General features: G+C 61.5%; 100 protein-coding genes and 7 pseudogenes (2 of these 107 running past the window's edge). 60 read left to right on the plus strand and 47 right to left on the minus strand.

Annotated features, from left to right (window positions below; genetic code table 11):
* The 11 genes from ACM61V_RS15665 to ACM61V_RS15715 form a co-directional block, all read left to right on the plus strand.
* Positions 1–84: the end of a TraV family lipoprotein gene (locus tag ACM61V_RS15665; protein WP_419714119.1), read on the plus strand. Its footprint begins 690 nt before the window's first position; only the last 84 of its 774 coding nucleotides appear in the window; its start codon lies off the left edge, out of view; the stop codon is at positions 82–84.
* A complete protein-coding gene (locus ACM61V_RS15670; protein ID WP_419714120.1) occupies positions 81–2612 on the plus strand; it encodes a TraC family protein in 2532 nt (843 codons plus the stop codon). The genes ACM61V_RS15665 and ACM61V_RS15670 overlap by 4 nt, the downstream gene beginning before the upstream one ends.
* Entirely contained in the window at positions 2609–2932 is a 324-nt protein-coding gene (locus ACM61V_RS15675; RefSeq protein WP_401531712.1) for a hypothetical protein, read from the plus strand. Before ACM61V_RS15670 ends, ACM61V_RS15675 begins: the two co-directional genes overlap by 4 nt.
* The gene (locus ACM61V_RS15680) at positions 2929–3372 is read left to right on the plus strand and encodes a hypothetical protein (RefSeq protein WP_401531713.1); all 444 of its coding nucleotides are present in this window, start codon (positions 2929–2931) and stop codon (positions 3370–3372) included. Before ACM61V_RS15675 ends, ACM61V_RS15680 begins: the two co-directional genes overlap by 4 nt.
* A gap of 267 nt (positions 3373–3639) precedes the next feature.
* A complete protein-coding gene (locus ACM61V_RS15685; RefSeq protein WP_401531786.1) occupies positions 3640–4233 on the plus strand; it encodes a conjugal transfer protein TraW in 594 nt (197 codons plus the stop codon).
* Positions 4234–4271: 38 nt separating this feature from the next.
* Entirely contained in the window at positions 4272–5240 is a 969-nt protein-coding gene (locus ACM61V_RS15690; RefSeq protein WP_401531715.1) for a TraU family protein, read from the plus strand.
* Between the two features lie 632 nt (positions 5241–5872).
* A complete protein-coding gene (locus ACM61V_RS15695; RefSeq protein ID WP_419714121.1) occupies positions 5873–7804 on the plus strand; it encodes a hypothetical protein in 1932 nt (643 codons plus the stop codon).
* Positions 7804–8892, plus strand: a complete 1089-nt coding sequence (traN, locus tag ACM61V_RS15700) for a conjugal transfer protein TraN (RefSeq protein WP_401531788.1) — start codon at positions 7804–7806, stop codon at positions 8890–8892. The genes ACM61V_RS15695 and traN overlap by 1 nt, the downstream gene beginning before the upstream one ends.
* Complete coding sequence (locus tag ACM61V_RS15705; RefSeq protein ID WP_401531718.1) at positions 8864–9742, plus strand: type-F conjugative transfer system pilin assembly protein TrbC; 879 nt, start codon at positions 8864–8866, stop codon at positions 9740–9742. Before traN ends, ACM61V_RS15705 begins: the two co-directional genes overlap by 29 nt.
* Positions 9714–10310 carry a S26 family signal peptidase gene (locus ACM61V_RS15710; RefSeq protein ID WP_401531720.1) on the plus strand — a complete coding sequence of 199 codons (597 nt, stop codon included), beginning with the start codon at positions 9714–9716 and terminating at the stop codon, positions 10308–10310. The genes ACM61V_RS15705 and ACM61V_RS15710 overlap by 29 nt, the downstream gene beginning before the upstream one ends.
* Complete coding sequence (locus tag ACM61V_RS15715; RefSeq protein WP_401531722.1) at positions 10307–11194, plus strand: conjugal transfer protein TraF; 888 nt, start codon at positions 10307–10309, stop codon at positions 11192–11194. The genes ACM61V_RS15710 and ACM61V_RS15715 overlap by 4 nt, the downstream gene beginning before the upstream one ends.
* A 64-nt stretch (positions 11195–11258) precedes the next feature.
* Here ACM61V_RS15715 and ACM61V_RS15720 read toward each other — a convergent pair whose 3' ends face one another.
* The gene (locus ACM61V_RS15720) at positions 11259–11510 is read right to left on the minus strand and encodes an AbrB/MazE/SpoVT family DNA-binding domain-containing protein (RefSeq protein ID WP_401531723.1); all 252 of its coding nucleotides are present in this window, start codon (positions 11508–11510) and stop codon (positions 11259–11261) included.
* Between the two features lie 64 nt (positions 11511–11574).
* Here ACM61V_RS15720 and ACM61V_RS15725 point away from each other — a divergent pair, with 64 nt between their 5' ends.
* The 3 genes from ACM61V_RS15725 (at position 11575) to ACM61V_RS15735 (ending at position 17742) form a co-directional block, all read left to right on the plus strand.
* Positions 11575–12171 carry a hypothetical protein gene (locus tag ACM61V_RS15725; RefSeq protein WP_401531790.1) on the plus strand — a complete coding sequence of 199 codons (597 nt, stop codon included), beginning with the start codon at positions 11575–11577 and terminating at the stop codon, positions 12169–12171.
* Between the two features lie 400 nt (positions 12172–12571).
* Positions 12572–13996 (plus strand): conjugal transfer protein TraH, encoded by a 1425-nt coding sequence (locus ACM61V_RS15730; RefSeq protein WP_401531725.1) that lies wholly within the window; start codon positions 12572–12574, stop codon positions 13994–13996.
* An 8-nt stretch (positions 13997–14004) separates the two neighbouring features.
* Complete coding sequence (locus ACM61V_RS15735) at positions 14005–17742, plus strand: conjugal transfer protein TraG N-terminal domain-containing protein (protein WP_401531727.1); 3738 nt, start codon at positions 14005–14007, stop codon at positions 17740–17742.
* Between the two features lie 2 nt (positions 17743–17744).
* Here ACM61V_RS15735 and ACM61V_RS15740 read toward each other — a convergent pair whose 3' ends face one another.
* Positions 17745–18095, minus strand: a complete 351-nt coding sequence (locus tag ACM61V_RS15740) for a hypothetical protein (protein WP_401531729.1) — start codon at positions 18093–18095, stop codon at positions 17745–17747.
* A 218-nt stretch (positions 18096–18313) separates the two neighbouring features.
* On the minus strand, positions 18314–18541 hold the full coding sequence (locus ACM61V_RS15745) for a hypothetical protein (RefSeq protein ID WP_401531731.1): 228 nt from the start codon (positions 18539–18541) through the stop codon (positions 18314–18316).
* A 291-nt stretch (positions 18542–18832) separates the two neighbouring features.
* On the opposite strand from ACM61V_RS15745, the gene ACM61V_RS15750 reads away from it, so the two are divergent.
* Positions 18833–19108 (plus strand): TonB-dependent receptor plug domain-containing protein, encoded by a 276-nt coding sequence (locus tag ACM61V_RS15750; protein WP_419714270.1) that lies wholly within the window; start codon positions 18833–18835, stop codon positions 19106–19108.
* Positions 19030–20724: pseudogene (locus ACM61V_RS15755) on the plus strand (TonB-dependent receptor); the annotation flags it as partial. The gene ACM61V_RS15750 and the pseudogene ACM61V_RS15755, both read left to right, overlap by 79 nt.
* Before the next feature lie 453 nt (positions 20725–21177).
* Here the strand turns inward: ACM61V_RS15755 and ACM61V_RS15760 are convergent.
* The 7 genes from ACM61V_RS15760 to ACM61V_RS15790 all read right to left on the minus strand — a co-directional run bounded on the left by ACM61V_RS15760 (position 21178) and on the right by ACM61V_RS15790 (position 27245).
* Positions 21178–21930, minus strand: coding sequence for a creatininase family protein (locus ACM61V_RS15760; protein ID WP_401531734.1), 753 nt, complete (start codon positions 21928–21930; stop codon positions 21178–21180).
* Between the two features lie 52 nt (positions 21931–21982).
* Positions 21983–23062 (minus strand): pyrroloquinoline quinone biosynthesis protein PqqE, encoded by a 1080-nt coding sequence (gene pqqE / locus ACM61V_RS15765; protein WP_419714122.1) that lies wholly within the window; start codon positions 23060–23062, stop codon positions 21983–21985.
* Entirely contained in the window at positions 23059–23331 is a 273-nt protein-coding gene (gene pqqD / locus ACM61V_RS15770; RefSeq protein WP_419714123.1) for a pyrroloquinoline quinone biosynthesis peptide chaperone PqqD, read from the minus strand. Before pqqD ends, pqqE begins: the two co-directional genes overlap by 4 nt.
* The gene (gene pqqC, locus ACM61V_RS15775; RefSeq protein WP_401531740.1) at positions 23321–24070 is read right to left on the minus strand and encodes a pyrroloquinoline-quinone synthase PqqC; all 750 of its coding nucleotides are present in this window, start codon (positions 24068–24070) and stop codon (positions 23321–23323) included. Before pqqC ends, pqqD begins: the two co-directional genes overlap by 11 nt.
* Entirely contained in the window at positions 24067–24969 is a 903-nt protein-coding gene (gene pqqB, locus ACM61V_RS15780) for a pyrroloquinoline quinone biosynthesis protein PqqB (protein ID WP_401531742.1), read from the minus strand. Before pqqB ends, pqqC begins: the two co-directional genes overlap by 4 nt.
* A 6-nt stretch (positions 24970–24975) precedes the next feature.
* Entirely contained in the window at positions 24976–25059 is an 84-nt protein-coding gene (gene pqqA, locus ACM61V_RS15785; protein ID WP_401531792.1) for a pyrroloquinoline quinone precursor peptide PqqA, read from the minus strand.
* Between the two features lie 455 nt (positions 25060–25514).
* On the minus strand, positions 25515–27245 hold the full coding sequence (locus ACM61V_RS15790; protein WP_419714271.1) for a TonB-dependent receptor domain-containing protein: 1731 nt from the start codon (positions 27243–27245) through the stop codon (positions 25515–25517).
* Here ACM61V_RS15790 and ACM61V_RS15795 point away from each other — a divergent pair.
* A protein-coding gene (locus tag ACM61V_RS15795; RefSeq protein ID WP_119592876.1) for an IS3 family transposase occupies positions 27218–28581 on the plus strand; the annotation gives its coding sequence in 2 pieces (ribosomal slippage) (positions 27218–27566 and positions 27566–28581; 1365 coding nt in all). The genes ACM61V_RS15790 and ACM61V_RS15795 overlap by 28 nt on opposite strands.
* A gap of 30 nt (positions 28582–28611) precedes the next feature.
* Here the strand turns inward: ACM61V_RS15795 and ACM61V_RS15800 are convergent.
* From ACM61V_RS15800 to istB (ACM61V_RS15820), 5 genes are all read right to left on the minus strand, one after another.
* Positions 28612–29595 (minus strand): TonB-dependent receptor plug domain-containing protein, encoded by a 984-nt coding sequence (locus ACM61V_RS15800; RefSeq protein WP_419714124.1) that lies wholly within the window; start codon positions 29593–29595, stop codon positions 28612–28614.
* Positions 29596–29874: 279 nt separating this feature from the next.
* Positions 29875–30681 carry a phytanoyl-CoA dioxygenase family protein gene (locus tag ACM61V_RS15805; protein ID WP_401531746.1) on the minus strand — a complete coding sequence of 269 codons (807 nt, stop codon included), beginning with the start codon at positions 30679–30681 and terminating at the stop codon, positions 29875–29877.
* A 257-nt stretch (positions 30682–30938) separates the two neighbouring features.
* Positions 30939–31361 (minus strand): hypothetical protein, encoded by a 423-nt coding sequence (locus tag ACM61V_RS15810; RefSeq protein ID WP_401531748.1) that lies wholly within the window; start codon positions 31359–31361, stop codon positions 30939–30941.
* A 182-nt stretch (positions 31362–31543) separates the two neighbouring features.
* Positions 31544–31696 (minus strand): hypothetical protein, encoded by a 153-nt coding sequence (locus ACM61V_RS15815; protein WP_401531750.1) that lies wholly within the window; start codon positions 31694–31696, stop codon positions 31544–31546.
* 102 nt (positions 31697–31798) lie between these two features.
* Complete coding sequence (istB, locus tag ACM61V_RS15820) at positions 31799–32578, minus strand: IS21-like element helper ATPase IstB (protein WP_419714125.1); 780 nt, start codon at positions 32576–32578, stop codon at positions 31799–31801.
* Between the two features lie 26 nt (positions 32579–32604).
* Here istB (ACM61V_RS15820) and ACM61V_RS15825 point away from each other — a divergent pair, with 26 nt between their 5' ends.
* Entirely contained in the window at positions 32605–33804 is a 1200-nt protein-coding gene (locus tag ACM61V_RS15825; RefSeq protein ID WP_286772157.1) for an IS256 family transposase, read from the plus strand.
* Between the two features lie 90 nt (positions 33805–33894).
* On the opposite strand, the gene istA (ACM61V_RS15830) is transcribed toward ACM61V_RS15825, so the two are convergent.
* Positions 33895–35196 (minus strand): IS21 family transposase, encoded by a 1302-nt coding sequence (gene istA / locus ACM61V_RS15830; RefSeq protein WP_419714126.1) that lies wholly within the window; start codon positions 35194–35196, stop codon positions 33895–33897.
* Between the two features lie 819 nt (positions 35197–36015).
* On the opposite strand from istA (ACM61V_RS15830), the gene ACM61V_RS15835 reads away from it, so the two are divergent.
* A complete protein-coding gene (locus ACM61V_RS15835; protein WP_401531752.1) occupies positions 36016–36378 on the plus strand; it encodes a hypothetical protein in 363 nt (120 codons plus the stop codon).
* Here ACM61V_RS15835 and ACM61V_RS15840 read toward each other — a convergent pair.
* Positions 36357–36635, minus strand: a complete 279-nt coding sequence (locus tag ACM61V_RS15840; protein WP_401531753.1) for a DUF6429 family protein — start codon at positions 36633–36635, stop codon at positions 36357–36359. The two genes, ACM61V_RS15835 and ACM61V_RS15840, sit on opposite strands and share 22 nt — an antisense overlap.
* Positions 36636–36937: 302 nt before the next feature.
* On the opposite strand from ACM61V_RS15840, the gene ACM61V_RS15845 reads away from it, so the two are divergent.
* Positions 36938–37180, plus strand: a complete 243-nt coding sequence (locus ACM61V_RS15845; protein ID WP_419714127.1) for a hypothetical protein — start codon at positions 36938–36940, stop codon at positions 37178–37180.
* A 300-nt stretch (positions 37181–37480) separates the two neighbouring features.
* Here the strand turns inward: ACM61V_RS15845 and ACM61V_RS15850 are convergent, their stop codons facing one another.
* The gene (locus ACM61V_RS15850; RefSeq protein ID WP_419714128.1) at positions 37481–37696 is read right to left on the minus strand and encodes a hypothetical protein; all 216 of its coding nucleotides are present in this window, start codon (positions 37694–37696) and stop codon (positions 37481–37483) included.
* A gap of 421 nt (positions 37697–38117) precedes the next feature.
* On the opposite strand from ACM61V_RS15850, the gene ACM61V_RS15855 reads away from it, so the two are divergent.
* On the plus strand, positions 38118–40985 hold the full coding sequence (locus ACM61V_RS15855; protein ID WP_419714129.1) for a TonB-dependent receptor domain-containing protein: 2868 nt from the start codon (positions 38118–38120) through the stop codon (positions 40983–40985).
* Positions 40986–41449: 464 nt separating this feature from the next.
* Here the strand turns inward: ACM61V_RS15855 and ACM61V_RS15860 are convergent.
* From ACM61V_RS15860 to ACM61V_RS15885, 6 genes and pseudogenes are all read right to left on the minus strand, one after another.
* Positions 41450–42538, minus strand: a pseudogene (locus ACM61V_RS15860) (PepSY-associated TM helix domain-containing protein).
* Positions 42538–44637, minus strand: a complete 2100-nt coding sequence (locus ACM61V_RS15865; RefSeq protein WP_419714130.1) for a TonB-dependent siderophore receptor — start codon at positions 44635–44637, stop codon at positions 42538–42540. Before ACM61V_RS15865 ends, ACM61V_RS15860 begins: the two are co-directional and overlap by 1 nt.
* A gap of 77 nt (positions 44638–44714) precedes the next feature.
* Positions 44715–46208 (minus strand): hypothetical protein, encoded by a 1494-nt coding sequence (locus tag ACM61V_RS15870; RefSeq protein WP_401531764.1) that lies wholly within the window; start codon positions 46206–46208, stop codon positions 44715–44717.
* A 156-nt stretch (positions 46209–46364) separates the two neighbouring features.
* Positions 46365–47510, minus strand: coding sequence for a transposase (locus tag ACM61V_RS15875; protein ID WP_401531765.1), 1146 nt, complete (start codon positions 47508–47510; stop codon positions 46365–46367).
* Entirely contained in the window at positions 47507–49885 is a 2379-nt protein-coding gene (locus tag ACM61V_RS15880) for a heavy metal translocating P-type ATPase (protein ID WP_401531767.1), read from the minus strand. Before ACM61V_RS15880 ends, ACM61V_RS15875 begins: the two co-directional genes overlap by 4 nt.
* A gap of 369 nt (positions 49886–50254) precedes the next feature.
* Positions 50255–50776, minus strand: coding sequence for a hypothetical protein (locus tag ACM61V_RS15885; RefSeq protein ID WP_419714131.1), 522 nt, complete (start codon positions 50774–50776; stop codon positions 50255–50257).
* A 220-nt stretch (positions 50777–50996) separates the two neighbouring features.
* Between ACM61V_RS15885 and ACM61V_RS15890 the strand changes: the two genes are divergently transcribed.
* A complete protein-coding gene (locus ACM61V_RS15890) occupies positions 50997–51149 on the plus strand; it encodes a hypothetical protein (RefSeq protein WP_401531769.1) in 153 nt (50 codons plus the stop codon).
* Between the two features lie 675 nt (positions 51150–51824).
* On the opposite strand, the gene ACM61V_RS15895 is transcribed toward ACM61V_RS15890, so the two are convergent.
* Together ACM61V_RS15895 and ACM61V_RS15900 are read right to left on the minus strand one after the other, a co-directional pair.
* Positions 51825–53318, minus strand: a complete 1494-nt coding sequence (locus tag ACM61V_RS15895; RefSeq protein ID WP_419714132.1) for an ATP-binding protein — start codon at positions 53316–53318, stop codon at positions 51825–51827.
* Positions 53218–53895 (minus strand): winged helix-turn-helix domain-containing protein, encoded by a 678-nt coding sequence (locus tag ACM61V_RS15900; protein WP_419714133.1) that lies wholly within the window; start codon positions 53893–53895, stop codon positions 53218–53220. Before ACM61V_RS15900 ends, ACM61V_RS15895 begins: the two co-directional genes overlap by 101 nt.
* A 636-nt stretch (positions 53896–54531) precedes the next feature.
* On the opposite strand from ACM61V_RS15900, the gene ACM61V_RS15905 reads away from it, so the two are divergent.
* Together ACM61V_RS15905 and ACM61V_RS15910 are read left to right on the plus strand one after the other, a co-directional pair.
* Positions 54532–55008: a DUF2231 domain-containing protein gene (locus tag ACM61V_RS15905; protein WP_419714134.1), complete on the plus strand. Its 477-nt coding sequence runs from the start codon at positions 54532–54534 to the stop codon at positions 55006–55008.
* Between the two features lie 32 nt (positions 55009–55040).
* Complete coding sequence (locus ACM61V_RS15910) at positions 55041–55592, plus strand: MgtC/SapB family protein (protein ID WP_401531777.1); 552 nt, start codon at positions 55041–55043, stop codon at positions 55590–55592.
* A gap of 1042 nt (positions 55593–56634) precedes the next feature.
* On the opposite strand, the gene ACM61V_RS15915 is transcribed toward ACM61V_RS15910, so the two are convergent.
* From ACM61V_RS15915 to ACM61V_RS15925, 3 genes and pseudogenes are all read right to left on the minus strand, one after another.
* The gene (locus tag ACM61V_RS15915; protein ID WP_419714135.1) at positions 56635–57075 is read right to left on the minus strand and encodes a hypothetical protein; all 441 of its coding nucleotides are present in this window, start codon (positions 57073–57075) and stop codon (positions 56635–56637) included.
* 337 nt (positions 57076–57412) lie between these two features.
* Positions 57413–57781: an IS66-like element accessory protein TnpA gene (gene tnpA / locus ACM61V_RS15920; RefSeq protein ID WP_401531781.1), complete on the minus strand. Its 369-nt coding sequence runs from the start codon at positions 57779–57781 to the stop codon at positions 57413–57415.
* Between the two features lie 52 nt (positions 57782–57833).
* Positions 57834–58211 (minus strand): annotated as a pseudogene (locus tag ACM61V_RS15925) (ATP-binding protein); the annotation flags it as partial.
* Positions 58212–58597: 386 nt separating this feature from the next.
* On the opposite strand from ACM61V_RS15925, the gene ACM61V_RS15930 reads away from it, so the two are divergent.
* Genes ACM61V_RS15930 through ACM61V_RS15940 form a run of 3 tightly spaced genes read left to right on the plus strand, consistent with a single transcriptional unit; the run spans position 58598 to position 61261 of the window.
* On the plus strand, positions 58598–60121 hold the full coding sequence (locus ACM61V_RS15930; protein ID WP_419714272.1) for an ISL3 family transposase: 1524 nt from the start codon (positions 58598–58600) through the stop codon (positions 60119–60121).
* A complete protein-coding gene (locus ACM61V_RS15935) occupies positions 60093–60641 on the plus strand; it encodes an IS66 family transposase (protein WP_419714273.1) in 549 nt (182 codons plus the stop codon). Before ACM61V_RS15930 ends, ACM61V_RS15935 begins: the two co-directional genes overlap by 29 nt.
* Complete coding sequence (locus ACM61V_RS15940; RefSeq protein WP_419714136.1) at positions 60638–61261, plus strand: plasmid pRiA4b ORF-3 family protein; 624 nt, start codon at positions 60638–60640, stop codon at positions 61259–61261. The genes ACM61V_RS15935 and ACM61V_RS15940 overlap by 4 nt, the downstream gene beginning before the upstream one ends.
* A 39-nt stretch (positions 61262–61300) precedes the next feature.
* Here the strand turns inward: ACM61V_RS15940 and ACM61V_RS15945 are convergent, their stop codons facing one another.
* Both ACM61V_RS15945 and ACM61V_RS15950 read right to left on the minus strand, forming a co-directional pair.
* Entirely contained in the window at positions 61301–62554 is a 1254-nt protein-coding gene (locus ACM61V_RS15945; protein WP_419714137.1) for a porin, read from the minus strand.
* A gap of 457 nt (positions 62555–63011) precedes the next feature.
* A complete protein-coding gene (locus ACM61V_RS15950; RefSeq protein WP_419714138.1) occupies positions 63012–63521 on the minus strand; it encodes a hypothetical protein in 510 nt (169 codons plus the stop codon).
* Between the two features lie 4 nt (positions 63522–63525).
* Between ACM61V_RS15950 and ACM61V_RS15955 the strand changes: the two genes are divergently transcribed.
* On the plus strand, positions 63526–63822 hold the full coding sequence (locus ACM61V_RS15955) for a hypothetical protein (protein ID WP_401531947.1): 297 nt from the start codon (positions 63526–63528) through the stop codon (positions 63820–63822).
* Between the two features lie 12 nt (positions 63823–63834).
* Here the strand turns inward: ACM61V_RS15955 and ACM61V_RS15960 are convergent.
* Positions 63835–64780, minus strand: a protein-coding gene (locus tag ACM61V_RS15960; protein ID WP_401531946.1) for an IS630 family transposase whose coding sequence is annotated in 2 segments (ribosomal slippage) — positions 63835–64444 and positions 64443–64780 — 948 coding nt in all. Because the reading frame shifts where the segments join, the coding sequence is not laid out codon by codon here.
* A 1056-nt stretch (positions 64781–65836) separates the two neighbouring features.
* Here ACM61V_RS15960 and ACM61V_RS15965 point away from each other — a divergent pair.
* The 4 genes and pseudogenes from ACM61V_RS15965 to ACM61V_RS15980 form a co-directional block, all read left to right on the plus strand.
* Positions 65837–66844 carry a phosphatase PAP2 family protein gene (locus tag ACM61V_RS15965; RefSeq protein WP_419714139.1) on the plus strand — a complete coding sequence of 336 codons (1008 nt, stop codon included), beginning with the start codon at positions 65837–65839 and terminating at the stop codon, positions 66842–66844.
* 26 nt (positions 66845–66870) lie between these two features.
* Positions 66871–67497, plus strand: a complete 627-nt coding sequence (locus ACM61V_RS15970) for a hypothetical protein (RefSeq protein WP_401531935.1) — start codon at positions 66871–66873, stop codon at positions 67495–67497.
* Positions 67498–67599: 102 nt separating this feature from the next.
* Positions 67600–69084: a hypothetical protein gene (locus ACM61V_RS15975; protein WP_401531936.1), complete on the plus strand. Its 1485-nt coding sequence runs from the start codon at positions 67600–67602 to the stop codon at positions 69082–69084.
* A gap of 554 nt (positions 69085–69638) precedes the next feature.
* Positions 69639–69827: pseudogene (locus ACM61V_RS15980) on the plus strand (transposase DNA-binding-containing protein); the annotation flags it as partial.
* A gap of 241 nt (positions 69828–70068) precedes the next feature.
* Here the strand turns inward: ACM61V_RS15980 and ACM61V_RS15985 are convergent.
* Together ACM61V_RS15985 and ACM61V_RS15990 are read right to left on the minus strand one after the other, a co-directional pair.
* Complete coding sequence (locus ACM61V_RS15985; RefSeq protein ID WP_401531937.1) at positions 70069–70431, minus strand: hypothetical protein; 363 nt, start codon at positions 70429–70431, stop codon at positions 70069–70071.
* 41 nt (positions 70432–70472) lie between these two features.
* A pseudogene (locus ACM61V_RS15990) lies at positions 70473–70607 on the minus strand (transposase domain-containing protein); the annotation flags it as partial.
* 421 nt (positions 70608–71028) lie between these two features.
* On the opposite strand from ACM61V_RS15990, the gene ACM61V_RS15995 reads away from it, so the two are divergent.
* The 5 genes from ACM61V_RS15995 to ACM61V_RS16015 all read left to right on the plus strand — a co-directional run bounded on the left by ACM61V_RS15995 (position 71029) and on the right by ACM61V_RS16015 (position 75853).
* A complete protein-coding gene (locus ACM61V_RS15995) occupies positions 71029–71406 on the plus strand; it encodes a hypothetical protein (RefSeq protein WP_401531938.1) in 378 nt (125 codons plus the stop codon).
* A 95-nt stretch (positions 71407–71501) separates the two neighbouring features.
* A complete protein-coding gene (locus ACM61V_RS16000; RefSeq protein ID WP_419714140.1) occupies positions 71502–72911 on the plus strand; it encodes a TolC family outer membrane protein in 1410 nt (469 codons plus the stop codon).
* Between the two features lie 57 nt (positions 72912–72968).
* Complete coding sequence (locus tag ACM61V_RS16005) at positions 72969–73316, plus strand: hypothetical protein (protein ID WP_419714141.1); 348 nt, start codon at positions 72969–72971, stop codon at positions 73314–73316.
* A gap of 1030 nt (positions 73317–74346) precedes the next feature.
* Positions 74347–74610 (plus strand): hypothetical protein, encoded by a 264-nt coding sequence (locus tag ACM61V_RS16010; RefSeq protein ID WP_419714142.1) that lies wholly within the window; start codon positions 74347–74349, stop codon positions 74608–74610.
* 95 nt (positions 74611–74705) lie between these two features.
* A protein-coding gene (locus ACM61V_RS16015; protein ID WP_419714143.1) for an IS3 family transposase occupies positions 74706–75853 on the plus strand; the annotation gives its coding sequence in 2 pieces (ribosomal slippage) (positions 74706–74964 and positions 74964–75853; 1149 coding nt in all).
* 452 nt (positions 75854–76305) lie between these two features.
* Here the strand turns inward: ACM61V_RS16015 and ACM61V_RS16020 are convergent.
* Positions 76306–77781: a TolC family protein gene (locus tag ACM61V_RS16020; RefSeq protein WP_419714144.1), complete on the minus strand. Its 1476-nt coding sequence runs from the start codon at positions 77779–77781 to the stop codon at positions 76306–76308.
* 313 nt (positions 77782–78094) lie between these two features.
* Here ACM61V_RS16020 and fliE point away from each other — a divergent pair, with 313 nt between their 5' ends.
* Positions 78095–78448 carry a flagellar hook-basal body complex protein FliE gene (gene fliE / locus ACM61V_RS16025; protein ID WP_286772087.1) on the plus strand — a complete coding sequence of 118 codons (354 nt, stop codon included), beginning with the start codon at positions 78095–78097 and terminating at the stop codon, positions 78446–78448.
* Between the two features lie 627 nt (positions 78449–79075).
* Here fliE and ACM61V_RS16030 read toward each other — a convergent pair.
* A complete protein-coding gene (locus ACM61V_RS16030) occupies positions 79076–79900 on the minus strand; it encodes a class I SAM-dependent methyltransferase (protein WP_419714145.1) in 825 nt (274 codons plus the stop codon).
* A gap of 1021 nt (positions 79901–80921) precedes the next feature.
* Between ACM61V_RS16030 and ACM61V_RS16035 the strand changes: the two genes are divergently transcribed.
* Positions 80922–83240, plus strand: coding sequence for a TonB-dependent receptor plug domain-containing protein (locus tag ACM61V_RS16035; RefSeq protein WP_401531046.1), 2319 nt, complete (start codon positions 80922–80924; stop codon positions 83238–83240).
* Here the strand turns inward: ACM61V_RS16035 and ACM61V_RS16040 are convergent.
* The gene (locus ACM61V_RS16040) at positions 83237–84151 is read right to left on the minus strand and encodes a LysR family transcriptional regulator (RefSeq protein ID WP_401531049.1); all 915 of its coding nucleotides are present in this window, start codon (positions 84149–84151) and stop codon (positions 83237–83239) included. The two genes, ACM61V_RS16035 and ACM61V_RS16040, sit on opposite strands and share 4 nt — an antisense overlap.
* A 235-nt stretch (positions 84152–84386) precedes the next feature.
* Between ACM61V_RS16040 and metC the strand changes: the two genes are divergently transcribed.
* Genes metC through ACM61V_RS16055 form a run of 3 tightly spaced genes read left to right on the plus strand, consistent with a single transcriptional unit; the run spans position 84387 to position 88229 of the window.
* Complete coding sequence (metC, locus tag ACM61V_RS16045; RefSeq protein ID WP_286772092.1) at positions 84387–85613, plus strand: cystathionine beta-lyase; 1227 nt, start codon at positions 84387–84389, stop codon at positions 85611–85613.
* Positions 85614–85662: 49 nt separating this feature from the next.
* The gene (locus ACM61V_RS16050; protein WP_286772093.1) at positions 85663–86871 is read left to right on the plus strand and encodes a threonine synthase; all 1209 of its coding nucleotides are present in this window, start codon (positions 85663–85665) and stop codon (positions 86869–86871) included.
* On the plus strand, positions 86868–88229 hold the full coding sequence (locus ACM61V_RS16055; protein WP_419714146.1) for an APC family permease: 1362 nt from the start codon (positions 86868–86870) through the stop codon (positions 88227–88229). The genes ACM61V_RS16050 and ACM61V_RS16055 overlap by 4 nt, the downstream gene beginning before the upstream one ends.
* A gap of 219 nt (positions 88230–88448) precedes the next feature.
* Here the strand turns inward: ACM61V_RS16055 and ACM61V_RS16060 are convergent, their stop codons facing one another.
* Positions 88449–88655, minus strand: coding sequence for a hypothetical protein (locus ACM61V_RS16060; RefSeq protein ID WP_401531054.1), 207 nt, complete (start codon positions 88653–88655; stop codon positions 88449–88451).
* 394 nt (positions 88656–89049) lie between these two features.
* Between ACM61V_RS16060 and ACM61V_RS16065 the strand changes: the two genes are divergently transcribed.
* On the plus strand, positions 89050–89307 hold the full coding sequence (locus ACM61V_RS16065; protein WP_419714147.1) for a hypothetical protein: 258 nt from the start codon (positions 89050–89052) through the stop codon (positions 89305–89307).
* Between the two features lie 95 nt (positions 89308–89402).
* Positions 89403–90122, plus strand: a complete 720-nt coding sequence (locus ACM61V_RS16070) for a class I SAM-dependent methyltransferase (RefSeq protein WP_401531057.1) — start codon at positions 89403–89405, stop codon at positions 90120–90122.
* On the opposite strand, the gene ACM61V_RS16075 is transcribed toward ACM61V_RS16070, so the two are convergent.
* The 5 genes from ACM61V_RS16075 to copC all read right to left on the minus strand — a co-directional run bounded on the left by ACM61V_RS16075 (position 90093) and on the right by copC (position 93089).
* The gene (locus ACM61V_RS16075; protein ID WP_286772079.1) at positions 90093–90782 is read right to left on the minus strand and encodes an acyltransferase family protein; all 690 of its coding nucleotides are present in this window, start codon (positions 90780–90782) and stop codon (positions 90093–90095) included. The genes ACM61V_RS16070 and ACM61V_RS16075 overlap by 30 nt on opposite strands.
* Positions 90670–91248, minus strand: a complete 579-nt coding sequence (locus ACM61V_RS16080; protein ID WP_401531059.1) for an acyltransferase family protein — start codon at positions 91246–91248, stop codon at positions 90670–90672. The genes ACM61V_RS16075 and ACM61V_RS16080 overlap by 113 nt, the downstream gene beginning before the upstream one ends.
* Positions 91249–91514: 266 nt before the next feature.
* Positions 91515–91748 (minus strand): flagellar biosynthetic protein FliQ, encoded by a 234-nt coding sequence (locus tag ACM61V_RS16085; protein WP_286772070.1) that lies wholly within the window; start codon positions 91746–91748, stop codon positions 91515–91517.
* 41 nt (positions 91749–91789) lie between these two features.
* Entirely contained in the window at positions 91790–92716 is a 927-nt protein-coding gene (gene copD, locus ACM61V_RS16090) for a copper homeostasis membrane protein CopD (RefSeq protein WP_286772071.1), read from the minus strand.
* Positions 92717–92720: 4 nt separating this feature from the next.
* Positions 92721–93089: a copper homeostasis periplasmic binding protein CopC gene (copC, locus tag ACM61V_RS16095; RefSeq protein WP_125619097.1), complete on the minus strand. Its 369-nt coding sequence runs from the start codon at positions 93087–93089 to the stop codon at positions 92721–92723.
* Positions 93090–93353: 264 nt separating this feature from the next.
* On the opposite strand from copC, the gene ACM61V_RS16100 reads away from it, so the two are divergent.
* On the plus strand, positions 93354–94286 hold the full coding sequence (locus ACM61V_RS16100) for an NAD(P)/FAD-dependent oxidoreductase (protein ID WP_419714274.1): 933 nt from the start codon (positions 93354–93356) through the stop codon (positions 94284–94286).
* 339 nt (positions 94287–94625) lie between these two features.
* On the opposite strand, the pseudogene ACM61V_RS16105 reads toward ACM61V_RS16100, so the two are convergent.
* The 3 genes and pseudogenes from ACM61V_RS16105 to istA (ACM61V_RS16115) form a co-directional block, all read right to left on the minus strand.
* Positions 94626–95108, minus strand: a pseudogene (locus ACM61V_RS16105) (IS110 family transposase); the annotation flags it as partial.
* Between the two features lie 74 nt (positions 95109–95182).
* On the minus strand, positions 95183–96037 hold the full coding sequence (gene istB / locus ACM61V_RS16110; protein ID WP_419713830.1) for an IS21-like element helper ATPase IstB: 855 nt from the start codon (positions 96035–96037) through the stop codon (positions 95183–95185).
* Positions 96034–97290, minus strand: coding sequence for an IS21 family transposase (istA, locus tag ACM61V_RS16115; RefSeq protein WP_419713831.1), 1257 nt, complete (start codon positions 97288–97290; stop codon positions 96034–96036). The genes istB (ACM61V_RS16110) and istA (ACM61V_RS16115) overlap by 4 nt, the downstream gene beginning before the upstream one ends.
* A gap of 144 nt (positions 97291–97434) precedes the next feature.
* Here istA (ACM61V_RS16115) and ACM61V_RS16120 point away from each other — a divergent pair, with 144 nt between their 5' ends.
* Positions 97435–98988, plus strand: coding sequence for an ISL3 family transposase (locus ACM61V_RS16120; RefSeq protein WP_265313813.1), 1554 nt, complete (start codon positions 97435–97437; stop codon positions 98986–98988).
* A 438-nt stretch (positions 98989–99426) separates the two neighbouring features.
* Here the strand turns inward: ACM61V_RS16120 and ACM61V_RS16125 are convergent.
* Positions 99427–99645 (minus strand): annotated as a pseudogene (locus tag ACM61V_RS16125) (IS110 family transposase); the annotation flags it as partial.
* 446 nt (positions 99646–100091) lie between these two features.
* On the opposite strand from ACM61V_RS16125, the gene ACM61V_RS16130 reads away from it, so the two are divergent.
* From ACM61V_RS16130 to ACM61V_RS16195, 14 genes are all read left to right on the plus strand, one after another.
* Positions 100092–100499: a periplasmic heavy metal sensor gene (locus ACM61V_RS16130; RefSeq protein ID WP_286772074.1), complete on the plus strand. Its 408-nt coding sequence runs from the start codon at positions 100092–100094 to the stop codon at positions 100497–100499.
* Positions 100496–101080 carry an RNA polymerase sigma factor gene (locus ACM61V_RS16135; RefSeq protein ID WP_286772075.1) on the plus strand — a complete coding sequence of 195 codons (585 nt, stop codon included), beginning with the start codon at positions 100496–100498 and terminating at the stop codon, positions 101078–101080. Before ACM61V_RS16130 ends, ACM61V_RS16135 begins: the two co-directional genes overlap by 4 nt.
* 867 nt (positions 101081–101947) lie before the next feature.
* Positions 101948–103939, plus strand: coding sequence for a copper resistance system multicopper oxidase (locus tag ACM61V_RS16140; protein WP_286772076.1), 1992 nt, complete (start codon positions 101948–101950; stop codon positions 103937–103939).
* A complete protein-coding gene (locus ACM61V_RS16145) occupies positions 103936–105147 on the plus strand; it encodes a copper resistance protein B (protein ID WP_419714148.1) in 1212 nt (403 codons plus the stop codon). The genes ACM61V_RS16140 and ACM61V_RS16145 overlap by 4 nt, the downstream gene beginning before the upstream one ends.
* Before the next feature lie 38 nt (positions 105148–105185).
* Positions 105186–105782, plus strand: a complete 597-nt coding sequence (locus tag ACM61V_RS16150; RefSeq protein WP_419714149.1) for a c-type cytochrome — start codon at positions 105186–105188, stop codon at positions 105780–105782.
* A 30-nt stretch (positions 105783–105812) separates the two neighbouring features.
* Positions 105813–106544: a hypothetical protein gene (locus tag ACM61V_RS16155; RefSeq protein ID WP_401531065.1), complete on the plus strand. Its 732-nt coding sequence runs from the start codon at positions 105813–105815 to the stop codon at positions 106542–106544.
* 27 nt (positions 106545–106571) lie between these two features.
* Positions 106572–107042: a DUF305 domain-containing protein gene (locus tag ACM61V_RS16160; RefSeq protein WP_401531068.1), complete on the plus strand. Its 471-nt coding sequence runs from the start codon at positions 106572–106574 to the stop codon at positions 107040–107042.
* A 241-nt stretch (positions 107043–107283) separates the two neighbouring features.
* A complete protein-coding gene (locus ACM61V_RS16165) occupies positions 107284–107679 on the plus strand; it encodes a DUF305 domain-containing protein (protein ID WP_294044093.1) in 396 nt (131 codons plus the stop codon).
* A gap of 72 nt (positions 107680–107751) precedes the next feature.
* Positions 107752–108198, plus strand: coding sequence for a DUF411 domain-containing protein (locus tag ACM61V_RS16170; RefSeq protein WP_286772141.1), 447 nt, complete (start codon positions 107752–107754; stop codon positions 108196–108198).
* A gap of 302 nt (positions 108199–108500) precedes the next feature.
* On the plus strand, positions 108501–108872 hold the full coding sequence (locus tag ACM61V_RS16175) for a hypothetical protein (RefSeq protein ID WP_286772142.1): 372 nt from the start codon (positions 108501–108503) through the stop codon (positions 108870–108872).
* Positions 108873–109314: 442 nt separating this feature from the next.
* Entirely contained in the window at positions 109315–110544 is a 1230-nt protein-coding gene (locus tag ACM61V_RS16180; RefSeq protein WP_286772143.1) for a TolC family protein, read from the plus strand.
* The gene (locus ACM61V_RS16185; RefSeq protein ID WP_286772144.1) at positions 110541–111755 is read left to right on the plus strand and encodes an efflux RND transporter periplasmic adaptor subunit; all 1215 of its coding nucleotides are present in this window, start codon (positions 110541–110543) and stop codon (positions 111753–111755) included. Before ACM61V_RS16180 ends, ACM61V_RS16185 begins: the two co-directional genes overlap by 4 nt.
* Positions 111752–114907, plus strand: a complete 3156-nt coding sequence (locus tag ACM61V_RS16190; RefSeq protein ID WP_401531074.1) for an efflux RND transporter permease subunit — start codon at positions 111752–111754, stop codon at positions 114905–114907. The genes ACM61V_RS16185 and ACM61V_RS16190 overlap by 4 nt, the downstream gene beginning before the upstream one ends.
* A gap of 197 nt (positions 114908–115104) precedes the next feature.
* Positions 115105–115343, plus strand: the start of a protein-coding gene (locus ACM61V_RS16195) for an NAD-dependent epimerase/dehydratase family protein (RefSeq protein WP_401531076.1). 2428 nt of this gene lie beyond the right edge of the window; 239 of the gene's 2667 nt are visible here — the first part of the coding sequence; it begins with the start codon at positions 115105–115107; its stop codon lies off the right edge, out of view.

Consider the following 115343-nt stretch of genomic DNA (forward strand, 5'->3'; position numbering starts at 1 on the left):
GACGTGCCCACGGCGCCATCCCCAGCCACACCAAATGCGCCCAATGCGGATCACAGCGATGCAGGCCCGGAACCCCGGTCATGAGCCCGCGCGCATCGGGGGCCGACAGCGGCCTTTCGTTCCGCCGGCTCCACGCCTCGGTTGCTCGCGATGCCTATTCCGATTTCCTGCCGCTCGTCGCCTGGGTCGAGGAAGAAGAGGCATTCCTGTGCATCGACGATGGCTGGGGCCAGGCATGGGAGCTGACGCCCTCGGCGTACATGTTCACCCATGTCAGCCAGGCCCTGCTCGGGCTGCTCAATGTGCAATTCCCCGAAGGGACGGTGCTGCAGCTGATCAGCTTTGCCGACCCGCTGATCGACGGCGCGCTCGACGCCTATCTTGATTTGAAGACCCGACCCGATCCCCTGGTCCAGGCATCGGCCCGCCGCACCGCCGATTATCTCCGAAGTGGTACGGCCGGGGTTGGTGCGCTCCATGGTATCCCGGTGCGCGATTTCCGGCTGTTCCTCGCGGTCAAGACGCGCGTGAAACTCGGCGCTGACCTCAGGCGTCAGGTCGAGGAGCAGCTCGCCAAAATGGGCATCCGCCGGCTTCCGCCCGAGGAGCTCGTCCGTTTCTATCGCCGGATCTTCAACGGCGTTTTCGCCGATGCGCCAGGCGTGTTCGTCAGCGCCGCCGGTGACAGGCCGGCGCCGGCGATCAGGAAGCAGATCATCGATGCCGGCCCCGATCTGCTGTTCGATGGCCCCGAACTCTTCCTCGGCAACCAGGTTGCGCGCTGCCTGACCCCCAAGGCGCCCGCGCGGCGGATTACCGCCGAACGCGCCAACCGCCTGATGGGCGGGATGCGCGGGAGCGCGGAAGACAGTGACCAGATCGGCGGACCATTCCTCTACTGCCTCTCGGTACTGTTCGATGTCTCGCAGTTCGAGGTGCACAAACGTGCACAGATCCTCTCGGCGCAGAAGGCGGCCGGAAGCTTCGCGGTCGAGGTCGGCAAGCAGATCGAGGAGATCGGCTGGATCCTCGACGAGGTCTCGAACAGCCGCTTTGTCTCGGTGATCCCGACCGTCTGGGTGTTCGGCCGCGACAGCGCCCAGGCGCGCGAGATGGCGGCGCGGGCCAAGCGGCTTTGGGAATCCGAGCCGCTCCCGTTCATGGTGCAGGAAGAGAGCTATCTCTTGCCCGTCCTCCTCGCCGCCAGCCTGCCGTTTGGACTCTATCCTGAAAAACGGACGCTGAAGCTGCTTGAGCGTGACTTCCGCATGCCGGCCCGCGCCGCCGCGGTGATGGCACCAGTCCAGACCGACTTTCGCGGTGGGGGCCGCCCGGCGCTGCTTTATGTCGGGCGCAAGGGCCAGCTCATCACGCTCGACCTGTTCGATCCCCGGATCAACAATTACAATTTCATCGTCTCGGCCGAGAGCGGCGCGGGGAAAAGCTTCCTTCTCAATAACCTTTGCCAGCAATATTATGCGCAAGGCGCGCTCATCCGCATCATCGATATTGGCGGGAGCTATCGCAAGCTCTCAACGCTCTGCTCGGGCCGCTATATCGACATCGGCGAGGAAAACCTTGTCCTCAACCCGTTCGACATGGGCCTCGCGCTCGACGGCGAGGACAAACAATCGGCGATCGCCATGGCGGTCGCGATCGTCGCTGAAATGGCCAATGCCTCGACCAGAAAACCGGTCACGACATCGGAATGGAACCTTCTCAAATCCGCGGTGCAATGGACCGTCGATACGAGGCGCGGCCATCATGGCGTGGATGCGGTCCGCGAATGGCTTGGCCGTTACCCGGACAATGCAACGAGCGATTTCGACCGCGTCGAGCATCTCGTGCCGACGGCGCGCGAGCTTGCCTTCAACCTGAGGGATTTCGGGTCGGACGGGGCCTATGGCCACTTCTTCAACGGCCGCTCCACCCTCGATATCTCCCATGACGAATTCGTCGTCCTCGAGCTCGAACGGCTGAAAGCACTCCCCGACCTCTTCAACATCATCGTCATGGTGGTGGTGAACGCGGTCACCCAGGAACTCTACCTCTCGGCGCGCGACCGGCCACGGTTCGTGCTGTGCGACGAGGCGGCGCAGTTCATGACCAGGAGCGATGGGCAGGATCTGTCGCGGCTCGCCGAGGCGTTCGGCCAGGGTTATCGCCGCGCGCGCAAATATCAGGGATCGTTCGGGATTGTGCTGCAGAGCATGAACGACCTCCTGCTGTTCGGCGGGACGGGCCAGGTCATCCTCGAAAATGCCGCGACGCGCTTCCTCCTGCAGGGCTCGACCTATGACAAAGCGGTCGAGAACAAGATCCTCGATTATTCGGGGTTCGTCCTCGACCTCCTGAAATCGGTGAGGAACGCCAAGCCCAATTATTCGGAAGTCTTTATCGACTCACCGCTCGGGCTCGGCATCGCCCGGCTGGTCGTCGATCCCTTCTCTTATTGGATCAACACCTCAGCGCCCAACGAGGTCGCCGCGTTTGAGGCGCGCCTGCGCGCCGGCCGGTCGCCGCTCGAGGCGATCTGCGAACTCGCCGGCATCAATCCGGCGGAGGTGCTCGGAACACCGGCTTCGACCAGCATTGCAGGGAGGATCGCATGATGCGTCCGCTCAATGGCGAGCAGCTCAAGCTCGACTGGGACAGTGACCCGGCGATCGAGGCGATGATCGAGGCGCGCGTCGCCGAGCGCGCCGAAGCGGCTGCGTTCCTCTGGCGCCTGCGGCTGGTGGCGATCGAGACCTGCATGCTCGGCGGTCTGGTGATCGCCGCCGGTCTCGCACTCCGGCAGCCGACGATTCAGGTGATCCGTGCCGGCGTGCTGATCGCAGCCGCCTGCTTTGTCAGCGGCATGCTGCTGATCGGCCTTTCAGGCGCGTTTGGGGTGATCGTCTCGAGGCTTCGCCAATGGAGGCAAAAATGACCGATCCAATCGAAAGCCATGTGCATCCTCACATATTGGAATTGATCGACGAACTGGGTGCGAACATCGGGCTCGATCGCAGTCCCGGGCAGAGCCCGCATGCCTATCTCGCCCAGCTCCTCTGGTTCCAGAAGCGTGAACAAGGCCTGATGGTGGGCAATCTCAGGACCGCGACGGATGTGATCCGCAGATCAACGGCATTGCTCAACGAGACGCTCCGTAACAATTGGTGGTACTTGATCATCGGCGCACTCCTGCAGACCTTCTGGGCAGTCGTGCCATTGGTGCCGCTGATCCAGTTATTGGGAGGGCCCGTCACCGTATATGCCGCATGGGTCGCCCTCATCTGTCTTGCGCCGGTAATCGCGAAGGCTGTCTTCGAACTCTACTGGCGCATCCGCGGCGACTCCTCTGAACTAGAGGGGGGCAAAAGCGCATGAACGGGATCTTCTCCTCGGCCCCGACCTCGCGCGCGGTTCGACTGGTCATCGCCAGCAATGGGTTACTGCTGATCCAGGCCACGATTACCTGGTACCTCCCCAGTTCAGAAAATGAGGCGCGACTGTTGATCGTCGCCACTTGCGTGCCGGCGATCATAGCACTTGTGCTCGCGATACGCGGTGAAAGCCGTCGCGATCGCGCTCAACGATGGGGGCATCACCATGCCCGGTGAAGTCACCACCAGCCGCCGCCGCTTCGGCGCGGCAATGCTGCTATCGACGATGTGCGCACCCTCGTCGGCCTATGCCGATACAAGCACGATCGGACGGACCTGGCCGATCGCCGAGCCCGATGCGCTGAGCGAGATCGAGGGCCGCGCGGGGAGCGTTCCCGATATGCGCAAAGCCTTCGGCCCGCGCCAGATCTGGTCTGCGATGAAGGCAGCGGTACTTGGCCGGTCACCCGCCGACCGCATCCGCAGCATTGTCCCCTTCTATACGCTCGACGGCGAGATCCGCCTTCCCGATGGACGGCTGCTTTACGCCAAGGGCTATACGTTCAACCCGCTCGCCTATGTGTCGCTGCCGCAGCGATTGATCGTGGTGCACCCCCGCGATCTCAACTGGGCCATCAGAACCGCCGCCCCAACCGATTTCATCCTGCTCGCAGCCGGATCGGCCGGAGATGCGGATCCGATCGGCGCGAGTGAGCGACTTGGTCGGCCAATCTTCCTGCTCGAGGAGCGTGTGAAGGCACGGCTCAGGCTCAGCGTTGCCCCCGTTATCGTCGCTCAACAAGGACAGAAGCTCCTGCTGACCGAGGTTGATGCGGACAGGATCGCAAAGGGTTCGCGCAAATGAGGCCCGCCCGGCATCTCGCGGTCTCGATCGCAGCGACCATGTCCGCGCTCTGCGCTGCGGCTCCCGCCCACGCCTCCAAATGCGAGGCGGGCAAGATCTTCAACCCCATCACCAAGGTGCGCTGGTCGTGCATCTTCCCGATCACGATTGGCGGGGTCCGGATCGGTCCGCATGATCTGTTGGGCAAAGCGCTCGACGCCCAATCCACCTCCAAGCCCTTATGCGCCTGCCGCAAAGGGGCGACCTTCTGGTTCGGGGTCAAGGTCAGCTTCTGGTCACCCAACCGCATGATCGACGTGGTGACCGAGCCCGGCTGCATGATGGCATTGGGCGCCGACATCATGCCGACCCACGGTCGGCTCCAGGGCAGCCAGACAAGCATTGCCGACGGCACGAACACCCGCAAGATGTTCGCGCAGCTGCATTATTACATCTCGCCGGTCTGGAAGATGCTCGACATGTTCACCGACCTGCCGTGCCTTGAAGACAATGGGTTCGATGTCGCGCTGATCACCGAGGTCCTGCCGACCTGGCAGTCGGCGACGCTGGGCGCGATCATCCAGCCGGAGGCGATCCTGTTCGGCAATCCCGCCGCCGGCCTTGCCTGCATGGCCGACAGCGCGGCAGCCGCCTCCGGCAAGGTTGTCGATCCCTTGTTCTGGTGCATGGGCTCCTGGGGCTCGACCTATCCGATCGCCGGCGACATCCATTTCGACGACAGCGTCGAGGCCTGGGCGGGGCTTGCCGCGCGCGGGCTGTTCATGATGGGCCGGCTTGGTGCGCTCACCATCAGCTCATCCGACGGTTGCTCGTTCATTCCTCAGCCGGTCTGGACCAAGAGCCGTTACAAATTCCAGCTGATGGAGCCGGTCAAAGGCGGCCAGTGCGTCAATGTCGGACGCCCCGGATCGCTCTGGACCAGCGCCAAACACGCGCCGGGCAAGGACAATGCCCAGTTCATGCTCTTCGAAAAGACGATTTGCTGCGCCGGGGTGTCGGTGCCATGATTCAATCTCAATTTGGTTGCCCATTGCGGCCCTCCACTTCGCACCGCCGATTCGCGCAGCGCACCGATGGCGGGGAGGTTTCGCACACGTTTCGAGCAATGCCGCTGCTCCCCGGCACGGTATTGCCCGGACGGTCGGCGTGGCTGAGCCGGGTAGCAACCCCAGGGTTACCTCCGCTTACGACCACGTCGACCGCTTTAGAAGATCTGGCGCCCGAAGCCGATCGAGAGTCCCGCACTAGTGCGGGACAAGGAGGCCGCCTGCGGAGCACCGCAAGCTGCACGCCGGTCACGGGTACCGGAGGCGCCATGAGCGGATCGTCGGGCATTTACGGTGCCCAGACGAGCTTTCCCGGCCCATGGTCTGGCCATCCGCCCCGCAAAGGAGCATATTCAGCGATTGAAGGGGCGGCGTCCCTTTCCCCGGGATCCGCCGCTCCTGCGGTCAGCGCGGCCAATTACCTCGACGATCGCTGCACGGCGTTCCATACCCAGCTGCCGATCGTGGCCGCGCTGGCCGCTATTGAGGCCTGCGCTGCCCTAATTGTCAGCCTGCGCCACATCGCGTGTGATCGTTTTCAGCTTCGGTTTCACAAATTGTGCCGCTGTGCAGTCCGCATTGGACAAACGACCATGAAGCGGCGCTCGATCCTCGCCCTGATGGCGGTCGCATTACCAAATGCCGGTTTCGCGCAATCGAGCGATGATCGCGCTCGCGCAGCAGCAGCCGCGTCACGCGCAAAGTCATCGACGAGCGACAAACTGCTCCAGAACTATGTGAAACCCGGGCTCGCCGGCCAGCCGATTTCCACTGTGGATTCCAGCCGCACATTCACGCCCTCACTCGCGTGCCAGAAAACCGCAACTCTGCTCGAGCTTCTCGTTCAGCCGGCCGCTTCCGGCGATCTCGACATGGTGCGCATTAGTCGCGACACCAATCTCGACGGCAAGTTCGACGCGACCGCGACCCTGCCTGTTCCGGTATCGGGGATCTGCGCCAACGGCATCATCTCGTGCGACCCAGGCACCTGGAACAATTGTCACAGCTATCGCTGGTCGGTCGACGGCTCCGCCGCCCCAAGGCTCGAAACGGCGGTGATGACCGATCTTGCCGGCTGTTATTGCATCAACAACAGCTGCGGCAGCGGGCTCGCGATCGCCAATCTCCCGTCCCTCCTCAAGGACCTGGGCGGCGGGGTCGTTGCTGCGCTTACCACCGCCGATCCACGCTATGGCATTGCCGAGGCGCGTGTCGATGGCCCGGTCATCTCCTATGTCGGCGCGCAAAGCACCGCCTGCACCGCCTCACCATCGGTTGGTCAGACCGCTTATCGCGCAAACCCCACGGCGATCGCCGGCGATGCTGCCGCTGCGGCTGCATCCAGCACGGTGTTCCAGATGCTGGCCGGCTCTCCGGCCGCGAAATCCCGGAGCGAGGAAGTGCGCAATTGCACCGTCAGGCGGCAGGTCACGCTTACCGGCGCGACACCGCGTGACGTGATCGCGCGGACTTCGGGCGGCTATGGTGATTATGTCAGCCCGGGCGGCGACCGGATCACCTTCCAGATGGGATCGCCGGTCAACAACTCGCTAACTGGCGGAAGCTGTTCAATGTTCGATTTTCGGATGCGCCTCAGCGTCATCGATCCCGATAGGCTGACCGATATCCGTCTCACCCGCTACGAGATGGATGACTGGATGCAGGTCTATATCGATGGCCAGCTTGTCTATGCCGATCCGTCGACCTGGCGCAGCCCCGGATTGCCGTCTGCCAGTTGTGACCGGAAAACCAACTGGCAGGGCGCCCCCAATCTCGATCTCAAGCCGTGGATGACCCGCGGCGATCACGAGATCAGGATTGCCCTCGCGGTTGGCGGTAACGGCGAGCTCGATGCGCAAATCGATGCGGCCATCGATACAAGCTGCCGGGCATCGGAGAATGTGGTCGATGGCTGTGCAAGCTATGCCGGCAACGCAGCCTGCCGGCTCACCGACGAACATGTCGATGGCGTCGCGACAATCGTCAACGGTATTCGTACCGGCCTTACCCCGCTGCCCCAGACCCGCGTCATCGCGGGCGGCGCCTGTTCGCTATCGCTAGCCCGCGACTTCTTCGAAAAAGAGCGGCGCTATCGCTGCCGCGTCGACAGCGGCATGCCCGACCCCGACACCAGCCGCGGCGCATGGATCATCGATCATTCGACCGAGGCGATGCTCGCCGATCGCACTCGTGCGAGCGACGGAAGCTATTCGTCGACGACACGCAACTTCGCGCTCCCCGACCGCGGCAGCGTCAGCGCGTGCGAGCCGGTCTGCAAGACGCGGCGCCCGCAGACCAATAATGCCGCCGCGCTCGATGGCGTGACGGGCGGCAAACAGAACACCCCCGCCGGCTGGGATATGATCTACCACACCTGCCAGGACAGCAATGTGTGCCCGGTCGGCGATGGCGAGGAACTCGTCCAGGGCTGCGGCTGCATCGACGATTTTCCGGAAGCCGTGGTGATGATGCAGACGATGCGGCTCGGCGGAACCGATCTCGTCTGCACGAGCGGGCCGCGGTGATGCGCTTGCCTCGCCCTGTCCTCGTAAGCCTGTTGCTCAACGCGACCTCACTGGTCCCGGCAACAGCAGCCGCCCAGCAAATCTGCGCGGTCGATCTCAACGGCAATGGCGATGCCGCTGACACGGGGGAGACCGCGAACTGCCATCTGACCGCAACCGGCGGCTATGCCTGCCCGATCGGCGAGACCGCCTGTATCGCCGACGCCGCCGGCGCGATGCAATGCCCGCTTGGGCCCCAATATGCCTGTGCGGCGCCTGCGTCAGGCGGCCCGGCGACCTGCTCCGCCAACGCCTGCATCGATACGTCGAGCCATCCGATTGTCGAAGCACCGCCAGTCAACGATCCGGGCGTGCTGCCCGATGGCCCGGTCGACGCCGAAGGAAATTGCCTCGGGCAGATCGAGATCTTCGCCGGGCACGGCGCGCGCTGCCGCCCGGCTGGGCTGTTCACCACCTTCTCCAATTGCTGCAAGGACAAGGGCAAGATCGTCAAAGATGGGATGGGTGGCTCGCTCACCTCCATCTCGACCAAGATCGCGGTCGCACGCGGCGTCTTCACCGGCATGAAGGCCGCTTATACCGCGTTCAAGGCGGGCGCGACCGCGAGCCAGGCCGCCAGTTCCGGCGCGCACGCGATGATCGCCGGCATCGATCCCACCTCGATCGCGATCAGCCTTGCGGTCAATTTCATGATCGAGGTGCTGCTGCAGGGCTGCGACCAGGAGGATATGGAGGTCGGCATGCTCCGCGGTTCGGGCATGTGCCATGAGGTCGGGAGCTATTGCACTGCGAGCGTCCTCGGGATCTGCCTCCAGAAGGCCAGGGGCCATTGCTGCTTCAATACGAAGCTCGGGCGGATCATCCAGGAACAGGGCCGGCCCCAGATCAAATCGTTCAATGCCAAGGGCTGGGGCACCCCGAAAAACCCCTATTGCCGTGGCTTTACGGCCGAAGAATTCCAAGCGCTCGATTTCTCGAAAATGGATCTCTCGGAATATTATGCCGAGATCGAGACGCGCGCCCAGACGCAAATCCAGACCGACATGAAGGGCAAGATCGATGCGTATCAGCAGACGATCAACCATTAGTCGCGCGCTCGTCGCGGTGACGCTGGTGCTGCCGGCCACGACCGCCAGCGCTCAGGACATACCTCCATCCGCCACTCCCGGCGCGAAGGCCAGGATCCAGTCCGAAGGCGATGCCGCGATGGAGCGCATGAAACAGGCGCTGACAAAGGCCAGGCGCGCGCCGGTCAACTCGCCCAGACTTCCGGCAGCGCCCGACGCCATCATGCAGCGCCGCGCCTTCAATGGCCTCGCCCGCCGTACGGTCGACGCTGACGTGGAGAAGCGCGCCGGCGCTGATATCAAGGCTGCGCGCGCCGCACTGATAAAGGAGCGCAGCGCGGCCAGCGCCCGGATCGCGCAAGCGCTCGGGCTCGAAGCACCGGAAGCAGCCGCGCTGGCCGCCGCCGCGCCGGCGCCGGTAACTCGCTCCCGCATGCCGTTGTTGATGGTGTCATCGGCAATGCCGATCGCGACCCTCCGTACCTATGCCACGCAGCTCGAACGCGTCCATGGGGTCATGGCGTTCCGTGGCATGCCGGGCGGCATGAGCAGGGTCGCGCCGATGGCCAAGCTCTCGGCTCAGATCCTGCGCATCGCCCCTGGCTGCGAGGGTCCGGCCTGCGCGATGCACGATGTCCAGATCATCGTCGATCCGCTGGTCTTCCGCCTGCATGGGGTGACGCGCGTGCCTGCTCTCGCAATGATCCCGGGCGATCCCACCCAGCCTTATTGCGAGCGCGACGACCAAAGTCCGCCGAGCGCACATGTCATCTATGGCGATGCCGCGCTTTCCGGCCTGCTCGAAGAGTTTGCCCGCCTCGGGGGAAAGGAGGATGTGCGCGATGCTCTCGCTCGTCTGGCACCTCGCTAAGCGCGCTGCGCTCGAGGCGAAGGATCTGCCGCTCCGCGCGGCCGTCGCGCTCGGCGCAAGTGGCCTCGGGCAACCGCCGCGGCCCGCACAGCTTTTCAAGGCCTATGGCATCGTACTGCCGATCGGTCTTTTTGCCTGGTGGGCGATGCCCCAGGCGACACTGGTGATGACGCCTTCGATTGACGCCTGGGTGATCCACCGCGCGCCCGGTCCAATCTTCCGCGGCGACTTGGTCTCCTTCTCGCTGTCGCATCCGATCGCCGGGCCGAGACCGGTCGGCGTCACGAAATATGCCTTGTGCATGCCGGGCGACCGGATCGCGATGGTCGAGAAGCCCTCGCGCGCGGCGGGCGGGCTCGACGGATATTATTATTGCAACGGCCATTTGCTTGGGGTCAGCAAGGCGCGAACCGCCGATGGGCGGACGCTCTCACACTGGCGGCCCGACACCGCGCTGATCAAACCGGGCACGATCTTCGTCGGCTCGTCGCATCCCGACGGCTTCGACAGCCGCTATTACGGCCCGGTCGCGATCGAGCGCCTCACCCGTGCGGAGAAATTGCTGTGAGGCGCCTTGCCCTGGTCGGTGCTGCCGTGATCGCTGGCATCAACCCGGCAGCAACCTCGGCGCAAACCACGCCACCCGCCGCGCGCGAAGCGCGCGGTTATTGGTGGTATGAACCACCCCCTGCCCCGCCAGCGCCCGACGATGACAAGGAGGTCGTTGCAAAACCCGAGATCCCGCCGATGGCGGTGCTCGCAACCTGGTCGCCGCCGCGCATCGCCAAGCTCATTACCCAGCAGCGCGATTATGCCGCGACGGTGCTAACGGTCGATGCGGTAGCCGATTTCTGGCGGCTGCAGGATTTTGCCCGGCGCAAGGCGCGCGCGTTCGCCGGCGTGACGCAGCTTGCGCTGCTGCTTCATCCCGAGCTCAACGCAAAGGCCGCAAATCCCATGATCGGCGAGGCGCGCGATGTGCTGGGAGCCCATAAGGACGAGGTTCGCCGGCAATATCTGCGCGCGCGCAGCAGCGAATTTGCGCTCGTCATGTTTGGCCGGACGACGTGCGGTTATTGCCGCGTCCAATGGCCGATCGTTCAGCGGTTCCAGGACGAAATGGGCTGGCAGACAAGCCAGATCGATCTCGATCGTCGGCCTGATCTCGGGAGCCGGTTCGGGGTCGAGGTGACCCCGACGATCATGGTGATCCGTCGGAACTCGGCCCAGCGCATGGTGATCGCCGCCGGGGTCGAGACCTATCCCAATCTCGCCCAGGCCGCCTATCAGGCAGCGAAACTCCTCAGCGGCGACATCCGCCCCGAGCAATGGCTGACCGGGGCGGGCGAAGAGGATGGCTTTTTCGATGCGCTCGCCAATGGCCCGGTGTCATCCGTGGATCCAAGAACGACAGGCGAAAGCCGGGTTTCAGGCACTGAGGCTCGGCGATGAGCAAATGCAACGCAATCAGGCGCGGTCGCCTTCCTGCCGGATACGAAATTGCGGCAGGCGACGCTCATACTTCTCCGGCCCATCCCGCCTCGATCGCCTCATTCATCTCCTCAATCGAAACAGGCCGTTGGCCCTCGCGTTTCAGGATGCCGAACACCTTGGAGATTTTGCCACTTCGGCGATCCACACGAAGTTCAATCGCGCCGTCGGGTAATTTACAGGCAATAAGCCTCGATCCGGGGACGGCGCCGAGATGCGTGAGCACGCTTTCATCGAGCGTAATGCTTCCTTCGGCGTCCACGGTGACGACCGGCAATCTCGCCTCCCTTTCTTTCCCCGGCATAAGTCGCTCCGTCCTGATGTTACCATTGGTACGGCGTATGGCGTTGTCGGTCGAGGCAGCGCTCCTCTTCGTCGCCAGTGGTTCGCTCTCTTCAGCATCGGCCCAATTAGTCACGCGCGATATTGCCGCGCGAGCCGCAATCCATCCCGTAGCCACCGCAGCCGAAGTCAAATCATGGCTTGTCCGCGTGACGCAAACACGCGAGTTCCCGCCCGACTTTGAGCCGACCCTAAAAGCACAGGCGCCGCTCTATGTGATCGAAATGAGCACCGCGCCGGGCTGCGCGCCCTGCGCTGATCTCTGGACCAGGCTCTTCGCCTTCAAAGCGCACTATGGTTGGCAGGTACGGACGATCGGCAATGACGAAGCAATGCTGCGCTCCGGCCGGCTGGGTCTCCCATGGGTCGGTAATCCGGTTGCTTGGGTGCGATCGACCTCTGACCCCAACCGGATAGTGCCGATCGCCATCGGGACTGACCACGACGTCAATATCGCCCGCAATGCCTATCTCGCCGCCAAGATGTTGACCGGCGTACGCGCCGCGGTCGGCGTGCGGGCCATGTCCAAATTTACAGGGATCGTCGATAGCCCGCCCAGGCGCATGATCTCGAAATCCGGTCTCGCACGCAGATGAGCCGGTTCCGGTCTTCTTTTCCGACTGCTCATGCTGCCCCGAGCCGGGGAACTCCGCGCATGATCCGCTTCGGACTCGGGAACGACGTAAAGCGAGCGCCGTATCTTCGCGATACGCAAGGCAAGCGTCGTCTCATCGGCTTGCCTCTGTCCCAGCGATGCGACGGCCGGCGTTTCACCGATCAGCTCTGCCAGTTCGGCCTCGATGCGGCGGTCATTTATCCTTGCAAATATGGAGTCCTATCCCCGATTTGCACGGTTATCTGCGGAACGAGGTGGGCTGAAATCAGCCTTCGACCCAGCGCGATCGATCGCTATCTCAAACTTTTTCAAAGCTTTACCGAGACAGCTAAGCGCGGTTGGGGCGCCTTCCTGTCTTCCTCAACACAAGGAAGCCCCGAATGTCCCCCTTCCCCACGCGCCTGAGCCTTGCCGCTAGCCTGATTGTCGCCGCCTGCACCATCGCCAGTCCCGCGCATGCGCAAGGCTGGGCGGAAAGCTGGTTCGACAATGTCACCTATACCTCGCCCGGAAGCTTCGAGGATCAGACGCGCGGTTATGTGACCGCGGGCGGCATGTCGGGCCGGGTCGACGTCCACAACGACTATCTCATGTCGATCACCCTGCCCAAGGTGAAAGCCGGGTGCGGCGGGATCGACATGTTCCTTGGTGGCATGTCGTTCCTCGACCCCGACTATCTGGTCCAGAAGCTCGAGACGATCCTCCAGGCGGCACCAGCCGTCGCCTTCCAGTATCTCCTCGAAACGCTCGACGAGAAAATGGGCAACATCATCTCGAAGATGGAGGCGGCGACCAACTTCCTCAATTCGATCCAGGTCAATGACTGCCGCCTCGCCAATCGCCTCGTCCAGATCGCGAAGGGCGACGACAATATGTCGGGGATCGTCGAGGAGATGACGGGTTACAAGTCGGTCCGCGAGGGCTTCGCCAAGAGCTGGCAACAGAGCCGCGAAAAGATCCAGGCCAACAAGGGCAACCCGACCGAGGATCTGAAGGACGCCCTCGCCAATTGCCCCGCCGAGGTCACCGACATCTTCCGTACGGGCTCATTGCTCCAGCATGCCGCCGCTCGGGTGGGCGCGAGCGACTGGACCGGGGTCATGCGCGCGCGGGTTGGCGATATCTACATGCGCTGGGACCAGAATGACAAGGTCCCGATCTTCTCGGCGATCCCGGCCTGTCCCAGGCAAGATACCGAGAGCCCGGATGATTTCCTGACCGGCAAGGTGCCGACACGCGCGCTCAACCTGCCGCCGACGGGCGCCGATTGCTCGGTCAACGGGAGCGGACGCGGCGCGCTGATCCTGGCGCGCGAGCGGATGGAGGCGATCTCGGCCAAGATCCGCACGCGCGCCGCGCTGACGCCGGAAGAAAAGCAGTTCGTCGCCAATGTGCGAACCCTTCCCGTCTATCGCCTCCTCGAATGGGGCGTGCGTCAGGGTGTCAGCGGAAGCGTGATCGCGGACACCGACGAGCTCGTCGCGTTGACTCTCGCCTATCAGATGCTCAACGACCTCACCCGCTCGATCGATTTCGCACTGCAAAATGCCGAACGCGGCGCAACCAGTGCCGGGGCGGTCGACGCTGGCAATGCCAACATCTGCCAGACCCGCATCCTCACCAAGGGTATCGAGCAGCTCCGTGAGCTGCGCGACGAGGTACTGCGCCAGCGCGCGCAGATGCGTCAATCCTATATGGCGGCGCTCTCAACCGCGAACCTCTCGGTCACCTATGCCGGCGTCATCCGCCAGCGCGACCGGGACGCGCGCGACGCTTCCGGCGCCGATGCCAGCCGCAACCGGTGACGCGGGTTATGCCGAGATTTCTCAAAGCAACCCTCGCCCTCGCGAGCCTCGTTGCCGCAACCCCGGCGCTGGCGATCGATGCAAGCTTTCACACCTGGGACGGCTTTTCCGAGACGGTCGATGCGTTTCGGCTCGTCGCGATGATCTTCGGCGATCCGCGCTACGAAACGCTAGTGGTGATCATTGCGGTCGCCGGCATCGGGTTCGGCACGGTACTCGCCGCGGTCCGCGGCCAGGGCATGGGCCTTGTTGCCTTCGGGTTCCAGATGCTGGTCGGGATCGGGCTATTCGCAGGGATGATCGCGACCACCGGTACGGTCCATGTCTATGACCGGGTGCGCAATGCCTATCAGCCGGTCGGCGGGGTCCCCAACCTGATCGTGCTGGTCGCCGGCACCACCAACCTCATGGAACGCGCACTCGCCGAGACGATCGACGACAATACGACCGATCCTAACGCGAAACTCGAGTTCGGCGCCGGCGGTCACGCGTTCGACCTGTTCCTCAACGCCGTCTCGCCGCGCAGTCCGATCGTCGATGCCTTTCTCGACGCGACGATCCGCGATTATGTCCGGCAATGCTATCCGGTCGCACGGGTATCGCCCGCATATGGCGTCGACGACGATATGCTGTTCCGCACTTCGAACGACCTCGCCACAGCGTTCGCGGCAATGGCGGGTCCGGCGACCTTCTCCACCGTCTATACCGCGACCGACAAGGCCGGCTCGTCAATGAGCTGCACCGACGCCTGGGGCTATATCGCAGGCCAGCTTTCCGATCCTGCGCGGTTCGACGCCTATAGTAACCAGGTCTGCGCACGCACCGGGTTCGACGTCACCAAGCCCGACCAGCTGAACCGCTGCCGACAGCAGATCGACGCGCTCGGCGGGATGATGCTTGAGACCGACATGAGCCGGCAGAAGTTCCTGACGCAGCTGCTGCTGGGGCAGACGGTTGGCGACATATTGTTCGAGGATTCGCCTGCGACCGCGGCGCGCGTGATGGCCAATCGCGCGATCGGCGCCAATGGTCTTGCGACGCTCTCGACCGCCAATGAATGGATGCCGACGATCCGCGCCGCGGTGTTCGCGATCATGCTGATGATGATGCCGATCGCCTTCCTGTTCATCCTCACCCCGATCAACCTGAGGGTCGCAAGCTTCGCGCTCGGGCTGTTCGTGTTCGTCGCACTCTGGGGGGTGATCGACGCCGGTATCTACCAGCTGACCCTCGGACGCGCGATGGATGTGCTGAGCGAACTGCGCTCGACCCATGTCGCAGCGAGCACCTGGATGCTCGCGCCCTCGGCGGCGATGAAGGCGCTCGGGATCTTCGGCTCGTTCCGGACCGCTGGCGCAGGGCTAGCCGGGGCGTTCGTGTTCACGGTGTTCCGGTTCAGTGGCAATGTGTTCACTGCCTTCACCTCCGGATCGCTCGGCGTTCAGGGTCAAGGCAGCTCGGCCGCGGCGACCGTCTCGACCGGCGAAGGTTATGCCTCCGCACTCGAAGCGCAGGCATCGGCGGGCGGCACGCTCGCCCGCCGGGCGTCGGCGAACAGCTTCGGCGATTTTGGCGAGCGCAGTACGTTCGGTCTCGACCGGGTCTTTGCTTCTTCGGGCGCGGTGCTCGGCGAATATGGCGGCGGGGCAACCGGCACGGCTGCGTTCGGACTTGGCCGTGCCGACGCTGCGCGCGACCTCGGCGGTCTTGCTCCTGCCCTCGCCGGTCGCGACCTCAGCAATCCCGCCACCGTGAGTGCAGTCCGCGCCAACGCCGCAACCAGCGCAATCCACAGCTACGCGCAGCAGGATGCGCTTCGCGCCCTCGGTACCGGCTATTTTGGCGAAGGCCAGACAGGCGAGCGCGCGTTCGCGGCGTTCGCCCAGAATATGGTGCAGTGGAAGGCGTTCGGCGATCAGCGCGCCTATGACATGATGCAATCGGGCGCCGAACGGCATTTTGCGCGCGGCGGCTATGACGCGAAAGATGCGGCGCTCAAGGCGTCGACCCTGATCGCCCAGGCTGGCGCCGACCCGATCTTCGCCAAGCTCACCGCCAATGCGTTCAGCCAGGAACAGATGCTGCGCAATGACTTGACCGCCGCCGAGACTCAGGTCGGCTCGATGGAAGGCCGGCGCGATTTTGCGGGGAGCCATGTCGCCGCGGTCGAACGCGGCAATGTCGCAACCGAACAGGCGCGCCGCACCGGCCATAATCACGGCCAGCGGCAGGCGGCACAGATGCTCGGGCTATCGGTCGAAGAAACCAGTCGCCGGATCGGCTTCATCAACACCTTGTCCGGCGAAGCGCGATCCAGCGCCATCAGCCGGCTCGCGCGTTCAACCGGGCGCAACGAGGCCCAGGTCCTGCTCGCGATGGAAAGCTACAGCGCCGCCGTGCAGCTCGGCATCGCCGACGGCGCCACGGCTGAGGCATCTCGCGAAGGGACCAGCATCTATGGGCGCACCCGCGAGACCGCTGGGTATGATTTTGCCGAGCGCTCAGGCAAGCTCGATGCGCAGCGCGAGGTAGGCTCCGATGGGGCGCGCAGCGCCGCGCGGATCGGCGAACAGCGACGGCAAGCCGACAATGCCGGCTTCGCCGAAGGTGCCGCGGCAGCGGGTGTGCCGGTACGCGAGGCCGCCCGGCTCGATTCCTTCATCCGCGCGCTCGCCGGCACCGCCGGCAATCAGATCGACCTCGCAGAAGGTGGCAACGCCGGTGTCGCTGATCGCGCGCGCAATCAGCGGCTCACCCGCATCGTCGACAATGAGCGGCTTTCCCGCATTCAGTCGCTGCTGCAGACCCACGGCATCACCATGTCAAAGCGACAGATCGCGATGGATCAGAATGGCGATGTCAGCCTCAACCTCACGCCGCGCCTCGCCGCCGATATGTGGCGGGGCGGCCTCATCAACGAAAGCCAGCTCGGCGCGGTCGCCAATGGCGGGCACGCCCGGCTGAGCTTCGCGCACAATGATCTGCTGGTCTCCAGCAGCACCGGGTTCAGCCGGTCGGCGCGGAACGACACCAGTACGCGGTTCGAGGCCGGCAAGCAGGCGGGCCCGGACACGATCGAGCATTTTCTTGGCGGAGGGGCAGAAGGGCATGCCGCGATGGCCAACTGGCTGCGTGGCGGGTTCGAGATGGATCGACGGGGCAATTGGCGTCTGAAGCCGCAGGTCGCGGACACTCTGGAACGTGATGTCACCGCCATCATCGCGCAGACCGGCTGGAGCAAATCGCTGTCTCGGTCAGCCGAGCACCAAACCGCGAACAGCCAAAGTATCTCAGCCGATTTGAGTGCCGGTGTCTCGCGCGGTGGATCAAGTGCTGGCGGCAATAGCCAAGGACAATCACGGCGAGGAGCATCGGGGAATCTGGCAGGCGGTGTTGGGCTCAATGCGAGTGATCGTGGATCATGGGCGGTAACCGCAAATTCGTCGATCGACATCGTGAACTACAATGTTCGCGAGGCAATCGCCTCGGCCGAAAGGGTAGCCGCACGTTCGGCGAGGCCTGAGCAAGCATTTACAAATGAACTTAGCTCAAGCGTGCTTGGGAACGGCGGACTGCGAAACCGATATCTTGAACAGGCAGATTCCGGCCGCGGGACGGTTCAGATCACGGCTCCCATCGTCTCTGCGGAGCAATCGTCGATCTTGAACACCGGGCGATTAAGGGCCGATCGAGATCATGGCCTTGGTGACGGTGATCCCACCTTCAAAGAACGACGAGATCGGTAGCTTCAGTCTTTGATCAACCCAAGGTGGCGTAAGTGACGCACACCAGATCGCACGTCGGCCGGGTTGGTCTCCGCATCGAGTTGCTCGCGCCTTTTCCACTCCGCGAGTTGAGTCGTCATACCCGATGTATATTCCCAATCGCCGCAGGCAACTTTGGCGCGCATATAGCCATGGCCAAGCACGCCCAACACCGTCAGCGGATTGAAGATCAGGACTAGGAATTCGATCAGACCAAACCAGCGAAAAATCGGGTGGTCGGCGGGCAGCAGCATCAGGCCTTCGAGGCCGAGCCAGTAAAGCAGCGTCAGAGCCCACCAGAGTTTCGCGTACCACGGCCGCCACAGCCAATCCATCGCTCTCGGGGATGACATCGTCTCAGCCGGTCCCGTACTCTGCGCTGCTTCCTCCAACATAATCTTGGCAACCTAATTGCTCTGATGCGCCTGTAGCACAAAGTTTAAGTTAGTGGAATCCCGGTCATTTGTCGCAGACGTAAGCTGCCAGCCGCAAGCCTGCGTCGTGTTTGCCGATTTACCGCCATTCACCGCGGCAGATCATTCGGTATCCACCGTTACCGCGCACCCATCTTCGCGATATAGCGCAGGCGGTTGAACACCTCGGCCCCGGGAATACGGAGCCCGATGACCATCGCAAGTGCGCGGCCATTTCCGTCGATCTGTGGTTTTTGGGACCCATCCAACCAATGGTCGAGAATTGGGGACATTGCCGCTGCCGTTTTAGCGCGGTCGGAACGCGCGATGGACGATCCGGCTGGTACGTGCCGCGCTTCGACCTGCATGCGATGCGACCACCGGCGCGACGCCATAACACTTGCAGTTGCTAATCACTCGCGATAGCACAGTGCCGCGCAGTGCCTGTCACTGGCCTAGCTTGAAAGGTCCATCCGTTGCTCCATCCCCGTCTCCTGCTTGTCTTTGTGGGCGCGCTGCCGCTAACCGCGCTCGCCACCGACAAAGGCGAGCAGGATCTGGTCGTCGTGACCGGCCAACGGGACGGACTCTACCAGGTTGACGCCGCCGCCGCGCTTAAGACAGATACTCGACTCAAAGACACCCCTCAGGCGGTGAGCGTGGTCACCGCCGAGCGCATAGCCGACGGCGCGTTACGCAGCCTTGCCGATGTGCTGCGCTACGTGCCTGGCGTCACCATCGGCCAGGGCGAGGGCAATACAGACCAGATTGCGATCCGCGGACAGGTGACGACCGCGAGCTTTTTCTCGACGGCGTCCGCGACGACGTCGAATATTTCCGCCCGCTCTACAACCTCTCCCGGGTCGAGGTGCTCAAAGGTGCCAATGCGCTGTTGTTTGGCCGTGGCGGCGGTGGCGGGGTCATCAACCGTGTGACCGTCCGTCCCGAACTCGGGCTGACACAGGGAGCGGTCCAGGCGGGGGTGAGCAGTTTTGGTGGTGCCGACGTAGGCATGGGGCTCAACTTGCCGCTCGGCCGCACGGCGGCAGCGCGGGTCGATGCGTTCTACGAGCGTCTCCAAAATCATCGCGCCTATTTCGGCGGTGACCGTTGGGCGGTAAACCCGCAACTGCTGGCCCAAATCGGCCCAGCCTGGCGGGTGGGGCTCGCCTACGAGCATGTCGAGGACGCGCGCGTAGCCGATCGTGGCGTGCCCTCGATCGGGGTTCCGGACGGTGCAAACAGGCCGCTTCCGGGCGGGCGCGGTACTTTCTTCGGCCTGCCCGGGTTTAATTCCGCCCGCGTTACCGCCGACATCGCGACAGCCCGGCTCGACGGCGAGCTAGCGCCCGGCATCACCTGGTCAAGCACCGCGCGCTACGCGGCATATGATAAATCCTACGCCAACGTGTACCCGGACGCCCCGGCGACTTCCCCCGCCGGCACGGTCGCGCTCGCGGCTTATGCGAATGCGACGCTCCGTCGAAATTGGATCGGCCAGTCGAACATCGTTGCCAAGGGACGCCTATTCGGCGCGTCGCACACGCTGCTGGTCGGCGCGGAATATGGCTCGCAGAGGAGCGCTGGCCGCGAGGTGGATGGGACCGTCACGCCTGGCTCGGTGTCGGTGTTGGCACCAACCCCCTTGGCGGTAGCGCTCGACGAAGTCGCGTTCGACTTGCGTACTCAGGTCAACTTCTTTTCGCTTTATGCGCAGGATCAGATCAGCCCCGCGCGCTGGCTCGACGTGATCGCGGGGGTGCGCTGGGATCGGTTCGCGTTCAGCGGGCGCGATCTCACCGCCTCCCCGGCCCGCCCGTTCGCGCGCACCGACAGCAAGCTGTCGCCGCGCCTGGGCATCGTGCTCAAGCCGACAAATAGGATCAGTTTTTACGGATCATATGCACGCTCGTTCCAGCCACGCTCGGGCGACCAGTTCGTCGAGGGTTTGATCGCCGACGAGCGCAACCTCGCCCCCGAATCCTACCAAAATTACGAAGTCGGCGCGAAGTGGCAGCCCACTCCCGCGCTGATCGCGTCGGTGGCCGCCTTCCGCCTTGATCGCACCAACGCGACCACGCCCGCTCCGAACAATCCGCTCCTGCTGCTAAACGTCGGCGGGACCCGTACGGAGGGAGTTGAGACAGAGGTGACCGGGCAGTTGCTTCCAACACTGAACGTCAGCGCGAGTTACACCTGGCTCGACGCCCGTCTGCGTGGCAACGAAGCAGTCCGTCTCGCGCAAACGCCGCGCGCTCGCGCCTCGGTCTGGGCGCGCTGGCAGGCAACCCCTCGCTTCGGACTAGGCGCCGGCATGGTCCACCAGTCGACCCAGTGGGCCGCGATCCGCACCGAACCCACCACCACGCTGCTCCCGGCCTATACCCGGGTCGATGCGGCGTTATTCTACCGCGTGTCAGGCCATACCCAGGTCCAACTCAACGTCGAGAATGTGGCGAACACGCGATATTTCTCGGACGCGTACGACAACAACAACATTTCGACTGGAGCGCCGATCAACGCCCGGCTGACGCTGCGGGCGGGATTTTAGATCCGCCTTTATTCAGATCGCGTCGTCTGTGCCAAGCTCGTGCGGCAACACGCCGCTATCCAGCCGGCCGCAATCGCCTTCTGACCAGGCTCGTTTATCAGACCGTCAGCAAGATCCGCTATTGCGATGTAGCAAGCTTTACGGGACGCACAGTAGGTTGAGCGTTCCACCAGTGAGGGGGCATTTCAAGGTTAGTGACACAGGCAGCGCCAGGCTGGACATTTTAGGCCCATGGCCATGACTCTTCCATCAATTTTGTATTGTGGTTGATACGGCGCAGATCGATTTTCATCGCGGGAACTCCCTCGGTTCCCACATCATCGCGAGCCCGCATCCATTCCCTCTTTTTCTTTTTGCGCGCTCTTCAGCCACTCGAGCACCCTCCCCGCGACCGCACCAGGCAAGGAATCACCAGCTCATTTCGTCAGATGAAATATCGCGGTTGGTCGAGGCCTAGCCGGAGAACACCGGATCAGCCGCAAATGCCGTGAGGTCGGCGATCAGCGCTGCGGTCGCGAGTGCCACCAGTTCTCCGCCCTTGTCGGGCGTGGCCAAACCCGGGTCGGATCCCATCCGCCCGTCCGGGAAGCGCTTGCGGAAATCAATAGCCTCACGAATGGGGCCGGTCGGCGCGATTTGAGGCGCGTAGTTGGCATGCTTGATCGCATCCGGATAGGCCCATTGTGTGATCGCGATCTCGGACGGGGTGGCATGGCTACCATGTCCGACCGGGAACTGGCGCTGCGTCATTTCCGATACGCCGGGTAAATCCCACCAGTTCTTCAACTTGAGCGCGAAGCCGCGTGGTCGACCGGCAAAGCTTGCTTCGGCATAGAGTTCGGAGAACGCCGACTCGATCGTCGCGATATTGCCGCCGTGGCCGTTGAGGAAATAGATGCGCTCGAAGCCATGACCGGCAAGCGAACGAACCCAATCGCCGATCGCGGCCATGAACGTCGAAGGGCGTAGCGAGATCGTGCCGGGAAACCCCAGATGATGCTGGGCCATGCCGATGTTGAACGTTGGTCCGACCAGAACATTGGCGGTTTTCTGCGCCTCGTGCGCGATGATTTCGGGACAGAGCCAGTCGGTGCCGAGCAGGCCCGTGGGTCCGTGCTGTTCGTTGGATCCGATCGGAATGACGATGGTCCGTGACCACTCAAGAAAGGCTTCGATCTCGGACCATGTCGACAAATGCAGCAGCATGAAAATCCTCGATTGTGGGATGTGTCAGGTCTTTACCGCCAGGCGCGCGTAGTCATCCCCGGGCGACAAGCGCCGCGCCCGGCCGCGATTCCTCGACGGCCTGCGCCATCAGAAAATGATCCGGCGATTTTGCGCAGGCGGGATCGGTGGCAGCGGCATTGCCCGCAAGCGCGAGAGCCTGACAACGGCATCCGCCCCAATCGATCTCGCGCCGGTCGCAGCTCCGGCAGGGATCGGGCATCCAGTCTGTACCGCGAAACCGGTTGAAGGCATCCGAGCTTGCCCAGATGTCGGCGAGCGAATGGTCACGAATCGATGGAAAAGCGATATCGATTATGGTTTCCGCAGCATGGCAGGGAAGTACCTTGCCCGATGGCATGATGTTGAGAAACCGGTTGCCCCATCCCCCCATGCAGGCCTTGGGACGCGCGGCAAAATAGTCCGGCACGACATAATCGATGATCATGACGCCTTTCAGGCGCAGCCGCGCGGCTTCGACGACTTCGGTCGCGCGGTCGAGCTGTTTACGCCTCGGCAGCAACGCCGCACGGTTAAGGAGACCCCAGCCATAATATTGGGTATGGGCGATTTCGACGCGCGCCGAGCCCAGCGCCTCAGCCATCGCGATCATCTCGCCGACACGATCGACATTGCGGCTGTGGATCACGAAGTTGGTGGTCAGCGGCAGGCCCGCGGCCTTGATCCGGGCCGCCGCCGCCAGCTTCTTTTCATGGCCGCCCCGATAGCCGCCAATCCGTTCGGCATTGGCGGGATCGGAATCCTGAAAGCTGAGCTGGATATGATCGACCCCGGCATCGAGCAGCGCCATCATCGCTTCGTCGCTCAGCAGCACGCCCGAGGTGATGATGTTGGTATAGAGCCCCAGTCGGGCGGCGTGGCGTACCATCGCTGGCAGGTCACGCCGCACCATCGGCTCGCCGCCGGAGAAATGGATCTGGAGGACGCCAAGCGCAGCCGCTTCATCGAGGACGCGTAACCAATCCCCGGTCGCGATCTCCGCGCTGGCGCGTTCCAGTTCCAGCGGGTTGGAACAATAGGGGCATTTGAGCGGACAGCGGTGGGTCAGCTCGGCGAGGAGCGCCATCGGCGGCTCGGGGACCGCTAGGTTCACAATCCTATGACGCCCTTGCCCGCCAGATCCTTCAGCAAATCCGAGACATCGGTCAGGACCAGATCACGCGACGCCTCGAACCGCGCGGCAAGCGTATCCGCGATCATAGCAATGGTGCGGACGCCATCGACCAACTGCAGGATGTCGACAGCGATCTCGTCGGGCTGGAATAGTCTTTCGGGCGCGAGCAATACCCATGCGCCGCGCACTTCGTCGAACCGGAACTTCACGCCGGCGCCGAAGCGCGGGACAGCATCCTCACCGGTCACGATATTCACCGTCAGGAACGAAGCCACCGGGCGGAATCAGCCCAGGGGCCACATAGGCGAAATACAATGCGTCGAGCTGCGACCACAGCACGTCGCATTTGAAGCGCAGCGCCGCCAACACCTGCTGCTGCCGCTCCACCGTGTCGGCATGCGTTCTGACATAGTCGAGCGCGAATTCGCTGTCCTGCGGCGCTTGCGTGAGGCGCGGCGTAAAATAGGCCAGCGTTTCCGGGGTGATCCAGGCATAATTGGCGAGCATACCCGACACCCGCTCCGCGATGATAGTGGGCGAGAACATCTCGGTCAGGGACGAGGCCACGGCTTCGAGCACCGAGCGGTCGCGAACGAAATGGACATAGGCGTCCACCGCGAAGCGGGTGGCCGGCAGGATCGCGCTGGTACTTTCGACAAGCGCGGGATCGAGGCCGACACCCTCCGCAAGCTTGAGCCAGCGCGTCACGCCGCCCGGAGCCGAGCCCTCACCGTCATGGTCCACCAGCCGACGACGCCATTCGCGGCGCAGCTCAACGGTTGGTAGGCGCGCGAGCAATGTCGCGTCCTTGGCGGGTATCTGGCTCTGATAATAATAGCGATTTAGCGCCCAGGCTTGCACCTGACTTCGATTCAACTTTCCATCGTGTAGCAGTCGATGGAACGGATGGAGATTGTGGTAACGCGTCGCCCCGATCTGGCGGAGTTCGGCCTCCAGCGCATCGGGCAAGAGCGGCCGCGCGGTCACAGCGCGATTTCCATACCGTCAAAGGCGATTTCCCAGCCGGCGGCCTCCGCCTCGGCGCGTTCGGGCGCATCGTCGAGCAGGATCGGGTTCGAATTGTTCATATGGATGAAGATCTTTCGCTTCACATCAAGGTCGCGAAATGCCGCCATCGTTCCATCAGGGCCGCCGACACTCATATGCCCCATGCGGCGGCCCGTCTTCGGTCCGAGCCGCGCCAGAACCATCTCGTCGTCCCGCCACAGCGTACCGTCGAAAAAGACGAGATCAGCGCCCCGCAACCGTTCAGCGAGAGCAGGTGTCATCGCCGCGCAACCGGGGATGAAAAATAGGCTGCGCCGCCCATCCGAAACTCTCGCGGCGACGGTCATCTCATTCACCTCAATCGCCGGCGCATCGCTGCCATCCTCAAGATAGAGCGGCACCTTGCCAGGAACGGCGAACAACTCGACGGTCAGTTCGCCGTCAAGCACAACCGCCTGGTCAAGCAGGACGACCTGTCGCGAAACGAGATCGCGCGCCAGCACCTCGAAGATTGGGTTAGCGTCGAGCACGCCATGAATCCAATCCGTGGCCAGCAGCGTGAAGGGCTGGCGCTCGCGCAGTGTCAGCAGCCCCGCGATCACATCCACATCGCCGCCGGTTAGCACTACGCCCGCAATGGGAGAGGATCGCAGACCGTTGCGCGGATGCAGGCATGGTGTCTGCCCGATCTGCTGACGCAGATCAGGCGACGCATTCAGCAGGAACCAGCGCTCGCCGTCTTCACTGACGGCAAGACCAGCCTGCGTGCGGGGTATTGCCGCAGGATCATGCGCGCGGGCTCGGCGACAGGGCGCCGCGTTGGAGTTCCATTGCGGAAAGCCGCCGCCCGCCGCCGCCCCCAGGACGACGGCTTGCACGAAAAATCAGGCCTTAAGTTCAGCGCTGGCGTAGCAATTGATCTCGCATCCCAACGCGATTTCGACGATCTTGGGGGTCTTCCAGGTCATTCATCTCTCCTTTTTGCGTCTGCAGCACGGCCTTTACGCGCTACGGACGTTTTTTGTTTGGCGAACGGGCTTTAAGCGGTGCCGGCATTTCAGGCAATGGTCCTTTGGACCAACAACACAAGCAATCCCAAACCGCACATCGCGGTCGTCGTGGCTGGCCCCCCCTCTCAATCGGAATGGGTGAACGCCCGCCCCGGCGCCAAAGATATCGGGGACGGTTTGCCGATCCCGCGCTGTTATGTCGCCATTTTCGCGCACCAGCCGGGCCATCGTCTCCCTGCCGCCGGAAGCCACCCATCACTCATCACACCTGTCCTCTCCGCCCGCTTCACAGGAGGGCTGGCGGGGTTCTGCCGCGGGGTCGGGGCGCTTCGCTTTTCAAAAATCGGGATCAATCAAATGGTCCTGATATATTGAATCGGAAAATGGCGCCCCGCGTCGGGTTCCCCCTGCGATCAGAATTTCGCGCCGGCGCGGATGCCGATCGTGCGCGGCATGATCGGCACGATATACAGTCGGGTGTCGCATATCCCGCAGTCCTGATAGCGCGAGATCTGGCCGCGTTCGTCCCACAGATTCTGGACGAAAATCTCGACATTGTAGTTGGTGAATTCGGCGCCGAGCGCGAGATTGCCGGTGGTATAGGCCTGCAACCGTCCCAACGCCGCGGCTTTGTCGACGCGCAGATCGGACGAAGCGGAGCTTTGATGCGCCACCACCGCCTGCACATAGCCCTTCGCCGAACCGAGCGGCACGGTGTAGCGCGCGGTGCCGTTGATCTTGAACTGCGGCGTGATCGGCAGCCGCGTGCCGCTCGGCGCGAGCAGATCGAGCGGATTACCGCTGCACGCCACCGCCCGGCACAGATCGTTGGTCAGCCGGGCATCGGTATAGGCGCCCGCCGCAGTCAGTGTCAGCGGACCGGCAATGAGGTTGGCATCCATTTCCACCCCGCGAATGCGCGCGTTCGGTCCGTTCTGGATGATCGTCAGGCTGTTGGAACCGATGAAGGAAAATTGAAAAGTATTCCAATTCTGCTGATAGGCGGCGCCGTTGAAACGCAGCATGCCGTTGAGCAAGGTCGTCTTCCAGCCGATCTCATAATTGGTCAGGAAGTCCGCGGCGTAATCGCGCACATCGCCACGGCGATTGATCCCGCCCGGGCGAAAACCGCGGGACCACGTGGCGTAGAGCATCAGTTGATCACTCGGTTTCCAGGTCGCGTTTAACTTGTAGGTGACGCCCTGCCCTTGCGTCCGCCGCGGCACCACTCCGGTGCCGGAGAATATTGCGAGGTTGGTACAGGGGCTGCCGGCGACTGCGGCAGGTGCGAACGGCACCGGATTCTGCCCCGCATCGACCATTTCCTTGAGCGTCCGCCCGTTGGTGAGGAAGCAACCGGCAACGCCCGTCCCCGAACTGCCACCGCCATTATACGGTCGCGCGGTATAGGGAATGCCGCTGGCATCCGCCGCCGGGTTGCGACCAAAGCCGAAGAAACCGACCAGTGAATTGTCGTAGATGAAGGCTCGCGCGCCCGCGGTGAGAGTCAGCTTCGGCGCAACGTCGAAGCTCGCCTCGCCGAACATCGCATAATCTTTGTCGAGGCGATATTGCTGGGTCAGCCACAAGCTGTTTGGCATGCCGTTGACCGATAGATCGGGCGCGAGCCCGGCGATCTGGTAATCCTGGTGGATCAGGTTCGACTGGCGCTGATAGAAAGCGCCAGCGACGATGCGAAACCGTTCGGTGCTCGGCGAGGTGACGCGGATTTCCTGGCTCATTTTCTTGAAATGATTGGTACCGATTCCCAGATAGCGCGGATCGAGCGTGTTGCCCGCCGCATCGCGATAATAGAAATAGCCGGCGAGGCCACCCTGCGACTGGTAGAGGCTGTCATAGGCCTCAGCATAATCGGTATTGTCAGTCAGCTGGTAATCACGGCGATCAAGATAGGCACCGGCATAGGTCAGATCCCAGTTACCGACCTTGCCCTCGATCGTCAGCGCGCCCTGGATGAAGCGATCGCGACGATATTCGGGGTAGAAGCGCTGGACCTGAAGATCGCCAACCTGTTCCCCGTCAGCGCCAATGGCACAGATTTGAGGTTGTGAATTAAGGAGTGTTGGGGCTTCGTCGTAGTGACGAAGGAACGAAGATGAAGCCCCAACACTCCTTGAAAAAATCGCCTGCCAAGGCCCCTGCTGAGCGTGTGGTGAAGGACATCCGGCGGCAGACCCGGCGGCATTTTTCGGCCGAAGACAAGATCCGCATTGTGCTCGATGGGCTGCGTGGCGAAGACAGCATTGCCGAACTATGCCGCAAGGAAGGCATTGCCCAGAGCCTGTATTACACCTGGTCGAAGGAGTTCATGGAAGCGGGCAAGCGGCGCCTGGCGGGTGACACGGCTCGTGCCGCGACCAGCGGCGAGGTGCAGGACCTGCGCCGCGAAGCCCGTGCCCTGAAGGAATGCGTGGCCGACCTGACGCTCGAAAACCGTCTGCTCAAAAAAAGCATGATCGCGGATGGGGGCGACGACGAATGAGATATCCCGCATCCGAGAAGCTCGAGATCATCCGGATCGTCGAGCAGTCGCATCTGCCGGCGAAGCTCACCCTCGACAAGCTGGGGATCGCACGCCGGACGTTCTACCGCTGGTACGACCGGTTCCTCGAAGGCGGACCGGAGGCGTTGGAAGATCGGCCATCGGCACCGAGCCGCGTGTGGAACCGGATCCCGCCTGACATCCATGATCAGATCATCGAACTGGCACTGGAGCAGTCCGAGCTGAGCCCACGGGAGCTGGCGGTGCGCTTTACCGACGAAAGGCGTTACTTCGTGTCGGAAGCCACGGTTTACCGCCTTCTGAAGGCCCATGACCTGATCACCAGCCCGGCCTATGTGGTGATCAAGGCCGCCGATCAGTTCCACACCAAGACCACCCGGCCGAACGAGATGTGGCAGACCGACTTCACATACTTCAAGATTATCGGGTGGGGCTGGATGTACCTGTCGACCGTGCTCGACGACTTCTCACGCTACATCATCGCCTGGAAGCTGTGCACCAACATGCGCGCCGAGGACGTGACCGACACGCTGGACATGGCACTGGCCGCATCGGGCTGCGACAGCGCCACGGTGCTGCACAAGCCAAGGCTGCTGTCGGACAATGGCCCCAGCTACATCGCCGGCGAACTGGCGGAATACATCGAGGCCCAGAAGATGAGCCATGTGCGCGGTGCCCCGCTACACCCGCAGACCCAGGGCAAGATCGAGCGCTGGCATCAGACCCTGAAAAACCGCATCCTGCTGGAAAACTACTTCCTGCCCGGCGACCTCGAGGCCCGGATCGAGGCCTTCGTCGAGCACTACAACCACCAGCGTTACCACGAGAGCCTCAGCAACGTGACGCCCGCCGATGCCTACTTCGGCAGGGCACCGGCAATCATCAAACTGCGCGAAAGGATCAAGCGACAGACCATCGAACATCGGCGCTTGCAGCACCGCAAGTTCGCCGCCTAACATCAACCCCCTGACGAGGTCCGCACTCCGCTAATCTACGCCGCGAGTTGTGCCGAATGTTCTGACGACGGACAGATCGCCAACCGACGGATCGAAGCCATAGATGCCGTGGCTGCGCTGCTCCTGATAGAGCACGGTCGGTGTCACGGTCCAATTGTCATCGAGATCGACCTTCAGCGCGGCGCGGCCGCCCCAAGTTTCGGTGTCGTTATAATCCTTCTTCACCAAAGCCTTGTTATTGACGCTGATCCCGTCCTTGAGACAGTTGATGATATTGCCGTTATTGTCCTTGATCTGCGTGCCGCAGAAGGTGCGCGTGCCCGCGACGTTATCGATGTAACCGGCGTCGCGTTGATAGAAGCCGACCACGCGCAGCGCCGCGCGATCGGAGAGCGGCGCGTTGATCATCCCCTCAAGCTTGCCGCCGACGCCGCCCTTGTTGACGGTGTTGATTTCGCCGTCGACCCGGCCGTAGAAACCCGCGGTATCGGGCTTGTTGGTGATGATGCGGATCGTGCCCGCCTCGCTCGATGCACCGTAGAGCGTGCCCTGCGGGCCTGACAGGCTCTCGATCCGCGCCACGTCATAGATATGGATGTCGAGCGTGCCGCCAATCGTCGTCACCGGCTGTTCGTCGAGATAGCTGCCAACCGAGGGCAGCGAGCCCGAGTGGTTGCCGTCGCCGCCCGAGGCGACGCCGCGCATATAGACGGTCGTCAGGCCCGGCTGCAGCGTCTGGAACGCAACCGAGGGGAGAAGCTGGGTATATTCGTTGAAATTCGAGATGTTGAGCTGATCGAGCTTGCGCGTCGACAGCGCCTGCATCGAGATCGGCACCGTCTGGATATTCTCGTCGCGCTTCTGCGCGGTGACGATGATGTCGCTCATCGCGTCGCTGACGGGTGCGCGCGCCGGGGCACCGCCCTCGGCTGGCGCGGTCTGCGCAAAGACCGGACCGGCAAACGCGACCGACGCAAAAAGCGAAATCAGAACGCGGCGTTCGAAACGTGTCATTGCGCTCCCTCCCAGGAAATTGCGTTATTGTTAGGCAACAGGACGATGATGCAGCATGGCCGCAGCGGATCGCCTCGGCGCGCAAATTGCACAAACCGAACCGATCGCCAGATTGAAATATCTCGATAATATTTTACGATCAAACGCTTGCCGAGAATGTAGATACTTAATAGTTTTTGGCGCCGCCGACTCGTTGAATAAATTTAGTTGCACAATTATATTCTTAGATTATTTCCCCCGAACCCAGCTCACTTCCGCTTGTCGACAATCGGCCTTTGGTCACGACTGCCCGCGACGAAAAATCGTCGGGAACCAGTCTTCGCGCAGCTTCTCGCCTGCCGAAATGCCGTGTCCGGGATAAGGAGGCGAGGTGCGGCCCGGCCGCTCGACATAGCGCGCATCGTCCCCGACGAAGCGCAGCGAGAATGCTCGTCGTCGCATCGTAGTATCATTGCCGCGCGCGCCGTGGAGCGTCATGTAGTTGAAAGCAACCGCATCGCCCGGCGCCATCTCCCATTCGCGAATGTCCATGCCCTCCGCATCGGGATCAGGCACCTGTATATAGGCGTCCGCATCGGCGTAGAAATTCTCCTCGGAGAGCCAGCGCGTCGGCACCACCGGCTTGGGCCAGCGGTGCGACCCAGCGACGCAACGCAGCGATGCTTCGCGCACCGGGTCGAGCGGCGACCAGAAGCTGACCGTCTGAGCGCCCTCGACGAAATAATAGGGTCCGTCCTGATGCCAGGGCGTCGGCTTCGACGTCCCCGGCTCCTTGACTAGCACATGATCGTGGAAAAGCTGCGCCGTGTTCGATCTCATCAGGTCCGCTGCGACCTCGGCTGCGGGGGACTGGCGGATGACCGTCTCGAACTCGGCGATGCGTTTCCAGTTGCAATAATCGTCGAAAAAGCGGCCGGACTCGCCGGGCTTGAGGTTTTCGGAGGCATATTCGCCCGGTTCGGCCATGTTGCGCGCGACGCCGGCGCGCAAGCTCTCGACATAATCGGCGAACAGCCCGCGAATGAGTACGACCCCGTCCCGCTGAAAGACCTCGATCTGGGCAGGGCTGACGAGCGAGTGGGGCATTGGCCGGTCCTCTCGATTTGGAGAGGCCATCAAAGGCGCACGCGATCATCGTTTCAAATAATAAGTATCTAATCCACTCTTAGCTTCAAACTATATCTGACGCTCGGCCGGCTCGAATATGTATGCAACCGGTATGAGGATTTTGGGTGCCGATGTCCCCGCTGCGACTCAGTGTCATCGTTTATGGTGTCAACCGGCGTGCGATCTTACCCCCGATCGGCGTCGAACATGGGCTGACGCGATTTTGATGACGGAGTTCACGTTGCGGCCGCGATGAGCCTTGCCTCGAGAAGATCGAGCTTGGCACGGGCGTACATCTGGCGCTTGACGAGTTTGAGTTTGGTGATCTTGCCTTCGGACCGGTTCGGTGCGATCGGGGCGCGAACGGCGTCAATGTCCCTGATCATGCCGCAGGCGAAGGCGTTCACCAGACTCTGACGAACTTTTTCGAGCCAGGCGTCCAGCGAGAAGACCGCCTTCTTGCGTAGCATGACATGGAAGGCGCGATGTCGCGCGCCTCGACGAGCTGGGGAATGAACTCCTCGATAGCCGCGACGGTGATCGTTTTGGCGCGCGATAGAGCGTCGCACTCTGCCGTCATCGGTCGCGCGATGGTTCGGGCGGAAGGAACCTGATACAATCCCTCCGCTTTTTCCGCCCGCCGCTTCCGCGTTGCCCATTCCGTGACCGCCCGAAGCGAAACGCCGAACCCCTACTGCCGCATTTGCCGCCAAAGCTCGGCGCTGTTGCGCTGGCCACCGGCCCATCGGGCGTCAAGCCAGGATAACCAGCCGTCAAGTGAGTTCTCCCGTGTACGGAATACATCGGCCCGCTGGCCGCGCAGTACCGCCCGCACATAACCTCAACTGCGCCCGGTCCGGCGAACGATCTCCTTGATGGTGGCGCCCGATTGCGCCTGTTTTAGAATAGTCCCGTTGTCTTCCTGCCGACAAAGATAACCCTCATAATGCAACCGCTCGGCAGCTGTGAGCAGGTCCGGATTAACGGTGGTCATGCCGATCGCCCTACAGATTTCGCGCATCGAGAAGCGAACCCTGTCAAACGACGCCGGGAAGTGGGCCGGGGGCGACACGTAAAACTGGTCCCCCTTTCGTGTTCAAACGGTGACGGCATCAAGCGACGGAGCGGCCTTCTGCAGAAGGCCGCTCCGTCGCTTTTCGCGTAGTCGATAGCTGTCACCGCGGATGGTGATGACATGGCTGTGGTGAAGCAGCCGGTCGAGAATGGCGGTGGCGACGACGGGGTCACCGAAGACGGTGCCCCATTCGCCAACGCTGCGGTTCGACGTGATCAGCATGGCGCCGCGTTCGTAACGGCGTGATACCAGCTGGAAGAACAGGTGTGCTGCGTTGGGATCGAAAGGTAGATAGCCAAGTTCGTCGACGATCAGCAGTTTGGGCTTGGACAAGAAGGATAACCGCTCTTCGAGCCGCCCTTCGCCATGAGCCTTGACCAGTGCGGCGACGAGCGCCTGAGCGGTGGTGAAGAGCACGGTGTAGTTTTGCCGGATTGCTTCCCGACCCAGCGCGATGGCCAGGTGCGACTTTCCGACACCAGGTGGTCCCAGCAGCAGGACAGCTTCGCCATGGGCAACCCAGCGCGCGGTGGCGAGGTCCCGGATCTGGTGTGGATCGACGCTGGGCTGGGCTTCGAAGTCGAAGCCGCCGAGTTCGCGAGCGTGCGGAAAATGCGCGATCTTCATCGCCATCTCGATCCGGCGTTCGTCCTTGCGGCCGATCTCCCGTTCGCACAGGAACGCCAGCGTCTCGCGCATCGTCAGATCCTTGCGGGCCGCCTCGTCGAGCAACGTGTCGAGCTGATCGCGGATGGCGGTGAGCTTGAGCGGGCCTGTCGGAAATTTTGTGCGCGGAGCCATAAGATGGAAGAGAAAGGACCATCGGCATGGCGATCGAGAAGGACGTATTGGATCAGTTGCTGGCAGGGCGGGATCCGAATGAGCTGTTTGCCAAGGACGGCTTGATAGACGAACTGAAGAAGGCGCTGTCGGAGCGGATGCTGTCAGCGGAGTTGGATGATCATCTGGAAAGCGAGGAAGCCGCGGGCGCTGCCAATCGGCGTAACGGTTCGTCGAAGAAGACGGTGTTGACGGGTGCGTCGAAGATGACGCTGGACATACCGCGTGACCGGGCCGGGACGTTCGACCCGAAGCTGATCGCCAAATACCAGCGGCGCTTTCCCGATTTCGACGCGAAGATCATCTCGATGTACGCGCGGGGCATGACGGTGCGCGAGATCCGCGGGCACCTCGAGGAGCTGTACGGCATCGACGTCTCGCCGGACCTGGTTTCGACGATCACGGACGCGGTGCTGGAAACGGTCGCGGAATGGCAGGGCCGCCCGCTCGATATTTGCTATCCGCTTGTTTTCTTTGACGCGATCCGGGTGAAGATCCGCGACGAAGGGTTCGTCCGCAACAAGGCGGTCTACATCGCGCTGGGCATCTTGCCGGACGGCACGAAGGAGATCCTCGGCATCTGGATCGAGCAGACCGAGGGTGCCAAATTCTGGCTGCGCGTGATGAACGAGCTCAAGAACCGTGGCGTGGCCGATATCCTGATCGCGGTCGTCGATGGCCTGAAGGGCTTCCCGGAGGCGATCAACGCCGTATTCCCGGAAACCGTCGTTCAAACGTGCGTGGTGCACCTGATCCGCAACTCGATGAGCTTTGCTTCCTGGAAAGATCGCAAGGCCATCGCCAGTGCTCTGCGCAGCGTCTATCGCGCGGAAAATGCCGATGCCGGCCGCGCCGCGCTGGACGCCTTCGAGGAAGGCCATTGGGGCCGAAAATATCCTGCAATCGCACAAAGCTGGCGCCGCCATTGGGAGCAGGTCATCCCGTTTTTTGCATTCAGCGCGCCGATCCGCCGGATCATTTACACCACGAACGCGATCGAGGCGCTCAACTCAAAGCTACGCCGCGCTGTTCGTACCCGCGGCCACTTCCCGGGTGACGAGGCCGCGATGAAGCTGTTATACCTTGTTCTCAATCAGGCGGCCGACGAGTGGAAACGGGCCCCGCGCGAGTGGTTCGAGGCTAAAACCCAATTCGCCGTTATCTTCGGTGAACGGTTCATCGCCTGATGAACGAAACCGGCTCCGCGCACAAAATTTCCGACAGGCCCAGCTTGAGCCGGGTCAGCCAGCCCAGCATCGTCTCATGATCGACCGCCATCACCACCGCCCTCCTGCCAGTTGCTCATACTCAAGCAAGGGACGCAGCAGCTCGGGAGACGGCGTTACCGCCGTCTCGGGAACAACAGGGCGCCGTACCGGGGCGCCCACGCCACTGACGCCGACAAAATGGGCCGGATCGGTCAGCCGGCGGTGCCGGCCGCTGGCTTCTGCGTGTTCGGCGACCAGCTGTCCGCCATGGAAGATGCGCACCCGGGTACCGCTCAGCGTCACCTGCACGCTCTCGCCGACAAGCCGCCAGGGAACGGAATAGGCATTGGTGTCGACCTCGACGGCGCAGTCGCTGTGCACCTTGCGGACAAGTTCGCGGAGCTGTCGGAATGGTGGCCGACCCTGTAGCGGTCTCAGCCGACTGGCCTCATCGCGGACAAAACGCTGAAGAGGCGGCTCGCCGGTCGAGCCATGACAACGGGTGTCGGCGACCTCGCGCAACCACCATGCGATATGCTGCTCGAGCGCTTCCATGCTCGCAAAGCTGTGCCCGGCCAACGCGTTGTGCTTCACATAGCCAACACCGCGCTCATCCTTGCCCTTCGTTCGCGCTCGATACGGCGCACAGGCACGTGGCCGGAAACCCCAGTAGCGCGAGAAAGCATGTAACCGGTCGTTGAAGATCACCTCACGTGTCGCCGCGTCGTGATGCGTGACCAGCGCGCGCGCATTGTCGAGCAGCACCTCGGTTGTCGTTCCGCCGAAATACCGGAAGGCCGCTTCGATCCCATCCAGCCATGCTGACTGGCGTTCATGCCGGAACGCCATCGCAAAGGTTCGGCGCGAATAGCCCAGCGTCGCCACAAACATGTAGATCCGCATCATCTCGCCGGCGAGGCACACCCGCTTCTCGCCAAAGTCGATCTGCATCTGGTGCCCCGGCGGGGTCTCGAACCGCATCGTCGCCGTCGCTTCGGCAGCTAACTCCTGCCGATAGCCCGACACCGCCCGCTCGACCGTACGCAGGCTCACCGTCACGCCCAGTTCCCGCGCCAGATCCTGGCGCACCACGTCCGCATTGCCCCGGTGTCGGAAAAACCGCGCACGTAGCCATGCCTCGTGCCCCGCCAGCTTGCTCACTCCCTTCCGCGGGCTCCGGAAGTCCTGCCACCCGCCCACGCCGATGTAGCGCTGCACCGTCGTGCGCGAGCAACCAAACTCCCGCGCGATGCGGCGGCTTCCCCAACCCAGCTTGCTCAACCGCAGCATCGCCGTCACCTCATCAGGCTCGAGCATCGCCTCTCTCCGCGAACACACCGCGGAGATCCTCGCATTATCCAGGATACTCATCAGTCCCTCCTCCTTCAGGAGGGGGCCCAGTTCTATCTGTCGCTACCGGCCCAGTTTTACACGGCGCCTGACAAACCCGCATCAAGAAAGGCTCAGCTGGCAGCCGAACCCTATCCGTCCATTGCATCAAATATGAGTCAGAGCCGATTTTGCAGGCCGAAACACAGCCAGCGCAGCTGTGATGAATCCAGCCGTTGGGCGTGTATCGGCTAACGGGTAGCCGATAGCTTCGCAACCGCAATGAGTGATGGAAGGAGCTCGACCAGAATGCGATGCACGAGGTCCAACGCTCCCAAAAGCTACCGAGGTCATAACATGCGGCGAAGAGAACGACTTGCGAATCGATCTCCAAATCCATAGGGGCGCGCCTATGTGACCGGGTTTCGTGATCAGGCAACTTTTACTAAAAATCAACCAAACAGGATAAATTCATGACAAAGAGGGAGGACGTCAGGCCGAGTCGCTCATCCGAACACTCTTTTCTGAAGACATTTCGCCGATCGCCATGAAGCAAATTCAAGGACCAACACACGCCATATATTACCAGGAAGTTCGATATCGCATTGACTTCTTCATATATACGCTGACGATCGTATCGAATAATGCTTCAATAATGTTGAAAAATGGAACTCACGCACCCAGATTCACTATGTCATTGCATCAGCTAACTCAGTTTGAGAATATCACATTTAGGTCAGCGAAATTGGCTTAACCAAGGGATCGGCAGTTTACCCGGCCAACCACTCACCGCCGACGTTGGCACCAAATGTTGACCACAAAGACGATTGCATAGCGACCAATTCCGGGAAGGTAAAGCGCGTGGAAAATCCCGAACAGCTTATATCGAATACCATCCGCCTCGCTAAGCGGAGCATTGAGTTGCTCACCAAAGCCAGGGACTATCGCGCCCAACCCTACTTCCGGCAGGCACTTGCGATACTGGGCGAAACCCAGGGTTTAAGCAACCCGCATGGAAATCGGGTAGCAAAAGACCTCCTTCGAATGGCGGTCGCGCTACTGGATCAAAATGGTGAAGGTGTCGCTGCGGCTCATGTCGAACAGGCGCTTGAACAGCTCGGCGAACCGTTTCCGCCACTTTCGGAATACGAGATGGTGGCTCGGCTCGATTGGTGGGAGGCAAAAGCACAGAACCGACGGGCTCAACTTCCCGGCACGGTCTGATTGTCCTCCTTCGTGAACAGGCGGTAATAGGCCTGCCTACAACGACGCTCCCCTTCCGCGGTCAGCGTAACAGATTTTGCCTTTCCGACGGGGTTGAAGATGCAATCCTTGTCGTACAGGCGCCCCATCGTGTCCCAGTCAAAGGCTTTCCACGCTCTCCAGAGCGGATCAGACGCGCGCTCCTTGTGCAGCGTCAGGAACATCAGGGCCAGCACCGCTTCATCGATCCGGTCGGTGTCGATCTCCGGTGGAAGCATATGCGAACTCCTTCCCGCAATTTCCTATCACATCTGACGGCAAGTCGCGCGTGACCAGAGGCCGACTATTGCACGAACAAGCACGAGCGTCCTCCCGAACTGCCCGGTGATTGCGCCCGCCACCGGTTTCCTTTCGGCGTGATGCCGGCCCGGGTCGTTTGCTGCTGGGCCGGTAACACCTTTGTTTCACAATTGTTTCCTGATAGACTGCCGGTGGAATGCGCAAAGGACAGCGCCGCGACGGCGGATCCCGGTCCGGCCGCAACCGCCGCGCACGGGGCAACGCCGCCATGGCAGCGCTGATGCTCGATCATACGTGCGGGCATCTCTATCGATGTGTGTCATGGTCGCTCACGCTCCGCGGCCTGCGCACCCAGGCGTTGGATCAGTTGCGCGAGGTAGCCGAGGGACTCGGCGCGCGGCTTATGCCGGCACGGTCGCGTGGAACCCCGTTCGAGTGTGGCGTATTCGGTTGCATCCGCCGTGCGTATGTCGAGGTGCGCTATGGCCACCGCTATCGCATCACGTCGGAAGAACTGGCGTGAGCGATTGCCTGCACCGAACGGTTGCGCGGCCTGGTTTCTGAAATATGCGGCAAGCGGTTCAGCGCCGTCGCGTCCAGGCCATCGCCCGCTCCCTGCGGTGTGGGACATGGTCATGTTCTTCTATGACCGCGTTCGCGTGGAAAAGATGTGGGCGCTTCCCACGCTTCCGCGCGTCCTGTTCGACCCGTACGCCTTCGACAATATCGATCCGGCGCAGATGGCGCCCGGGGTCGGTGCCGACATCACAAGCGTGAAACTCTGTCTTGCCGAAGCGCGCGGCACGATTGCCGCTCGCCGGGTTCACCAGGCCAGCGTCCGATCGCCACTATCCCGACGCAGCCTGTTTCCCGCATCATTCGCCGGCCGTTGCCGGACGACGAGACCGCGGTCGATTTCACCGGGGAAAGGCTCCCTGTAGGCTTCGAGCGCTTCCTGCTTCATCCTGATGTTGATCTTGGCGTCCCGGTTCGTGGTCTCGAGACAAATATGGTCCAACCATTCCCAGATGACGTTCACGTTAACACCCGACGCAAGGAGATGGCCGCTGCCATATACCTCCGAACAAGTGGCGAGACGGGGCGTCGCTAGATGCCGGAATGAATATCGTCGCGGTCGTGTTGGACTGGCTTGTACAGGCCAAAGCTCGCCAGCGGCTGCCGACGCTGCTTAAGAACACTGGTTTCGTCAGCACCGCCTGTGACCGTCGATCGCGCAGCATCTCCCCGAGCAACCGTGCGATCTCCGGCCAATCCAGCACTAACCAAGTAGAAACGAGCCGCAAACGACATTCAGATCCCAAGTGCAGCAATTTTGCCATAGTCATAGACAATTCGAATCGACCCCGCTTGCCCGATGACCTGCGTGGGATAGACTAGGTCAAATAACGAAGACCGTTGCGGCAATGCACCGCCCGGTTTGTACAAAAAGGGGAACATTCATGAGGGAATCCAGATCCAACTGGCTTGCCGGGGTCGCAGTTGTGGCGGTTTCGATTGCTGCAACCTCGACGCCCGCCGCGGCGCAGTCGACGGGAGCCTCTGCGCCCGATACTGTCACGCCAAGCGCCGAAGTCGTCGTCACCGGCTCGCGCATCCGCCGCGATCCGCTCGATCAGGCGTCGCCCGTCGTCAGCGTCGATAGCGAGGCGATTGCGAAGACCGGGCTTTCCTCGATCGCCGACGTGCTACAGCGCCTGCCGAGTTCGTCGGGCGGCCTCAACACCCGGTTCAACAACAGCGGCAATCTCGGCAACCCGCCCGATGGCGGCGGCGTCGGCGCGGGGTCGTCGACGATCGATCTGCGCTACCTCGGCGCCAAACGTACACTCGTGCTGGTCGACGGTCTGCGCTATGTCAGCGGCGCGGCGGCGAGCGGCATTCCCAATTCGGTCGACCTCAATTCGATCCCGGACGGGATGATCGAGCGGATCGAGGTGCTGCAGTCGGGCGCCTCGCCACTCTACGGCTCGGATGCGATCGCGGGCGTGGTCAATATCATCACCAAGTCCCGGCAGGACGGGTTCAAGGCATCAGCGCAGATCGGCTCGTTCCGCCAGGGCGACGGCAAGACCCAGAATTACCAGATGAGCTACGGCACCGGAAAAGACGGGGTCAGCATCGTCGCCGGCGTCAATTACATCAAGCAAGGCTCGGTAAGCGCGCGCAATCGCTCGATTTCGCAATATCCCAATCCCGGGCAGACGAGCTGCTCGGACCCGATCGGCGGATGCAGCGGCGCGACCCCGCTCGGCCGGTTCGACGTCGACGGGAAGGATCTGACGCTGCGCGGTCCGGTGGTGGGCCGCAAACCGGTGTACGATCCGACCCTGGTCGGGGGCGATTATAAGAACTTCACCTCGGCAGATCGCTTCAACTTCGCGCCGTACAATTATTTTGAGACGCCGAGCGAGCGCTATGGCGGTTTCCTCAATGCGCGCGCCGAGTTCAGCGACGCGCTAAACCTGAGGGTGAAGCTGGTCTACAATCACCGTCGTTCACAGAACCAAGCGGCGTTCCTGCCGCTGTTCGTCGGGCCTGATGCGGGCAACGGCAATCTGCTCGACACGATCTCGATCGACGCGACCAACCCCTATAACCCGTTCGGCATGCTCAATTCGGGCACCAACGGTCAGCCCGCGACCTATAGCTTCATCGCCCGCCGGCTGGTCGAGGCGGGGCAGCGCACCTATACGCAGGATGTCGATACGTTCAGCGTCACCGGCACGCTCGACGGCAAGTTCAGGCTGTTCGGGCATACCTGGTATTGGGATGCCAACGCGGTCCTCGGGCTCAACGACGCGCATCAATTATTCACCGGCAATATCAACGCTGCTAAGCTGGCGCAGGCATTGGGGCCTGTCTCCCAGTGCACCGGACCATGCGTGCCGTTCAATATCTTTGGCGGGATCGGCTCGGTGACCCCGGCGATGCTCGCCTTCGTCGGGTTTGACGAGCGCGATCGCAGCCGCCAGCGGCTCAATGATTATGAAGTCAACCTTTCAGGCGCATTGTTCGACCTGCCCGGCGGCCCGCTGGGGGTCGCGCTCGGCTACGAGCATCGTGCCCAATATGGCAGCTTCACCCCCGATCCGATCATTCAGGCCGGGCTTGGCGCCGACATTCCCGCACAGGCGGCGAGCGGCCGGTTCACCGTCGACGAAGTCTATGGCGAGCTCCGCGCACCCTTGCTCAAGGATGTACCAGGCTTCCAGCTGCTCGAGCTCAACGGCGCGGCGCGCTATTCGAACTATTCCTCGTTCGGCGGCAATACCACGCTAACCGGCGGCGCGCAGTGGAAGCCGGTCGCCGACCTGCTGCTGCGCGGTTCCTACGCCCAAAGCCTCCGGGCGCCGAGCATCGGCGAGCTCTATGGCGCGCGCTCACGTTTCGACGTGCCATTGTCGGATCCGTGCACCAATGTCGCGGGTTCGCTCTACCAGACGTCGGCGACGGTGCGCACCAATTGCACCGCCAACGGCGTTCCCGCCAATGGCAGCTATGCCGAGCCGCAGGGCGGGCAACTGCCGGTGCTGACCGGTGGCAACGCCAGTCTGAAGCCCGAAACCGCGCGCACGATCCTGTTCGGCGGGGTTTATAGCCCCGACTGGGCGCGGCACGGCGCGATGCGTGCGGTGAGCCTCGAGGTCAATTATTACGATATCCAGCTCAAGGGCGCGATCGCCTCGATCGACGCCAATGTGCTGCTCAACCGCTGCGCGCAATTGGGCGACGCGCTGAGCTGCGCCGCTGTCCAGCGTACGCCAAACGGCTTCATCTCCGCGATCAACGGCGTGCTGCTCAATACCGGCACGATCCGCACCCGTGGCATTGATGCGACGCTCACCTTGCGCAGCGCCGAGACGGGCGCGGGCACCTTCGGCCTCAGCCTCTACGGCAATGTGCTGTTGAAATATGCGGAAAGCGTCCCCGCCACCATGGGAACCACGACGACCAACTATCTCGGCACCGAGCGCGGCAGCCCCGATCAGGCCTATCCGCACTTCAAGGGAACCGGGGTGTTCGACTGGTCGCTCGGTCCGGTCTCGGCATCGGTCACCGGGCGCTATATCGGTGCGGTGACCGAGATTCAGAACGGCACACGGCTGGGCAGCCGCTTCTATACGGACCTGCAGCTGCAATTCCGCCCGACGTTCATGGACAGCCGCTTCGCGCTCACGCTCGGTGTCAACAATCTGTTCAACGTCAACCCGCCGGGCTGCTTCAGCTGCAGCCTCAACAATTACGACCCGACGACCTATGACGTCCCGGGTCAGTTCGGCTATCTCCGGCTTTCCTACCGGATGTAACCGAAACCGAATTGGTTCACACCAGGCGGGTCGTACGCGGCACGGCCCGCCATTTCAATCAGGGGTCATGCTCGACTTGCCAGCCAGGGAGGCGCAGGGTCGTTCTCACCGGCGTCGAGCGCACGGCCGCACGCTTTGTCAAAGGATCATAGTTCTGGCAGGATCCCGGCCCCCGACTCTGGACTTACACCAACGTTCAGTTTCGGGATGAAAATCTGGCACGCCATCTATCGACCCTGCCCTCACAGGTCGTTTTTGAACCCGATGCGCAAGAAATTCACCGACTCAAATTGATGAATACCAATATGATGCGGGTTCACGGGCGAGGAAGAGAAGAAACAACCGGATGCCGTCACGTTAGCTTCGAATCGAGGCCTGCGAGAAGCCCTTCTCAACCGTAAAGTAATGCTCGAAGAACTGATAGACGCGGCTTCCAACGGTCGGTCATCACGAATATGTAAAGCTTATCGGTCAGATTTGGCACCGGGCATGAGCCAGAAGCTCCAGACCGAGAACGAGCCGAGCAGCGCAAGCGCGATCCCCCCGATTGTCATGATCAGTCGGTGGAAAACTCCTCCCGCTTTGGCTGCGTGAAGCGGATAGGCCAGATCGAGGATCGCCACCCCTTTCGGAAGGGTGTGAGCATCCCTAGCCTCGATCAAATGTGCGCCACCCGGCGCGAACCAGAGAAAGGTATGACCATTAGGCAACCATTCTTCGGATTGGCGCATACGCAACAGGATCGGATCGCCCGCTTGAGCAGGAAAACCAAGCAGCCGTATCTCGGTTGCGGGGAACCGATGCCGCGCGGCAGCGAATATTGCCGGCCAGTCCGGTTGCTCGCGGGGATCGGCGAACCGGACGGCAGGCTGCGCCGTCGCGGCCGCAATCTCGCTCGCGGTCGACCAGGGGCTGACCAGCATCAGGCCTACCGGCTTCAGCGCCATCGCCGCACCGGTTACGAATGACAACAGCAACAGCGGGGCGACAATGATGCCAAGGTCACGATGATGTCAGACGATGGCCGGGCGACTCATCCGCGACGGCCATAATTTCGGGGTGAACATTCGCCGACGACGCCACCAGAGGATCGTCCCCGTGACGACAAAACCGATCCCCAGCAGCGCGGCGATCCCGACGATGGCTTCGCCGGTCTTGCCGATGAACAGATGGCGATGGAAATCGAACAGCCAGATTTCCGGGCGCCCCCATTGGTTCTGCCACCGGCCGACGGTGATGCCGGCGGCATCGAGATAGCGGCCCGACCCGTCGTGATAGACGACGCGATGAAAGGGAAAATCCGGCGACGCGAAGATGATATAGTCCAGGCGGGCGGTCGTATTTTGCGCCGCTTCGACCACAATGCCTGGCAGCGAAACCGCACGGCCGGCGGCGCGGCCAGCCGGTGCGAACAAACTGTCGGCATTGACCAGCAGCGCGCCCGACACGCCCAGCAGCGCCAGCAGAATCCCGATCACGCCGCCAATCCAGCGATGCAGGTGATCCACCACCCACATCAGCCGCCCCGTCGGAACCCGCCGCGCGCTCATCATTACAACTGGATCGAGAAGGCGAACTTGACCGACATCGGCAACCCTTGCGCGAGCAGGCTGGATCCGGTGGACGCCCAGTAGCGCTTGCCGGCGATGTTCTGGCCATAGACCCGCACCATCGCCTGTTTGCCGAGCAGATCGAAGCCGTAGCTGGCGCCCGCGTCGAACGTTTCATAGCCCGGCACGAAACCCTGGTTCAGCGCATTGACGGCGCGGCGGCCGACATGGAACACGCCGGCGGACACACGCAGCCCTGAGATCTGCGGAACCCGATATTCGATGAATAGCGAACCGGAAAATTTCGCGACATTCTCGATCTGTTTGCCGATGACGTTCGCCGCACCCGATTGCTGCTTGGCGTCGAGCACCATCGCGCTGCCCGAGATCGACAGGTTGGGTATCAATTCGCCGACCGCGCTGAACTCCGCGCCCTGATAAGCCGCCTCGCCGTCCTGCACGAAGAAATTGGCGCTGTTGAGATAGGCGGAAGGACGCTTGATGTGGAAATAGGCGCCGGTCAGCAACAGGCCCCGCAATGGCTCGATCTTGACCCCCGCTTCATATTGCTTGCTGATCGCGGCGGGCAGGATTTCACCGGCATTGTTGGCGATCTGCTGGGCGATCGGCCCCGGTTCCAACCCTTCGATATAATTGGCGTAGAGGCTCGCCCATGCCGACGGCTTCACCATCAGGCCGTAGGAGAAGGTATCGGGCTTGATGTTGTACCGGCTGGTGCGGCTGACATCGCGATAGTCGGTCTTGCGATAGCCTACCGTCGCCTGCAGCCAGTCGCCGAGCGAAGCGCGATCGAAGATATAGATGCCCAGATCCTCGGTGCGCGCCGGATTGGGGATGATGCGCGGCGCGGGCATCTGCTGGGGGATCGGCACGGGATTGTAGAGGTTCTGCGCGAAGCTGCGACGCACGGATGTCGGTACATTGCTGTCGCGGGTCAGATAGGCGGCGCCAACGAGAAGGCTATGCTCGACTGGGCAGGTGCGGAAGGTGCCGGACACATCCGCACGATAGATGATGTTCTTATAATCATTGCCCCGCGTTTGCGCGACCGAGACAATGCCGTTGCCCGTGGCAAGATTATAGCCGCCGAACGAGGAATAGGCCCGATCGCGGCTGAGGAAGGACTGGCCTATCGCCGTCGACAATCGCCAGCCCGGCGCGAAGGCATAATTGACGCGTGCAAGGAGGTTCGTTTCCCATCCCCGTGCCTGCATCCATTTGCCGCCGAGATTGGTCGACGGCGGTTGCAATGGTGGAAGGGTGATGACGCCATTGGCCGCGCTCAGGCTGAATTCGGTCGGCTCGGTGATCGTCTTGTAGATATATTCGGCGTCGAGCAGCAACTCGAGGCCGGCGAGCGGCCGCCAGTCGAATGCGCCAGTCACGAAATGCCGTTCGCCGCTGGTCAATCTGACGCCGGTATCGACCAGCGAACTACCCGCATTGACCCGCACGCCAGCCTTGCCGAACCCGCGGCTGATATCGATATCCGCGCCGATCGACCCGTTGCTGTCGCCGGTCATGCCGAACCGCGTGACCGGTACGGCCGCCGGCCTTTCGGTCACCAGGTTGACGATGCCGGATGGGGTGGCGAAGCCGTAATAGAGCCCTGCCGCGCCCTTCAGCACCTCGATCCGGTCCTTGCTTTCGATCGGCTGCTCGACGAGATTGATCACCGGCAGGACGCCGTTCCACCGCACGTTGGCGAAATTGTTGAGTGTGATGCCGCGGATGGCGAGGTTGCTGTAGATGCTCGTGTTGATCTGCGCCTGGGTTACCCCTGGCGTATTGCGCACCGCGTCGATGATCGATCGTGCCTGCTGCGCCTCGAGCAATTCCTTTGTCATGACCGCGACAGTCAGCGGCGTATCGAGCAGTCGCGCGTCGCGGAACGTGCCGGCCTGAACGAAGTCGGCACCGAAGCTGCCCTGACGATCCGCGGTCACGACGATATCCTCATCACCGCCGTGCGCATTCCGGCTCTGCGCCTGCGCGGGAACGGTGGACAGCACCGCGAGGGCGGCGCCCAACAGGATCGAATCCGAAGGACGATATCGATCGATACGGACCACAACGCGCATTGGAACGATCACCCCCGGTTAATGTACGGTGGCGCCCATACGGTATTGCAACTCATTTGCAAATAAGCTTTCCAGGCTTATCGCGCCCGGCGGAAACCGCGCCGCAGATAAACGAGCAGACGATCGGGTCCGCGTGGCGCCGCCATAATCAGGCGATAGTCTCGTTCCAGCGTGAGCGCCACGACGGCGTGTGTGGCGAGGTTCCATGGCGCGAGCGGGTGATCCATCGTCACCACCACCGGCGGCCGCCTGGCCATGATCCGGCGCACTTCGGCCGTTTCGTCGATCCCCGTCGCCCCGCGTTCCGCGTCATAGGCGAGCGTGGAGGGAAAGGCATAAGCAGTCGGGAGGCACGCCTCGGCAAGGTAATAAAGGATCGAATCTCCGGCGAAGACATAGGGACATTCGCCCCTGCTATTGGCCTTGATCAGCTGCGCGATCGCGCGGGCCGAGGCCCCGTCATCGGGTTCACTGGTGAGATGGAACACCAACAGCGCCGCCCCCCATCCCATCGTCGCGAGGAGCGCAGCACGGTACCGCCCTACAACGGGCGCCGCGATTATCGTCAGCGGCACCATCAGCGGCAGAGCATAATGATCGAAGAATGCGCCGATCATCACGAAGGCGACCAGCGCAGCCGCCAGCCAGCCAAAGACAAGGAGTGTTGGGGCATTGCGTGGACGTTCGCGCCAGCAAAGAACTGCACATACCGCGAACGGCGCAAGCTGCGTCATAGTCCCCGCCAGGCGCGCTGCAATCTTCGCGGCGGGGTATCCCCTACGTAGACCGATCGACACGAAATTGGAAAACCAGAATGCCTGGAACTCAACAGGACCGCGCCAATAGTAATAAGCAACGGCCAGCCCGGTCGGCGCCAAACCCAACCCCGCCCACAAGGTCGCAGCACCGCCCATCGCGAGCCACGACGCTCTCGCGCGCCGCAGATAGCAAAGGTGCGCGAGGCCAAAAAAGGCGCCCTCGACAACCGGCGTGTATTTGGTCTGGATCGCCAATCCGGCAAGCAGACAGGCGCCCGCACCATTGAGCACAATCGCGCGCCGGCCACCTTGCGCTGCCAGCAGCGGCAACCGCAGCGTCAACAATCCTCCGGCAGCGATGAACAAATTGTAGAAAACCGGCGACTGACCGCCTCGCCCGCTCAGCAGGGAGAGCCAGAGAATATACCCGATCGCGGCCGCGATCGCCCCGCCCCCGCTTGCACCCAGCTTCCGGCCGGCGCGCGCGATCATCCAGGCGGTAGCTGCGGCAAATAGGGTCGCGACGAGTTGATAGGTGAGGATCCCGTCCCCCGGTATCAACCGGATCGCGGCGAAGATCAGAAAAAGCCCGACCGGCTTGCGGTCCCATATGCCGATATAGGGCAGCACGCCGTGCAGCATCCTGTCGCCGACGAGCAAATAATATTCCTCATCGACATGGATGGCCGGATTACCAAAATCGCGCGCGCGAATCAAAATGGCGACGAGGAGCAGCAGTACGAAGACAGCAAATGCGCCCGATCGCGCCGATCGACCGCGCGCCGTGGATATGTCCGTACCCGCGCTAGTCATCGGGGCATCCAATCAGCGCGCGCGCAGGCGTCATCCAACTCATTTCCTTTGCGGCCATCGCAGGAGCGCCGCTTCGGCGTCGTCGGTCACCATCCCGGGAGCGTTTCACCGCGCCATCCACCTCGCCGAAACGCCATCGACGGCAACCAATTGTCATCATCGTGGTGTCCGCGGTATTCGCGCTCCCGACGCTCGCGCGTCCAATAGCGTCGTGCCCGTTCGCGTTTCCGGCACTCGCGACCTTCCCGCCAAATTCACGGTTGTGGATCGGTTTACAAAAATGGGCTCTGACGCATATTTGGGGTTGCTTGGGATGTCGCTCCAATCTGTCTGGCTTCGAGCAGATCGAGTTTTGCGCGATCGCAGCTGGAGCGTTGTGATCTGCCCACCGGTTTGCCCGTTCGACCAGGACGATACGATAACGGCGCGAATGGCGGCGAGGTCCTTCCGTACACCGTGAGCGAAGAAAGCGAGGGGGCTTGATCCTGCCCGCCCCAGCCAAGGCTCGAGCGAGCTATCTCGCGTGCGGGACGCCTCGAAACGCTGGCCGCGGATCATGGCGCGGACATCACCTCTGCCATGGCCAGTTCGACGTTCGATCTCCCTGATCGCAAGCCCGCTCTTGGCCCGTTTGAGGATGGCTGTGCTGGTTTCCTCACGCCGTAAATAGCCCTCGTACTGGAGTCGTTCCACAGCGCTCAGGATAACGGGTTCGACGATGGTCGCATCGATCGCCGCCCGGATAGGACGCATCGACGCGCATACTGTATCGAGGGCGGCGCGACTGGCATCCTCGTTCAGATGCCAGCGATCCGCGACCTGGGTGACGTACGATAAAGCCCTGGCGGCCGCCAGCGCGCAAGCGCCGCTACGATCACGCACAACGGGGGCGATCTGGGGTTGCCGCACGCGCCAGGCGTAGCCGGGAACAGGCTCACGATCAGGAAGCAGCCGGATTGGTCGCCGCCGCTCGAGATCGCAGATGATGGTGCCGTAGCGATGGTTTTTACGCCGCCACGCGTGGTCATCGACCCCAACGATATGAGTCACGGCGAAGCGCGGACGGCCACACCTTTGGACCGTCCTGCGCAGCGAACACCTTGCTAACCGGGCCGTTCCACATATTGAGTCATAGCTCAGCCCGACGCCGATTGACCCCAAAGGCGGCACATGGAACGGCGATTGCGCGGGGCGCATCGGCATATCGCGGATTGGAGACAATTTTGAAAATAGTCTGTTGATTTCAAACTGAATTGCATGTGCCAGGGCGATTGTTCTGCCCAGCATCTGAACGAGGATCACAGCTTTACCGAATTAAGTCGCAGTGCATTGCTGACGACGGTAAAGCTCGACAACGCCATCGCCGCGCCCGCGAGCATGGGGGACAGAAGAATGCCCGCGACTGGATAGAGCACACCGGCGGCTATCGGCACGCCAATGCCGTTGAACAGGAATGAAAAGAACAGGTTCTGACGAACGTTCCGCATCGTCGCGTGCGCGAGCCGACGCGCGCGCACCATCGCCGCCAAGTCGCCCTTGGTGAGCGTCATTCCCGCGCTTTCGATCGCCACATCGGTACCAGTACCCATCGCGACGCCCACGTCCGCTGCAGCGAGCGCGGGTGCGTCGTTGATTCCGTCGCCGGCCATTGCCACGCGGGCCCCTCGCGCCTTGAGTTCGACGACGATGCGGGCCTTATCCTCGGGCCTTAGGCCAGCATGAATCTCGTCGATCCCGCCGATCGCCTCGGCTACAGCTTGCGCCGTTCCCTCGGCGTCGCCGGTAAGCATCACGATCCTGAGGCCTTCCGACCGCAGCGCCGCGATCGCATCACGGGCGGAGGGGCGAAGTGGATCGGCAACCGCGATGAGCCCTGCAAACCGCCCTTCAATCGCAACGAACATCACACCCGCGCCCATCCCGCGATGCCGCTCGGCTGCTGCGCCGAGCGCCGCCGGATCAGCGCCAACGCTTTGCAACTGAGCCGCATTCCCGACCGCAATGCGTCGTCCCTCTACCACGCCGGTAACCCCCGCCCCGGTCTGCGACTCAAAGGCTTCCACCTCCGGAACCCTGACACCCTTCACCTCGGCGCTACTCAACACGGCACGGGCGAGCGGGTGTTCGGAGCGCGCTTCGACCGCCGCCGCTGCGCCTAGAACCTCCTCCCGTGTGAAACCGTTGGCGACCTCGACCGCCGTCACCTGGGGTCGTCCGGCGGTGAGCGTGCCCGTCTTATCGATTACCAGCGTATCGACCGCTTCCATCGCCTGTAGCGCCTCGGCATTCTTGATGAGCACGCCGGCGTGAGCCCCGCGGCCGGTGCCGACCATGATCGACATTGGCGTGGCGAGCCCCAATGCACATGGGCAGGCGATGATCAGAACAGCGATAGCGTTGAGCAGCGCATGCGCGAACCGCGGCTCGGGCCCGACCAGATTCCAGACCAGGAATGTGGCTGCGGCAATTGCCACGACCAGCGGCACGAACCAACCCGACACACGGTCCGCTACCGCCTGGATCGGCGCGCGGCTCCGCTGGGCCTCGGCGACCATCTTGACGATCCGCGCCAGCACCGTATCGGAGCCGACGGCGCGCGCCAGAATGACAATCGACCCGGTGCCGTTGACCGTCCCTCCGGTCACAGTCGCGCCGGCTTTCTTAAGGACCGGAGCCGGCTCTCCCGTGAGCATGGACTCGTCGACCGAGGAGCGGCCGCTGACGACGTCGCCATCAACGGGAATTGCCTCGCCAGGCCTCACCTGCAAATAGTCCCCTACCTTCACCCCCGCGAGAGCGATTTCGGTTTCGCTGCCATCGTCGGCGATGCGCCGAGCGGTCTTTGGCGCGAGATCGAGTAGCGCGCGAATGGCCCGGCCGGTCGCTGCCCGCGCACGCAGTTCGAGCACCTGGCCGAGCAGGACGAGCGTTACGACGACGCCCGCCGCCTCATAATAAACAGGCACCATCCCGCGCATGCGGAAGGTTGGCGGAAACAGCCCTGGTCCGACCGTCGCGACGACGCTGTACGCAAATGCCGCGCCCACCCCGATCGCGATCAGCGTGAACATGTTCAGATGGCGGGTGACCAACGAGGTCCAGCCCCGTTCAAAGAACGGCCAACCGCACCAGAGGACGATCGGCGCGGCGAGCACTAACTGGACCCAGGGCGAAAGGGATGGCGGGACCAAATGGATGCCGGTCAGTTCGGTGCCCATCGACACCGCGAGCAGCGGGACGACAAGCGCAGCTGAGATCGAGGTGCGCCGGGTGAAGTCGACGAGCTCGGGATTGGGTCCGGCATCGATGCTGGGATCTTCGGGCTCGAGCGTCATGCCGCAGATCAGGCAAGTTCCTGGTCCATTGCGGCGAATCTCGGGGTGCATGGGGCAGGTCCAAACCGCCCCCTGCGGCACGACCGCCGCCGCTCGCGGGTCCGCACCCAAATAGGCCTGCGGATCGGCGGCGAAGCGTATTCGGCACCGGTCGCTGCAAAAGAAATTTCGCACGCCGTCCTGCTCGACTTGATGCGGCGTTGTCGTCGGATCGACCGTCATCCCGCAAACCGGATCAATGGCCTCAATAATCGAGCCATCTGAACCCGAATTAGCGCGGTTCGCAGAGCAGCAACTGCCTGATCCTGGCGTTGCCTCGGGAAGATGCGCGTGTCCGGCCATGTCGATCCTCCAATGCGGGTCGCGATGGGGTCTGACCTTGCGTCAGGGCCAGCAATCGCCGGACGCCCATCATGAGGGATTACGCATCCGCACGCGCAACCCCTCATGTCGAGTGCAAAATCGCTTAGCGAAAGGACATAACCGAGGTCGGCAGATCGCATTTTGCGGGCGGCGGAGGATCTCGCTCTCGCCTTTGGCCGGGCAGCTTTGACGCGCTGCTACGATGCTGTGTTCTATCGCGGCACCTCACGACCGCCCTTCCACGACACGGTCTGGGGCAACTTCATTTGTCGCCTGTCCGCTCCCGCAATAGGACCCCTCAGATCAGCCGACCGGAACCTGGAGGGCTGGTTGGCTTTTTCTCACGCGCTATTCGTGCTCGCCGCCGTGTCCGTCTCCAGATCCATGACCGCCATAGCCGTGACCATCATAGCCGTGTCCGCCATAGCCGTGTCCGCCATAGCCGTGTCCGCCATAGCCGTGTCCGCCATAGCCGTGTCCGCCATAGCCGTGTCCGCCATAGCCGTGTCCGCCATAGCCGTGTCCGCCATAGCCGTGTCCGCCATAGCCGTGTCCGCCATAGCCGTGTCCGCCATAATATCCATGCCAAGCGCCGTAGCCATGATCCGCATGGAAGTAATGATGGTGGCCATGTCCGCCGATTGAGACGAACACCGGGGCCCCTTCGTAGGGCGGGTATCCATAGAAAGGTCTGTAATTGTAGCCGTAGCCGTATGGGTCGGATGCGCCACGAATACGAACAGGCGCATAAACGCGATGGTGACCGTGTCCTGCATAGTGGCCATGGCCGTGTCCGCCCCGCGCCCATGCAGCGCTAGGGAACGAAGCGATCATTACGCCCGCTGCTGCGATCGCGAGAATGTTCTTCATCATCTCAACCTCCTGCCGATTTTGACCAAGTTGGCGCGGCCGAGGGCGGGCCTCGTCAATTCTGCTCATATCTTCGCCGGCGCCTTAAAAGAGTGGTACCCACGGAACCTGGCCGGGCATCGTTTGTTGCCGTCGAATTCAATCATCAGCGCGGACCAGGCAGAGGCGGAGGCGCCATTCCTGGCCAAAAACTGCCCGGTCGCCCGTGATGACTATAACCATGATCGGCCATCTCCAGTTGAAGGAGGCAATTGGCGAAGCCTTGGCTCCCCGGCACGAAACCATAAGCGCTGCAGGTCGTCTCATGCCGGAACAGCATTTCCTGCCGACCGATGCATCCACCCAGCACGGCGGCGGGGAGAGCAATCACTAGAAGCGTCCATCGTCTGCGCATCTTTCGGCTACTCCCGCTGTTGGTCGTCGAGTGTGTCGTTCGCTGTCCTGGTTGCCAGTTCCGCAATGCCACCTGCCGAGCGTCGCATAGGGTTGGTGGTCATGGCGGCAATTGGCATAACCGTGCCCACCGTGCCCTGAACCACGCATAGGGAAAGCCGCACTGCGCGCATTCCAGCTGCCAGTATTTCGCGCCGCGACGTGCCCACCGCTGTAAATGACGTTACGGCCATCGGATTGTGATTTTGCCCGATCTCCGAGGATGTGGAATGGCCAGCGGCAATGTCTGCCGGATGAGCCGCTGCGCTATGCGATTGCGCGGCCACAGGGTATGCGACAAGAGCCGTGAAAAGAGCAGCAGCCAGTCTCCAAAGCGATTTCACGTTTCATCCCTTGTCAGGCGATACGCCGCGTTGAGCGGCACATCGATTGATTTTGCCAATGCTGCTCAGTTAATCAGGCGGCGTCTGAGACCTTTTGTACCTGCTCACCGACGCCGGCAGCATTGCTAATGATACGCAATACCTTGGGCTGCGAAGTTCGCACCAGCTTGTCGCACCGGTTAAAACCGATTTACCGATCGACACGGAAGCTCCTCGGGGGGATTGGACAGCGGAGGGCATGGAATCTCTCGTTCAGGCCCGGACAGTCTGCGTTAGATTGCCGACGGACCGTCCTTGCGCGCCGGACGCGCGCCCCCGTAGGCTGGCAGGCTCATCACAACCTTGAGACCAGGCTGGTTGTCGTGCAGCGACAACGTGCCGCCGTGTGCCCGCACGACAGCGGAGACAATCGACAGACCCAGCCCACTGCCGGGCGTTGTCCTGCTAGCATCCAAACGGGTGAGACGCGCGACCGCCCGCTCACGATCGTTATGGCCGATACCAGGGCCATCGTCCGCTACGGAAAGAATGACACGGCCGTCGCGGGTTTCTGTGCGCACCTCCACATTGGCGGCGGCACCGCCATATTTGAGAGCATTGTCAATCAGGTTGACCACCGCCTGCATCAACAGCGGGCGAACGCCTTCCACGACCGCTGGTTGCGCATGGCCGACGAGCCGCCGCCCTTCGCTGTCGGCGGCCGGCTCATAGAGATTGACGGCCTCCCTTGCGATCGCTGCCAGGTCGACCCGCTCGAACGCTTCGGACGTCAGTGCCTCGGTGCGCGCAAGTCCCAGCAGGTCGTTGATGAGCTTGAGAAGAGCATCGAGGTCATGCGTGGTGTCGAGCAGCAGACCCGGATCGCTCGTCGTTTTCCGCAGGATCGCCAGCTCGATTCGAGCCTTGATTCTGGTGATCGGCGTCTTCAAGTCGTGCGCGAGCCCGTCGGTCGCAGCGCGCAAGCTGGCGACCATCCGTTCGACTTCGGAAAAGCAGGCGTTTACCGTTTCTGCCAGTCGATCATATTCGTCGCCGTTCCCAGTTGTCGGCAGGCGCTCATCCAGGCGGCCGGCGAGGAACCTCTCACCGGTGTCACTTACCCGTTCGACAAAACGGAGCGCGCGACGACTGATCAACCATCCCAGTCCCAATCCGATCAGCGAGGTGAGTCCAATCGACCAGATCAGGGTTTCGATGAAGCGCTCGCGCAGCCGGGCCCGCCCGCTCGCGAGATGCCCGACGAGGAGGCGACTTTTGCTACCCAAAGGAACGACTTGCGCCTCGATATCATGCTTGACGGTGCCCTGCCCGCTCTTGAGCGGCACCGCTGAGCGGCTCCAGCCGTATTGACGCATGTCGCGCGGCCAGACGGAAAGATCACCGGCAATGACCTCGAATCTGTCGTCCGCAACCACGTAGACAAAATCCCTCGCTTCGTCACGTCGCGCACGGGCGTCGACGAAACGCGTCAGCTCGGTCAAACCTCCTGCATTGTAGCGATCGACCAATCCTGTAATTTCGGCGCCCACCATATGCCGTGCCTCGGTATCAAGGAGGCTGATGGTGCGGACGTATTGCAAGGTCAGCGCCGTGACTGTTGCAACCAGGGCGGCAAGTGTAACCCATAGCGCGCCCCTGAATGCGGCGGCATGGGTCTGCTTTCGCCTATCGTGCATCGAGACGATAGCCCGCTCCGCGCACAGTTTGAAGCAACGGTCGCTCCCCGGGATGATCGATTTTCGCGCGTAACCGGCTGATGTGGACATCGATGACATTCGTTCCGGTATCGAAACCATAGTCCCATACGGCCTCGAGCATCATAGTTCTGGTCACCACCTGGCCAGCATGTCGGACGAGGTAGTCTAGGATCTGGAATTCCTTGGCGAACAGCTCGATTGCCCGCTCGCCGCGTCGCGCGGAGCGCGACAAGAGATCCAGTTCAAGATCCGCCACCCGCCGCACGACCGTGGTGGATGCGGCGCCCTCACCGCGGCGAATGATGGCGGCCAGCCGCGAGATCAACTCCTGGAAGGAAAATGGCTTCGGCAGATAATCGTCTGCGCCACTGTCGAGACCGCGGATACGATCATCGACTTGACCAAGCGCGCTCAGGATGAGTACGGGAACGGTCTTGCCTTCGGCCCGCAAGGCTTGCAGCACCGAGAGCCCATCGAGTTGCGGCAGGCTCCGGTCCAGGATGATGGCGTCGTAGCTATTGGTGAGTGCAGACGTCAGACCATCGATCCCGGTCGCACTGTGATCGCACGCATGGCCCAGCTCGATCAGCCCCTGCCTGACATAGTCCGCCGTCGCGCTGTCATCTTCGATCAAAAGCAGCTTCATGCGGTCACCTCAATTTGCATTAACGAGCAAGTCTGAGCTCCACGTCGCCATCCACTTTAACACCGCGAGCCGAGCCAGTCGCCTGTTCTCGACATCGCCTGCGCCCTGAGGAGGATGGAGTTTCGAGGTCTGGCCCTACGCGTTCAGTAGCGCGCGCGTACGTTCCATCTGCCTGTGGCAGACATTACAACCATGTAATCAGATAAGCTTCGACCCGAGCGACGAGCAGCACCGGGCACCGGGCACCGGCGAGTCAACGCACCGTCAATGAAACCCTTGTAATGGAGCCGTCAGAGACATTCCAAAGCACTAGGTCAGATCGATGGCAATGGCTCATAAGATCGTCTTGAGCGAGATCGGGTTAATCGTCTCGATGCTCGCGGTGGTCGCCTTGGGGCTGACAATTTCCAGTCAATGAGCAGGGCATTATCGATGATATCCAGCAAACGGGCCCTTGCCCTATTCGTAGCTATGACCGTCTTTGCGGGCGCTCCGGCAGCCGCCCACGATCCCAACGAGCTAGGGGCTGGACCAGGGCCGGCCAACGTCTCGGCGCCACAACGAGACGGCAAAAATGCTGGTATGCAAATGGATCGAAACCCGGCGACTGACGCTCACCCGGGCGACGAGGCGTCAATGGGCCACATGCATGATGGCTCGCTGGTTGGGAAAACCTTCTCGCAACGGCTCTTCAACTGGCTCGGCCGTCTCCATGTCATGGTCATTCATTTTCCGATCGCCATGATTATCGGCGCTTTCGGGATCGAGCTCTTCGGTTTGTGGAGGCGGAATGCGCGCTATCAGCACGTCGCGCGTATCATGCTGGTCGTCGGCACCCTTGGCGCGATCGTTGCCGCGTCGCTCGGCTGGTTCGCCGGCGGCTTCTATCTTGCGGACCGCAATCCGGTCTTGATGACGCATCGTTGGCTTGGAACTTCGATCGCCGCGTTTGCAAGCCTGCTCGTGTATCTGGCCTTCGCGCGTCGGCGGCGGCAGCGTAAGGACCGCGCCGTTTACTGGTTGCTCCTGCCAGGGCTGACGGTCGCGATCTCAATCCAGGGGTGGCTTGGCGGATCGTTCATGCACGGCGGCCTGCGCCACCTCGCGTTTTGAGCGCGGGCATGGCGGGATCTCCGAGTCTCTTGATGACCGCAGTCGCGGCCGACGTGCCTTGGTTCATCGATGTGGGTCGCATTCTCCTGGCGGCTCTACTGGGAGCACTGATCGGATGGGAACGCGAACGCCGTGGTCGGGAAGCGGGTATTCGAACATATATGGCAACCGCGCTGGGCGCGTGCGCTTTCGGTCTTATTTCGGGAGCGATCGGTGACCAGGGTCGAATTTCCGCCGGCATCGTCACCGGGATCGGGTTCATCGGTGCAGGTATAATTCTGCGAGACACTGGTCGTGTGACCGGGTTGACGACGGCGGCAACGCTTTGGGCTTCCGCCGCGGTGGGGCTGAGCGCGGCCTACGGGATTTACCACCTTGCCGCTATCACGGCGCTATTGATCCTGGGTGTTCTTGAACTCCATCGGCTGCCGGGCTGGGCTCACTTCTCGCATCGTGCACGACGCGTGCATGAAAGTACCAACGACAAAGGCCCGGGGGGTGATGCTCACGACGCCCCAGCGGCGCCGCGCTCCGCATCCGATGACACAATCGCGACCGCTGCAATTTCACGCCTTGAACACTGAGACCGTACGCAGATGGATTGGACGGTATGATGCGACCAACCCGGGCAAGAAGCCGGCCCGAAGTGACAATAATGTATTCGACAGCTCAGACAAGCGGAGCACCATATGACTGAAGGGAGAAAGGTGACGATACAGAAGAGGCGCGTCAATGTTGCCGGTGATCGGCCGCTCCTTCGGACTTGATTATTCAAGCGAAAGCGCCGCTGGACCGCGGGCGACATTGCTCAGCCGACGACGTTTCAACCACAAGTTCGATAACAGCCAGGAAAGGGAGATCAGCCGAATTCGAGTGACGGGGCCAGCCCCTTGGCCCGTCTGTCCGGCATCGAGTGCGTTCTTGTATTCAACGATGATGCCGGCAAAGACCCCGGCCGCCTTACCCCGGGGCGGTCGGGGTCAACCATTTACGATAGCGCTGGTCCGTAGCAAGACATTGAAAGCGTTTCGCCTGTTGCCTGAGGAGGAGATAATGCCGCGATCCGCAGGTGCGCGGTCCGTCCGCGAACCGAACTTCTCATCTGCCAATGGCGCGATTTTACAATTCACGGATCATCGCGGCGCTGGGAATTCGAGATACAAACATCGCTCTCCGCCGATTGAGGCACAAAATTGATGCGCCCTCCGTTTGCCCGAGCTCTCGGTTCGAGCGAGAGCCAGCTAAGGCATAAGAACGATGCTTCATCCGACCTTGACCGGATATTTCACCCATGTCTAATTGCCTGTATGGGAGCTGGGCGCGTGCCGACATCGGACGAAGTCGAAGCGCTTGCCGAACGTATCCGGAGCGATGTGAACGGCGCTCAGAGATCCGTCGCGTGGCGCGACCTATCAAAGGACTCGCCCGTCCGGCTTCGCGCCGTAGCTGCGGCGCATCTAGCGTTCGGACTTCATCTCGACCCTGCGGGCTTGGCCTTCATGGAAAGAACGTGACTCTTCCCGATCAAGCGACGACGGCAAGGTTATGGCCTTTCGACCGCCGCACTCGCGAAGCGTGAGCCTCATTATGGGCCTCGATTGAGGCCGGCCGGCGGAATTAGCTAGCTTAGCGACGCTCGGCGAACCACTGCTCGAGGGCATGAGCATAGCAGCCGGTCTGTCCGCCAGCCCCAACTACCGAGCAACTGTTCGGTCGTTCCATACGAGACGCATCGTCGAGGATACGCACCCGGCTAGCCCAACTCTGCGCGGGCGCGTGATATTTGGTTTCGCGCAGGTTCTTTGGAATTCGATAGCGCTCGAATTGGGGTTCACGCCCGCAAACGGCGATATCACTGTCGGTTCCCGGCGGACATGGATCGTTTCCGTATACGGTCAGCGACGCGAAGCGATCGGGCTGCGTCGTGTCGGCGGCGTGCACCGCATTAACACCAGCCAACAGCAAACTCGCCAGAACGATGCCAGCACCGCCTCGATAGAGATTCCGCCGTCGGAAGTGGCCGTTGCAACCACACGGCCTTGTGCCCCGAGTTAAGATCGTGTTCATGACAGATTCTCCTCGTCAGCGGACTTGGGCTGCCGCCGCTTGAGAAGCTTCGATCACGCTTATGGCATCAGACTGAGCTCTTGGTGAACTCGCTGTAAGACTCTCGACTGACCAGGCCTTTGAATTGATAGAGGGGATGCCGAGACGTACGTATCCATGGCCGTCTCCTCGCTCAATCTTCGACAAGCTATCACTTGCCAGACCGCATTCTTGCGCGGCATCACATGGAAAGCATCGGTGATGTCACGCGCGCCATCGAGTTGGGGAATGGCCCCCTCGATAGCCGCGACGGTATCCGTGTGCCCCATCGCGATCCATACCCGCGCACCCGATGGGATCATCGCAATGCCTTCAACGCCGAAGCCACCAGCGCCGGCGAAGCTGAGGCAAAGATGCTGATCCGCTTGCCGCGCGCCAGGTCGATGACGATCGCGGGCTGCAGATCAGGGCGTGCTGCTTCCACGTCCTCGATCATCACTGCCGCGGCGAAACCGGGCGTTGGCAAATCATCAGATACCGGCTCGGCATGAGCTTCACGCAGCTTCCGCCGCCACGTGTAGATCAGCGCCGACGAGATATCGTACCGCCGGCAGACCTCGGCGACGCAGGCACCCGGCGCAAACGCCTGGTTGAGAATCTCCAGCCGCTCCTCGTCGCTCCAGCGGCGACGCCGCTCCGGCCCGGAAAACACCGTGATCTGCCCCATCGACCGCTCCAAAGCGCACTCTTACGAGCACGCTAAAGACCGGCCCCTCAGCTCAGCGGCAAGGCGGGCTCCGCCGGATGGGTACGAACGAGAAGTCGTAGCCGGCGAGTGTCTTTACGACGGGGAGCCGGGCCATGCGCAGGGCCGCCTTGATCCGCCGGTTTTCACGCAGCGACAACTCTTTGCCCAGCAGTTCGTCGGCGTTGAACCGGTGCTCGGGCAAGCGCTGCAACTCCTCCCGCTCCTCGGCGAAGGCCTCGATCACCACGCGTTGGGTCGTGCCATGCACCCGGACATTGGCGACCGTGTCGAGCCAGTCGATGAGCTGGGCGTTGAGATCCTCCATGTTGCGGAAGGATCGCCCCAGGAAGAAGTCCTCGCGGATGTAGCGGAACGGCCGCTCGACCTTTCCCTTCGTTTTGGCGCGATAGGTATGGCGCGACGATCAGGATGAGAGGCGGATCTGGAGCGCAGCCCCTGTCGATGCAACTCCAGTATCATCATGGCTTCTCCAAGTCGGATCATCGGCGGCGCCTCCCACGAGGAGGTCTTCTCGCGCCGATTTTGGCGTTGCCAATGCACCGGGGTTAACCCCGGCGCATTGGCAACCAGGTCCAACAATCAGGGAATTTTCAAAGCCCACTTTTGGGTTCTCCCGCACTTTTGGTGCAGGTGGCGGGGAACGAATCATGAATCTGGTCGATTCAAGCAGGCTCCATAACGAGGGAGCCTTGTCGATCCGTGCCGAAGCGTATCCTGCCGCTTATTCCCCGTCAGCTTATTGTAGAGCAAGTCATCGTTGAGGCCGAGGCGATCGTGATCAATTGCCGGTCGCGGCAACCTGCGCCGCGCTGTCCGAGCTGTCGGCGCGTTTCGTCACGGATACATAGCAGATATCGACGACGAATTGCCGATCTGCCGTGGCAGGGTCGGCCGGTACTGCTCAGCGTCCATGTGCGCCGGCTGCGGTGTATCAACCGGAGGTGCGCGCAGCGGATCTTCGCCGAGCGGGCGGAAGAAATCGTCGGCAGCCATGCGCGACGTACAGCACGCCTTCGCGATATCCAGCGCTCGGTTGGCCTTGTGCTGGGCGGTGAAGCGGGTTCTCGTCTCATCGAACGGCTCAGTATGCCGATCAGCGCCGATACGATGCTCCGGGTCATCCGCGCCGGTCGACAGGTCGGCTCCGTTGCTCCGCGCGTCCTGGGTGTTGACGACTGGGCGTGGCGCAAGGGCCAGCGATATGGCACCGTGTTGGTCGACCTCGAAACCAACGACGTGGTCGATCTGCTGCCGGATCGGGAAAGTGCGACGCTTGCGGCGTGGCTGAAATCCAACCCCGGCGCGCAAATTATCGCGCGCGATCGGGCGGGCAGCTATGCCAAAGGGGCGCGCGAAGGCGCGCCTTCAGCCCGGCAGGTCGCGGATCGCTGGCATATGCTGCGCAACTGTTCGGATGCGGTGCTCGCCGCGGTCGAGAAGCGATACAGGCTCGTTCGGGAGGTCGGGCGATCACTGGCGAACGATGTTGCCTCGCCTCCTTCGCCGGAGCGGCCAGCGGCGATCGGGAAGTCCCGTACGGCACTTGAGCGTCAACGACAGGGCCGGGCGCGTCGGCGCAAAATGTTCGACGAGGTCGTTGCCTTACGCGACAAGGGCTGGAGCATCTCGGCAATCGCTCACGAGACCGGCCGTGATCGCAAGACCATTCACCAATGGCTCCGCGACAAACGGCCCGGGACCTGGGAGCGCGCATCCCGTCATCCGGCAAATGCCTTCGAAGCATATCTGCGTTCGCGCTGGCACGAGGGCTGCCGCAATGCCACCCAACTCTATCGTGAGGTGTGCGCCCGTGGTTACCATGGCGAAGTGCGCGGCTTCCGCCGCTGGATCAGGACCAGATTGCGTGACGGTCAACCACAGCTTGTGGCGGGCTCGGGCGAACGCCCGCGCTGGAAATCACCGTCATCGCGCCAGGCGGTCAGGCTCCTCACCGTGCCCAGCGACGCGCTCGGTACCGATGACGCACGATTTGTCGGCGCCATGCGCGCCGCATCGCCTGCAATCGCCGAAGCGGCGGACCTCGCGCGCCGTTTCCACGACATGCTCGTCGGACGCAAGGCCAACGAACTTGACCAGTGGCTCGCGCAAGCGCTGGGCAGCGCCATCGCCTCGTTTGCGCGCGGCCTCCGCCGCGATATCGATGCAGTGCGTGCCGCATTGGCACTACCCTGGAGCACCGGACCGGTCGAAGGCAAAATCAACAAGCTCAAACTTATCAAGCGATCAATGTACGGACGCGCCGGCATCGATCTACTCCGCGCTCGCATTATGGCATGACCCCTGCACCAAAAGTGCGGGAGAACCCACTTTTGCGGAGAATTACACGCCCACTGACAGCATCAACGGCAAGGACGCGGTCGAGCGGCTCGCCGTGCGCCAGGAACTGAGCGCGCCGCTCATGACCGAGCTGCACGCCTGGCTCACCACCCAGCTCGCCAGGCTGTCGCGCAACCACGATCTCGCGAAGGCCATCAACTACATGCTCCGGCGCTGGGACGCCTTCACCTGCTTCCTCGACGACGGCCGGGTTTGCCTAACGAACAACGCGGCCGAACGGGCTTTGCGCTGCGTGCCACTCGGCAGGAAAGCTTGGCTATTCTGCGGCTCCGATCGCGGTGGCCAGCGCGCGGCGGTGCTCTACACCTTGATCCAGACCGCCCGCCTCAACGACGTCGATCCTCAGGCCTGGCTCGCCGATGTGCTCGCTCGCATCGCCGAGCATCCGGTCCGCCAGCTCGACCGGCTGCTGCCGTGGAACTGGCGCAAGCAGCGGGGCATGCTATCGCAAGCGGCATGACCTCTCGACGCGCCATCGATAGCTTCACAGAGATCGCCACGGTTCGCATCGAGCTGAAGGATTCCGACCCGCCGATCTGGCGCGTCGTCGAAGTGCCGACCTCGATCACCCTCAAGGTCCTGCACGATATCGTTCAGGCGGCGATGGGGTGGCTGGACTATCATCTCTGGGAGCTGGTCATCGACGGGCAGACCTATGGCCTGCCCATGGACGACGACTGGGGCACGGCGCCGCGCAAGATCGCGGCACGCACCCGCCTGCGCGACGTGCTCGCGCCCGGCACCACCAGGATCGACTACACATACGATTTCGGCGACAACTGGGAGCACAGCCTCATCGTCAGCGATGCGCGCTCCGGCGATCCCGGCACTGTATATCCCCGGTTCATCGAAGACGCACGCGCCTGCCCGCCGGAGGACTGCGGCGGCATTCCCGGCTTCTACGAGATGCTTGAGGCCAGAGCAGATCCCAACCACCCTGATCACGCAGAAATCACCGAGTGGCTCGACGGATATGATCCCGACGAGGTGGATGTCTTCCCGATCCAGGTAGCCCTCGGTCGCATTGCAGCCCGCCGCAATGCCGCTGCGAAGCGCATCATCAAAACAGCAAACGACTGATAGTCGCCCGCCGTGGCCTTCACCGGATGGCTACGACAATCAGAAGGTCAATACGGCATCGGCCCCAACTGTAAATTGATGATCGTGCGATCCCGCCGCGTATGGCGTGGTACTATTGAGCGACCAGTCGTAGCGGACTTCTGGCCTTACATTTAGGGCTGCGCCTTTGATTGGCATTAGCGGCTTGATATTGACGCCAAACGTGACGGCACCGTAGGTCGTCTTGCCACCACCGATGACAATGGCCGGTAAACCTTTCTCGGCGTTGACGAAATCCCGGTTTCCGGGAAACGCATCAACAAAAAACCCGTCACCGTCGCGCCACACCTCACCACGAATGCCGATCCCAAATTGATCGTTGATTGAATAGGTGAAATATTGCGCAAATCCGCCACCAGAAACATTGAATCCGCCGTCTCGAATATAGTTCAGATCAGTTGTCGACGTCAGCCTATTATTGATCTTCCAGATGACCGTGATATCATTCAGGTAGCGAAGATCGCGATTAGGACGGACGCCCGGAGTGCCCCGTGGAATTTCTGGTCCAATACTGGTCGTAGCGAATATCGTGAGCGCGCCACGCATCAAATTGAGACCCACACCGCCATGAAAAGACGGGGAACCGTTATTATCACCACTACCGAGAGTAGTATTTACGCCAGACGTAATTCCAGCATAAACGTCTAAAATTTTATCCACATGGATCGTTGTCAATATACCGGTGTGTTTGAACGGAATGCCGTAATTAAAAATGTAACTATGTGAATAGAAAAAGTTCCCTGTAGCGTCAATAACTTCGGCCCCCTCAAGCGTCACGAACTGACCTGCTTTAATATCGAAACCGCGCGAGGTCAGGATGGGCAGATGCGCGTTCACATAAGCTTCAACGATATCGAATTGATTACGTCGGTTCGTTATACCATCTAGCTCCCCAAGAAAATGCGTGTATCGGGCGTCCGAACCGTACATTCCCTGAATCTTGAACCCGATGTCGACGTTTTGCGACGCTGAGTCGATGGGACGTTCAACGGTTAGCATGACTTGATTGAGCTGAGGCTCGCCCGCCTTGTCGGTGAACAAATGGCCAAAATTGATGCCATCAGTTGGATTGCCAGTGTTGAGGGTCAAGCCCGTTTCGACATGGCCAGAAAGCTTGACCGTTTCCGACCAGCTCTTCGGTGGCGGCGAGTCGCCATCGGCGGCATACGCGGGCGCCGCCGCAACGGCCACTAAGGCCAAACTCAAGGCAGGAGCGAGAGTATCAAGCGCTCCCCTGCGGATGCATGTCTCCATTCGTTCTCCCTTTTGATAAGCAGCCGCGATCCTGGCATTGTAAGCGAGCCATTGAGACCAGGCTTGACGATGAGGTATTGAGCAATTTTTGTGCCAAAGCGCCGCACCGCCATCTGTGGGAAGTGGAGACTCTTCGTACCTGGCGGCTATTCGCGCTGCGGCGCAACAAAAAACAGTGAAGCAAACTGGCGAAAAGTCCGATCCGTGAACCGAGGCTCCGCGTTCGTACGACCGACCCTGCTCATGAAATTTGCTAATGGCAGATCGGTGCTCAATAAATGGGCACCGCACAATTTTGTGCATTCATCCAATGCTGCATGTAAACTAACGCCTGCGAGGATTCATCGTAAACTGATGACGGCTGCAACGAGATGGATCATAGCCGCAAAGTCTTGATCGGCTTTGCAGCGATGCATGGCGATCCGCTTAAATTTCTTGGATTTAGCAGAATAGTTTTTCAACAAGATGTGCCATTTGCAAATCCCGCCATCGAGCGGACGAGCTTGTCGTGGCGGGGATGCTGCGAGATGACAATCTTCGCACCGCGCTCATTGAGGTGCAAGCCCGCGGCGAGGTACGTCTTTCCGTGATCACAATCTTTTGAGATGGAGCCGGTGCAAACGCCGGTATTTACGCCGGTGGCCGAGGTGTCATGATAGGCCAAGTGACGGTTATTTCGGATCCAGAACGGCGACCGGTAGGGACCGACGGGCAGAACCAGATCTATCGGTGGCGTCGAGAGAATGGCGCAGGCTGGAAAGAGTTGCCGGCGCTGATGCGGAAACTCGCGGCGGCAGCACCAATCGCCGGGCGCGACGCGCCGCGCTTCACGATCTACAATGTTGTCTGATTGAACGATACACGCTTTGCGGTCTGAACAGAGTCCGATCTGGAAAAGATGAGTCCCATATTGGCGCCGACTGCTCATCGTCGCGCACGCGTTCCCCCAAAAAGATGGAAGCACCATATCGGTGCTCCATCTTCCTCGAGAAGCGCCGCAGCCGCACGGCGCGCTGGATAGAGTCCTGGACCTTGTTCGCGCCAAGCCCGGCGAAATGATCACCCACTCGGTGTGGTTAGAGCTGGCCGCACAGGGACAGGCGCCCGTGTTTTTGCTGATTCGATCTCTAAAAGCCGTTGATCCCTTTGGTTGCGAGCTTTTTTTGGTTGGTCTCGGCCAGCGGCACCGCCATCATAAATCGGCCGGGCGCGAATCGGCGCTTTGGCAGGGGCGCGCCCAACCCCCAGGTGAGCGCGCCCCTTTTTAGAGCGGATTCCGATCAATCAGGGTCGTAACCGCATGAGCTGAAGTAGTTGGCGCATTCGGCAAGCTCGAAGAGGTCGACGAGTTGGCCGATGAGGTCCCAAAGGCCGGAGACGGTGCGCTCGCCGGCTTTTCTGAGCATGGCCTTGAGGCGCGAGAAGGCCTTTTCGATGGGATTGAAGTCGGGGCTGTAGGGCGGAAGGAAGCGCAGGCTCGCGCCTGCATCCTCGATCATAGCGAGCACCGAGGCGCGCTTGTGGCTGGAGAGATTGTCCATGATGACGATGTCACCGGGCTTCAATTCGGGGACGAGCACCTGGCCGACGTCAGCTTCGAACCAATCGCCGTTGATCGGTCCGTCGAGCACCATCGGCGCGATCATCCCGCTCATTCTCAGCCCCGTGACCAGCGTGGTCGTTATGCGGTGACCATGCGGGAAGCCCATCCGCAGCCGCTCGCCTTTTGGAGCGCGGCCATGGCTGCGGGTCATGTTGGTCGCGGTCCACGTCTCGTCGATGAACACCAACCGCTCGGGGGCAAGATCGCACTGGCCGTCGAACCAGCCCCGGCGCTGCCTCAGGATGTCGGGCCGGTCCTGCTCGATCGCGTGGCCGGTCTTTTTTCCGCGTGATGGCGTGGCGCGCGAAGAACCGGTGCAGCGTCGAGTTCGCCATCGACAGACCGATGCCGGCGAGCGCCACGCGAAGTTCGTCGAGCGTAATGTCCCGGTTCGCCTCCCACAGAGCCAGCACCTCCTCGCGGCGCTCCTCGATCCGGCGTGAGCGCATATCGCCGCCCTGAGGCCTGGGGGCAAAGTTGCCCGTCGCCGTTCGCTGCGACTGCCAGCGGATCGCCGTCGAAGGCGCCACGCCAAACCTCGCCGCTGCGGATCGCCTGCTCATTCCGCTATCGATCGCCGCCAGCAACCGAGACCGCAAATCCATCGAAAGCGCCTGACCCATTCCGTGCCGGCCTCCAACCCCAGCCAGCATCGTGAATCAAATTTTCAGACGGTTGGGAATCCCTCCCGATTCAGACCGGTCAGAAAGCGCTCTAGATTGTGCGTGGGTGGTGAAAAATCCGTTGCCACGCTGCCTCCGCGAGGTCCGAGCCTGTCTATTTCGGTTGCTATCTGGCGAGATCATGCACGGCGGCGGTGGCGATACGAGCGGCTTTGCCGAATTTCCCCGGCTCGACGTCGACAACCGATGCCAAGGATGCTGATTGGTAGTTGGCGGGGAAATGCTATCCCTGCAATCTCGCGATGTATCTTTCTCGATCACCTTCCCCGTGCGCGAAATCACCTCCATCGTCTCGGTCATATCCTCGCCCAACCTGGGCAAGCGGCCACTGCCACAGGTCGGCCATGAACATGGTACGGAGGCACGACGACGCGCATGCGCGGCAGATGCTCGGTGAACAGCTTCCTGACAGACTTCCTGCATTCGAACGAAGAAGTTTCGCCTTGTTCACCGAGCCGGCAACGCCCACAAGACTATTTTCGGCGACGTCGGCCGCGAGGTTCTCGCGTTGAAGTCCAGCTGCGTGAGCACCCGCTGGGCGCGTACGGCGCTGCCGCCGTACGGCACGCCTTAGCCTGCGACCTCCAGCTTGAGATGCGAGATCAACGTTTGCGTGATGCTCACGTGGGCGCGAGCGTAGTCAGTTCGGCCTCAGCCCCCTCAGTCCTCAAGTGCACCGTCGCAACCGGCGCCTCGAGCGCCTCAACATCGTTTGGAAGTGGCAAAACGGCGGCATTCATAGGCGAAGTGAATCATCGCAAAGCCCACCACAATTTCAAGATGAGGGATTTTGATGTCGGCCGCGTAACGCATTTTAGAGGCCGGCCCTCCGCCGACCTCGGTGGAGATGTGGCCGGCCCGGCGGGAGAGCGTAATGAAGTCGACACAGTCCCGAGCACTCGCAAAACGGGATAGATCAAATTGAGCAAATTACTCTACCCACGGACGCCATCTTCCGACAAAAATTCCGCTTGGCCTCTTCCATCCAGCTGTGATGTGAAAGTTTATGATGGCGCTAGAACGCCTTTCCATAATGAAATTCCTTTAAGCTGGTTAGTATGGTCGATCCTTGCCAGCGTTAGCGCGGTCGCTCTGTTGATGGCACTAAATTCGATGACAGCTAAAGTTGACTTGGGACTTGCTGCTTTCGTTACCACTGCCCTCGGTGGCGCAAGCACAATCCGTTTTTTGTTTCGTGGCGCACTATCGGGGGCGCGATGCATTTGGCGAGATGCCGCAGAATATTATGGGCTCTTTGTCAGTATCTGTATTGTTGGTGCCTTGGCGGCTTATCCCATATCCGGAATGAGTTCGGGTTTCGTTGACGCTGCGCTGCAGCAAATCGATGACGCAATCGGATTCGAGTGGTTGGCATGGTATCGGTTTGTTACCGAGCATACCGCGATTCAATGGTCTGAGCGCGTCGCCTATGAGACTATATTCCTCTCCCCCGCCGTGCTGTTGGGCTATTTCGCCTTCACGGGCCGTAAGGACGAAGCACGTCGGTTCATTGCATCTTTCTGGCTAACGGCGCTTCTTACACTAATATTGTTTGCGTTTCTCCCGGCGAAGGGTCCGCTCGCCTTTCTTTGGCACGGACCACTCCCATACATTCCGGCAAGCGCATTGTACCAGGCCGAACTTATTACGGCTCTGCGATGCAAAATGGCGAGCCCGATCGATCTAGGCGCGCTGCATGGACTGGTTGCCGCTCCCAGCTTCCACGCCGCAAGCGCGGTGCTTTATGTCCGCGCGGCGTGGACCATCAAGCCGCTTCGTTGGCCCATAACGATCATGAACCTGACTATGCTGCTGGCGACGCCTGTAGAAGGAACGCACTATCTTGCGGATATTATCGCCGGCGCAGCGGTAGCGCTTATCGCGCTCAGTCTAATCAGAGTGGTCGTAACCGCGAGAGCGCTGCGAAATCCCGCAACAAATGCGCATTTGGCAGGCTCGGATCAACCCGCCGAACCCCGCAATCCATCGGCAAGCACTAAATAATCCAAATATACATGGAAAAGGTAGCAATGACAAAGACGCTCTGGTCCGCAAGCCGCTCACGTATGAGCCTCGCTCCCTTTGATGGGTGGGCGCCGTCTCGTTTCGCGATCTCGAAGTTTTTTCGAAGTCTTCGCCGCGCCTCCAAAACTCACTTGTCGCCGTGTCGTGAACTACTCGTCCAGCACATATTGCCTGCCGTAGCCAGCGAGGGCGGCCCAGTCCTTTTCGTTGGCGTCCGCGCCTACACCGCGCAATATCCGTCGCTGATCGAATTGCACGGGGCGGAATGCTGGACGATCGACATCGACCCCTCAGTGGCTCAGCACGGAGCTTCGAAGCGACACGTTGTTGACAGCATCACAAACGCTCGCGAGCATTTTCCTGCGGCGACAATTCAATCTGTCGTAATGAATGGTCTTTTTGGCTTCGGACTCAATAGCTATCGCACGCAACTTGAGGCCATTGAAACATGCGCCGCGATATTGCGTCCGAATGGCTTGTTGGTTCTCGGTTGGAATGATCGTCGCGGCCATCCGTCTGCGCTTGAAGAGTTCGCGACAAAGCATTTTGATTACCGTCCTATTCACGAATTGGAAGCTCGTATCTGGGTGCCTGGAACCGATCATAACTACGCGTTTTTGAGGCGTCGCTAATTAGCAATTACTAACAGGCCAATTTTGTCGCGGCTACAAAATTTTCACCTTGAGTTCGACGCCCAGCATGCCTGATTGGTTTATCTTGCGAATGAGGCTATTATGAAATTTAGGCGAAGCGCTTGGTCACAGCACGAAGCAAAGTCATCACACGATATATTGAAACTATTTTATATTTATTTAGGCTTTGCGGTAGCAATTTTGCTAATATTACAAGTTATTTACATATTTGATCACACTTCTTCGAATTTTAACGAAGGGTGGAATGCATATTTTGCATTTTTAGTTCAACACGATGAACCACTATATCTGTCAAATAATTCTCTTTTCATTAACAACTACCCACCTATTTCTTTCATAGTATTGTCCAAAATCGGTAGCATTTTAGGGGATAATATAGTAGCAGGACGAATTATTGCACTAGTTTCAATGGTTTTTGTATGCATTGCAATATACATGTCCTCTCGAGCCCTACACGCAACAACGTCACAGGCAGCCGTTGGAGCTACTTTATTCGCGCTATTTAACGCGACTTATTTCCGTAGCTACGTAGCTGCAAATGATCCGCAGTGGCTAGCGCATTCGTCGATGATGATCGGACTTCTAATATTACTTTCTAAGAAAGATATTGCACACCTATCTGCTATATTTGCCTCCGTATTTTTCATACTCGGCTTGTTTATTAAGCACAATTTGATTTCTTTGCCATTAGCTGTCGGTTTCTGGTTCTTATTGCATAATAGAAATTACCTATTCACCTATATCGCAACTTCAATATTGTTATTGATAACTGTCAACTTGCTATTTATTCAAATTTACGGTTTTGAATATTTTGAGGATATTTTTGGCCACGCGAGGGTATATTCAGCGCGGCGCATGGCAGTACAGGGGCTAATTATAACTCCGTTTATTCTACCTTTTGCTGGATCATTTAGAATGCTACTTCAGGAGCGGGGAGCGGATCATCGCTTCGACCTACTTCTTTTGTTCGCCGCTTTGGCCGTTCCCTTAGGTATCCTCCAGCGGGCTGGCGAAGGGGTGGATTACAACGCGCACTTCGAAGCTCTTATTGCCCTCACAATTGTACTGAACATAGCACTGTCCCGGGCAGAACCCGCCGGTAGTAGCAAGGAGCGACGCTCCTCTTTATTTTTGGTGACTGCCCCCTTTGCGATACCGATTTTAGGCATTCCATATTTCTTTTATGATATAGTGAAAAATATTTCATCGGCGCCACAAATTAAGATGGAGTGGTCTGCCCTAATAGATAATGTTGCTACTATTAATGGGCCCGTCGCATGCGATGTACAAGCGATTTGTTACTGGGCTAGGAAGCGGCCAGAAATCGACTTTTTTAATGTCGGCCAGCAATTGCGCCTTGGTTATGGTAGTGATCCACTAGTTGAAAAGTTAAATAGTAGGTATTATGCGGCTATAGTGCTGAAGGAAGCAAAATATGACATTTTGCCTGTCAAGCAAGGAAAATTGATTGCTACAATATATCGATATTACGAGTATAAACGTCGGCTTCCCGCTGGGTTCATACTGCTGACACCAATTAGGCTGAAATTTTGTAGAGGTATGTGACCGTCTATTTTGGCAATCTCCACAAAAGATTTCATATGTTGCCTTATACTACAATGACTTAATTTTCATTTTTGTCGCGAAATTGCAAACATTTTTATCATAATGCTTGGATATGTATGAATGATATTCATTTTTGCTGCTTTTGATACCAATTTTCTGATTCCAGAACGTATGGAATATTGATGGTCGATAGCTGTCAATGTCCCGGTATCTGGTTCGCCCGCGGTGAACGCGACAAAGTTGTCAGACATACCGCATCCGCTGAGGGCACGCCGATTCCGTCGCATAATGCCCCGGATTTTTGTTGACCGCAATTCTCAATCGCTTCACGGAAGTGGCCCTTGCCGAAGGCGCCGATGAGCGCCGCATTCAGGGCGGCGCGTTCCCTAGCCCGACTGGATCAGGACAAGCCGCTACGTCCTCAGTATCATCCGGCGAGGCTTTCAATTACCCACAGGTCGTCGCGCCCGAGATTCTCGTTGGCGCATCGAGATTGAAGCCATAGAGGCGATTGTCATTCCTGCTTGAGCATTAAACCACACGGGCAGCGTGCGATGGGGAAGGATCATGATGATAGCGGCTCGTGGATCGATGGTGAAATAGAGAGCTCTGGGTTCGGAGATTCGCGCCTCGGCGATCAACTGCGCAAACTGATGGAGTGCCTGGATAGCGCAACAGGTCAGCCGCTTCCGCTAGCCTGCGAAGATTGGGCTAACACCAAAGCGGAGTATCGCTTTCTGTCGAACAATTCGGTGGGCGTGGCAGATCCTGCCGGATCATTTTCAAGCAACAGCACGCCGCGCCGTCAGTTGCGAGGGCACCGTGCTGGTGGTGCAGGACACGACAGAATTTGTCTATCAGCGATCGGCGGCGGACAGCATCGGCTACACCCAGCATGTGAACAGCGGGCGCAACAAGGAATGACGCTGGCGCCAACACAAACTGTGCGGCGTGCTGACGCAAGCCAGCCTCGCTGTCAGCCGCCTATGCCAGGAGATCGACGAGTGAGTGAAAGCCTTTCTCGATCCCCCCATCGGTAACCGCCCGATTATCACCGCGATACCAGTACCTTGAAGCGGGCGGCGAGTTCGGGATTGTCGACGAAGTCATCGAGGAACTGGTGCCAGGCCTTGGTTGTGAAAGTGCTTCGCTGAGCAGGTCGGTCAGCTCTTCGACGCCGTGATCGGTTAGCGCGGTGATGGCCTCGTCGGGGTCGATGTAGACGCGGATGATGGTGCCGTAGGTCAGGTTGTCGTCATTTGAGACGATGGCTTCGAGCGATTCCACGTCCTCGTCGAGGATTCTGGCGACATAGTCGAGGGTGAGAACGCAGGTGACCGTGCCCATCAGGCGGCCAATGCTTGCGGGACAGTCAGCGGTGCCCAATTTCAGGGAAGCAATTCGTCGATCCTGTTGATCTTGTGATCGTGGATGCGATGGAGGAGATCGGTGATGTAGGCTTGGAGGTCGAGGGCATTGATTTTGGCGCTTTCGATGAGCGTCATGGCCCGGGCGAGGATGTCTATTTCTTCCATTTCTAACACCGATTTAATGTTGGCGACAGACGGCAGCGACGCTGGACCACGAAGTTACCACCCAGGCGGCGAAATGCTTGCCGGTGCAAGCGACTCTTCGCTTCATCAATAGGGTTATGGAAGAGAGAGGACGATCTGGGTCTGCTCGCCCCCTTCAAAGATCGTGACACAACAACGCAACGCCAAGAGGCCCGCTCTGCTTCTATGCGTCGTGCGGCGCAGCGTCCGATGCCGGCGGCCCCTGGTCTTGTCACGCACGACCAGGGGCCATTGGCCGGTAGTACAGGAGTAGAATCGGTTGACACTTTGCTCCTTCCCTGCCCGGTTAGCGTTTCCCATTTGCGGTCATGTGCGGGTCGCGACCAACAGGTATCGGGCACGGACTCCATTCAAGCGACAGGATGATGCCATGCGGTTCCGTTCGGGGCTGATCGCCCAAATTTTCGCGGTGTCGCTCCTCGTTGGCGGCTGTAATTCTCGCGCCGGGATGCAGCAAGTCTCTGCAAACGGCGCCGGTGGGACCGGAGTGCTCGCTGCGACCGCGCTTCCGCCCGCCATTGTGAGTGACCACACATATCGCTGCGACGACGACAGCGTGGTTCGCATCGAGTATCTCGCCGGCGATCAAGGCGCACTTCTCCAGCCGCCCGATAATGGAACGCCTGTCCGTCTCACCGCGGACGAAACTGGCGGGAATCTGACCGGTAGTGGCTACGTCGTGGCCGGCCGCGGTACGGCCATCGTCTTTCAGCGGCCCGCAGGGTCACGCCAGCATTGCAAGGGCTGAACCCCGTGACCTGCAAGCGGTTCGCCTGCGCGCAAGCATTTGAACAATCTCGCACTATGTTGCATTTTTGCGCGATTATACGCTCAGGCGTTCCTGTGCTCGCGGTTGCCGCCTCCTGCGCTATCGTCGCGCCCACGCGCGCTACTAATGCGGAAACGCTTCGCCATGCACTCGAGCGAGCATATCGCACGAACCCGACGTTGACCGCCGCGCGTGCTGGACAGCGTGCAACCGATGAAGGCGTGCCGATCGCAAAGGCCGCTGCCCGACCGACGCTGAGCGCGACCGCTGACTATCAAGAATTCGTCGTCCGTTCCGCCAATAACTTTGTTTCTCCTTTTCGCGCCGCCGACGCGGCGGCCAATCTTTCGATACCGATCTTCCAAGGCGGTGCGGTGCGAAACGGCATTCGAGCAGCGGACGCTCGCGTCTACGCGGGTCGCGAGGGGCTGCGGACCGCCGAGGCTGATGTCTTCACTGCGGTCGTCGCCGCTTATGTCGATGTGCTTCGCGACGACGCCATAGTTGATCTCAACAAGGGGAATGTGGCGGTTCTTGAAATCAATCTTCGCGCGTCACGCGATCGCTTCGAGATCGGGGATCTCACGCGCACCGATGTCGCGCAATCCGAAGCGAGGCTGGAAACGGCTCAAGGACAGCTCGAAACGGCCCGTGCCCAGCTCGATGCGAGCGTTCAGAATTACCTGCGCTTCGTCGGTGTGCTGCCCGACGACCTCCAGCCCCCTCCGCCCTTACCCGACTTTCCATCGACGGCGGATGCTGCTGTCACTATCGCGGTTTCAGAAAACCCGCAGCTGCTCGCGGCAAAAGCGCAAAGCTCAGCGACACACTTCGATGTTCGGGTCGCGGCGGCCGCTCGCCTGCCTCGCGTTTCACTCGTCGCCAACAGCAACTACAATAACTATCTTGGAACACTTGGGGCCAGCATTCCCGGGCGCGCTTTCAGCCAGGCGCAGCGTACCGCAACGCTGGGTGTTTCAGTGACGATCCCGCTCTACCAGGGTGGCGCGCCCGCCGCGCGCGTTCGTCAAGCTCAGGCGCTCGAAAGCCAGTCGCTCGAGCAGATTGTCCAGATCGAGCGCGGGGTGGTGGCCCAGGCGCGCGCCGCCTTTTCGCGCTACCGCGCGACGATGGCCGTGATCAGATCCGCCGAAGCGGCGGTGACATCGAACGAGCTGGCTCTTGAAGGCGTGCGCGCGGAAAACAGCGTCGGGAACCGAACCGTGCTGGAGATCCTGAACGCCGAACAGGAATTGCTCAACAGCCGTGTCCAGCGCGTGACAGCGAAGCGAGATGCTTATGTCGCTGGGTTCGCACTGCGTGCGGCAATGGGCCGCGCCGAAGCAAAAGATCTGGGCCTCTTTGGCGTTTCGCTCTATGATCCGACCCTCGACTACAGCCGCGTGCCGACGCATGGGTCCAATTACGGGTCCGGCGATGCCAGCCAACCGAAAGACCCCGATAGACCACCGCCGATGCCCTAAGGCTAACGCTATCCCCGCGCAGCGCCGCGATCGATTCCTTCACGTGATCGGTGTAGAATGAGTCGTGATCGCGCGCTGGCAGTCACCGGGAATTTCAGTTTGCGCGACATCGCGGGGCTGCAAGCCATGGGTCATCGCCGCCCGTCAGGACGACTGGGCTGCGTTAAATCATCATTCTTTGGTTTGAAGAATGGGTTTACCGCCGCTTCGCAGAAGGAAGGCATCAGTGCGCCAAACGCCAAGCGCGGGAGGATTGTAATCGAAGGCATGGATTTCTGGGTAATCATTGTCGATCTCCTAACCAGCAGCTCAAGTGATCAGCTGAGATCTGATATTGCCATCGCCTTTCGACCAGGATTTGTCGCCGCCATTACAACCATGGATGCTGTTAGGCTGACAAAATAGCCTCCCCTCCCTTTTTGATGATGCATTGTTAAAGGACGTTAATGCGCATCTCACGCTCATTTTAACTTGCACACACAAAGCGACTTCGGGACCATATTTTAGAATCCATTGTTTATCTCTGCCAGGATATCGCCCATGCTTGCTCGAATGTTGTTGGCATCGGCCATAGTCGCTGCGCCCGGAATTGCGCTCGCGGGACGGCCGACTTCACCATATCCTGACTCGGCCGTTGCCCCCGGGGCGTCGCCCTCACAGGCGTCGCGCCCAGCATCGCGAATCAAAGGCGACCGCCGGCGTGCCCATCTGCACTGTGAATCTGCCGGCCCGAAGAACGTAATGGTCTGTTTTCGGAATTCTCGTGGGACAAAAAGACCGGCGACAACGCCCCTTCAGCTGGTTCCGACAGATAACCGGTAAACGACTGCAGGAAATCCGATCGGCCCGGAGGGATGGAAGAAATGTGCTGGACACGCTCCTCGGTAGCCATTCCGCTCGAAAGGCGCGGCCCTGGGTCGCGGCGACTCGATTGCCGCTCAATTCCTCGGGTCGCGGCTTCGTTAGACAAGGGCACCAAGGGTTGTCACCTTAGGCGTTTTTTCGACCTTCTTCCCTAAGTCCGATTTTAGGCGGATGGCGGATGGCGGATGTGTGCCGTGATGGGGCAACGCGCGTTTATGAAGCGTCGATTACAAAGTTTTCAATTTACACTTGTTTCGTTGCATGCACGGCTTTGCGAGCGCACCTTCGATCACGGCCTAAACGCGCCGGAGCCGGAGGCTCTATGCTAGTTTCCCCTTTCAGACTTTCGCTCGGGTCGGCGGTGCTGCTCACGCTTGGCGGGTGCACAACTTATACTGTTTCTCATCCGGCGGTCGCCTATTATGCTGTACCATGTTCAACGCCCGGTGCGTTTGTTGCAGAGCCGATTGATGCTCGCGACCCAACGTACGGCCCGCAGGTTCCGCCGCCGCCTCCCCCTTCTCCGTCAGCGACCGCGCCACAGGCCAGCAACCAACCGCCGCCGACCTGCATGATCGCGGCCCCCATTTCGCAAGCCCGCTATTTCGACGGGTACTATGGGGGGCGAGGTTATTATGACCCCTATTATTACGGCTACGGTGGTTATGGCATCCCCTTCTACGGCGGAATCGGGATCGGCTTGCATGGCGGCGAGCACGGGTGGGGTGGCCACGGCGGACACGGCTTTGGTCATGGAGGGGGTGGCCATAGCGGCCCCGGCGGGCACGGCTTTGGGCATGGAGGGGGTGGCCACGGCGGCCCCGGAAGTCACTGAGTCCAAGATCAAACAGACGCTCGTCGGGGCAATGTGGCCTGCTGCCGGTTTGGTGGACACCGAGATAAGGTGTTTCCATCTATCGGAGGCCCTTAATGCAGAGAAGGAAGTTCACCCGGGAGTTCAAGCTCGAGGCGGTGCGATTGATCCGCGAGCGCGGAGTGACGATAGCGCAGGCAGCTCGCGATCTGGACATCCACGAGAATCTGTTGCGCAGCTGGGTAAAGGCATTTGCTGCTGATCCGGGACATGCCTTTCCGGGACACGGGCAGATGAAGCCAGAGCAGTTGGAGATCGAGCGGCTTCGCCGTGAAGTGGCTAAGCTGAAAGCTGAGCGCGACATCCTAAAAAAAGCCGCCGCCTACTTCGCGAAGGACTCGATATGAGGTTCGCCTTCATCGCGAAGCACCGAGGGATCTGGCCGGTGTCATGGATGTGTGGGGCGCTCGGTGTCTCGCGAAGCGGCTTTCACGCCTGGCTCACTCGGGCGCCCTCGCAGCGCGAGCGTGACGATGAAGTGATCGGCGCCAGGATCAAGGCAAGCCACGTCGGCAGCTACCGCACTTATGGCGCACGCCGGGTCTGGCACGACCTGCTGGCCGAGGGCATTTCCTGCGGCCTGCACCGGGTCGAGCGGCTCATGCGTCAGCAGGGCCTGCGGGCAAGACCGCGCCGTCGCGGGCTGCCGAAGGACCAGGGCGAACGCTCGGTCGTCGCCGGCAACCTGCTCGATCGTCAGTTCACGGCCGACAGGCCAAACCAGAAGTGGATCGCCGACTTCACCTACATCTGGACGGCGGAAGGCTGGCTCTACGTTGCTGCCGTGATCGACCTGTTCTCGCGCAGGGTGGTTGGCTGGTCGATGAGCGACACAATGACTGCCCAGCTCGTTACCGACGCGCTGATCATGGCGATCTGGAGACGGGGCAAACCCGACGCTCTGCTACATCACTCGGATCAGGGAAGCCAATATACAAGTGAGCAGTTTCAGCGACTTATGTCGGATAACGGCGTCACCTGCTCGATGAGCCGGTCCGGCAACGTCTGGGATAATGCTGCCATGGAAAGCTTCTTCTCGTCGCTTAAAACCGAGCGGATCGGGAAGAAGGTCTACCGTACGAGAGCACAGGCCAAGGCTGACGTGTTTGATTACGTCGAATGTTTCTACAATCCGACACGCCGCCACTCGACCCTCGGGTACATCAGTCCCATCGACTTCGAACGCGAAGCCGGTGTAGCCTAAATTAGCCTATCTCGGTGTCCACCAAACCGGCAGCAGGCCAATGTGCATTTCCAATTTCGTTTGAAGGTGGGGAACGTCGCGGCGTTTGCAGCAGGGTATCGCGATATGCGGCGCGATACGCTCGGCGCTACGCCCCATGCCACCGCCAACCTCCACTCGCGCTTTGGTTTGATCGTCTTAGCTGCGCTGATCACGTTAGCGGCTTGGCGGTGTACCGCAAATGTGCCCAACCCGATCTGCGTTCGGCTGGCTCGCATTGATTCTTGTATTCGTTCGGACCTGGTTCGGCGGTGAACCCGTATATGCCCATCGTGCTTGGGCCGCCGCTGCCGGACAAGGTCAAGCTCCGGCGCCCCAGGCGCAACGACCATCGGTCCGGCTCTACCGGCGCGACTAGTGCGGGTCGAGCCCAGGGGAGCGCGACGATCATCACCATCCACGATTGAGACCGGCTACCGCTCAAGCCACGCCAAGGGATGCCCGACCGACAATTCCAAAGCAACCGTCTGTTCTGCGATCGATTGGTCAAGCGCCGCGAGCAGGGCCCGCTTCTCGAAAAGGCTCTGCCGCAACGCGCTAGCGGCGGGCGCGATCATGTCCCCACGTTGCACCGCCGCGTCGCTACTCGCGACCAATCTCTCAAGCGATGACATCGGTCGCGCCGCCTCATCTCGTTGCAAGCGTGCCAAACGCAGTCCGTCGACGAGCGTGGCGATATCGGCTCGCGTCGCGAACACGCGAGCGGCATACTCCGCTCGAAGTTGCGCGCGCGTCGCCTCGGCGACGGCGATACCGCCACGATTTCGGTTCCACAGCGGCAAGATGAAGCTGACCGCAGATCCCACCGTCTGATTGAACGCCGTGTCCTGCGCCCGACTAATCGTCAGCTGCAACTTCGGGAACTGGTCAAGCACGGCCTTGTGAACAACGGCTTCCTGACTGACATACCCGGCCTCCAACGCTCGCAAATCCAGGCGGCGAGAAGTCGCGTCTTCAAGAAGTAATTTTGCGTCCCACTCTCGAGCAGATGGGATGAAATCAGCTAATGAAATCTTGGTCTCTGGCGGAAGTCCAAGAAGCCTGGTCAGGTCGAATCGCGATGCGCTCAAATCTCGCTTGGCTTGCCGCAGACGACTGGTAAGCTGGGCGGCGCTGAGCTTGCGCATCTCGAGTGACTCGCCGGAAAGGTCTCCCCACGAAACCGCGCGCATCATCCTGGCAACGATATCGTCCTCGTCCGCTTTCGCTGCGCTCAAGAGCCCGACGGTTTTGGAAAGCCCCGAGATACGCGCGCCAAGCAGCTTCGCTTGCTGAGCCGTCTGCCATTCCCGCCACGCTATATCGAAGTGAATTTGATCGGCAGCTGCCCGCGCTGCGGCGTTCGCGACGCGTTGGTCGCGCAAAGCCGTTAACTCGTATGCCAGCTGTCCAGCCAACGCGTCGAACGGGTCGGGTCCGGAAAGCCGGCGATCGTACGATAGATTGATAGCAGGATCCGGCATTAGTCGTGCGGCGAAAACCTGAGCCGCCGCGACGCCTGCACGCTTCCGCGCCGCCTGGAGATCGGGGTTTCCCACGACGGCCAGGACCGCAAGCATGTCGGCTGTCAAAGGTTTGCTGAAGTCGACGGAAACGGGCGCGAGGATCGGATGCTCAAACCGAGCTGCTGCCGCAGCGAGCGCGGCCGTTGTTGTCTGGAGGGCGGCAGTCGTGTCCGGCCCAAGAGGCGCCGGATTGTACGAAGCGCAAGATCCAAGCGGAACAATCATAATCCCAAGTACGAGGATGATATGCTTTCGCGCGATTTTGCCCCTGCGCCGGCTACACTTGAGGACAGTCAAACGAGAAAAGATGAGGGGACGCGCGGTAGCGGAAGCTCGCCAGCCGCACCTCGTGCCATACCGGCGCCACAGCTCCAACAGCGTCATTGGTAGCCTCCCCTTTCAGAATCGCGCAAGCTTTCTTTCATCGAGCTCGGATCATTCAGTTGAATTTCAGATACTTGGCAAGATGCCGTTCTGCCTGTGGCTCATACAAAAAAATTCATGTTGTTTGCTCAGTTTCAATGACTGTCGGCCGAATTTTGCCGGAAGATTTTGCAAGACGGCCTAGAAATCGTCATTTTGCGTCGAACATATTTGCGCACGAAGGCCGCGTTTCGCACGCTCCGCGGATAGTTAGCAGATTTTTAACAGAATAGCGTTAGAGCGGTGTGCTATTTTCAACGGCAAGGGCTAACTGATGAGCGACGTCATGGTCGCTAGTGTGATGGCGATGCGTGCCGCCGTTCTTGACCGGAACGCGACACTTCGAAATGTCGTACTTGGAAGCCAAAGCGCCACTCCCGCAGCAAGCGGCGTCATCGGGACGCCCACTCCCAGTTTCGCCTCGACGCTGGAGACAGCGGTCCAGAAGGTCAATGCCAACCTCGAGCAGGAAGATTTGGCCACCGAAGCATACGAACGCGGCGAGACGACCGACATCGCGACTGTCGCGCTGATACAGGCGCGTGCTTCAGTCAATTTCGAGGCAACCCTTCAGTTCCGTAACAAGCTGCTTTCGGCTTACAAAGATATTATGAGCATGCAGGTATAGACCTGACCTGACAAAGCGAAGGAAATGTACAAGTAGTATCTCGAAGGAGGCCGTGGCATACAGTCACCCCACTAGCCCGTCGAACGTTGACCGACAACGGACTAGCTTCAAAGCCGGTCCGTCCAGCACTTAGAACCTGCGTATTGACCATCCGGCCAATCGTTTCCGGATCGGGCGGGCGCTTTCCTTGACAGATATGTTTTCCTCCACGCCGAACTGAGAGCGACGTTCCTTTGGCGGATACATCGAGGCCCATATACATTTCCATGGTTGTTCTCCTTTAGATTCCGGCGCCAAGTTGTGCACTGATTGACACGTCGGGCGCCCACACTCGCATCTTACGGGGGGAACTGCCGCCCCCCATGTTTCGCTGACCCGAGTCGACTCGCTTCCCGCAATTCCCTCATGCGGATGTCCCGCTTGACGGGCATCACATGGTGCCTGGCCGGCGTGGCATGGCGTTGTAGAAGGAGCACATCACCGACGTTCGCATTCTGGCGATCGGCCTTGCAAAGCGCGAATACCAAGTCCGCGCGACCGCGGTCTCAAATGTGCCAGACAGGATATCTCGCTTCGCGGTGTCAACTGTCGCGCGCCGACAGGCTGCGGATTCCGAGGCCAACCGCCTCAGTCCGGCGTTCTATCGCTACGCCTCTGATCAGGTCCGCTAACTCCTAACTCTGTGCCTTGCAACAGCGTCACCAGATAGAAAGGCCGTCGGTGTTCAGCTTGCACCGTAAAGCCTGGCGACCAGGCAAAGGCGTCGTGGATGCGGCGCGATCGGCGGGAGTCCCCGTCAAAACGGAAAAAGTAGTGATTGACCAGCATGCAAATGCCGCCGGGTGTCAAAAGCGTTGCGAGGTACATGGCGGTAGATTTCAACGTTTCATTGTCCGTCGGCGACAAATAGTAGAGGACATCGGCGACAACTATGAGATCGAAGCTACCAGCATATGATGGCGGCAGGGTGAGAAGATCACACGTTTCAAACCGGATATTCGGCTGGTCAGCGTGCAGTAAACGCGCTCGCCTCACGGCGGACGGAGCAACATCTATGCCTAACACCGTTTCTGCACAGCCAGCGAGTCGGCGCGACATCAGACCGAGGCCACAGCCGAGGTCAAGGGCGCGCCGGAAGCGTCCGGGCGGCAACAAAGAACCCAGCTCGTCGTATTTGCGGCTCTGGTAGCGGTAGCGTGACGAGGCTGCCGCCCAAGGATCCGGATTTGCAGCGTAGACGGCTTCCAAGGCTGCGGCTGCCCCAACACGGGGCTGCAAGCGCTTGATCCTCGCGTCGGTGCGTGCGCTGCGCAGGAACAAATCGACATCCCGTAGCTTCATGAAGACTGGCATAGTTTGAAATCTCGGCTGAACGACGGCTCGCAAGTTTGTGAAGGCACGCTGGTTACGGCTCGCGCCCGTTTTAGCGAGATTGAGTCGTGACCAACGCACGCTTTTCCTCGAGCAGCCCTAAGAAGTGAAAGCGGCGGCTTTAGTGCTTTGAACCCCCGCGATACCAGTCGGGGTGATCGAAGGTATGCCAATTGGGATGGCCCCGGTACCATGATTGAGGTCGGTTGTACTTCCCCCAGTCGGAGGGATAAGTATATTGCTGCCTCCGATTCCCGTCCCGATAATAACCCGTCCGATATGGAACTCTTGAGTTGTTTGGTCCGGGATAATAACGCTGCTGCGACTCCCGGCGCTGATCGCGCCCGTGCCCTGGATCGGCATTCGCAACGCTCCAAATGCCAAAAAATAGTCCCGGGACTGTCGCGAAATACACAATCATGCTGCGTTTTCTCATGATAGCCTCCTATATATCCTCAGACCGATCACTTTGCTTCCCATGTGCCCGGGTCACAAAACTTCCGGCGGCGCGAGCCCCGCGCAGCCAGGCGCGGCGTTCGTGGAGCCTACAAACCTAATACGTGGCTCGACCCAAAATCCCTCACGCATAACATTCGACGTCCGCTGAGCGAGTCCAGATTAACCCTGCTGCATTATGCCAGCCACAACCGCCTCAGGCCCCAATTGCGCGGATTCTGAGATGATCGCGCAGTTCGATGTGGGAGGCGCCTGATCGTTCGGCGATTTTCCGGTCGGATAGCGATTGTCAGGAAATACCCCCACGAAGATGATATGGCCATTATGTCGGCGTCAAAGCGTCGCATCCTTGTGATGAATGCCCGAAAAGCTATAACCTTTCTTGATTACGTCAAACGGAATCAGCATGTCTCGTGATATTTGGTGGCCGCTTCCCGCCCCGAGTCCTATTCGGCCGTGATCAAAGCAAACAAGCGGAGGGGGTGCCATGTTGAGGCTTAGTTCAAGCGCTGCGGTGGGAGTAATTGCGATCGCTCTATACGCGCAGCCCGCTCGATCACAGGTTGCGGATTCAGCTCCACCAGGTTCGACTTCAGCCACACCTGGCCAAGGCGAGATTGTCGTTACTGGCACTCGCCGCGCCGACTTGACCGCGGCCGATGCGCCCCTGCCGATCGACATCATTTCCGGCGACCGGCTCACCCAGCAGGGCAGCGCCGATCTTAACGATGTCCTCCGCGCCGAAATACCTTCGCTCAACATTCAGCGGTTCGTCAGCAACGATGGCGCGGTGTTCACGCGCCCCTTCTCGCTACGCGGACTTCCGCCCGACCAGACGCTGGTTCTGATCAACGGCAAGCGCTTCCACAGGGGCGCGACCGTCCAGTTCACCAACATACCCTACATCCGCGGTTCGCAAGGACCGGACCTTAGTGCCATTCCGTCGATCGCAATTGGCCAGCTCGAAGTGCTGCGCGATGGAGCCTCGGCGCTCTATGGCTCCGACGCAATCGCGGGCGTACTCAATTTCCGGCTGCGCACCAATCGAGAGGGCGGCACCCTGATCGCGCGCTATGGTCAATATTATAAGGGCGATGGACGCGACATCCTCCTGCAAGGCAATGTCGGCCTCCCGTTCACCGAACGCGGGTTCGTCAATATCAGCGCCGAATATTCGAACAGCAATCCGACCTCACGCGGCATCCAACGTCCTGACGCGCAGGCGCTGATCGATGCAGGCGTACCGGGTGTGCCCGTGCCCGCCCAACGTTGGGGCAATCCGGCTGCGGAAGCGGCGCGCCTTTTCGTGAACGCGGGCATCGATCTCACCGATACCATGAAGTTCTACGCGTTCGGCAACTATAGTTGGAGCAGCGGCACGACTGCCTTCTTCTATCGCAACCCGAATACGAGTTTCATCGCGACGAGTATTCCACTGACGAACACGCGCGGCGGACCGCGTTTCAGCTTCCGTCAACTTTATCCCGGCGGATTTACGCCCGATTTCGGCGCGACGATCACCGACTCGTCCCTGGTCGGCGGGCTGAAGGGAGAGGTCGGTTCCGGGCTCACCTATGACGTGAGCGCGTCTTACGGGCGCAACTCGGCCAATTACCGCATTACCAATACCGTGAACCCGTCCCTCGGCCTGAGTTCGCCCACAAGCTTCAAGCCGGGCAAGCTCGAGCAGCGCGAGCTCAACTTCAATCTCGATCTGACCTATCCCATTGCGCTCGGCCTCGCGGCCCCCCTGACGCTCGCCGGCGGCGCTGAGTATCGACGCGAAACCTACGAGATTACCGCAGGCGATATCCCGTCCTGGCAGGTTGGCCCATACGCATCCGTGATCGATCCCGACACGGGCGCGCGAACCGGACTGCCGGTCGGATCGAATGGCTTCCCCGGCTTCAGCCCGGCGCAAGCCGGTGTCTTCTCGCGCAGCAATTGGGCGGTATACTCATCGCTTGAAGGCAATCTGACGAAGTGGTTTCAAGCCGGTCTGGCCGGGCGGTACGAGGATTTCACCGATTTCGGCGGTCGCTTTACGTGGAAGGCGAGCGCGCGCGCCGATTTTTCGAGCATGTTCGCCGTCCGCGGTTCGGTCAACACCGGCTTCCGCGCGCCGACCCCCGGGCAGTCCAATGCGTCACAGGTCCAGACCAACATCGACTCGGTCACCGGGGCGCCACTCACCGCCGGTATCGTTGCGCCGGCCAATCCTGTGGCCCAGTTTTTTGGCGCCACGCCACTCAAGCCGGAGCGCTCATTCAACGTTGCGGGCGGTGTCGTGATCAAGCCCGCCCGGAACGTCACGCTGACAATCGACTATTTCAACATCAAAGTGAAGGACCGTATCGCGGTTTCGGGCAACTTCAACCTGACGCAGGCGCAGCGTGACCAGCTCGCCGCGCTCGGCATTCCTGGAGGAGGTTCGTTTCAGCAGGTCAGTTTCTTCACCAACTCGTTCGACAGTCGCACGCAAGGCGTTGATGCGGTGCTCACCGTCGGCATGAATATGCTCGGTGGCCGCGGGACGTTCGGCGTAAACGCCAACTACACCGACACGAAGGTGACCCGAGCATCACCGGTCGTTGCGGCCGATCGGCAACGCCTGCTTGATCTCGAAGGCTTTGTTCCGAAGTGGAAGGGCAATGCCTCTTTCGTCTACGAGGGCGATCGCATTGGCGTCACCGCGCGCGCGAACTATTATGGCAAATGGACTGACTATGGCTCGACGCCCGCGGCCGACCAGACCGGCGGCGCGGAGGTGCTCGTCGATCTCGAACTCTCGTACAAGCTCACATCGACGTTCCGGCTCGCTGTCGGAGCGGAGAATCTGTTCAACAATTACCCCGACCGGGAGATCCGTCAGTCGCAAATCGCGAACGGCATCCAATATCTCCGGTTTGCGCCGACCGGCTTCAACGGCGGCTTCTGGTATGTGCGCGGCACCGCGAAATTCTAGCCGAGATCCAAGCGACCCGTAGCTAGGAATGCCGCCCGATGCTCCTCAAGGACCGCGATAAACGCCTGAGCGACTTGAGACATCGGCCGCAGCTTTGGCGTGAAGAGCATATAGTCGAACAAAATTTCGGGCTTGAACGGCCGAACGACCAGGCCGCGGTCGACATAGTCGGCCGCGGTGATGGGATTGAGAATGGAGCAACCCAGCCCTTGCAGTACCAACGCACAAATCGTCATCGCATATTGGGTCTCGATGATCATGTCGCGATCGACGCCGGCATCCTCGAAAACCCGGTCGATACGGTGACGCGTCTGGTCTTCCAGCGCCAGCGAGATGAACCGCTCGCCATCAAGATCGGCGGGTTCGATATGTTGCTTTTCAGCGAGCCTGTGACCCGGCGGCAGGACGCACGCTCCCGGGCAGCGCAGGAACCTTTCCATCGCGATGCCCGGCAACTCCCGCGCTGGAGTCGCAAGACCGATGTCGAATTGCTGGTTGGCGATCCATTGCCTGACAGTCGACGAGCTGCGGGTTTGCAATTGGATCGAGACGCCGGCATGCCGACGCCGGAACGTCGTGATAACCGACGGCAGGAAACTGACCGCCAACGCCGGAAGCGCTGCGATCCGCAGCGTCCCGGTCGAGGCGTTGCGGATGTCGGCCGCCGCGCGCTTCAGAACCGCGATTCCGGCAAAGCTGCGCTCGACCTCGTGGAAGAAGACGTCGGCTTCCGGTGTTACCGTCAGCGCTACGCCTTTCGAACGGACGAACAGCGGAAACCCGAGGTGGTATTCAAGATCCGCCAAAAGCTTGCTGACGGCCGGCTGCGAGATGTGGAGCGCGGCTGCCGCCTGGGTGACCGAACCGGACAGCATGACAGCCCGGAACGCTTCAAGCTGGCGCAGATTCATTGGGCTTACTCCTCGGTCATCGCCTCCGCTTATAACCCCAGCCTCATACCTGGAGACAAGATATGACTTTGCCGCGGATCGGCCATGCCCTGCGGCACGCCCTGCGCAGCGTCTCGGGAGCCTCTCCGGCGGCGTCGGCTCTCTGCCTGCACGCCCAGTCTCGGGTCAGATTATGTTTGGCGTGTGAACTCGATTTCCAGCCGCTTCCAGCGTCGATTTACAAAGGCGAACAGTGATGACCGGTTCGCCATTGGACGCGCGAGCTCAAGACGAGCTGTCCTGTTCGTTTGCGGAGTCGACAACGCTCATCCATTCGACTTCGCGATCGGCGCAGCAGGCGGGCCTCCTTAACCCACCGGTGCACCGTGCCTCGACGATCGTCTACGACCGGGTCGAGGATTATATCGACCGGCACCGCAACCTGTATGATGGCGTCATTTACGGCCTGTACGGCACCGAGACGAGCCACGCGCTTGGGAGCGCGATCGCGCAGCTGGAGGGTGGCTTCCGGACCGTCCTCACCTCGTCTGGGACGGCTGCGATTTCGCTCAGCCTCTCCGCATTTCTGGGGGCAGGTGACCATCTACTCGTGGTCGATACCGTCTACCGCTCGACCCGTCGGTTTTGCGACGAGGTCCTGACCAAGCATGGCGTCGAGGTTTGCTATTTTCCGCCTGGTGTTGGTGATGATATCGCTTCATTCATCCGGCCGAACACCAGGATGGTGTTTCTCGAAACGCCCGGATCGCTAACATTCGAGCTCGTCGACGTCGGGGCGATCACCGCAGCCGCGCGCGCAGGCGGTATCATCACCGCCCTCGACAACACCTGGGCAACCCCGTTGCTCTTTCGCCCGATCGAACACGGCGTCGACATATCAATCGCGGCCGCCACCAAATATCTGTCCGGTCATTCCGATGTGATGCTCGGCGCCATGACGGCCGCAACGGAGGACGTCTACAAGCGACTGAAGGACACTGCCGCGCGGTGGGGCAGTTCGGCGAGCCCCGATGATTGTTATTTGGTGCACCGCGGTCTTCGTACGCTCGATGTCAGGCTGGAACGCCACCAGCGCACAGCTCTTGAACTGGCCGCCTGGTTCATGAATCAGCCTGAAGTCCGCAAGGTGTTGTATCCCGCGCTTCCCGCCGATCCGGGATATTCGATCTGGAAGCGCGACTTCGCGGGGGCTTCGGGTCTCTTCGGTGTGCTGCTCGACCCTATGTCCGAGACCGAGCGGACCGCTCTGTTCAACGGGCTGGAGTTATTCAAATTGGGTTCGAGCTGGGGCGGGTTCGAAAGTCTGATGGTGCCGGCGTGGCCGGCGCCGACGCGAAGCTGCTCCGCCCCAGACGACGGAGCTCTCATCCGCGTGCATGCCGGACTTGAACGTGGTGCGGATTTGATTTGCGACCTTGAAAAGGCCTTCGCCCGCCTTCGGTCGACCCGACCAAAAGTCTGAGCAGCGCAGCCCGCCTCGGCTTGACCAAAACAAGAAAGCATCCGACGTTATGAACAAGACACAAGAAATGCCGGTCTCAACTGCGCAACAGGGCTATGCGCTGAACACCCAGCTCGCCCGCTTTTCATGCATTCGCTGCGGGACGCAGCTACCGCTCGCCGACTATTTCGAGGGCTGCCCCGCCTGCCTCACCGAAGGTCAGCCCGCGGCCATACGGTCCGAGTTTCATCAGTTTCCAATGAAGCTTGGTGCATTGGATGTACAAGGTATGGCGCGCTACGCCGCGTGGATGCCCTATTCGTCGTGGGTCTCACTCGGAGAGGGCGGCACCCCCTGCACCCCCTTCAATCGCCTGGCGGACGCGTTGGGCGTTGCCGCCATTCATCTCAAAAACGAGGGGATGAATCCGAGCGGTTCGCATAAGGATCGGGTAAGCTGCCTCACCGTCACGCGAGCGCTCGACATCGGCGCGACCAAGATCGTCGCGGCGTCCAGCGGAAACGGCGGCGCCTCCCTGGCCCTCTATGCCGCCGCCGCTGACCTCAAATGCTGCATCGTCTCAACCCCTGCGCTCTCGCCGATCCACCGCCGCGCGATCACCCTGACGGGCGCAGAGCTCGTTATCGCAGACGACTCGCTCGAACGATGGCGGCTCGTCACCGAAATGGTCAAGCAACAAGGCTGGTTTTCCGCCACCAACTATCTCAACCCGCCCGTCGGCAGCAACCACTTCGGCGTCGATGGACTGAGAACCATCGCTTTTGAGTTGGTCGAGGATCTAGGCCCCGACAACATCGATGCGGTGCTCGTTCCGACGTCCCGGGGTGATCTCCTGTGGGGATTGTACGAGGGTTTTCGGCAACTAAAAGCTATGGAGCGCATCAAAGCGCTTCCGAGGCTGTTCGCGGTCGAGCCATTTCCCAGGATCGACCGGGTTCTGAATGGGGCGGCGCAGACCGGCACCTTCCCCGGCTCGACGGCGCTCTTCTCGATCGGCGGATCTACCGTAACTTATCAGGCCGCGGAGGCGATCCGCCAGACCGGCGGGAACGCCGTCGTCGTTGACGACACCGCCGTCGTCCGCGACCAGAGCCGCCTGGCACGCCACGGATGTTATGCGGAGCTGTCCTCTGCGGCAACGCTCACGGCGCTAGAGATCCTGCTGCAAAAAGGAGAGATCGCGCGTAATGACGCAGTCGTTCTGATAGCCACCTCCAACGGCTATAAGGATCTGCCGGACGCGGCGAGCGTGGCATGAGCCGGCCATCGGCGCCCGACTCGCTCCTGCGCCGCGAGATCGGCCGGGTCGGCGTGGCCACGATCGCGATGAACGGCGTGATCGGGTCAGGCATCTTCGCGCTACCTGCGGTGGGAATCGCGCAGGCTGGATATTTTAGCCCCTGGCTGTTTCTGCTCTGCGGCGTACTCATCTTGTCCGTAGCGCTCACCCTCGCGCGGACCGCGAGCTTCTTCGAGACGACCGGGGGCCCAATCGTCTATACATCGCATGCCTTTGGGCGCTTTATCGGGTTCCAGACCGGGCTGCTCATCTATATCAGCCGGGTCGCCGCGATCGCCGCAAGCGCCAATCTGATCGTCAGTTACGCGGCACCGATCTGGAGCCCTCTATCGTCCGGGCTGCCGCGAATGATCGCGATCGCGGGCTACATTACGCTTGCGACGATCTTGAACGCGATTGGTGTCCGCGCGGGAATGGCTGCGCTCTATTTGATCAGTATCCTCAAGCTCGCGCCGCTCCTGCTGCTGATTCTGGTCGGCTTTCCAGCCGTCGAATGGGGCTTAGTGACGAGCGCGAATGTTTTGCCGCCGGAAGCCATCGGACGGACGATGCTCGTCCTGTTATACGCTTTCATCGGATTCGAATTCAGCCTGATCAATGCCGGTGAAACCCGAGACGCGCACTCCGCCATCCCGCGAACGCTCGTCACCACTGTTCTTGCCATCGCCGTCTGCTACGCCCTTATCCAGCTTGTCGCGGTTTCGGTGGGTCCAGACCTTGGCGGCAGCAACGCGCCTCTCATCGAACTTGCCCGCCGCCTTATGGGCCCTACCGGCGCGCTCGCGCTCGGCTTGGGAGTCGTGTTCTCGATCGGCGGCGGCAGTCTGACGTCCTTGCTCACCGCGCCCCGACTGACCTACGCACTGTCGCGTGACGGCACGCTGCCTGGCTGGTTTGGCACGGTGAACGTGCGGACGCGCGTGCCGGTGAATTCCATTCTGTTCTGCGGCGTTCTAAGCATTGCAATGGCGGTGGGACAGCAATTCGTGTGGCTCGCGACGCTCAGCACCTTTGTTCGCCTGCTGACCTATGCGCTATGCATCGTCTCGTTGCCAATCATCCAACGGACGCTTCCGGCGGAACCAGGACAGTTCAAACTACCAGGACGTCTTGCGATCCCTGCCGTCGCGTTGCTCCTCATCCTCTGGCTGCTGAGCCAATCTACGATGGAGAATTTTGCGATCGCCGGCTGCGTCGTCGTTGCGGGAAGCGTCGGTTATTGGTTGTGTACGCGAAAACGAGGTGTCGCGGCCACTTCCTTCGAGTCCACCGAGATTCCCAGACGAGGCGAGCGGACAATTGATAAGGGCCGCTGACAAAGGCCGCCGGTGACGCTTGCCCATCCGCATGAGCGGCGGGCGCGCTTCCAGGTTCGATGAGAAAATCGGGTGAAAGGTCGAACGCCGTGCCGCATCACATGCTCGGAACCAAGCATTTTGTCGATTTCGGCTGCGTCGCGGTTTTAGCGTCTCTGTAAAACCACTTGCAGGTTCTTGTACCCGTACTGTTCGACACGGCGAACGGCAACGCGAATTTCACGGCGGATCCTTCCCAGGCGCCTGTACCGAACCATTATTGGTTGGTGCCGTGGCATTATCGACAGGGTGGTCATGTGTCTCGATGCCAACATAGTGATTGAGCTGGTCATCGGAAATATCCGAATACGGTTCGGGCCTGTTGCAGCCCGCCAGACTTATGACGACAAGGGGGATCAAAATCGCCCCCACTCGTTTCGAGGTCATCTTCCTTCTCCTTCCTCGCCAACCAAGCCTCGATTCTCCAACCAAATGCTCGCTCATAGGGTCCTCTAAAGAAGCTACGTATCCCCGGGGGCCGGCCCTCAGCTTTTCGTATCGGAAGCCAGCATCGACGGACGACGATATGGTCACGGCGTAAACCTTTGCGCGATCTGTCTTCAGACGGCAATTGATGCAAGAATGGGCAACCTGCCCATGCAGAGACAGCTGGCCAAACGGGCGAAGGGCGTGACGCGCTGAGGGGCCATCCGTATCCGGTTCGCATAACCCGCAATCGGGGGCGGCACTGGCTAAAATTTGAGCGCGACCGTTTTTTTTGAGGGATAGAAGCGCTGGCCGCGTATCCACTAGCAGGGGACCACGACGAACGAGGTCGACCGTGACACGCTGCGACTCGGATTATTACGAACGGAGGGCTGAGCAGGAACTCGAGCTTGCCGAGCATGCAACCAAGCCGAAAGTCGTCGCCGCGCACGACCGATTGGCCGAACTCTACCTTGAGCGGCTATCGCCCCAATCCAAAGCTGCGCAGGATGACCATCAACGGGTTAGTCACGGTTCTGCTGCCGTAACCAACTTTCCCGTTCCCCAGACGCCCGAGAGCTCCGCGGAGCTGATCGGACGCAAAAGTCGCTGACAATCCCTTGTCCGAGCCTTCCGCCCACGGCACCCACGCTGAGGATCGCTTGAGCAGAGCACGCCAGCGTCGAGGACGCAAATCGGGAGGCTCGAGTGACATCGCGTAATCGCCTTGAAAAGAGCGCGCGACAGCGTGCGGACTTCACGCCTGCTTTGGGCCGCGCACCAAGCACATTATATGATCTTGCGATCCGACTCTTCACCCGCGAAAAATGTTGGCGGCGCATCGTGCTTCGCACCCTCGCCCCGCAACCAGGTGAACGAATTTTGGACGTCGGTTGCGGGACCGGCACGCTTGCGATTGCCATCAAAAGCATCGAGCCAATGGCCAAGATTACCGGGATCGATCCCGACCCTGAAACGCTGGTGCGGGCGATCGCCAAGGAACCGCGAAGCGCAGCCCCTATCTTTTGGACCAAAGGTTTCGCTCGGGACGCTGCAGCTGGTCGTCGCGGTGCCTTCGACGCGGTGACCTGTACGCTTGTCCTTCATCAAGTGCCGCTTGAGGAAAAGCGTGCTGGTCTTGGTGCAATGTTCGATGCGCTCGCGCCTGGCGGCCGCCTGATCTTGGCCGACTACGGCGAGCAGCGAAGTAGTTTTATGCGAATGCTGTTTCGACAAACGGTGCAGCGCCTCGACGGAACGACCGACACTCAGCCGAACGCCGACGGCGTTCTTCCGAGGCTCCTCCAGGAGGCTGGCTTCGAAGAAGTGACCGAGGCTGCTGTCGTACCGACACTTACCGGGCTGATCGCGGTCTTCAAAGCGCGAAAACCAATGACTTTAATCAGTCCGAGCATCGTCTGGCCTTAACTCGCTCTGCCGCGCGCCGTGGCGTCGATCATCGCCGCGGAATGTCAGCGCCGCCCGAACGCTGAGCCGCCGGCGTAACGGGACTTCCACCCGTTGCGCGACAAACCACGATCCGGCGCACAGCCCGACCAGCACCATGATACCGATCCATGGCGCGCTCGCTCGAAGCAGGCCAGGAGACACCCGCGCTGCCCCCAGTACGACGGCCGAAAAGACCGGGATCTGTAGCACGTAGATTGGATAAGACACGTCGCCGAGCAGCCTGTCGATGGCCCGACTGGGTCGCGGCGCATGCGCTGTCGCAGCAATAAGAATCAGCGGAAAAATCGCGAGCACGATCACTGCATCGGTCGCCCCGCGGATTGAAGCGGAAACTGGCCACGCAAGCGCCAGCGTCGCGACACCGACCGGGACGATAGCCGGGACACGGATCACCGGGAGTCGTCCCGCCACTCGAGCACGAAAAACGAGCACGCCCAAAAAGAAGGAAAAGAACACGCGAAGAACCGCAAGATGCGCGTCAGGCCAATAAGCACCACCGTTGAGGTCACCACGAGCGATGGCGATGGCGGCCAGCGCAGCCCCGCTTATGCCAATGCCGACCGCCAGCTTTTGCGATGAGAGCCGAGAAACCGTTGCAGCATAGATAATGTTGGCCAGGAGCTCGAACGACAGGGTCCACGCGACAAAATTGGCCGGAAAGAGAGGGTTGTCGGGAAATCCGATGGGGGGGCACCGGAAGCATGAAAACATTGAACGCGCTCGAAATCACGACCGCCGTTCCCAGCCCATCATGGCGATAAAAATAGGCGAGTTCGATGGTGCTGAGCAGCAGCGCGAACAGGTAGAACGGAAACAATCGAATGAGACGCGCCCGCAGAAAGGCGCCAGCCTTCATCCCACCGGCGAGCCTGGCGTCATAGGCATTGGCGAGAACAAATCCGCTCATCGCAAAAAAAAGATCGACGGCGAGATATGCGCCGGGCGCGGCGATCGGCGCGAATGCGTGAGGAAAGTGAAGCACGACGACACTCATCGCGGCAATACCGCGCAGAATATCGAGGACGTGGTAGGACCGGGATCGCTGGGCGGCACTTTCTTCGGCGCCGGTGCTCGTTTCAGCCATCTGACACCCCCGTTGATTGAATCTGCCGTCACGATCTGGCATCGAGCCGGGAGACCTAATCCTAACTACGCGGCTACGCCCGGGACCCCTCGCCAGGGCGAGCATTCATCGTGGTTGTTCGTCGCCGGCAGCCGTTTTTGTTCTGTTTCGACACGGCAATCCGGACCACTGTCGCGCCCCATAATCGCGCCCTTGTCGCGCCGACGCGCGAATTTCGACTTCGCGGCCGCCCCTTCACGCTGCAAGCCCGATCCGGCGATCGGCGATCAGCGACCCATTGCGGCGATGATCCCGAAGATTTCACCCGTGAACTTGATCAGAAGCTCGGCAATCGCGGCACCGAATGCGGAGAGGCAAAGGAGCAAAACGATCAGTTTCGGTACAAGACTGAGGCTTTGTTCGCTGATCGAAGTCGCTGCCTGAATGATGCTGACGACCAACGAAACGATCATCATCGGCGTGAGGAGAACCACCATGATCAGGCCAATCACAACGAGCATCCGACCAGCCTCGTCCAGGAGGAGAGACTGGCCCACTGCGTTCACATCCCCGATGCCGGCGGCGCGAGCGTGCCCAGCCACGCAACCAGCGCAAGGATGACGACGATGCAGGCAGTCTCAACGCCCAGGCTCAGCCGCAGCGAAACCAATGCGCCGCGATGATCGTCACGCGCGATCGACTGTTCGAACGCCGGCGTCAGTCGGTACCGGTTGAGAGAGGCGAGCGCCAGCATGCCCACGAAAAGCGCAAGCTTCGCGAGGAGCAGGCGGCCGTAAAGGCTCGCGCCGAGCCCCCTGACCTGGTCCGGCCCAACAAGAAGCCAGCTGTTGACCAGACCCGTGACGACGACGACTGCGACGACAACCGTTCCGATACCGCCAAATCCGTGGAGCGCCCGGTGAGTCAGCCTGAGATGAGCGACATCGACGCGCTCGACCGGGCGCGCGAGTAACAGCAGTAAGCCGAAAAGTGCGCCGACCCAGGCCCCGGCTGCAACCAGATGGAGGATATCGGCGACCAGATGAATCCAGCCGGCAGCCCCCTCGTCCATGGCGCCGTGACCGGTCCATGCCAGCGTCGCGAGCGAAACGGCCGCCGCCGTCATGATCAGGCTTAGCGACCATGCTCTGTCGGCAACGGCCAGTGCCAAACCACCGGCGATCGCCAGTGCAGCCATGCGTACCACCCACGCCGTGCCGATTGCGCCGCCACCCAGGAGCGCGCCCACGGCGGTTCTATCGACGGGCCAGAACGGCGTCCCGGCCATGACCGACACCATCAGCAGCAGCGCGAAAGCTGACAACAGGAGACCGAAGACGGCGAAGCCCGTCAGCCATGGCCGCAGCGCGATCGCATCCTCGCGCTCGTCCGCGCGCAGCCCGTAAAGACTGAACGCCGAAAGGCCGAACAACGCCGCAAGCACAAGGTACAACGCAAAGCGAACGACGATGGTCGGCCCGTCGAACATTGGCTTACTTCACCGCAAATGCGAGATGCCCACTGACCTTGTGCGTGTCCGCCGACACCACGTTCCAGTCGATGGTGTAGCGGCCGCGCGGGAGCGGCGAACTCGGCGTGATGACGAGCGTCTTGCCATCGGGCGCGACAGTCGAACTGCTGGCCATCTTCATCGCCGCCATGCCAGGCATTGCGGCCATGCTGACATCAGCTTTCGAGAAGGCCGGCATCAACTTCTCACTGAATTCGAGCGTAATATTCTTAGGCGACGCCACCACGGCATCGGCCGGCGGGTTCGCCAATACGAGCTTGGGGTGCGCGTAGGCGGTTCCGCCGAGGAGGGCCATGGCGAGGGTAGCAGCGGTAACAATGAAACGGCGCATTGAGCGATTCTCCATTTTGTGAGGCTCATCTGATGTTACGCGGCGCGCGAGCTCATCCCTCACATCCTTTTTCGACACGGCAAGAGAGGCATCGCGCCGTGAGGGATGAAGCCGCCGAAGGCGTATCATTGTTTATCCGCACCGGAAGATCGCTGCAGGCGTCTTACTAACCGCCTTCGAGGGTCGGGTGCCGTCTTGGTCACGGAGCAACCCTGAATGTCTGTACAATCAACCGACCGCCGCTGGGACGGCCATCCGCAAAAAATGCTCGATTGCGCCGTGATCGGAGGCGGTCCAGCTGGGCTGACCGCCGCAATCTATCTATCGCGCTTCCTACGCAGCTGTGTGGTGATCGACGCGGGAGCGGGACGCGCTGCGTCCATCCCACGATCGCATAATCTTCCCGGCTTCCCGGACGGCTTGTCAGGCATCGAGTTGCTCGCCCGCTTGGAAACGCAACTTCGCGAATACGGCAGCGCCGTCCGAAAAGCGGAGGTCGATGAAATCACTTCATCGGGGCCGGGGTTCCTTATCAGCTGCGCCGGCGATGTCCTTCGATCGCGATCGGTCATTCTTGCGACAGGCGTCGTCAATCATAAGCCAGATATTTCGGAAACCATGCACGCGCTCGGCGTCTCGCAGGGCTTGATCCGCTATTGTCCGATCTGCGACGGCTACGAAGCGCGTCTGACGCCGATTGCGGTCCTGGGCGCGGATCGCCACGGCGCGGCGGAAGCCTTGTTCCTGCGCCAATATGGCGCTGCGGTCACCTTGCTTGCGCAACGCTCGCTCGATCTGGCGACCAGCGACCTTGAACGTCTGGAGAAGGCAGGCATCGAAGTCGTTGCGGAGCCGATCGCCGGTTTGCGACTGGCTGACGGCACGATCGAAGCTTCGTGGCATGGATTACCGGGGCGATCGTTCGGCACACTCTATCCAGCTCTCGGGTCAACGGCTCGGACCCACTTGGCTGCGGCGCTTGGCGCCAATATGAGCGATCAAGGATGCCTTCTGACCGATGGACACCAACAAACGTCGATATCTGGGCTTTACGCGATTGGTGACGTCGTCGAAGGGTTGGACCAGATTTGCGTAGCCACCGGCCATGCTGCAATCGCGGCGACGGCGATCCACAACGATCTGCTCGAGCGCGACTATCAAACATCTGCGGACGCGCCCACAGAACGCGAACGTTAGCGGCGGCATTGGGAGCGAGATCGACGGCAGCCTCGCGCCACGAGGAGACTTCCGGAGCAGTGCGTTTTCCGAATGTCGTCTGTGGATGGCTCCCGCGTTGCAAGCGTAAAGTGATGTTTTGACTGTTTGTCGGTTGCAGTCGTCTGTCCGGCCTACTTGTGCAGTCGGTGTAGACTGCTGGCCCTGATGGTGTCCGCGAACAAGGTCCGATCGGCTTTGCAGGCTATGACGCCTATGACATTCCTTGGGTTGTCCTTGCTCCCGGTCCGACCGGTTTTGCCATCACATCCTTTGCTCTCACAACCTCTTGAAGCTGATCTCCTCAGCCAAGCTCTCGATCTATGCTGCGGCCAGCATCGGTGCATGCCCTCGTTCGAAGGTGCCGCCCCGAGCCATGACCGCCCATGCGATCCGCGCCATTTTGTTGGCGATGGCGACCGAAGCGACGCGAGCAGGTTTTCGGGCGAGCAGTGCAACGAAGCGCGGATCGACCGTGCCGGGCTTCTCCTTGGCGTATCGAACCAGTGCGGTTGCGCCGACCACCAGAAGCTGCCGCAGGTATCTGTCGCCCATCTTCGTGATGCGCCCCAGGCGTTCCTTGCCCCCACTCGAACTCTGTCGCGGGGTCAGCCCCAGCCAGGCGGCGAACTGGCGCCCTGACGAGAACTGGCTTGGATCAGTCACCGACGCGGCGAGCGCGGTCGCGCCGATCGGCCCGATACCAGGGATCGTCGCCAGGCGGCGGGCCCTGTCGTCGCTCCGCTGCAGAGCGGCTAGACGCAGGTCAAGCTTGCGCAACTGGGCGTGAAGCTGGAGCAGTTGTCAAAGGGCCCCGAACTTTCCGCAGATGTGGGCGCTTAAAATTCCCTATGCTGGCGGTTTGAGCTATGCGGTGATCAGCCGTATTCGGGATCGGGTTTTCCTTTCGTTGGCGGGCGGCCGCGACGCTTTGGCGGTGGATTGAACGTGACGCCGGCGCGGACGTTTTCGGGCACCAGCGCGGCGTGCTCGCGCATCCTGTAGCTGGAGCCCTCGATCTGGATGACGACGGCGTGGTGCAGCAGCCTGTCGAGCAGCGCCGTCGCCACGACGGCATCGCCGAAGACCTCGCCCCATTCGGCGAAGCCGCGGTTAGAGGTGAGGATCATGGCGCCCTTTTCGTAGCGGGCGTTGACCAGCTGGAAGAACAGGTTCGCGCCGCCGGGTGTGACCGGCAGGTAACCGATCTCGTCGACGACGAGCAGCGACGCTCTGGTGAGGAAGCGGATCTTCTCGCGAAGCGTGCCCTCGCGCTCGGCCTTGGCGAGCTGGGCGATCAGATCAGCCAGCGGGATGAAGTAGACCGCCTTGCCGGCGCGCACGGCCTCGACCGCCAGCGCGGTCGCGATGTGGCTTTTCCCGGTGCCGGGCGGGCCCAGCAGATGGACGACCTCGGCGCGCTCGATGAAGTCGAGGCCGGCGAGCGCCAGGATGCGGTTGCGGTCGAGCGAGGGCTGGAACGAGAAGTCGTAGCCGGCGAGCGTCTTGACGACGGGCAGCCGCGCCATGCGCAGGGCCGCCTTGATTCGGCGGTTCTCGCGCAGAGACAGCTCCTCGCCGAGCAGATCGTCGAGCGCCTCGATGCCGTCGATCTGGCCCTGCTCGATGCGTCGCAAGGTCGCGTCGAGGATCTCAAGCGCCCGCGGCATCTTGAGGCTGACCAGGCTGCGGCGGATCGAGTCGACGCGCGAGGATGGTGCCGCGCCGTTCATGGCCGTCCTTCCATCGCCAGGCTCGCGCCAATGGCTTCATAAACCGCCAGCGAGCGCAGCGGCACATGGTCACCGAGCCGGCCGATCATCGTCGTGCGCCGTTCCTGTGGCCGTGATTGAGGCCTTCCGGTGCGATGACGCCGGTCGATGCGATACTGGAGGCGTCCTTCGAGCACAGGGTGCTCAGCAACCACAACGCCGCGATCGATTACCCGGACTACGTCCGGTAGCTGCTCGACCTCGACGATGCGGCGCGTGCGGTCAGGCACGCTGTAGAAGTTGCCGCCGACCGCCACAAAGCCGTCATGGGTAACCCGCCGCTCGAGCTTCAGCACGGCGTTGAAGCGGTGTTCGGGCAGCCGCTGCAGTTCTCCCTGCTCCTCGGCGAAGGCCTCGGCCACCACGCGCTGCGTCGTGCCGTGCACCCGGACATTGGCCACCGTGTCGAGCCACTCGACGAGCTGGGCGTTGAGGTCCTCCATGTTGCGGAAGGATCGGCCCAGGAAGAAGTCCTCGCGGATGTAGCGGAACGGCCGCTCAACTTTCCCCTTCGTCTTGGCGCGATAGGGCCGGCACGCCCGGGGCTGGAACCGGTAGTGCTTCGCCAGCGCCAGCAGCGAGGTGTTGTAGACGATGTGGCCCTGGTCGTCCTCGCCGGTGACCGCGGTCTTCATCCGGTCATAGAGGATCTCGATCGGCACGCCATCGATCGCCTCGAACGCCTGCATGTGACAGCGCAGCAGCGTCTGCAGGTCCTGATGCAGCACATAGCGGGCGAACACGAGGCGCGAGTAGCCCAGCACCAGGCTGAACAGCCAGACGATGCGCACCACGCCCGGCTCGTCGGTGAACTCGACGACGAACCGGGCGAAGTCGACCTGGGCCTGCACGCCGGCCTTGGTCTCGAAGCGAACCTCGTAAGGCTTGGGATCATGGTCGGGCCGGATTGCTGCCAGGTAGCGCTTCACCGCGGTGTACGCGCCGGCATAGCCCATCTCCCTGATCTCGCGCGTGAGGCGCGAGGCCGTCAGCTCGGGGAACGCCGTCACGCGCTCGCGCAGGAACTCCATGTAGGGCGCGATCTTGCTCGGCCGCCCGGCCTTGCGGGGGCCGTAAACCGGCACCTCGACGCCGCGCTCGATGTATTTGCGAACGGTCTTGGGATCACGGCCCGTCCGGCGGGCGATCGCCGTCACCGACAGCCCCTGCCGGTGCAACTCCAGTATCATCATGGCTTCTCCAAGTCGGATCATCAGCGCCGCCTCCCGCAGGAGGTCATCGCGCTGTCAACCGGCGCGGGATCTTGACCCCCGATCGGCGCCGAACATTGGCTCTGACTCATATTTGATGCAATTGGCGGGTACGGTTTAGCTGATTTTCCGTGGAGGATCAGCAGCATGTCTCGTCGATTGCGCAGTGGAGCGTTGGTGCCAGCGGGCCTGGTCGTGGAACGGGTCGGCAATGCTGGAGGTGTGACGGAAATTGCGGTTCGCTCGCCACAGCAACATTCTCGGTGTCCAGCTTGCGGCATAAAAACAGCCGCGGTGCATAGCCATTATTCGCGGCGGCTGGGCGACCTTCCGCTTGGCGGCCGACCCGTTCGCCTTGTCCTGAATGCGCGGAGGTTCCGCTGCCGGACAGTGTGCTGTGCCAAACGTATTTTCGCCGAACGCTTCGACAGCGATGTCGTGGCACCATGGGCGCGCCGAACCAACCGGCTCGGCCTGCTCATCTTCCACCTTGGCCTGGCTCTTGGCGGTCGCCCTGGCGCTCGTTTCGCCAATCGACTGATGGCGCCGGTCAGCAAGGATACCCTCCTGCGGTCGATCCGACGCGGTGGTCGGCCTGATCACGCTGCACCCACGGTGGTTGGGATTGATGACTGGGCGTGGCGGCGCAATCAGCGCTACGGCACGATTATCTGCGATCTCGAACGACGCCGGCCCATCCGTCTGCTGCCCGACCGGGAGCCAGCCACCGCGCGCGGCTGGCTCGCTGGACAGCAACAGATCCAGGTTGTCGCCCGGGACCGCGGCGGCGGTTATGCGTTGGCCGCAGCGCAGGCGCTTCCCCACGCTAACCAGGTCGCTGATCGCTGGCACCTGATGGAAAATGCCAGCCGGGCCTTTCTCGATGCCGTTCGCTACTCGATGCGCGAAATCCGCAGGGCGGTCGGCACGACCTCCGTTAATCCGGGCCTGCTCACCGCTGTGGAGCGATTACAATATGAGGGTTATCTTCGTCGGCAGGAGGACAACGAGATTATCTTGAAGCAGGCGCAATCCGGCCTCGCCATCAAGGAGATTGTTCGCCGGACCGGGCGCAGCCGAGGTTATGTGCGGGCGGTATTGCGCGGCCAGCGGACCGATATCTTCCGCACTCGGGAAAGTTCACTTGAAGCCTGGCTCCCCTGGTTGGACGCCCAGTGGACCGGTGGTCAGCGCAACGGCACCGAGCTTTGGCGGCAAATGCGGCAGCAAGGCTTCGGCGGTTCGCTTCGGGTGGTGACGGAATGGGCAACGCGAAAACGGCGGGCCGAAAAGGCAGAAGGCTTGCATCGGGTGCCTTCCGCTCGAACGATCGCACGGCTGATGACCGCCGAGCGCGATGCTCTGTCGCGGGCTGAAACCATCACCGTCGCGGCTATCGAGGAGTCTATTCCTCAACTCGTCGAGGCGCGCGACATCACCGACGCCTTTCATGTCATGCTACGCAAGAAAGCGGTCTTCTCGCTGGAGACCTGGCTCGAAAGAGCTCGTCAGAGCCTGATAAACTCCTTCGCCTGCGGCGTGCTCAAGGACATCGACGCCGTGCGCGCCGCGATCGCATCGAACTGGTCAAACGGGCAGACCGAGGGCCAGATCACCAAGCTCAAGCTCGTTAAACGGCAGATGTACGGCCGGGCCAAGCTCGATCTCCTCGAGGCCAGACTCATCGCCTCGGCAACATGAACTCCGGCATCAAAATCGCGTCAGAGCCAATTTTCAACGCCTATCAGCCCCGAACAGGGGTCAATATTGCAGGCCGAAACACACCTGGGACATCGCCCGTCGGGTGTCGCCGGCGATAGCCGGCTGATCCACCCACGACATTAACGAGAGGAGGCGCCAGCGCACCAACTGCATAGCCTTGGCCGGCGTGCCGCGGGCACCCGACTGTGATGGGCAATCCACGGTGTACGGTGGGGCAGGTTCGTCCGACGCCCGAACTTAGACGGAGGATAGGCCCAGCGACGGATACGGGTAGTGCGGTAATCAACCCGCGGATGAGAGCATGATCAATCGTCGTCGATCAGGCGCCCGCGGCACACCCGCCAAGGTCAATGCGACCGCTGGTCTCGAGGCCAGCGATGGAGTAAACTCGGCCAGCGTCTCGGATGGCAGTCATGAGAGCCGCACTTCGTGGCCCAGCTTGGCCAACTCGCGCGCCCAATGATGCGACGTCCCGCAAGCCTCGGCCCCAACCAGGCACGGCGGCAGCTTCTCGAAGAAGGGAAGCATCTGCGATCGCCGCAGCGTCTTGCGGACCACGACCTCGCCGGTCGCGCTGATGCCGTGAACCTGAAAAACGTTCTTGGCCAAATCGAGGCCGATCGTGCTAATCTCCATGGCGGATGGCTCCTTTGCTCGGGTTTGCCTGACAGCAACCCATCTTGGCACTCAGATGCCGTGAGCGGGAGCCATCCACCTCATCCGCTTGTGAGGGGTAAAGGTTGCCGCCGCGTAATCTGTTATAAGAGCGTTGGAGTGACGGAAATGGATGATCTTGACGCGCTGCTTCGGCAGCTTGCGCGGGTACCGGCGCCTCCCGGGCTCGCATCGATGGAAGACAGGGTATTCGCCCGGCTTAACGCCAGGACTGCCGCGCGCGCTGGGCTGGGCCTCAGCATCGGTACTGTCGCTGCAGCGCTGATCATGGGGGTCGCGGGAAGCGTTCCCGCATCGGCCAGCTTTGCGTCACCATTGGCGCCCCTGGGTCCGAGCTCGCCGCTTGCGCCGTCAACACTGCTCATGGGTGCGCCGTGAACCCCTCTTGGCGGACCACGGTCACGGTCGTGACCGCTTTTGGCGCGGCGCTGGGCGGTGTTTTCATCGGCCGCGAACTCTTACCCGCGGCGCCGAAACCAGGCGCCGAGCTCCACGAGGTTTTGCACCACCGACTGGCGCTAGACGGCAATCAGCAAGCGCGTCTCGAGGCGCTCGAACGGCGCTATGCGGTACAGCGCCGCGCGCTGGAGCTTGAGTTGCGGGCCGACAATGCCCGGCTTGCAGCGGCGATCGAGGCCGAGCATGGGAACGGCCCGCGTGTCGCAGCGGCCGTCGATCAGAGCCATGCCGCCATGGGCGAGCTGCAGAAAGCAACACTTTCGCATATTTTCGCAATGCGCCAGTTGCTGAAGCCCAATCAGACGACGCAATTCGACCAGGCGGTGGTGAAGGCGCTTACCGAAGATGCGCGGTGAGCCTCGACTGGACGGCGCTGTCTGACGGTGAGCTCGCCGTGCTCAGCCACGCCGGCCGCCAGCTTGCCTTCGCCGAAATCGTTCGCCGCTACGAGGAAGTCGTATTTCGTCTGGCGCGGGGCTGCTTGGGCAATGCCGACGATGCGCTTGATCTCACCCAGGAGACATTCATCTCGGCCCACCAGGCCTTGTCGCGCTACGACGAGGCGCGCTCGATGCGGATCTGGCTTTCCGCAATCGCGCTCAACAAGTGTCGTGATCTGGCGCGCAAGCAGAAGGTTCGCCGCTTTCTTTCCTTTGCCAGCCCGTTGACGGAAGAAGCCGAGGCGATCGCGGATGACCAGGTCGCAGTCGATGATGCCACCGCTGATCGCCAGGAACTCGACTGCGTGACACGCCTGATCGCGACGCTGCCGACGACGTTGAAGGAACCTCTCGTGCTGCGAACGATCGAGGGTCTGAGCCAGGCTGAAACCGCCGATGTCCTTGGTATCACCCAAAAGGCCGTCGAGACGCGCATTTATCGTGCGCGCGCGCGGCTAATGCGGCTAATGGAGAAGCTAGGCCGACCAGTTCAATAGGTCGGCGTGCTCGAGGTGAAAGCAGCGGCTTCCAGGTATTGACGAATGGACGACCGTCGATTCCGGGGTATTGAGCCGGGATGCAGCTTATATATGAATCGCTTGCACGCAATATCTTAGTTTTGTTTGATGCGATATTGGCAATTCGTGGCAAATCGAAGATCCTATATGCAAGCAAGATTAGATATAGAAGCGGCCGTTCGTGGCGCCGAGCTGTTCACGCCAACCCGGCGATATTTCTGACAATTGAAATAGTGCCGGGCGCACAATGCAAAGATTACTTCCATTGCAGCGTCATGGACAGCCCGAAACGGTGCCCCGATCACAAAGACGATCTTCATTCGCATTGTCGATCTTTGAAGCCGTGCGAGCGACCTCGCGAGCCTTCCGCAAACCAACGCGATCGCGCTGCACGTCAATGCCAGATTGTCGGTTTTCGCAATGTCGTCCCAAGCGCTCAGCGTCATTGCGCCTCTCAGGAGACCTGATCACAGGACGCGAAGAAATGAAGTTAAAACTACGTTGCGATGACTGGCCCAAGGCCCCATGATCGCTTTCGCAAACCGCGAAATCGCGACCGCCCTCTCCGCCTGCATCCATATTGCGCAATGTACCGAGCTCGGCGTCTGACGTTCGCTGATCCTTTTCAGCCGGCGTGCGTTTCCGCACACGCATATCTGTACTGATCATTGGACGATAGACACATAAGGGTGGTTGCCGCCGAAGCGCGCCGCGAGGGCGAATTGACAGTCGCTGCTCGACTTTTCCGGCAACAATCTGTTCGACCAAGAAACTTTTGATGAGGGAAGCGCGCGCGGGCCGCGTATCCTTATGAGAACGCCAAACGCTCGTCAGGCCAGAGAGACCATGCAGCATCCATACAGTCGACGTCAGTTCATGCGCGGCAGCGCCGTTGTCGGCGGCAGCCTTGCGCTGTCGAGCTATTTCCCCGCCTGGGCCCAACCGGTGTCGGCGGGTATAACCGCCCCGCTTCCGACCGTCTCGGGCAACGACATCACATTACGCATCGCCCGGCAGACAATGATGGTCGACGGGCGGTCGTCACCAGCGATCGGCATCAACGGCACGGTCCCGGCACCGCTCATCCGACTGCGCGAAGGGCAAAACGTCAAGCTCAACGTCATCAATGACCTTGCGGAGGACAGCTCGATCCACTGGCATGGACTGCTGGTCCCTCCCCAGTTCGATGGGGTGCCCGGCGTCTCGTTTCCGGGAATCAGGGGTCGTTCAAGTTATCTGTACGAGTTCCCGGTTCGGCAGAATGGCACCTACTGGTACCATAGCCATTCCGGTCTGCAGGAGCAGCTTGGCCACTATGGCCCGATCGTGATCGATCCGGCCGGCGAGGATCCGGTTAAATATGATCGCGAGCATGTGATCGTACTTTCCGACCATAGCCAGATTTCGCCTGAGGGTATTTTCAGGCGCATGAAGGTCGATCCGGGCCACTTCAATTTCCAGCGGCAGACATTGGCGGGCCTGCTCGCCGGGCGCGACCAGACGCTCAAGGATCGCGTCGACTGGGGCAAGATGCGTATGGACCCGACAGACGTTTCGGATGCGACCGGACCCGCTTACACCTATCTGGTCAACGGCCATGGCCCGTTCGACAACTGGACGGCGCTGTTCACGCCCGGCCAGCGAGTGCGGCTACGCGTTGTCAACGCCTCGGCGATGACAACCTTCAACGTCCGCATTCCCGGACTCAGGCTGACGATCGTCCAGGCCGATGGCCAGAACGTCATGCCGGTCGAGGTCGAGGAATTCCAGATTGGCGTCGCCGAAACCTATGACGCGATCGTCACCCCGACCGAGGACAAGGCATTCACCCTTGTCGGGGAGGCCGTCGACCGCTCGGGCATGGCGCGGGCGACGCTCGCGCCGCGTGCGGGCATGGCTGCAGAAGTTCCGCCGCTCAGGAAGCGGCCGCTTGCGACCATGAAGGACATGGGCATGGGCGACATGTCGATGGGCGGCATGCAGGGCATGGATATGTCAGGTGGCGGCATGGCGGGCATGGATATGTCCGGTGGTGCGATGCGCGGGGTCGATTCGACTGCCGAGAAGAATCCGTCGGCGAAACTCGCGACCACCGCGATCGCCGCGGGCGCCGCCGCCATGACCGGAATGGATCATGGCGCGATGCCGATGGACCATTCGGGCATGACTGCTGACGGAGGCGCCATGGCCGGGATGGATCACGGCGCGATGCCGGCGCAGTCGGGCAGCATGCCCGGGATGGACCATGGCTCGATGGATATGGGCTCCATGGATATGGGCTCGATGAAGATGCGCGACTTCTCCAAGGCGCCGCAGGTCAAAAAGGGCCCTGGCGTTCAGACCATCTCGCCGATGCCGATGGACCGGACCGGCGAGCCCGGCCAGGGGCTGGAGGACGTCGGCCACAAGGTTCTGACCTACCGCGACCTGATCTCCCTCGAACGCAACCCCGACGTGCGTGCACCGTCGCGCAGCATCGACATCCACCTGACCGGCAACATGGAACGCTTCATGTGGTCGTTCGATGGCGAGAAAATGTCCGACCACCATGAGCCGATCCCGTTCATCGAGGGCGAACGGGTGCGCGTGAACCTCATCAACGATAGCATGATGGGTCATCCGATCCACATTCATGGTCACTTTTTCGAGCTCGTGACCGGACATGGCGATCACGCGCCGCGCAAGCATACCGTGATCGTGCAGCCGGGCGGGAAAGTGACGTGGGACCTCACCGCCGATGCGGTCGGCGACTGGGCATTCCATTGTCACCTGCTCTACCACATGCACGCCGGGATGATGCGCGTCGTCAGCGTTCGGCCGAAGGGAGCGGCGGCATGATCCGGCTCGTCACCGCGCTCGCGGCCACATCTGCGCTCGCCGTTACAGTTACCGCACCCGCGCAGGGCCAGTCGATGCAGGGTATGCCCGGCATGTCGATGCCTGCGAAGAAACCGGCGCCCAAGAAGCCGGCGGCGACAAAGAAGCCCGCAGCGAAAAAAGCGGTTCCGATGAAACGAACCTCCGTGCGCAAACCAGCAACGGCTGCTCGTCAGCCGGCCGCAAAGACCAATGATCAGTCGATGAGCGACATGCCCGGAATGACCGGCATGGATCACGGCGCGATGAAAATGCCCGCCGCACCGGCGCAGTCGGGCACGATGGAAGGGATGGACCATGGCGCCATGCCCGGCATGCAATCGCAACCGGGAGCATCAACGATGCCCGGAATGAACATGCCGGCCGCCCAGGCTGGCCATGACATGTCGGCGATGCCCGGCTTGGCTCAAACGGGGACGAACCTGCCCGCAGGGACTGCCGCTGCGCCGCGGCCACCGATGGACCATTATGCGGAGAAGCTCTTTCCCGCTCCCGAAATGGCGGCGGCCCGCCGCGACATGATGCGGGAACAGGGCGGCCAGACCAATTATCAGGTCATGTTCAATCTTGCCGAATATCAGGCGCGGAAGGGACGCGATGGTTACCGTTGGGACGGCGAGGCCTGGATCGGCGGCGACATCAATCGCCTGTGGCTGAAATCTGAAGGTGAAGGCGCGTTCCGTCAAGGGGTCGAGGCGGCGGAGGTCCAAGCGCTCTACAGCCGGGCGATCGGACCCTATTTCAACCTGCAGGGCGGCATCCGCCACGACTTCAAGCCGGGCCGGCCGACGACCTACGCGACCATCGGCTTCGAGGGTCTGGCGCCCTATTGGTTCGAGGTCGAGGGTGCGCTGTTCCTCTCGGACAAGGGTGATCTGCTCGGCCGGCTGGAAGGCTATTATGATCAGCGCATCACACAGCGCGTGGTTCTGCAGCCGCGGGTCGAGCTCAATCTGGCCGCGCAGGATGTGCCCGAGACGCGCACGGGCGCGGGCCTGTCGAGCGCCGAATTGGGACTTAGGCTGCGCTACGAGATCACGCGGCAGTTCGCGCCCTATATCGGCATCTCCTACGCGGCGAAAACCGGGCAGACCGCCCGCTACGCGCGCGCTGACGGTGAGGATCCTACCGTTACGAGCTTGGTCGCCGGCGTTCGGCTCTGGTTCTAATATTCGTAGAAAGGGAGGAAATGATGGACCGCGCAAGAATGAGGCACCATTTTCCGAGCGTGGCCTTCGTCGTGATCGCGGCGATCGCGCTGATCATCGCGGCTGCGGGTTTCATATATTTCGGCGTTTATAATATTGCAGCCGACGATCCGCATACGCGACCCGTCTATTCCATGCTTGAGAGCCTGCGCGATCGATCGATCGCGGTGCATTCGCAGAACATCGCGGCGCCCGCAAACCTCTCCGATCCGAAGCGCATATCGTCCGGTGCCGCGCTCTACACGGAAATGTGCTCGGGCTGCCATCTGGGGCCGGGCGTCGAACGCAGCGAGATGAGCCAGGGTCTCTATCCTCAAGCGCCCGAGCTTGCCAAAACCACCGATCTGTCGCCTGCGGAGCAATTCTGGATCATCAAGCATGGCGTCAAGCTGAGCGCGATGCCGGCATGGGGCAAGACCCATCCCGATCCGTTGATCTGGAACATGGTGGCGTTCGTTCGCAAGCTGCCGGGCATGACCCCCGAGCAATACAAGACCCTGATCGCGAGCGCACCGGCCGAGCACGATGAGATGATGAAGGACATGGGCGGGATGAAGGGGATGGCAATGCCCGCAGCGCCGAATGGACATGACTGAGATCCGCGCGACACGCTCAGGCACCACTCTATGAGGAGCCCGCGCGCGAGGCTGCATCTGCTTGCCAGCCGCGCGCACAAATGGTTGGCCATCGTCGTCGGCGCGCAGCTTCTGCTCTGGTTCGCGAGCGGCGCGCTGATGAGCTTTTTGCCTATCGGCCGCGTCCACGGCGACCACCTCGTCGACCGCACCACGGGCATGCCGCTGAACCCGGGGATCGGGCTCGCCGCACCATCGGAATATTTGCGGTCTCTCGGAGAGCCGGTCCAGAGCATCACCATCCGGATGCTTGGAAGCAAACCAGTTGCGGAAGTGATGACGGCGAAAGGCGTCACGCTCGTCGACGCGGTCACCGCCTCACGTCTCCCGCCGCTCGATGCGCAAATTGCCGAGACGATTGCGCGCGACGCCTGGCGCGGACCGGACAGGCCCATAGCGAGCGTCACCCTCGTTTCCGACCCCGGCGCCGAGTACAGAGGTCCGCTCCCGGCGTGGCGGGTCGCTTTTGCGGATGCCGACGCGACACGGATTTTTATCCCGGCTTCGACCGGTCGCATCGCGGCGGTCCGCACCGGGACCTGGCGGCTCTACGATTTCTTCTGGGGGCTCCACATCATGGACTGGAAGAATCACGAGAATTTCAACACGCCTTGGCTCCTCAGTTTCGCGCTTGGCGGGATTGTCCTTTGGCTGGGCGGGGCCGTGCTTCTCTACATGCGCTGGCCTGTCCGGCGCCGCCGAGCGGTCTCGCGACCGACATAGCAACGTGCGGGGGCACAGGAGAAAGCAATGGAACAGATGGGAAAAAAGCAGGGCGTGATGAGCCCATATGCGAGCCTGGCCGTGCAGACGCTGGTCAGCGGCGTGATCATGTATCTCGTCATGTTCGTCATGATCGATGGGCTCGACAGCTTCTACAACAATCTCAACATGGTCTACATGACGCTGATGATGGTCGCACCGATGGTGGTGCTGATGATCCTCGCCATGAAGCATATGTTTCCCAATAAGGGCGCGAATGTCGCGATCCTGGCGATCTCTGCGATTGGGTTTCTTGGCTCGTTCGCCCTGATCAGAACCCAGACGACGATCGGTGATCGCGCCTTTCTGCGCTCGATGATCCCGCACCACTCGGGCGCCATTCTGATGTGCCAGCAGGCGTCGATCCGCGATCCCGAGATCAAGCAGCTGTGCGGCAATATCATCAGCTCGCAACGCCAGGAGATCGACCAGATGAAGGTGATCCTGCAGCGGATGTAGACAGCCGAACCGCAAGGCCGGTGGGGACCGCTGCCACCTCTCGGCGTTCGCGACTCGAACGTCTGACCGCGCGCGCCAGAAGGAACTCTTCGGTGCTGTCACCGGCTGCTCGGAACGCCGCCGATCTCATTTCGCTCCCGCACCATCGAGGGGCGCGAGGGCCTGACCAAATTTCGCGTGTTTCAGGCCCATTGCGAGGGTTCGGGCGTTCTGGCGCGTATCACCAAACAAGGAGGCCGACATGTCGAGAACGAGACTAGGGCTGATCGCGGGTGTGCTGGCCATGACCGCTGCCCCTGCGCTGGCCCAAACACCAGCCATGCAGCACGGCCAAGCCGGCATGCAGGGCATGGACCATTCCAAGATGATGATGAACGATCCGGGCAATCCCTATGGACCGGCTGAAATGGACATGCATCGCAAGATGATGTCGGCCAAGGGTTCGGATGCGGCGGAGACGTGGACGCGCAAGATGATCGAGCATCACCGCGGCGCGATCGCCATGTCGCGGATCGCTCAGCGTGACGCGAAGGATGCCGACACGCGCCAGATGGCGGCGATGACGGTCACCAAGCAGGAAAAGGACATTGCGGAGCTCCAGGATTGGCTTCGCAAGCACGGCAAGCGCCCGCAGTAGCGGTCGCCCGCCCCGCCCTGGTTTTCCCTGAGCACCCCTGTCAGGGCGGGGCAAATTTTCGGAGCACATCATATGAAGCAAACTGTCCATGCCTGCCTCGCCCTCGTCCTTTTTGCGTCGCCGGTCGCGGCATCGGCGGCGTCCGCGATCGCGATGCATCGCGATCCTGGATGCGGCTGCTGCGAAAAGTGGGCCGCGCAGATCCGTCGAGAACTCGGTCGGCCTGTGCGCACATTGGACGACCCCAACCGATCTGCCTTTCAGGCGAAGCTGGGAGTTCCTGCTGATCTGGCTTCCTGTCACACGGCGGTGATCGACGGCGTGGTTGTCGAAGGGCACGTGCCGGCCGCCGATATCAAACGCGTTCTCGCGGAGAAGCCGCGCGGGATTCGTGGACTGGCGGTCGGTGGGATGCCGCTCGGGTCGCCGGGGATGGAAATGCCTGGCATGAGGGCGCAACGCTACGACGTGATCGCATTCGGCGCGGGCGGACGTCGGGCGTATGCCCGCCATGGCTAAGACTGCACGATTTCCGCAAACATGGATCGCTTCAACGGCGCGCGACAAGGATTTGCGCCGTGCGTCGTGGTTCCGATATACTTGGCTCGAACGCAAGGGTGGCTTCAAAAGGCAATAAATGCTAGAAGATTCGGTGCACATTGACCCCCATCCTGCCACCATCCTCGGGGTGGGGGACCAGAATTGCGTGTCGCACAACTTCGGCATTCGCGCACCTACGAGGGCCGGTGCCACAGAAGGGAGGCGGTTGCAGGTGATGCGCTTGCATTGACTCACGACTTCAATCGTCCGACATTGATCAGGTGCTGAAAAGCCGTCTCGCCTTTATGCTCCTCGTGGGCGCGTTGTGCGGTCTCTTCGGACTGCAGGCGGCCTACGCGATTGGCCCGATCGCGTCGCCGACGGTGATGGCCGCCGCTCATGCAACCCCTATGGGGGCCGACTGCGTCGACATGGCCATGCAGCAGCAGGGGCAAAAACAACCACCCTGCAAAGGGCTGACGCTCGATTGTGTAGCTCAAATGGGCTGCGTCGTGCCGATGACCGTCGAAAACGCGGCTCCCGCTGTCGATCGCGACCGCTTGCCTGGCGAACCGGAATTCTGGCCCGCCGTGATTGTCCTGGCGGGTGGCACGATCAGCCCCGAACCACACCCCCCGTCAAGCCTCATCTGATTGCCCTCGCCTGTGGGTGCGCCGCGTCATGACCGCTCGCACCGCAGCGCTGACGTCACATCACTAGAGGATATTATCATGATCACTCTGCTTGTTGCGGTCGCGCTTGCGGCCGCTCCCCAATCGTCTTCCTCCGAAGCGGCTCCCGTGTCAAAAGCCGCATCTTCCGGTCACTATGAATGGCGCCCTGGTCCCGATTTTGGATCGAAGTCGACTGGACCCGCGATGCGACGGGTCTGGGTGCCTGACCGCAAACAGCCTGCTTGTGACTGCACAATGATGAAGGTCGATCCGACAACCTGCATGCATAAGTCGTCCGTCGACCGCCCGGATGGCGGCCCACGTTGATCACCTGGAAGCAAGGCGACGCGGCAATTCGGCGCTTCGAGCAACACTGCTGAAAATGTCGGTCGCCCTGCCCGGCTTGCTACGGAAGAATTCTATGAGACATGCAGTGCTCGCGTCGCTTGTCGCGACGTGTCCGGTGGCCATTTCGGCGCAACCGCTCACCTTCAATGCGGCGCTCCAGCACGCGCGCGCAAATGCCCCGGTGCTTGTCGCGAAAGCGCGCAGAATGGACGCCGCGCGCGCCGCGCGCGGCGCCGCCGGTGCGCTGCCCGATCCAACGCTCGGGGTCGGTCTAGACAGTTTTCCCATTTCCGGGCCGCTGGCATTTCAGCCGAACCGGGACAATTTCACCTGGGTAAAGGTCGAGGCATCGCAGGCCATTCCCAATTTGGCGAAACGTCATGCCGAACAGGCGCGGGCAGATGCCGACATCAGGGCAGTCGAAGCCGACGCGGCGGCTAGCGCGCGCGACGTCGCGGTTTCCGCCGGTGTTGCCTGGGTCGATCTGGCCTACGCCGAACGCCGGGTCGCCGCGATCGATCAAGTCCTTCGTCGGCTGGAAGCGATCGTTCATACCACGCCCAGCGCCGTCGCTTCCGGAAGCGCGCGACCGGCCCAAACCGTGGCTGGCGACGAGGCAGTCGCAAAAATGCAGGACCGGCGCAGCGAGCTGGTTGCAGGTGTCGCCAAGGCGCGGGCGGCGCTGACGCGCTGGACCGGCGATCCTGAGCCCGAGATCGCAGGCGCGGTTCCGGACTTCCCGATCCGCGCAGCTGCTTTTGAAAGCGCGATCGACCGTCATCCAACGATCAAGATGGCCGCTGCCAGGGAAGGTCAGGCCGAGGCGGATGTGCGTGTGGCTGAGTCCAAACGCCGCGCTGATTTCGGTGTTAACCTCGCCTATCAGCGTCGCGATCCACGCTTTGGCGATTATGTCTCGGCCGGGGTGACGATCGGCTTGCCCATCTTCACTCGCCACCGCCAGAATGCGCAGATCGCGGCAAGACAGGCCGATGCTTCGGCAGCCCTGGCCGAACAGGCAGAGCTTCGTCGGGCGCTCGCGGCCGCACTCGCCTCCGATCTTGCGGACCACATGATGCATCACGAACAATGGATGCGCGCTCGGGACACGCTTCAGCCGCTTGCCGAGAAGCGCGTGCGCCTCGAAACGGCCAGCTTCGCGGCCGGGCGCGCGAACCTGATCGACATCGTCGATGCGCACTCGGCTCTTGCCGACGCCGTTCTGACCACCCTCGACCGCGAGGCTGCCGTCTTGCGCGACAGCGTCCGGATCAACCTCACCTACGGGGACGACAGCCAATGACACTCGATCGCACGCAGCGTGCCTGTGCCGGCGCCGCGCTTGCCGCTGTTGCCCTGATCGCCGGCGCGTCCGGCTATTATTTTGCCGGACCGCGCCAGCCCGCGCCAGCCGATTCGGCGGCGCAAGGGGGGCGCAAGGTCCTCTATTATTATGACCCGATGGTGCCGGGGGAGCATTACGACAGTCCGGAATCGCTCTCCTCGATGGGGATGAAGACCTTCAAGCCCAAATATGCCGACGAAGGTAGCGATGGCGCGCCGGGCATAACCGTCAATCCCAAAGCTGCGCAGAATTTGGGCGTGAGAACTGCCGTCGCAAAAGCCGGCACGCTGGCGGGCGCGCTCGACGTGACCGGCACGATCGGCTTCAATCAACGCGACGTCGCCATCATCCAGGCGCGCGCTGCCGGATTCGTCCAGCGCGTTTACGACCGCGCGCCGGGCGACGTGATCGGCGCGGGCGCCCCGATCGCCGATCTTCTCGTTCCGGAATGGGGCGGCGCGCAAGTCGAATATGAGGCCGTGCGCCGTACCGGCGACAAGGCTTTGATCGCGGCCGCTGGTCGGCGTCTGCGGCTGATCGGCATTCCGGGCGGGAGTTCGCGCGGCCGCGGGCTGACCACGGTGCGCAGTCCGATCGGCGGCGTCATCCAAACGCTCGACGCACGGGCCGGAGTCACGCTCGCCGCCGGGCAGACGCTCGCACAGGTCAACGGCCTCGGCACGGTGTGGCTGAACGCCGCGGTGCCGGAGGTCCGAACCAGCGATGTCAAAGTCGGGCAGTCGGCGGCCGCGGTGCTGGCGGCCTTTCCCGGCGAACGCTTCGCTGGGCGGGTCGTCGCCATCTTGCCGACCGCGCAAACCGAGAGCCGGACACTGACCGTCAGGGTCGAACTGCGCAATTCCGGAGGGCGACTCCGCCCAGGGATGTTCGCGACGGTTCATTTGGGCGGTACAGCGCAGACGGCATTGCTCGTCCCGAGCGAAGCGGTCATCCGCACCGGGAAGCGCACGCTCGTCATGCTCGCGGAACCCAAAGGACGCTATCGGCCCGCGGAAGTGCAGGTCGGGCGTGACGCGGGCGGACAGACCGAAATCCTGGCAGGGCTGCGGGAGGGGGAACGCATTGTCTCGTCCGGTCAGTTCCTGATCGATTCCGAAGCCAGCCTTACCGGCATCGATGCGCGTCCGATCGCGGGCGACGCCAAATGATCGCGCGTATCATCCAAGCGTCGGTAAAGGCCCGCTTCCTCGTCCTCCTGGCCGCCGCCCTGCTCATCGCCATCGGGATCGGTGCGGTCAGAACGACACCGGTCGATGCGTTGCCGGACCTGTCGGACGTCCAGGTCATCGTTCGCACGACCTATCCCGGGCAAGCGCCGCGCATCGTCGAGGATCAGGTCACCTATCCCATCGCGACTACCATGCTGTCCGTGCCGGGCGCGCGCGTGGTGCGCGGCTACTCCTTCGAGGGCGATAGCTTCGTCTATATTCTGTTCGAGGACGGCACCGACCTCTATTGGGCGCGCAGCCGCGTGCTCGAATATCTGAGCCAGGTGCAGAACCGCTTGCCGGAAGGGGCCAAGGCATCGCTTGGCCCCGACGCGACCGGCGTCGGCTGGGTTTATGAATATGCGCTCGTCGACAGGACGGGACGGCACGACCTCGCCGAACTGCGGAGCATTCAGGACTGGTTCCTGCGCTACGAGCTCAAGACCATTCCGGGTATCGCCGAAGTCGCGAGCATCGGCGGGATGGTCAAGCAGTATCAGGTGCTGCTCGATCCTCAGAAACTTGCCTCCTACGGGGTGACGCAGGAGCAGGTCACCGAGGCGTTGAAACGCGCCAATCAGGAGACTGGCGGCGCCGTGCTCGAAATGGCGGAAGCGGAATATATCGTTCGCGCCTCGGGCTATCTCAAGACGCTCGACGATTTCCGCAGCGTGCCTCTGAAGACCGTCGCAGGCGGCATTCCCGTCCGCCTGGGCGACGTCGCGACGATCCAGCTCGGCCCCGAGATGCGTCGCGGCGTTGCCGAGCTCAACGGCGAGGGCGAGGTTGCCGGCGGCGTCATCGTGATGCGCCAGGGCAAGAATGCCCGCGAGGTGATCGACGGCGTGCGCACCAAGCTCGCCGAGCTGAAGAAGAGCCTGCCGCCGGGTGTTGAGGTCGTCACGACCTATGATCGCTCCGGCCTGATTGACCGCGCCGTCGAAAACCTGACGAGCAAGCTGATCGAGGAGTTCATCGTCGTCGCGATCGTGTGCGCACTGTTCCTGTGGCACGTTCGATCAGCGCTGGTCGCGATCCTGACCTTGCCGCTCGGCATCCTGTTTGCGCTGATCGTCATGCGCGTGCAGGGCGTGAACGCCAACATCATGTCGCTGAGCGGCATTGCGATCGCGATCGGCGCGATGGTCGATGGTGCGATCGTCATGATCGAGAATGCGCACAAACATATCGAGCATTGGGAACGCGATCGGCCGGGCGAGGAGCTGAAAGGACCTGAGCGGTGGCGCGTCATCACCGCGGCGGCGGCCGAGGTCGGCCCGGCGCTTTTCCTCAGCCTCCTGATTATCGCGCTGTCGTTCGTGCCCGTGTTTTCGCTCCAGGGGCAGGAAGGCCGCCTGTTCGCGCCGCTGGCCTTCACCAAGACCTATGCGATGGCGGGCGCGGCGATCCTCTCGATCACGCTGATCCCCGTATTGATGGGGTTCCTCATCCGCGGCAAGATTCCGCTTGAGGAATCCAATCCGATCAACCGCTGGTTGACGCGCATCTATAGGCCGGCGCTCGACCGGGCGATGAGCCGGCCCAAACAGGTCTTGCTGATTGCGGGGCTGGTCTTCGCAACGAGCCTCTGGCCGATCAGCCAGCTCGGTGGCGAATTCATCCCGCAGATGAGCGAAGGCGATCTGCTCTACATGCCGTCGGCGCTGCCGGGTCTGTCGGCCGCCAAGGCGGCGCAGCTGCTCCAGCAGACCGATCGCCTGATCAAGACCGTCCCCGAAGTCGAGAGCGTGTTCGGCAAGGCGGGGCGCGCTGACACGGCGACCGATCCCGCGCCGCTCGAGATGTTCGAGACCACGATCCGTTTCAAGCCGAAGACCGAGTGGCGCCCTGGCATGACGCAGGACAAGCTGATCGACGAACTCGACAAGGCCGTCAAAGTCCCCGGGCTCGCCAATTTCTGGATACCGCCGATCCGCAACCGCATCGACATGCTGTCGACCGGCATCAAGAGCCCGATCGGTATCAAGGTCGCGGGGTCGAATCTGGCCGAGATTGACCAGGTCGCGCGACGGATCGAAATAGTCGCAAAGACTGTCCCCGGGGTCAGCTCCGCGCTCGCCGAACGCCTGACTGGCGGCCGTTATATCGACGTCTTGATCGATCGCGCTGCGGCATCACGCTACGGCATGAATATCGCGGACGTGCAGTCGGTCGTGTCGGGCGCGATCGGCGGCGAGACGATCGGCCAGACGGTCGAGGGCCTCGCGCGGTATCCGATCAGCATGCGCTACCCGCGAGAATTGCGCGACAGCCTCGACGATCTGCGCAATCTGCCGGTCGTAACCCCCTCGCTCCAGCAGATCACGCTTGGCACCGTCGCCGATATTCGTGTCAACGAAGGGCCGCCGATGCTGCGCAGCGAGAATGGTCGGCCGGTGACGTGGATATACGTCGATGGCCGAGGGCGGGCGCTCACGGAAATCGTCGGTGACCTGCAGCGCGCAGTGGCCGCAAAGGTCAAGCTCACGCCCGGCGTCAGTGTCACCTACACTGGCCAGTTCGAGTTCCTCCAGCGCGCGACCGAGCGGCTCAAGATCGTCGTTCCGGCGACTCTGCTTATCATCTTCCTGCTGCTCTACGCGACCTTCAGACGCCTCGATGAGGCGGCGTTGATCATGGGCACCCTCCCCTTCGCGCTCACGGGCGGACTGTGGCTGCTCTATCTGCTCGGTTACAATCAGTCGGTCGCGACCGGCGTCGGGTTCATCGCGCTGGCGGGCGTGTCGGCCGAGTTTGGCGTGGTCATGCTCATCTACCTCAAACATGCCCTTGCCGAGCGCGGACCGACACCGGACACAGAACAGATCGAGGCGGCGGTGCGCGAGGGCGCGCTCCTCAGGGTGCGACCCAAGGCGATGACGGTGGCAGTCATCCTGGCGGGCCTGTTTCCGCTCTTGATCGGTACCGGAGCTGGCTCCGAGGTGATGAGCCGCATCGCCGCGCCGATGATCGGCGGCATGCTGACCGCACCGCTGCTGTCGATGTTGGTCATTCCGGCCGCCTATCTGCTACTGCGACGCCGCCACGCGCGTCGCGCGGCTAGATCAACCGGAGACGTGGCGGAATCGTGAAAGCACCGCGCCTGTTCCTTGCGCATTGGCTGCCGCCGGCGGGGATACGCCAGCCGACCACGACCGACCCGGGAGCACACGTCGAGCGTTGTCTCTGCCAACCTCGCTTTTCGAGGGATGAATGCCTGCGGGACGTATTGGTGAATGAGGGCGGACGAGGCGCCCATCCCGCTGGAACGACGGCGATGAGGTGATCGATGCCCACTGAACATGCCACGCCGCCTTCTGTCCATCAGCCCCGGGAACTCGTGCTGGTCACCGGCGCGAGCGGCTTCATCGGTGCGGCCGTCGTCCGCCGCCTTGGTGAGCGGTACGAAGTGGTCGGCTTGGATCGAGCTGGTCCCCCCGACCCGCCAGCGCCGGCGACTGCCGTGGACATCGATCTCGCGTCCGAGCAAGGGGTGCGCGCGGCACTCGAAACGGTGCGTGAAAAGTT

Origin of the sequence: Sphingomonas sp. TX0543 (assembly GCF_048565505.1) — a bacterium.
GTDB lineage: Bacteria > Pseudomonadota > Alphaproteobacteria > Sphingomonadales > Sphingomonadaceae > Sphingomonas.

What these genes read in the sequence shown, in the direction of transcription:
- ACM61V_RS15670 (WP_419714120.1), top strand. Translation starts at nt 81, where the DNA reads ATGAGCCCGCGCGCATCGGGGGCCGACAGCGGCCTTTCGTTCCGCCGG.
- ACM61V_RS15675 (WP_401531712.1), top strand. Translation starts at nt 2,609, where the DNA reads ATGATGCGTCCGCTCAATGGCGAGCAGCTCAAGCTCGACTGGGACAGT.
- ACM61V_RS15680 (WP_401531713.1), top strand. Translation starts at nt 2,929, where the DNA reads ATGACCGATCCAATCGAAAGCCATGTGCATCCTCACATATTGGAATTG.
- ACM61V_RS15685 (WP_401531786.1), top strand. Translation starts at nt 3,640, where the DNA reads ATGCTGCTATCGACGATGTGCGCACCCTCGTCGGCCTATGCCGATACA.
- ACM61V_RS15690 (WP_401531715.1), top strand. Translation starts at nt 4,272, where the DNA reads ATGTCCGCGCTCTGCGCTGCGGCTCCCGCCCACGCCTCCAAATGCGAG.
- ACM61V_RS15695 (WP_419714121.1), top strand. Translation starts at nt 5,873, where the DNA reads ATGAAGCGGCGCTCGATCCTCGCCCTGATGGCGGTCGCATTACCAAAT.
- traN (WP_401531788.1), top strand. Translation starts at nt 7,804, where the DNA reads ATGCGCTTGCCTCGCCCTGTCCTCGTAAGCCTGTTGCTCAACGCGACC.
- ACM61V_RS15705 (WP_401531718.1), top strand. Translation starts at nt 8,864, where the DNA reads ATGCGTATCAGCAGACGATCAACCATTAGTCGCGCGCTCGTCGCGGTG.
- ACM61V_RS15710 (WP_401531720.1), top strand. Translation starts at nt 9,714, where the DNA reads ATGCTCTCGCTCGTCTGGCACCTCGCTAAGCGCGCTGCGCTCGAGGCG.
- ACM61V_RS15725 (WP_401531790.1), top strand. Translation starts at nt 11,575, where the DNA reads ATGGCGTTGTCGGTCGAGGCAGCGCTCCTCTTCGTCGCCAGTGGTTCG.
- ACM61V_RS15730 (WP_401531725.1), top strand. Translation starts at nt 12,572, where the DNA reads ATGTCCCCCTTCCCCACGCGCCTGAGCCTTGCCGCTAGCCTGATTGTC.
- ACM61V_RS15735 (WP_401531727.1), top strand. Translation starts at nt 14,005, where the DNA reads ATGCCGAGATTTCTCAAAGCAACCCTCGCCCTCGCGAGCCTCGTTGCC.
- ACM61V_RS15740 (WP_401531729.1), bottom strand. Translation starts at nt 18,095, where the DNA reads ATGGATTGGCTGTGGCGGCCGTGGTACGCGAAACTCTGGTGGGCTCTG.
- ACM61V_RS15745 (WP_401531731.1), bottom strand. Translation starts at nt 18,541, where the DNA reads ATGCAGGTCGAAGCGCGGCACGTACCAGCCGGATCGTCCATCGCGCGT.
- ACM61V_RS15760 (WP_401531734.1), bottom strand. Translation starts at nt 21,930, where the DNA reads ATGCTGCTGCATTTGTCGACATGGTCCGAGATCGAAGCCTTTCTTGAG.
- pqqA (WP_401531792.1), bottom strand. Translation starts at nt 25,059, where the DNA reads ATGACCTGGAAGACCCCCAAGATCGTCGAAATCGCGTTGGGATGCGAG.
- ACM61V_RS15800 (WP_419714124.1), bottom strand. Translation starts at nt 29,595, where the DNA reads ATGACACGTTTCGAACGCCGCGTTCTGATTTCGCTTTTTGCGTCGGTC.
- ACM61V_RS15805 (WP_401531746.1), bottom strand. Translation starts at nt 30,681, where the DNA reads ATGCCCCACTCGCTCGTCAGCCCTGCCCAGATCGAGGTCTTTCAGCGG.
- ACM61V_RS15810 (WP_401531748.1), bottom strand. Translation starts at nt 31,361, where the DNA reads ATGGGCAACGCGGAAGCGGCGGGCGGAAAAAGCGGAGGGATTGTATCA.
- ACM61V_RS15815 (WP_401531750.1), bottom strand. Translation starts at nt 31,696, where the DNA reads ATGACCACCGTTAATCCGGACCTGCTCACAGCTGCCGAGCGGTTGCAT.
- istB (WP_419714125.1), bottom strand. Translation starts at nt 32,578, where the DNA reads ATGGCTCCGCGCACAAAATTTCCGACAGGCCCGCTCAAGCTCACCGCC.
- ACM61V_RS15825 (WP_286772157.1), top strand. Translation starts at nt 32,605, where the DNA reads ATGGCGATCGAGAAGGACGTATTGGATCAGTTGCTGGCAGGGCGGGAT.
- istA (WP_419714126.1), bottom strand. Translation starts at nt 35,196, where the DNA reads ATGAGTATCCTGGATAATGCGAGGATCTCCGCGGTGTGTTCGCGGAGA.
- ACM61V_RS15840 (WP_401531753.1), bottom strand. Translation starts at nt 36,635, where the DNA reads ATGCTTCCACCGGAGATCGACACCGACCGGATCGATGAAGCGGTGCTG.
- ACM61V_RS15845 (WP_419714127.1), top strand. Translation starts at nt 36,938, where the DNA reads ATGCTCGATCATACGTGCGGGCATCTCTATCGATGTGTGTCATGGTCG.
- ACM61V_RS15855 (WP_419714129.1), top strand. Translation starts at nt 38,118, where the DNA reads ATGAGGGAATCCAGATCCAACTGGCTTGCCGGGGTCGCAGTTGTGGCG.
- ACM61V_RS15865 (WP_419714130.1), bottom strand. Translation starts at nt 44,637, where the DNA reads ATGCGCGTTGTGGTCCGTATCGATCGATATCGTCCTTCGGATTCGATC.
- ACM61V_RS15870 (WP_401531764.1), bottom strand. Translation starts at nt 46,208, where the DNA reads ATGACTAGCGCGGGTACGGACATATCCACGGCGCGCGGTCGATCGGCG.
- ACM61V_RS15880 (WP_401531767.1), bottom strand. Translation starts at nt 49,885, where the DNA reads ATGGCCGGACACGCGCATCTTCCCGAGGCAACGCCAGGATCAGGCAGT.
- ACM61V_RS15885 (WP_419714131.1), bottom strand. Translation starts at nt 50,776, where the DNA reads ATGAAGAACATTCTCGCGATCGCAGCAGCGGGCGTAATGATCGCTTCG.
- ACM61V_RS15890 (WP_401531769.1), top strand. Translation starts at nt 50,997, where the DNA reads ATGATCGGCCATCTCCAGTTGAAGGAGGCAATTGGCGAAGCCTTGGCT.
- ACM61V_RS15895 (WP_419714132.1), bottom strand. Translation starts at nt 53,318, where the DNA reads ATGTCCACATCAGCCGGTTACGCGCGAAAATCGATCATCCCGGGGAGC.
- ACM61V_RS15900 (WP_419714133.1), bottom strand. Translation starts at nt 53,895, where the DNA reads ATGAAGCTGCTTTTGATCGAAGATGACAGCGCGACGGCGGACTATGTC.
- ACM61V_RS15905 (WP_419714134.1), top strand. Translation starts at nt 54,532, where the DNA reads ATGGGCCACATGCATGATGGCTCGCTGGTTGGGAAAACCTTCTCGCAA.
- ACM61V_RS15910 (WP_401531777.1), top strand. Translation starts at nt 55,041, where the DNA reads ATGACCGCAGTCGCGGCCGACGTGCCTTGGTTCATCGATGTGGGTCGC.
- ACM61V_RS15915 (WP_419714135.1), bottom strand. Translation starts at nt 57,075, where the DNA reads ATGAACACGATCTTAACTCGGGGCACAAGGCCGTGTGGTTGCAACGGC.
- tnpA (WP_401531781.1), bottom strand. Translation starts at nt 57,781, where the DNA reads ATGGGGCAGATCACGGTGTTTTCCGGGCCGGAGCGGCGTCGCCGCTGG.
- ACM61V_RS15940 (WP_419714136.1), top strand. Translation starts at nt 60,638, where the DNA reads ATGACCTCTCGACGCGCCATCGATAGCTTCACAGAGATCGCCACGGTT.
- ACM61V_RS15945 (WP_419714137.1), bottom strand. Translation starts at nt 62,554, where the DNA reads ATGGAGACATGCATCCGCAGGGGAGCGCTTGATACTCTCGCTCCTGCC.
- ACM61V_RS15950 (WP_419714138.1), bottom strand. Translation starts at nt 63,521, where the DNA reads ATGGTGCTTCCATCTTTTTGGGGGAACGCGTGCGCGACGATGAGCAGT.
- ACM61V_RS15970 (WP_401531935.1), top strand. Translation starts at nt 66,871, where the DNA reads ATGACAAAGACGCTCTGGTCCGCAAGCCGCTCACGTATGAGCCTCGCT.
- ACM61V_RS15975 (WP_401531936.1), top strand. Translation starts at nt 67,600, where the DNA reads ATGAAATTTAGGCGAAGCGCTTGGTCACAGCACGAAGCAAAGTCATCA.
- ACM61V_RS15985 (WP_401531937.1), bottom strand. Translation starts at nt 70,431, where the DNA reads ATGGGCACGGTCACCTGCGTTCTCACCCTCGACTATGTCGCCAGAATC.
- ACM61V_RS15995 (WP_401531938.1), top strand. Translation starts at nt 71,029, where the DNA reads ATGCGGTTCCGTTCGGGGCTGATCGCCCAAATTTTCGCGGTGTCGCTC.
- ACM61V_RS16005 (WP_419714141.1), top strand. Translation starts at nt 72,969, where the DNA reads ATGAGTCGTGATCGCGCGCTGGCAGTCACCGGGAATTTCAGTTTGCGC.
- ACM61V_RS16010 (WP_419714142.1), top strand. Translation starts at nt 74,347, where the DNA reads ATGATCGCGGCCCCCATTTCGCAAGCCCGCTATTTCGACGGGTACTAT.
- ACM61V_RS16020 (WP_419714144.1), bottom strand. Translation starts at nt 77,781, where the DNA reads ATGACGCTGTTGGAGCTGTGGCGCCGGTATGGCACGAGGTGCGGCTGG.
- fliE (WP_286772087.1), top strand. Translation starts at nt 78,095, where the DNA reads ATGAGCGACGTCATGGTCGCTAGTGTGATGGCGATGCGTGCCGCCGTT.
- ACM61V_RS16040 (WP_401531049.1), bottom strand. Translation starts at nt 84,151, where the DNA reads ATGAATCTGCGCCAGCTTGAAGCGTTCCGGGCTGTCATGCTGTCCGGT.
- metC (WP_286772092.1), top strand. Translation starts at nt 84,387, where the DNA reads ATGACCGGTTCGCCATTGGACGCGCGAGCTCAAGACGAGCTGTCCTGT.
- ACM61V_RS16050 (WP_286772093.1), top strand. Translation starts at nt 85,663, where the DNA reads ATGAACAAGACACAAGAAATGCCGGTCTCAACTGCGCAACAGGGCTAT.
- ACM61V_RS16055 (WP_419714146.1), top strand. Translation starts at nt 86,868, where the DNA reads ATGAGCCGGCCATCGGCGCCCGACTCGCTCCTGCGCCGCGAGATCGGC.
- ACM61V_RS16060 (WP_401531054.1), bottom strand. Translation starts at nt 88,655, where the DNA reads ATGACCTCGAAACGAGTGGGGGCGATTTTGATCCCCCTTGTCGTCATA.
- ACM61V_RS16080 (WP_401531059.1), bottom strand. Translation starts at nt 91,248, where the DNA reads ATGGCTGAAACGAGCACCGGCGCCGAAGAAAGTGCCGCCCAGCGATCC.
- ACM61V_RS16085 (WP_286772070.1), bottom strand. Translation starts at nt 91,748, where the DNA reads ATGCTCGTTGTGATTGGCCTGATCATGGTGGTTCTCCTCACGCCGATG.
- copD (WP_286772071.1), bottom strand. Translation starts at nt 92,716, where the DNA reads ATGTTCGACGGGCCGACCATCGTCGTTCGCTTTGCGTTGTACCTTGTG.
- copC (WP_125619097.1), bottom strand. Translation starts at nt 93,089, where the DNA reads ATGCGCCGTTTCATTGTTACCGCTGCTACCCTCGCCATGGCCCTCCTC.
- ACM61V_RS16100 (WP_419714274.1), top strand. Translation starts at nt 93,354, where the DNA reads ATGCTCGATTGCGCCGTGATCGGAGGCGGTCCAGCTGGGCTGACCGCC.
- istB (WP_419713830.1), bottom strand. Translation starts at nt 96,037, where the DNA reads ATGAACGGCGCGGCACCATCCTCGCGCGTCGACTCGATCCGCCGCAGC.
- istA (WP_419713831.1), bottom strand. Translation starts at nt 97,290, where the DNA reads ATGATCCGACTTGGAGAAGCCATGATGATACTGGAGTTGCACCGGCAG.
- ACM61V_RS16120 (WP_265313813.1), top strand. Translation starts at nt 97,435, where the DNA reads ATGTCTCGTCGATTGCGCAGTGGAGCGTTGGTGCCAGCGGGCCTGGTC.
- ACM61V_RS16140 (WP_286772076.1), top strand. Translation starts at nt 101,948, where the DNA reads ATGCAGCATCCATACAGTCGACGTCAGTTCATGCGCGGCAGCGCCGTT.
- ACM61V_RS16145 (WP_419714148.1), top strand. Translation starts at nt 103,936, where the DNA reads ATGATCCGGCTCGTCACCGCGCTCGCGGCCACATCTGCGCTCGCCGTT.
- ACM61V_RS16150 (WP_419714149.1), top strand. Translation starts at nt 105,186, where the DNA reads ATGAGGCACCATTTTCCGAGCGTGGCCTTCGTCGTGATCGCGGCGATC.
- ACM61V_RS16155 (WP_401531065.1), top strand. Translation starts at nt 105,813, where the DNA reads ATGAGGAGCCCGCGCGCGAGGCTGCATCTGCTTGCCAGCCGCGCGCAC.
- ACM61V_RS16160 (WP_401531068.1), top strand. Translation starts at nt 106,572, where the DNA reads ATGGAACAGATGGGAAAAAAGCAGGGCGTGATGAGCCCATATGCGAGC.
- ACM61V_RS16165 (WP_294044093.1), top strand. Translation starts at nt 107,284, where the DNA reads ATGTCGAGAACGAGACTAGGGCTGATCGCGGGTGTGCTGGCCATGACC.
- ACM61V_RS16170 (WP_286772141.1), top strand. Translation starts at nt 107,752, where the DNA reads ATGAAGCAAACTGTCCATGCCTGCCTCGCCCTCGTCCTTTTTGCGTCG.
- ACM61V_RS16180 (WP_286772143.1), top strand. Translation starts at nt 109,315, where the DNA reads ATGAGACATGCAGTGCTCGCGTCGCTTGTCGCGACGTGTCCGGTGGCC.
- ACM61V_RS16185 (WP_286772144.1), top strand. Translation starts at nt 110,541, where the DNA reads ATGACACTCGATCGCACGCAGCGTGCCTGTGCCGGCGCCGCGCTTGCC.
- ACM61V_RS16190 (WP_401531074.1), top strand. Translation starts at nt 111,752, where the DNA reads ATGATCGCGCGTATCATCCAAGCGTCGGTAAAGGCCCGCTTCCTCGTC.